At 73.5% G+C, this 109,673-nt stretch carries 107 protein-coding genes and 3 pseudogenes (2 of these 110 only partly in view); 43 read left to right on the forward strand and 67 right to left on the reverse strand.

What is annotated here, in order from left to right; all coding sequences use genetic code 11:
* From ACIP4P_RS15000 to ACIP4P_RS15015, 4 genes are all read left to right on the forward strand, one after another.
* On the forward strand, window positions 1–183 hold the 3' portion of the coding sequence (locus ACIP4P_RS15000) for a maleylpyruvate isomerase N-terminal domain-containing protein (protein ID WP_400918000.1). The gene continues 453 nt to the left of window position 1, outside the view; only the last 183 of its 636 coding nucleotides appear in the window; its start codon lies beyond the left edge, outside the window; it ends in the stop codon at window positions 181–183.
* A 192-nt stretch (window positions 184–375) separates the two neighbouring features.
* Window positions 376–2,532, forward strand: coding sequence for a restriction endonuclease (locus ACIP4P_RS15005; protein ID WP_400918003.1), 2,157 nt, complete (start codon window positions 376–378; stop codon window positions 2,530–2,532).
* Between the two features lie 179 nt (window positions 2,533–2,711).
* Complete coding sequence (locus ACIP4P_RS15010) at window positions 2,712–3,482, forward strand: ABC transporter ATP-binding protein (RefSeq protein WP_400918006.1); 771 nt, start codon at window positions 2,712–2,714, stop codon at window positions 3,480–3,482.
* A gap of 59 nt (window positions 3,483–3,541) precedes the next feature.
* Entirely contained in the window at window positions 3,542–6,121 is a 2,580-nt protein-coding gene (locus ACIP4P_RS15015; RefSeq protein ID WP_400918009.1) for an ABC transporter permease, read from the forward strand.
* 246 nt (window positions 6,122–6,367) lie between these two features.
* On the opposite strand, the gene efeU is transcribed toward ACIP4P_RS15015, so the two are convergent.
* The 4 genes from efeU to ACIP4P_RS15035 form a co-directional block, all read right to left on the reverse strand.
* Entirely contained in the window at window positions 6,368–7,213 is an 846-nt protein-coding gene (efeU, locus tag ACIP4P_RS15020) for an iron uptake transporter permease EfeU (protein WP_400918012.1), read from the reverse strand.
* Window positions 7,214–7,247: 34 nt separating this feature from the next.
* Window positions 7,248–8,552: an iron uptake transporter deferrochelatase/peroxidase subunit gene (gene efeB, locus ACIP4P_RS15025; protein WP_400918015.1), complete on the reverse strand. Its 1,305-nt coding sequence runs from the start codon at window positions 8,550–8,552 to the stop codon at window positions 7,248–7,250.
* Window positions 8,553–8,697: 145 nt separating this feature from the next.
* Window positions 8,698–9,846: an iron uptake system protein EfeO gene (gene efeO, locus ACIP4P_RS15030; RefSeq protein ID WP_400918018.1), complete on the reverse strand. Its 1,149-nt coding sequence runs from the start codon at window positions 9,844–9,846 to the stop codon at window positions 8,698–8,700.
* Between the two features lie 140 nt (window positions 9,847–9,986).
* Window positions 9,987–10,826 carry an ABC transporter ATP-binding protein gene (locus ACIP4P_RS15035; RefSeq protein WP_400918021.1) on the reverse strand — a complete coding sequence of 280 codons (840 nt, stop codon included), beginning with the start codon at window positions 10,824–10,826 and terminating at the stop codon, window positions 9,987–9,989.
* A 278-nt stretch (window positions 10,827–11,104) separates the two neighbouring features.
* Between ACIP4P_RS15035 and ACIP4P_RS15040 the strand changes: the two genes are divergently transcribed.
* Window positions 11,105–13,198, forward strand: a complete 2,094-nt coding sequence (locus tag ACIP4P_RS15040; protein ID WP_400918024.1) for an amino acid adenylation domain-containing protein — start codon at window positions 11,105–11,107, stop codon at window positions 13,196–13,198.
* Between the two features lie 3 nt (window positions 13,199–13,201).
* Here ACIP4P_RS15040 and ACIP4P_RS15045 read toward each other — a convergent pair whose 3' ends face one another.
* A complete protein-coding gene (locus ACIP4P_RS15045; RefSeq protein ID WP_400918027.1) occupies window positions 13,202–14,530 on the reverse strand; it encodes a hypothetical protein in 1,329 nt (442 codons plus the stop codon).
* 322 nt (window positions 14,531–14,852) lie between these two features.
* On the opposite strand from ACIP4P_RS15045, the gene ACIP4P_RS15050 reads away from it, so the two are divergent.
* A complete protein-coding gene (locus ACIP4P_RS15050) occupies window positions 14,853–16,445 on the forward strand; it encodes a M4 family metallopeptidase (RefSeq protein WP_400918030.1) in 1,593 nt (530 codons plus the stop codon).
* A 10-nt stretch (window positions 16,446–16,455) separates the two neighbouring features.
* Here ACIP4P_RS15050 and ACIP4P_RS15055 read toward each other — a convergent pair whose 3' ends face one another.
* The 3 genes from ACIP4P_RS15055 to ACIP4P_RS15065 form a co-directional block, all read right to left on the reverse strand.
* On the reverse strand, window positions 16,456–17,283 hold the full coding sequence (locus ACIP4P_RS15055; protein WP_400918033.1) for a hypothetical protein: 828 nt from the start codon (window positions 17,281–17,283) through the stop codon (window positions 16,456–16,458).
* A 247-nt stretch (window positions 17,284–17,530) separates the two neighbouring features.
* Window positions 17,531–18,499: a D-2-hydroxyacid dehydrogenase family protein gene (locus ACIP4P_RS15060; protein ID WP_400918036.1), complete on the reverse strand. Its 969-nt coding sequence runs from the start codon at window positions 18,497–18,499 to the stop codon at window positions 17,531–17,533.
* A gap of 274 nt (window positions 18,500–18,773) precedes the next feature.
* Complete coding sequence (locus tag ACIP4P_RS15065; protein ID WP_400918039.1) at window positions 18,774–19,361, reverse strand: ArsR family transcriptional regulator; 588 nt, start codon at window positions 19,359–19,361, stop codon at window positions 18,774–18,776.
* A gap of 503 nt (window positions 19,362–19,864) precedes the next feature.
* On the opposite strand from ACIP4P_RS15065, the gene ACIP4P_RS15070 reads away from it, so the two are divergent.
* The 5 genes and pseudogenes from ACIP4P_RS15070 to ACIP4P_RS15090 all read left to right on the forward strand — a co-directional run.
* Window positions 19,865–20,806: an aldo/keto reductase gene (locus ACIP4P_RS15070; protein WP_400918042.1), complete on the forward strand. Its 942-nt coding sequence runs from the start codon at window positions 19,865–19,867 to the stop codon at window positions 20,804–20,806.
* 125 nt (window positions 20,807–20,931) lie between these two features.
* Complete coding sequence (locus ACIP4P_RS15075) at window positions 20,932–21,582, forward strand: histidine phosphatase family protein (protein WP_400918045.1); 651 nt, start codon at window positions 20,932–20,934, stop codon at window positions 21,580–21,582.
* A 44-nt stretch (window positions 21,583–21,626) separates the two neighbouring features.
* A complete protein-coding gene (locus ACIP4P_RS15080) occupies window positions 21,627–22,220 on the forward strand; it encodes a TetR/AcrR family transcriptional regulator (RefSeq protein ID WP_400918048.1) in 594 nt (197 codons plus the stop codon).
* A 174-nt stretch (window positions 22,221–22,394) separates the two neighbouring features.
* Entirely contained in the window at window positions 22,395–23,450 is a 1,056-nt protein-coding gene (locus ACIP4P_RS15085; RefSeq protein ID WP_400918051.1) for an SDR family oxidoreductase, read from the forward strand.
* Window positions 23,451–24,361: 911 nt separating this feature from the next.
* Window positions 24,362–25,174, forward strand: a pseudogene (locus ACIP4P_RS15090) (transposase); the annotation flags it as partial.
* A gap of 72 nt (window positions 25,175–25,246) precedes the next feature.
* Here ACIP4P_RS15090 and ACIP4P_RS15095 read toward each other — a convergent pair.
* Both ACIP4P_RS15095 and ACIP4P_RS15100 read right to left on the reverse strand, forming a co-directional pair.
* Window positions 25,247–25,993, reverse strand: a complete 747-nt coding sequence (locus tag ACIP4P_RS15095) for a phosphotransferase family protein (protein WP_400918052.1) — start codon at window positions 25,991–25,993, stop codon at window positions 25,247–25,249.
* Window positions 25,994–26,252: 259 nt separating this feature from the next.
* Window positions 26,253–26,504 (reverse strand): annotated as a pseudogene (locus ACIP4P_RS15100) (hypothetical protein); the annotation flags it as partial.
* Between the two features lie 224 nt (window positions 26,505–26,728).
* On the opposite strand from ACIP4P_RS15100, the gene ACIP4P_RS15105 reads away from it, so the two are divergent.
* On the forward strand, window positions 26,729–27,175 hold the full coding sequence (locus ACIP4P_RS15105) for a hypothetical protein (RefSeq protein WP_400918055.1): 447 nt from the start codon (window positions 26,729–26,731) through the stop codon (window positions 27,173–27,175).
* A 264-nt stretch (window positions 27,176–27,439) separates the two neighbouring features.
* On the opposite strand, the gene ACIP4P_RS15110 is transcribed toward ACIP4P_RS15105, so the two are convergent.
* Together ACIP4P_RS15110 and ACIP4P_RS15115 are read right to left on the reverse strand one after the other, a co-directional pair.
* Window positions 27,440–27,850, reverse strand: coding sequence for a hypothetical protein (locus ACIP4P_RS15110; protein ID WP_400918058.1), 411 nt, complete (start codon window positions 27,848–27,850; stop codon window positions 27,440–27,442).
* A gap of 144 nt (window positions 27,851–27,994) precedes the next feature.
* Window positions 27,995–28,369 (reverse strand): winged helix-turn-helix transcriptional regulator, encoded by a 375-nt coding sequence (locus tag ACIP4P_RS15115; RefSeq protein ID WP_400918061.1) that lies wholly within the window; start codon window positions 28,367–28,369, stop codon window positions 27,995–27,997.
* Window positions 28,370–28,444: 75 nt separating this feature from the next.
* Here ACIP4P_RS15115 and ACIP4P_RS15120 point away from each other — a divergent pair, with 75 nt between their 5' ends.
* Entirely contained in the window at window positions 28,445–29,095 is a 651-nt protein-coding gene (locus tag ACIP4P_RS15120; protein ID WP_400918063.1) for an NADPH-dependent F420 reductase, read from the forward strand.
* 33 nt (window positions 29,096–29,128) lie between these two features.
* On the opposite strand, the gene ACIP4P_RS15125 is transcribed toward ACIP4P_RS15120, so the two are convergent.
* From ACIP4P_RS15125 to ACIP4P_RS15145, 5 genes are all read right to left on the reverse strand, one after another.
* Entirely contained in the window at window positions 29,129–29,587 is a 459-nt protein-coding gene (locus ACIP4P_RS15125) for a nuclear transport factor 2 family protein (protein WP_400918066.1), read from the reverse strand.
* A 16-nt stretch (window positions 29,588–29,603) separates the two neighbouring features.
* On the reverse strand, window positions 29,604–30,347 hold the full coding sequence (locus tag ACIP4P_RS15130) for a hypothetical protein (protein ID WP_400918069.1): 744 nt from the start codon (window positions 30,345–30,347) through the stop codon (window positions 29,604–29,606).
* Between the two features lie 42 nt (window positions 30,348–30,389).
* Window positions 30,390–31,043: a class I SAM-dependent methyltransferase gene (locus tag ACIP4P_RS15135; protein WP_400918072.1), complete on the reverse strand. Its 654-nt coding sequence runs from the start codon at window positions 31,041–31,043 to the stop codon at window positions 30,390–30,392.
* A complete protein-coding gene (locus ACIP4P_RS15140) occupies window positions 31,040–31,534 on the reverse strand; it encodes a hypothetical protein (protein WP_400918075.1) in 495 nt (164 codons plus the stop codon). Before ACIP4P_RS15140 ends, ACIP4P_RS15135 begins: the two co-directional genes overlap by 4 nt.
* Window positions 31,535–31,595: 61 nt before the next feature.
* The gene (locus tag ACIP4P_RS15145; protein WP_350513181.1) at window positions 31,596–31,826 is read right to left on the reverse strand and encodes a hypothetical protein; all 231 of its coding nucleotides are present in this window, start codon (window positions 31,824–31,826) and stop codon (window positions 31,596–31,598) included.
* Between the two features lie 128 nt (window positions 31,827–31,954).
* On the opposite strand from ACIP4P_RS15145, the gene ACIP4P_RS15150 reads away from it, so the two are divergent.
* On the forward strand, window positions 31,955–32,665 hold the full coding sequence (locus ACIP4P_RS15150; RefSeq protein WP_400918079.1) for a hypothetical protein: 711 nt from the start codon (window positions 31,955–31,957) through the stop codon (window positions 32,663–32,665).
* Window positions 32,666–32,727: 62 nt separating this feature from the next.
* Here ACIP4P_RS15150 and ACIP4P_RS15155 read toward each other — a convergent pair whose 3' ends face one another.
* From ACIP4P_RS15155 to ACIP4P_RS15165, 3 genes are all read right to left on the reverse strand, one after another.
* Window positions 32,728–34,920 carry an acyltransferase family protein gene (locus ACIP4P_RS15155; RefSeq protein ID WP_400918082.1) on the reverse strand — a complete coding sequence of 731 codons (2,193 nt, stop codon included), beginning with the start codon at window positions 34,918–34,920 and terminating at the stop codon, window positions 32,728–32,730.
* 173 nt (window positions 34,921–35,093) lie between these two features.
* Window positions 35,094–36,818, reverse strand: a complete 1,725-nt coding sequence (locus tag ACIP4P_RS15160; protein ID WP_400918085.1) for a glycosyltransferase family 2 protein — start codon at window positions 36,816–36,818, stop codon at window positions 35,094–35,096.
* Window positions 36,819–37,027: 209 nt separating this feature from the next.
* On the reverse strand, window positions 37,028–37,597 hold the full coding sequence (locus ACIP4P_RS15165; RefSeq protein WP_400918088.1) for a GNAT family N-acetyltransferase: 570 nt from the start codon (window positions 37,595–37,597) through the stop codon (window positions 37,028–37,030).
* Window positions 37,598–37,941: 344 nt separating this feature from the next.
* Between ACIP4P_RS15165 and ACIP4P_RS15170 the strand changes: the two genes are divergently transcribed.
* Window positions 37,942–38,847, forward strand: coding sequence for a lysozyme (locus ACIP4P_RS15170; RefSeq protein WP_400918091.1), 906 nt, complete (start codon window positions 37,942–37,944; stop codon window positions 38,845–38,847).
* A gap of 89 nt (window positions 38,848–38,936) precedes the next feature.
* Here ACIP4P_RS15170 and ACIP4P_RS15175 read toward each other — a convergent pair whose 3' ends face one another.
* The 17 genes from ACIP4P_RS15175 to ACIP4P_RS15255 form a co-directional block, all read right to left on the reverse strand.
* Window positions 38,937–39,965, reverse strand: coding sequence for a histidinol-phosphate transaminase (locus ACIP4P_RS15175; RefSeq protein ID WP_400918094.1), 1,029 nt, complete (start codon window positions 39,963–39,965; stop codon window positions 38,937–38,939).
* Between the two features lie 22 nt (window positions 39,966–39,987).
* Window positions 39,988–40,629, reverse strand: coding sequence for a LysE family translocator (locus ACIP4P_RS15180; protein ID WP_400918097.1), 642 nt, complete (start codon window positions 40,627–40,629; stop codon window positions 39,988–39,990).
* A 73-nt stretch (window positions 40,630–40,702) separates the two neighbouring features.
* Window positions 40,703–41,434 carry a 4'-phosphopantetheinyl transferase family protein gene (locus ACIP4P_RS15185; RefSeq protein WP_400918100.1) on the reverse strand — a complete coding sequence of 244 codons (732 nt, stop codon included), beginning with the start codon at window positions 41,432–41,434 and terminating at the stop codon, window positions 40,703–40,705.
* Window positions 41,435–41,457: 23 nt separating this feature from the next.
* A complete protein-coding gene (locus ACIP4P_RS15190) occupies window positions 41,458–42,237 on the reverse strand; it encodes a thioesterase II family protein (protein WP_400918102.1) in 780 nt (259 codons plus the stop codon).
* Window positions 42,234–43,415: an HAD-IIIC family phosphatase gene (locus ACIP4P_RS15195; protein ID WP_400918105.1), complete on the reverse strand. Its 1,182-nt coding sequence runs from the start codon at window positions 43,413–43,415 to the stop codon at window positions 42,234–42,236. Before ACIP4P_RS15195 ends, ACIP4P_RS15190 begins: the two co-directional genes overlap by 4 nt.
* Window positions 43,412–44,584 carry an acyl-CoA dehydrogenase family protein gene (locus ACIP4P_RS15200; protein WP_400918108.1) on the reverse strand — a complete coding sequence of 391 codons (1,173 nt, stop codon included), beginning with the start codon at window positions 44,582–44,584 and terminating at the stop codon, window positions 43,412–43,414. Before ACIP4P_RS15200 ends, ACIP4P_RS15195 begins: the two co-directional genes overlap by 4 nt.
* A gap of 63 nt (window positions 44,585–44,647) precedes the next feature.
* Window positions 44,648–44,917: a phosphopantetheine-binding protein gene (locus ACIP4P_RS15205; RefSeq protein ID WP_350513169.1), complete on the reverse strand. Its 270-nt coding sequence runs from the start codon at window positions 44,915–44,917 to the stop codon at window positions 44,648–44,650.
* Between the two features lie 66 nt (window positions 44,918–44,983).
* Window positions 44,984–45,883 carry a 3-hydroxyacyl-CoA dehydrogenase family protein gene (locus ACIP4P_RS15210; RefSeq protein ID WP_400918111.1) on the reverse strand — a complete coding sequence of 300 codons (900 nt, stop codon included), beginning with the start codon at window positions 45,881–45,883 and terminating at the stop codon, window positions 44,984–44,986.
* Window positions 45,876–51,521 (reverse strand): SDR family NAD(P)-dependent oxidoreductase, encoded by a 5,646-nt coding sequence (locus ACIP4P_RS15215; RefSeq protein ID WP_400918114.1) that lies wholly within the window; start codon window positions 51,519–51,521, stop codon window positions 45,876–45,878. The genes ACIP4P_RS15210 and ACIP4P_RS15215 overlap by 8 nt, the downstream gene beginning before the upstream one ends.
* Window positions 51,521–53,458, reverse strand: a complete 1,938-nt coding sequence (locus tag ACIP4P_RS15220; RefSeq protein WP_400918117.1) for an AMP-binding protein — start codon at window positions 53,456–53,458, stop codon at window positions 51,521–51,523. The genes ACIP4P_RS15215 and ACIP4P_RS15220 overlap by 1 nt, the downstream gene beginning before the upstream one ends.
* A gap of 35 nt (window positions 53,459–53,493) precedes the next feature.
* Window positions 53,494–54,207 carry a 4'-phosphopantetheinyl transferase superfamily protein gene (locus ACIP4P_RS15225; protein WP_400918120.1) on the reverse strand — a complete coding sequence of 238 codons (714 nt, stop codon included), beginning with the start codon at window positions 54,205–54,207 and terminating at the stop codon, window positions 53,494–53,496.
* Between the two features lie 5 nt (window positions 54,208–54,212).
* Window positions 54,213–55,007 (reverse strand): 4-hydroxy-tetrahydrodipicolinate reductase, encoded by a 795-nt coding sequence (locus ACIP4P_RS15230; RefSeq protein WP_400918123.1) that lies wholly within the window; start codon window positions 55,005–55,007, stop codon window positions 54,213–54,215.
* A complete protein-coding gene (locus ACIP4P_RS15235) occupies window positions 55,004–56,017 on the reverse strand; it encodes a hypothetical protein (protein WP_400918125.1) in 1,014 nt (337 codons plus the stop codon). Before ACIP4P_RS15235 ends, ACIP4P_RS15230 begins: the two co-directional genes overlap by 4 nt.
* Window positions 56,014–56,322, reverse strand: coding sequence for a hypothetical protein (locus ACIP4P_RS15240; RefSeq protein WP_400918128.1), 309 nt, complete (start codon window positions 56,320–56,322; stop codon window positions 56,014–56,016). Before ACIP4P_RS15240 ends, ACIP4P_RS15235 begins: the two co-directional genes overlap by 4 nt.
* Entirely contained in the window at window positions 56,319–57,851 is a 1,533-nt protein-coding gene (locus tag ACIP4P_RS15245) for a class I adenylate-forming enzyme family protein (protein ID WP_400918131.1), read from the reverse strand. Before ACIP4P_RS15245 ends, ACIP4P_RS15240 begins: the two co-directional genes overlap by 4 nt.
* The gene (locus tag ACIP4P_RS15250) at window positions 57,844–59,025 is read right to left on the reverse strand and encodes an acyl-CoA dehydrogenase family protein (protein WP_400918134.1); all 1,182 of its coding nucleotides are present in this window, start codon (window positions 59,023–59,025) and stop codon (window positions 57,844–57,846) included. Before ACIP4P_RS15250 ends, ACIP4P_RS15245 begins: the two co-directional genes overlap by 8 nt.
* 113 nt (window positions 59,026–59,138) lie before the next feature.
* Window positions 59,139–60,740, reverse strand: coding sequence for a nitroreductase family protein (locus tag ACIP4P_RS15255; protein ID WP_400918137.1), 1,602 nt, complete (start codon window positions 60,738–60,740; stop codon window positions 59,139–59,141).
* A 513-nt stretch (window positions 60,741–61,253) separates the two neighbouring features.
* Here ACIP4P_RS15255 and ACIP4P_RS15260 point away from each other — a divergent pair.
* Complete coding sequence (locus ACIP4P_RS15260; RefSeq protein ID WP_400918140.1) at window positions 61,254–62,114, forward strand: erythropoiesis-stimulating protein; 861 nt, start codon at window positions 61,254–61,256, stop codon at window positions 62,112–62,114.
* A gap of 58 nt (window positions 62,115–62,172) precedes the next feature.
* Here the strand turns inward: ACIP4P_RS15260 and ACIP4P_RS15265 are convergent, their stop codons facing one another.
* The 3 genes from ACIP4P_RS15265 to ACIP4P_RS15275 all read right to left on the reverse strand — a co-directional run bounded on the left by ACIP4P_RS15265 (window position 62,173) and on the right by ACIP4P_RS15275 (window position 63,932).
* Entirely contained in the window at window positions 62,173–62,784 is a 612-nt protein-coding gene (locus ACIP4P_RS15265) for a YbaK/EbsC family protein (protein ID WP_400918143.1), read from the reverse strand.
* Between the two features lie 73 nt (window positions 62,785–62,857).
* The gene (locus ACIP4P_RS15270; protein WP_400918146.1) at window positions 62,858–63,229 is read right to left on the reverse strand and encodes a hypothetical protein; all 372 of its coding nucleotides are present in this window, start codon (window positions 63,227–63,229) and stop codon (window positions 62,858–62,860) included.
* A 73-nt stretch (window positions 63,230–63,302) separates the two neighbouring features.
* On the reverse strand, window positions 63,303–63,932 hold the full coding sequence (locus tag ACIP4P_RS15275; RefSeq protein ID WP_400918149.1) for a maleylpyruvate isomerase N-terminal domain-containing protein: 630 nt from the start codon (window positions 63,930–63,932) through the stop codon (window positions 63,303–63,305).
* A 203-nt stretch (window positions 63,933–64,135) separates the two neighbouring features.
* On the opposite strand from ACIP4P_RS15275, the gene ACIP4P_RS15280 reads away from it, so the two are divergent.
* Window positions 64,136–64,759 (forward strand): LysE family transporter, encoded by a 624-nt coding sequence (locus tag ACIP4P_RS15280; RefSeq protein ID WP_400918152.1) that lies wholly within the window; start codon window positions 64,136–64,138, stop codon window positions 64,757–64,759.
* 29 nt (window positions 64,760–64,788) lie between these two features.
* Here ACIP4P_RS15280 and ACIP4P_RS15285 read toward each other — a convergent pair whose 3' ends face one another.
* Window positions 64,789–65,415 (reverse strand): TetR/AcrR family transcriptional regulator, encoded by a 627-nt coding sequence (locus tag ACIP4P_RS15285; RefSeq protein WP_400918155.1) that lies wholly within the window; start codon window positions 65,413–65,415, stop codon window positions 64,789–64,791.
* Window positions 65,416–65,587: 172 nt separating this feature from the next.
* Here ACIP4P_RS15285 and ACIP4P_RS15290 point away from each other — a divergent pair, with 172 nt between their 5' ends.
* The 3 genes from ACIP4P_RS15290 to ACIP4P_RS15300 all read left to right on the forward strand — a co-directional run bounded on the left by ACIP4P_RS15290 (window position 65,588) and on the right by ACIP4P_RS15300 (window position 68,177).
* Complete coding sequence (locus ACIP4P_RS15290) at window positions 65,588–66,346, forward strand: SDR family oxidoreductase (protein WP_350513153.1); 759 nt, start codon at window positions 65,588–65,590, stop codon at window positions 66,344–66,346.
* Window positions 66,347–66,423: 77 nt separating this feature from the next.
* Window positions 66,424–67,197: an SDR family NAD(P)-dependent oxidoreductase gene (locus ACIP4P_RS15295; RefSeq protein ID WP_400918865.1), complete on the forward strand. Its 774-nt coding sequence runs from the start codon at window positions 66,424–66,426 to the stop codon at window positions 67,195–67,197.
* Complete coding sequence (locus ACIP4P_RS15300) at window positions 67,194–68,177, forward strand: NADPH:quinone oxidoreductase family protein (RefSeq protein WP_400918159.1); 984 nt, start codon at window positions 67,194–67,196, stop codon at window positions 68,175–68,177. Before ACIP4P_RS15295 ends, ACIP4P_RS15300 begins: the two co-directional genes overlap by 4 nt.
* A gap of 47 nt (window positions 68,178–68,224) precedes the next feature.
* Here the strand turns inward: ACIP4P_RS15300 and ACIP4P_RS15305 are convergent, their stop codons facing one another.
* On the reverse strand, window positions 68,225–68,860 hold the full coding sequence (locus tag ACIP4P_RS15305) for a MerR family transcriptional regulator (RefSeq protein ID WP_400918161.1): 636 nt from the start codon (window positions 68,858–68,860) through the stop codon (window positions 68,225–68,227).
* Window positions 68,861–68,963: 103 nt separating this feature from the next.
* On the opposite strand from ACIP4P_RS15305, the gene ACIP4P_RS15310 reads away from it, so the two are divergent.
* The 7 genes from ACIP4P_RS15310 to ACIP4P_RS15340 all read left to right on the forward strand — a co-directional run bounded on the left by ACIP4P_RS15310 (window position 68,964) and on the right by ACIP4P_RS15340 (window position 72,171).
* Entirely contained in the window at window positions 68,964–69,371 is a 408-nt protein-coding gene (locus ACIP4P_RS15310) for a DUF3291 domain-containing protein (protein WP_400918163.1), read from the forward strand.
* 337 nt (window positions 69,372–69,708) lie between these two features.
* Entirely contained in the window at window positions 69,709–70,020 is a 312-nt protein-coding gene (locus ACIP4P_RS15315) for a hypothetical protein (RefSeq protein WP_400918166.1), read from the forward strand.
* A 193-nt stretch (window positions 70,021–70,213) separates the two neighbouring features.
* Window positions 70,214–70,528, forward strand: a complete 315-nt coding sequence (locus ACIP4P_RS15320; protein ID WP_400918169.1) for a hypothetical protein — start codon at window positions 70,214–70,216, stop codon at window positions 70,526–70,528.
* A gap of 168 nt (window positions 70,529–70,696) precedes the next feature.
* On the forward strand, window positions 70,697–71,032 hold the full coding sequence (locus ACIP4P_RS15325) for a hypothetical protein (RefSeq protein WP_400918172.1): 336 nt from the start codon (window positions 70,697–70,699) through the stop codon (window positions 71,030–71,032).
* Window positions 71,033–71,104: 72 nt separating this feature from the next.
* The gene (locus ACIP4P_RS15330; protein WP_400918174.1) at window positions 71,105–71,419 is read left to right on the forward strand and encodes a hypothetical protein; all 315 of its coding nucleotides are present in this window, start codon (window positions 71,105–71,107) and stop codon (window positions 71,417–71,419) included.
* Window positions 71,420–71,438: 19 nt separating this feature from the next.
* On the forward strand, window positions 71,439–71,750 hold the full coding sequence (locus ACIP4P_RS15335; RefSeq protein WP_400918177.1) for a hypothetical protein: 312 nt from the start codon (window positions 71,439–71,441) through the stop codon (window positions 71,748–71,750).
* A 94-nt stretch (window positions 71,751–71,844) separates the two neighbouring features.
* On the forward strand, window positions 71,845–72,171 hold the full coding sequence (locus tag ACIP4P_RS15340) for a hypothetical protein (RefSeq protein ID WP_400918179.1): 327 nt from the start codon (window positions 71,845–71,847) through the stop codon (window positions 72,169–72,171).
* A gap of 3 nt (window positions 72,172–72,174) precedes the next feature.
* Here the strand turns inward: ACIP4P_RS15340 and ACIP4P_RS15345 are convergent, their stop codons facing one another.
* A complete protein-coding gene (locus tag ACIP4P_RS15345) occupies window positions 72,175–72,993 on the reverse strand; it encodes an NAD(P)H-binding protein (protein ID WP_400918181.1) in 819 nt (272 codons plus the stop codon).
* 80 nt (window positions 72,994–73,073) lie between these two features.
* Here ACIP4P_RS15345 and ACIP4P_RS15350 point away from each other — a divergent pair, with 80 nt between their 5' ends.
* Entirely contained in the window at window positions 73,074–73,487 is a 414-nt protein-coding gene (locus ACIP4P_RS15350) for a winged helix-turn-helix transcriptional regulator (RefSeq protein ID WP_400918184.1), read from the forward strand.
* A 67-nt stretch (window positions 73,488–73,554) separates the two neighbouring features.
* On the opposite strand, the gene ACIP4P_RS15355 is transcribed toward ACIP4P_RS15350, so the two are convergent.
* The 3 genes from ACIP4P_RS15355 to ACIP4P_RS15365 all read right to left on the reverse strand — a co-directional run bounded on the left by ACIP4P_RS15355 (window position 73,555) and on the right by ACIP4P_RS15365 (window position 76,676).
* Window positions 73,555–74,535, reverse strand: a complete 981-nt coding sequence (locus ACIP4P_RS15355) for a serine/threonine dehydratase (RefSeq protein WP_400918187.1) — start codon at window positions 74,533–74,535, stop codon at window positions 73,555–73,557.
* A gap of 56 nt (window positions 74,536–74,591) precedes the next feature.
* The gene (locus ACIP4P_RS15360; protein WP_400918190.1) at window positions 74,592–75,836 is read right to left on the reverse strand and encodes an alpha/beta hydrolase family protein; all 1,245 of its coding nucleotides are present in this window, start codon (window positions 75,834–75,836) and stop codon (window positions 74,592–74,594) included.
* Between the two features lie 102 nt (window positions 75,837–75,938).
* Window positions 75,939–76,676 (reverse strand): SDR family oxidoreductase, encoded by a 738-nt coding sequence (locus ACIP4P_RS15365; protein WP_400918192.1) that lies wholly within the window; start codon window positions 76,674–76,676, stop codon window positions 75,939–75,941.
* Between the two features lie 142 nt (window positions 76,677–76,818).
* Here ACIP4P_RS15365 and ACIP4P_RS15370 point away from each other — a divergent pair, with 142 nt between their 5' ends.
* Window positions 76,819–77,391, forward strand: a complete 573-nt coding sequence (locus ACIP4P_RS15370; RefSeq protein WP_400918194.1) for a TetR/AcrR family transcriptional regulator — start codon at window positions 76,819–76,821, stop codon at window positions 77,389–77,391.
* 85 nt (window positions 77,392–77,476) lie between these two features.
* Here ACIP4P_RS15370 and ACIP4P_RS15375 read toward each other — a convergent pair whose 3' ends face one another.
* Complete coding sequence (locus ACIP4P_RS15375; RefSeq protein WP_400918196.1) at window positions 77,477–77,890, reverse strand: DUF2690 domain-containing protein; 414 nt, start codon at window positions 77,888–77,890, stop codon at window positions 77,477–77,479.
* Window positions 77,891–78,236: 346 nt separating this feature from the next.
* Here ACIP4P_RS15375 and ACIP4P_RS15380 point away from each other — a divergent pair.
* Window positions 78,237–78,467: pseudogene (locus tag ACIP4P_RS15380) on the forward strand (sigma factor); the annotation flags it as partial.
* Complete coding sequence (locus ACIP4P_RS15385; protein WP_400918868.1) at window positions 78,368–78,751, forward strand: nuclear transport factor 2 family protein; 384 nt, start codon at window positions 78,368–78,370, stop codon at window positions 78,749–78,751. The pseudogene ACIP4P_RS15380 and the gene ACIP4P_RS15385, both read left to right, overlap by 100 nt.
* Here ACIP4P_RS15385 and ACIP4P_RS15390 read toward each other — a convergent pair.
* The 3 genes from ACIP4P_RS15390 to ACIP4P_RS15400 all read right to left on the reverse strand — a co-directional run bounded on the left by ACIP4P_RS15390 (window position 78,735) and on the right by ACIP4P_RS15400 (window position 81,993).
* The gene (locus ACIP4P_RS15390) at window positions 78,735–79,964 is read right to left on the reverse strand and encodes an acyl-CoA dehydrogenase family protein (RefSeq protein ID WP_400918198.1); all 1,230 of its coding nucleotides are present in this window, start codon (window positions 79,962–79,964) and stop codon (window positions 78,735–78,737) included. The two genes, ACIP4P_RS15385 and ACIP4P_RS15390, sit on opposite strands and share 17 nt — an antisense overlap.
* A 3-nt stretch (window positions 79,965–79,967) precedes the next feature.
* Window positions 79,968–80,996, reverse strand: coding sequence for a phosphotransferase family protein (locus ACIP4P_RS15395; protein WP_400918200.1), 1,029 nt, complete (start codon window positions 80,994–80,996; stop codon window positions 79,968–79,970).
* 136 nt (window positions 80,997–81,132) lie between these two features.
* A complete protein-coding gene (locus ACIP4P_RS15400; RefSeq protein ID WP_400918202.1) occupies window positions 81,133–81,993 on the reverse strand; it encodes an enoyl-CoA hydratase/isomerase family protein in 861 nt (286 codons plus the stop codon).
* 154 nt (window positions 81,994–82,147) lie between these two features.
* On the opposite strand from ACIP4P_RS15400, the gene ACIP4P_RS15405 reads away from it, so the two are divergent.
* Window positions 82,148–82,765: a TetR family transcriptional regulator gene (locus ACIP4P_RS15405; protein ID WP_400918204.1), complete on the forward strand. Its 618-nt coding sequence runs from the start codon at window positions 82,148–82,150 to the stop codon at window positions 82,763–82,765.
* A gap of 156 nt (window positions 82,766–82,921) precedes the next feature.
* On the opposite strand, the gene ACIP4P_RS15410 is transcribed toward ACIP4P_RS15405, so the two are convergent.
* From ACIP4P_RS15410 to ACIP4P_RS15420, 3 genes are read right to left on the reverse strand one after another with little or no spacing between them, the layout of a single operon-like run.
* Window positions 82,922–83,356, reverse strand: a complete 435-nt coding sequence (locus tag ACIP4P_RS15410) for an NUDIX hydrolase (protein ID WP_400918206.1) — start codon at window positions 83,354–83,356, stop codon at window positions 82,922–82,924.
* On the reverse strand, window positions 83,353–84,606 hold the full coding sequence (locus ACIP4P_RS15415) for a DegT/DnrJ/EryC1/StrS family aminotransferase (protein WP_400918208.1): 1,254 nt from the start codon (window positions 84,604–84,606) through the stop codon (window positions 83,353–83,355). The genes ACIP4P_RS15410 and ACIP4P_RS15415 overlap by 4 nt, the downstream gene beginning before the upstream one ends.
* Window positions 84,603–85,595, reverse strand: coding sequence for a Gfo/Idh/MocA family protein (locus ACIP4P_RS15420; protein ID WP_400918210.1), 993 nt, complete (start codon window positions 85,593–85,595; stop codon window positions 84,603–84,605). The genes ACIP4P_RS15415 and ACIP4P_RS15420 overlap by 4 nt, the downstream gene beginning before the upstream one ends.
* Window positions 85,596–85,750: 155 nt before the next feature.
* Between ACIP4P_RS15420 and ACIP4P_RS15425 the strand changes: the two genes are divergently transcribed.
* Window positions 85,751–87,076, forward strand: a complete 1,326-nt coding sequence (locus ACIP4P_RS15425; protein WP_400918212.1) for a helix-turn-helix transcriptional regulator — start codon at window positions 85,751–85,753, stop codon at window positions 87,074–87,076.
* A 188-nt stretch (window positions 87,077–87,264) separates the two neighbouring features.
* Here ACIP4P_RS15425 and ACIP4P_RS15430 read toward each other — a convergent pair whose 3' ends face one another.
* From ACIP4P_RS15430 to ACIP4P_RS15440, 3 genes are read right to left on the reverse strand one after another with little or no spacing between them, the layout of a single operon-like run.
* Entirely contained in the window at window positions 87,265–87,537 is a 273-nt protein-coding gene (locus ACIP4P_RS15430) for a DUF397 domain-containing protein (RefSeq protein ID WP_400918214.1), read from the reverse strand.
* Between the two features lie 51 nt (window positions 87,538–87,588).
* Window positions 87,589–87,798 carry a DUF397 domain-containing protein gene (locus tag ACIP4P_RS15435; RefSeq protein ID WP_400918217.1) on the reverse strand — a complete coding sequence of 70 codons (210 nt, stop codon included), beginning with the start codon at window positions 87,796–87,798 and terminating at the stop codon, window positions 87,589–87,591.
* A 15-nt stretch (window positions 87,799–87,813) separates the two neighbouring features.
* Window positions 87,814–88,626, reverse strand: coding sequence for a helix-turn-helix domain-containing protein (locus ACIP4P_RS15440; RefSeq protein WP_400918220.1), 813 nt, complete (start codon window positions 88,624–88,626; stop codon window positions 87,814–87,816).
* A 106-nt stretch (window positions 88,627–88,732) separates the two neighbouring features.
* On the opposite strand from ACIP4P_RS15440, the gene ACIP4P_RS15445 reads away from it, so the two are divergent.
* The 4 genes from ACIP4P_RS15445 (at window position 88,733) to ACIP4P_RS15460 (ending at window position 91,683) form a co-directional block, all read left to right on the forward strand.
* Complete coding sequence (locus tag ACIP4P_RS15445) at window positions 88,733–89,080, forward strand: hypothetical protein (protein WP_350513120.1); 348 nt, start codon at window positions 88,733–88,735, stop codon at window positions 89,078–89,080.
* Window positions 89,077–89,457 carry a hypothetical protein gene (locus tag ACIP4P_RS15450; protein WP_400918223.1) on the forward strand — a complete coding sequence of 127 codons (381 nt, stop codon included), beginning with the start codon at window positions 89,077–89,079 and terminating at the stop codon, window positions 89,455–89,457. The genes ACIP4P_RS15445 and ACIP4P_RS15450 overlap by 4 nt, the downstream gene beginning before the upstream one ends.
* Window positions 89,458–89,739: 282 nt before the next feature.
* Window positions 89,740–90,330 (forward strand): hypothetical protein, encoded by a 591-nt coding sequence (locus tag ACIP4P_RS15455; protein WP_400918226.1) that lies wholly within the window; start codon window positions 89,740–89,742, stop codon window positions 90,328–90,330.
* 138 nt (window positions 90,331–90,468) lie between these two features.
* Complete coding sequence (locus ACIP4P_RS15460) at window positions 90,469–91,683, forward strand: hypothetical protein (RefSeq protein ID WP_400918228.1); 1,215 nt, start codon at window positions 90,469–90,471, stop codon at window positions 91,681–91,683.
* A gap of 54 nt (window positions 91,684–91,737) precedes the next feature.
* Here ACIP4P_RS15460 and ACIP4P_RS15465 read toward each other — a convergent pair whose 3' ends face one another.
* Window positions 91,738–93,060 (reverse strand): aldehyde dehydrogenase family protein, encoded by a 1,323-nt coding sequence (locus ACIP4P_RS15465; RefSeq protein WP_400918231.1) that lies wholly within the window; start codon window positions 93,058–93,060, stop codon window positions 91,738–91,740.
* A 117-nt stretch (window positions 93,061–93,177) separates the two neighbouring features.
* On the opposite strand from ACIP4P_RS15465, the gene ACIP4P_RS15470 reads away from it, so the two are divergent.
* The gene (locus ACIP4P_RS15470) at window positions 93,178–93,627 is read left to right on the forward strand and encodes a MarR family winged helix-turn-helix transcriptional regulator (RefSeq protein WP_400918233.1); all 450 of its coding nucleotides are present in this window, start codon (window positions 93,178–93,180) and stop codon (window positions 93,625–93,627) included.
* 52 nt (window positions 93,628–93,679) lie between these two features.
* Here the strand turns inward: ACIP4P_RS15470 and ACIP4P_RS15475 are convergent, their stop codons facing one another.
* Window positions 93,680–95,731, reverse strand: a complete 2,052-nt coding sequence (locus tag ACIP4P_RS15475) for a transglycosylase domain-containing protein (RefSeq protein ID WP_400918236.1) — start codon at window positions 95,729–95,731, stop codon at window positions 93,680–93,682.
* A 209-nt stretch (window positions 95,732–95,940) separates the two neighbouring features.
* Here ACIP4P_RS15475 and ACIP4P_RS15480 point away from each other — a divergent pair, with 209 nt between their 5' ends.
* Window positions 95,941–97,050 carry a hypothetical protein gene (locus ACIP4P_RS15480; protein ID WP_400918239.1) on the forward strand — a complete coding sequence of 370 codons (1,110 nt, stop codon included), beginning with the start codon at window positions 95,941–95,943 and terminating at the stop codon, window positions 97,048–97,050.
* Between the two features lie 223 nt (window positions 97,051–97,273).
* The gene (locus ACIP4P_RS15485; protein WP_400918242.1) at window positions 97,274–97,780 is read left to right on the forward strand and encodes a GNAT family N-acetyltransferase; all 507 of its coding nucleotides are present in this window, start codon (window positions 97,274–97,276) and stop codon (window positions 97,778–97,780) included.
* A 76-nt stretch (window positions 97,781–97,856) separates the two neighbouring features.
* Here the strand turns inward: ACIP4P_RS15485 and ACIP4P_RS15490 are convergent, their stop codons facing one another.
* The 4 genes from ACIP4P_RS15490 to ACIP4P_RS15505 form a co-directional block, all read right to left on the reverse strand.
* Window positions 97,857–98,756: a Gfo/Idh/MocA family protein gene (locus ACIP4P_RS15490; protein WP_400918871.1), complete on the reverse strand. Its 900-nt coding sequence runs from the start codon at window positions 98,754–98,756 to the stop codon at window positions 97,857–97,859.
* 99 nt (window positions 98,757–98,855) lie between these two features.
* Complete coding sequence (locus ACIP4P_RS15495) at window positions 98,856–99,521, reverse strand: DedA family protein (protein ID WP_350513110.1); 666 nt, start codon at window positions 99,519–99,521, stop codon at window positions 98,856–98,858.
* Between the two features lie 203 nt (window positions 99,522–99,724).
* Entirely contained in the window at window positions 99,725–100,543 is an 819-nt protein-coding gene (locus ACIP4P_RS15500; RefSeq protein WP_400918245.1) for a class I SAM-dependent methyltransferase, read from the reverse strand.
* Between the two features lie 174 nt (window positions 100,544–100,717).
* Window positions 100,718–101,173, reverse strand: coding sequence for a MerR family transcriptional regulator (locus tag ACIP4P_RS15505; protein WP_400918248.1), 456 nt, complete (start codon window positions 101,171–101,173; stop codon window positions 100,718–100,720).
* 138 nt (window positions 101,174–101,311) lie between these two features.
* Here ACIP4P_RS15505 and ACIP4P_RS15510 point away from each other — a divergent pair, with 138 nt between their 5' ends.
* Window positions 101,312–102,139: an oxidoreductase gene (locus ACIP4P_RS15510; protein ID WP_400918251.1), complete on the forward strand. Its 828-nt coding sequence runs from the start codon at window positions 101,312–101,314 to the stop codon at window positions 102,137–102,139.
* Window positions 102,140–102,183: 44 nt separating this feature from the next.
* Here the strand turns inward: ACIP4P_RS15510 and ACIP4P_RS15515 are convergent, their stop codons facing one another.
* Window positions 102,184–103,392, reverse strand: a complete 1,209-nt coding sequence (locus ACIP4P_RS15515; protein WP_400918254.1) for an MFS transporter — start codon at window positions 103,390–103,392, stop codon at window positions 102,184–102,186.
* 134 nt (window positions 103,393–103,526) lie between these two features.
* Here ACIP4P_RS15515 and ACIP4P_RS15520 point away from each other — a divergent pair, with 134 nt between their 5' ends.
* Window positions 103,527–103,871, forward strand: a complete 345-nt coding sequence (locus tag ACIP4P_RS15520) for a metalloregulator ArsR/SmtB family transcription factor (protein WP_350513105.1) — start codon at window positions 103,527–103,529, stop codon at window positions 103,869–103,871.
* Between the two features lie 66 nt (window positions 103,872–103,937).
* Here ACIP4P_RS15520 and ACIP4P_RS15525 read toward each other — a convergent pair whose 3' ends face one another.
* A complete protein-coding gene (locus tag ACIP4P_RS15525; RefSeq protein ID WP_400918874.1) occupies window positions 103,938–104,732 on the reverse strand; it encodes a spermidine synthase in 795 nt (264 codons plus the stop codon).
* A gap of 53 nt (window positions 104,733–104,785) precedes the next feature.
* Window positions 104,786–105,757 (reverse strand): alpha/beta hydrolase, encoded by a 972-nt coding sequence (locus ACIP4P_RS15530; RefSeq protein ID WP_400918257.1) that lies wholly within the window; start codon window positions 105,755–105,757, stop codon window positions 104,786–104,788.
* 290 nt (window positions 105,758–106,047) lie between these two features.
* Here ACIP4P_RS15530 and ACIP4P_RS15535 point away from each other — a divergent pair, with 290 nt between their 5' ends.
* Window positions 106,048–107,436: a selenium-binding protein SBP56-related protein gene (locus tag ACIP4P_RS15535; RefSeq protein ID WP_400918260.1), complete on the forward strand. Its 1,389-nt coding sequence runs from the start codon at window positions 106,048–106,050 to the stop codon at window positions 107,434–107,436.
* A gap of 16 nt (window positions 107,437–107,452) precedes the next feature.
* Here ACIP4P_RS15535 and ACIP4P_RS15540 read toward each other — a convergent pair whose 3' ends face one another.
* Together ACIP4P_RS15540 and ACIP4P_RS15545 are read right to left on the reverse strand one after the other, a co-directional pair.
* The gene (locus ACIP4P_RS15540) at window positions 107,453–108,721 is read right to left on the reverse strand and encodes a globin domain-containing protein (protein WP_400918263.1); all 1,269 of its coding nucleotides are present in this window, start codon (window positions 108,719–108,721) and stop codon (window positions 107,453–107,455) included.
* Between the two features lie 110 nt (window positions 108,722–108,831).
* A protein-coding gene (locus ACIP4P_RS15545; RefSeq protein ID WP_400918266.1) for a helix-turn-helix domain-containing protein crosses the window boundary here: on the reverse strand, window positions 108,832–109,673 show its 3' portion. It continues 64 nt past the right edge of the window; only the last 842 of its 906 coding nucleotides appear in the window; its start codon lies beyond the right edge, outside the window — the gene reads right to left on this strand; it ends in the stop codon at window positions 108,832–108,834.

A 109,673-nucleotide genomic window follows, 5' to 3' on the forward strand; every position in this document is an offset into this window, starting at 1 on the left:
CTCGGCCTCCGCTGGGACCCGCCCGCCGAGCTCTGCACCCGCACCCTGGCCCGGATCTTCCCCGACGTCCCCCGCACCGCCGCCGCCCCCTGGCCCACCCTCCTCTGGGCCACCGGCCGCACCGCCCTCCCCGGCCTGCCCCCGCGCACGGACTGGCGCTGGTACGCCGACGTCCGGGAGTAGCCGCCCCGCGGCCGGCCGAGGACGGGCCGCCGCGGTCCGTCCGCCGGGCCGTCAGCTCCCGTCGCTGCGCCGCAGGTCGCGGGCGCTTGGCCGGGCGGGGTGTCCACGTTCTATTGTGGCGGGCGCGGTCGGCGGTACGGCCGGGAGGCGGCGCGGGACGGCCGGGTCGGTGTGAGCGCGAAGGGGTGACTGGTGGCGGGGCGGCGGAACACTGGGGTGCTGGCGGTCTGGGCGGAGGCGCAGCGGCAGCAGCAGCGGCGGGAGGAGGCCCGGTGGCGCGCCGAGGCGGCGGAGCTGCGGCGGCACGAGCGGGCCCAGCGCGAGACGCAGCGGGCGGCGGCCCGGGACGAGCGGGAGGCGCAGCGCGCCTACCAGCAGTCGCGGGAGGCGGAGGCGGCCGCGCGGACGGCCGAACTGGACGCCCGGGTCGAGGAGTTGCGCGGGTTGCTGGCGGCCGGGCTGGCCGCGCCGGCGTTCGGGCCGCAGGCGTTGCTGGCGCCGCGCCCGGTGCCGCCGTTCGATCCGGGGCCGCTGGGCGAGCCGGTGCCGATGCCGGACCAGGCCGCCGCCGCGTACTTCGTCCCGCCGCCGGACGCCGCGCAGGCCCGCAACGCCGGGGTGCGGCGGCAGTACGAGCAGTACCTCGCGCAGGCCCGGGCCCGGTTCGAGCAGGACTGGTACGCCGCGCAGGCGCGGGAGGCCGACCGGCAGCAGCGGCTGGCCGGGTACCACCGGGAGTACCTGGAGTGGGCGGAGCGCTTCCGCCGCCAGGAGGAGGAACGCGGCACCGGGACCGAGGAGTTGCTGCGCCGGCTGCGGGCGGGTGAGCCGGAGGCGGTGCAGGAGTACTTCACGGCCGGCCTGTACGCCTCGGCGGCCTGGCCGGAGGGCTTCCCGCACCGGCTGGTGGCGGCCTGGGAGGCGTCCAGCCGTCAGCTGGTGGTGAACTGGGAGCTGCCCGGGCCGGACGTGGTGCCGGCCGCCGGCCGGGTGCGGTACGTCAAGGCGGACGACCGCGAGGCGGAGGTGGCCCGCCCGGCGACCGAGCGCAAGGCGCTGTACCGGGAGGTGCTGGCGCAGTCGGCGCTGCGGGTGGCGGTGGAGCTGTTCCGGGCGGACCGGGACGGGCTGCTGGACTCGGTGGTGCTGAACGGCTTCGTGCTCGGCATCGACCCGGCGACCGGCCGGGAGGCGGAGCGCTTCCTGTCCACGCTGACCGCGACCCGGGCCGAGTTCGCCGGGCTGGCGCTGGACCGGGTGGCGCCGGTGGAGTGCTTCCAGGGCCTGGGCGGCAAGCTGTCGGCGCGCCCGGAGCGGCTGGACGAGGTGAAGCCGGACCGGCTGCCGGAGACCGTCGGCGGGAGCCTGGCCGGGCACTTCGGCGAGGACGACCCGGACCTCTTCGAGATGGACCCGATCGAGTTCGAGGACCTGATCGCCGAGCTGTTCCGGCTGCGCGGTTTCCGGGTGATGACCACGGCCCGCAGCGGCGACGTCGGGGTGGACGTGGTCGCCGAGGACCTGGACCCGGTGACCGGCGGCAAGATCGTGATCCAGGCCAAGCGCTACAAGAAGACCGTCCCGCCGACCGCCGTGCGCGACCTGGAGTCCACCGTCCGCCACCACGGCGCGATCAAGGGCATCCTGGTCACCACCGCGGGCTTCGGCAAGGGCTCCTACAGCTACATCGAGGGCAAGCCGCTGACCCTGGTGAGCGGGCCGGAGCTGGTGGAGCTGCTGGCCGACCAGGGGCTGCGCGGCCGGCTCGGCGGCGGCACCCCGGGCGGGACGGCGGAGCCCGCCGCGCAGGAGCCGACGGCCGGGCCGACCGTCCCGCAGAGCAGCCTCACGGTCAGCTGGCAGAGCCGCACCGCCGCCGGGGACCCGGTGGAGCTGGACGTCACCGCGTTCCTGTGCGCCCGCGGCCGGGTGCTGAGCGACGAGCACTTCGTGTTCTTCAACAACCCGCAGGACCCGGACGGCGCCGTCCGCCTGCACCCCACCCACTCGGTGCCGGGCGAGCCGGCCCGGGCGGCCCGGCTGAGCCTGGACCTGCACCGGCTGCCGGCCGCCGTGGACGAGGTGGTGCTCGCGGTCTCCACCGAGGAGGAGGAGCCGCCGGCGCTGCCGCTGGGCTACGTGTACGGGCTGGCGGTCGCCGCCGAGTACGGGCCGGGCGCGGCCGGACCGCTCAAGTGGCCCGGCGCCAACGGCGGCATCCCGGACTCGGCGATGCTGCTGGGCAGCTTCCGACGGGCGGCGGAGGGCTGGCAGTTCGCGCCGTCCGGGCGGGCGGTGACCAACGGTCTGACCGGGCTGGCGACGGCCTTCGGGGTCGCGGTGGAGTGACACCGCCGGATGTCCAGGGACCTTGGTCCTCAGGGCACATGTCATACCTGGGAAGGAGAACTCCCCCGCCGCACCGCCGGGTCGGCGGGGGCCGACCGTCCCCTCGGCATACGCATCGGGCTCGAACCACTTGACAGGATGGATCGGTAGGAAAATCCGATTCGTTCCCAGGAGTCTTCGTGACCTTCCCCGCAACCGCCGTCCGTACCGGCCTGGCGGCCGCCCGCGCCACCGGCCTGAACAAGGTCTACGGGGAGGGGGAGACCCGGGTCGTCGCCCTCGACAACGTCAGCGTCACCTTCCCCCAGGGCGAGTTCACCGCCATCATGGGCCCCTCCGGCTCCGGCAAGTCCACCCTCATGCACTGCATGGCCGGCCTGGACACCGTCTCCTCCGGCTCCACCACCATCGGCGACACCGAACTCGTCGGCCTCAAGGACAAGCAGCTCACCCAGCTGCGCCGCGACCACATCGGCTTCATATTCCAGGCCTTCAACCTGCTCCCCACCCTGACCGCCCTGGAGAACATCACCCTCCCGATGGACATCGCCGGCCGCAAGGCCGACCAGGCCTGGCTCGACCGCGTCGTCGACACCGTCGGCCTCTCCGGCCGCCTCAGCCACCGCCCCTCCCAGCTCTCCGGCGGCCAGCAGCAGCGCGTCGCCTGCGCCCGCGCCCTCGCCGGCAAGCCCGACATCGTCTTCGCCGACGAGCCCACCGGCAACCTCGACTCCCGCTCCGGCGCCGAGATCCTCTCCTTCCTGCGCAACTCCGTGCGCGAACTCGGCCAGACCGTCGTCATGGTCACCCACGACCCGGTCGCCGCCTCCTACGCCGACCGCGTCGTCTTCCTCGCCGACGGCCGCATCGTCGACGAACTCCACACCCCCACCGCCGACACCGTCCTGGACCGCATGCGCCGCTTCGACGCCAAGGGCCGCACCAGCTGAGCCCGTTCAGCCACGCGAAGCCACCGATCCCCGAGTACCCCCAGGACTGACGCTCCCCCATGTTCCGCACCGCTTTGCGCAACGTACTGGCCCACAAGGGCCGACTGCTGATGACGATGCTGGCCGTCATGCTCGGCACCGCCTTCGTCGCCGGCACCCTCGTCTTCTCCGACACCATGGGCCAGGCCCTCCGGACCCAGAACTCCAAGAGCTACGCCGACATCGCCGTCACGGTCAGCGACAACGCGGCCGTGGGCAACGGCTACGGCGACGGTGCCGCCGCCGACACCCCGACCCTCACCGAGGAGACCCGGAAGAAGGTCGCCGCGCTTCCCGGCACCGCCGAGGCCCGCGGCGTGGTCAGCGGCTTCACCGGCATCGCCGACAAGAACGGCGCACTGATCGGCAACGGCTTCTCCACCACCGGCACCAACTACGTGCCGGGCGCCGACGGCACCGACCCGCGCTACCCGCTGGTCGAGGGCCGCGGCCCCAAGGACGCCACCGAGATCGCGCTGGACACCAGGACCGCCGAGAAGGGCGGCTACCACGTCGGCGACACCGTCCGGGCCGCGGTCAACGGCCCGGTGATGGAGCTCAAGCTCACCGGCACCCTGCACACCAACGACCCGCGGGTGATGGCCGGCGGCTCGCTCGCCGCCTTCGACACCGCCACCGCCCAGAAGCTCTACCTGAGCCCCGGCCGGTACGCCGAGCTGGACATCAAGGCCAAGCCGGGCACCGACGACGCCGCACTGCTCACCGCCGTCAAGCAGGTCCTCCCCCAGGGCGACAACATCGAGGCCAAGACCGGCCGCGAACTGGCCGCCGAGCAGGACCGGATGATCGGCAAGCTGACCAAGATGCTGAACCTGTTCTTCCTGGGGTTCGCCGGCATCTCGCTGTTCGTCGGCATCTTCATCATCGCCAACACCTTCGCCATGCTGGTCGCCCAGCGCACCAAGGAGCTGGCGCTGCTGCGCGCCGTCGGCGCCACCCGCCGGCAGATCACCCGCTCGGTGAAGATCGAGGCCGTCCTGGTCGGCCTCACCGCCTCGGTCGGCGGCCTGGTGGCCGGCATCGGCATCGCCGTCGGCCTCCGGGCGCTGCTCAACGGCCCGATGGATTCCAACCTGCCGGACGGCCCGCTGGTGGTCTCCCCCCTGACCGTCCTGGTCTCGCTCGCGGTCGGCGTACTGGTGACCCTGGTGGCCGCCTGGCTGCCCGCCCGCCGGGCCTCCCGGATCGCCCCGGTGGCGGCGATGAGCACCAACGAGCAGCCCGCCACCCAGAAGAGCCTGCGGGTGCGCAACGCCGTCGGCCTGCTGTTCACCCTGGCCGGGGCCGGCGCGCTGGCCGCCGGGGTGGGCGGCAAGGAGGTCAAGCTGGTCGGCCTCGGCGCGGCCGCGCTGCTGCTCGGCGTGTTCGTGCTGACCCCGCTGCTGTCCCGGCCGCTGATCGCGCTGCTCGCCCCGTTGCTGCGCGCCGTGTACGGCACCCCGGGCAAGCTCGCCCAGGAGAACGCCGTCCGCAACCCGCGCCGCACCGCGGCCACCGCCTCGGCACTGACCATCGGCGTCACCCTGATCACCTCGCTGACCGTGATCGGCGCCTCGGTGAACAAGGCCGTGGACGACTCCAGCGACAACGACGTCAAGGCCGACTACACGGTCGTCATGGCGAACGGCTCGAAGCTCTCCGACGAGGTCGCCACCCAGATCGCCAAGGCGCCCGGCGTCAGCGCGATGAGCGCCGAGCGCGGGCTCCGGGTCACCCTCGGCGAGGGCAAGGGCAAGGGCGAGGACGACGCCGACCTTGAGTGGCTGACCGCGGTGGACCCGGCGACCATCGACCAGCTGGCCACCATCAAGATCAAGGACGGCTCCGCGGACGCCCTCAAGCAGGGCAAGCTGCTGGTGAGTTCCGGCCGCAGCGAGCAGGCCGGCTACAAGGTCGGCAGCACCCTCGCCGTCACCTACCCGGACGGCACCAAGGGCTCGCTCACCGTCGGCGGCGTCCTGGAGGCCAACACCGCGCTGGCCGGCGTGATCGCCCCGGAGGGCGTGGTCGGCCCGCACACGCTGCCCGGATCCGGCCTGAACAAGGTCCTGGTCAAGGGCAAGGACGGCGCCACCGAGCAGCTCAGGCAGGCCCTGCGGGACGCCACCGGCGGCAACCCGCTGATCTCGGTCAAGGGCCAGAAGGACATCAAGGCGGAGAGCCGCCAGGACATCACCAACGTCCTCAACCTGCTGTACGGGCTGCTCGGCATGTCCGTGGTGATCGCGGTGCTCGGTGTGGTCAACACCATGGCGATGTCGGTCTTCGAGCGCCGCCGGGAGATCGGCATGCTGCGGGCGATCGGCCTGGACCGGCTCGGCATCCGCCGGATGGTCCGGCTGGAGTCGCTGCTGATCGCCCTGTTCGGCGGACTGGTCGGGGTCGGCCTCGGCATCCTGTCCGCCTGGGCGGTCATCCGCACCATGGCGGGCGACCTCAAGGGCCTCAGCACCGTGGTGCCGCCGCTGCAGATCGCCGGCTTCCTGCTCGCGGCCGCGGTGATCGGCCTGCTGGCCGCGCTCTGGCCGGCCCACCGGGCGGCGAAGCTGGACATCCTGGGCGCGATCAAGAGCGAGTAGCAGCCCGGCGCCCCGGACACGGAGCCCCGGACGGTCCTCGACCGTCCGGGGCTCCGGCGTGTCCGGGGCCCGGGTTCGGGTTGGGGTTTGGGTTCGGGTTGGGGTTTGGGGCTCGGGTTCGGGCTGGGGCTCGGGTCGGTTCGGGGCCCGCGCCACCGGAGCCCGTACGAACGACACCGCCCCGCCCGGCGGGTGCCGGGCGGGGCGGTGGGTGGTGCGGTGGGTGGTGCGGGGTGAACTGCCGGGTCAGGCGGCCGACTTCGCGGCGACGGGCGTGGCGGGCTTCGCCTTGCCCCCGCCGAACAGGCCGAAGAACACGGCCAGGGTCGGCACCAGGTAGGCCAGCCAGACCACCAGCTGCAGCACGGTCGGGTCCGGCTGGAAGTTGAACACGCCCTTCAGCAGGGTGCCGTACCAGCTGTCCTTGGGGACGGTGCTGGAGATGTCGAACGCCACGCTGTGCAGGCCGGGCAGCCAGCCGGCCTCCTGGAGGTCGTGCACGCCGTAGGCGAGCACCCCGGCCGCGACCACGACCAGCATCGCGCCGGTCCAGGTGAAGAACTTCGCCAGGTTGATCCGCAGCGCGCCGCGGTAGAACAGCCAGCCGAGCACCACCGAGGTGAGCAGGCCGAGCGCGGCGCCGACCAGCGGGTTCCAGCCGTCGTCGGTGGCCTGCACCGCCGACCAGATGAACAGCGCGGTCTCCAGGCCCTCGCGGCCGACCGCCAGGAACGAGGTGACCACCAGGGCGGTCGTGCCCATCGCGATCGCGGCGTCCAGCTTGCCGTGCAGCTCGGTCTTCAGGTGCCGGGCGGTGCGCCGCATCCAGAACACCATCCAGGTCACCAGCCCGACCGAGATGATCGACAGCGAGCCGCCGAGCGCCTCCTGCGCCTCGAAGGTCAGCTGCGAGGAGCCGAACTGCAGCACCGCGCCGAAGACCATGGAGAGCACCACGGCCGAGCCGACCCCGAGCCAGACCGGCGGCAGCTTGTCCCGCCGGTCGGTCTTGACCAGGTAGGCGATCAGGATGCAGACGACCAGGCTGGCTTCGAGGCCCTCGCGCAGGCCGATCAGGTAGTTGCCGAACACGGCTGACTCCTCGGAGAGAAATGGGGGACGGGACTCAGCCGAACAGGGCCTGACCCCACCACTCCCCCGGCTTGCGGACGCCCGCCGGGCAGGCGAAGTGGGCGGAGCCGACGTGCTGGATGTACTCGTTGAGCTTGTCGGAGGCCGCGAGCCGCTGCTGCAGCGGGACGAAGGCCTTCCGGGTGTCGCGCTGGTAGGCGAGGAAGAACAGTCCGGCGTCCAGCCGGCCGAGGCCGTCGGTGCCGTCGGTGAAGGAGAAGCCGCGGCGCAGGATCATCAGGCCGTTGTTGGCGTCCGGGTGCGCCAGCGCGACGTGCGCGGTCGCGGGCATCGCCGTGAGGTCGGGGGCGTCGTGCTCCTTGGCCCGGCCGTACGGGGCGCCCTCGCCCTTGGTGCGGCCGAAGGTGTCCTCCTGGTCCTTGAGCGAGGCGCGGTCCCAGGTCTCGATGTGCATCCGGATCCGCCGGGCGACCAGGTAGGAACCGCCGGTCATCCACTCCGGGCCGTCACCGGGGGCGGCCCAGACGTGCCCGGCCAGGTTGGTGGCGTCGGTGCCCGCGATGTTGTGGGTGCCGTCCTTGAACCCCATCAGGTTGCGCGGGGTCTGCTCGTCCGGGGTGGTCGAGGAGGTCTTGCCGAAGCCGAGCTGGGACCAGCGGATGTTGACCGTGCCCATCCCGATCCGGGCCAGGTTGCGGATCGCGTGCACCGCGACCTGCGGGTCGTCGGCGCAGGCCTGGACGCACAGGTCGCCGCCGCTGCGCAGCGGGTCCAGCTTGTCGCCCTTGAAGTTCGGCAGCTCGATCAGGGCTTCGGGGCGCTGGGCCCCGAGGCCGAAGCGGTCGACGCCGTCCTTCTCGAACAGGCTGGGCCCGAAGCCGATGGTGAGGGTGAGCCGGGAGGCGGGCAGGCCGAGCGCCTCGCCGGTGTCGTCCGGCGGCGCCTCCGCGGAGCCGGGGACGGCGCCGGTGCCGACCTCGCGGCCGCCGGTCATCGCGGCGGCCGCCTTGGTCCACTCCTTGAGCAGCTTGACCAGGGAGTCCCGGGTGGCCTTCTCGGACACGTCGAAGGCCGCGAAGTGCAGCCGGTCCTGGACCGGGGTGGCGATGCCCGACTGGTGCTCCCCGTAGAAGGGCACCTCGCCGCCGGCCGTGGCGTTCGCCGCCGGGACCGGGTCGTCGTCCTGCCGGGAGGCGACGGCGACCGAGCCGACGGCGGCGGCACCGAGCGCGACGCCCGCGCCGGCCCAGCCGATGACGGCGCGGCGGCTCACCGCGCCCCGGTCGGTGGTGGCGGCAGCGGCCGGGCTGCCGTTCTGCTGCTCGTTCTCGGCGTCCATCGGCGGGCGGGCCCTTCTCACTCTTGCGGAACTGCTGAACTGCGGGTGTTGCTCGTGCTGTTGGTGCACCGGTGCTGCTGGCGCCGGTGTGCCGGTGCCCGTGTCGGCGCCGGTGCCGGTGCGCCGAACTGCCGGAGGGGACCGGCTACTTGACGACCACCGCGGCGGCCAGCTTCGACAGCGGCTCGCCCAGCGAGTTCACCGCGTCCGAGAAGGTCTTGCGCTCGGCCTCGGTGACCTTGTCGTACGGGGTGAAGGTCCCGTCGGCCTGCCGGTACTTGGCGAGCAGCGCGTTGATCGCGGCGAACTCGGAGTCCAGGGTCTTGGCCAGCTCCGGGTCCTTCTCGGCGGCGACCGGCTTCAGCAGCTCGTAGGCCTTCTGGGCGCCCTCGACGTTGGCGTGGAAGTCCGCCAGGTCGGTGTGGCTGTAGCGGTCCTCCTCGCCGGTGATCTTGTTGGTGGCGACCTCGTCCAGCAGTTCCTTGGCGCCGTTGGCCATGCTGGTCGCGGTGATCTCCGCCTCGGGGATCTTCTTCTGCCAGTCCTTGAGGTCGGCGACCAGCTGGTCGGCGAGGGTCTTCTCCTCGTCGCCGATCTTCCCGTCGGCCCAGAGCGCCTTCTCCAGCCGGTGCCAGCCGGTCCAGGCCTGGCCCTGCTCCAGCTTGTCCTCGCGGGTGTCGGTCTTGGGGTCGACGTCCCCGAAGCTCTCGGCGACCGGCTCGGTGCGCTCCCAGCCGGTGCGCGAGGGCGCGTACAGCGACTTGGCCTTCTCCAGGTCGCCGCCCTTGATCGCGGCGGCGAAGGCCTCGACGGCCGGGATGGTGGCGTCGGCCTGCTCCTGGGCGTACTTCCGGTAGGCGTCGACGGCGGCGGCCAGTCGCGGGTCGGCCGGGGCGGCGCTGCCGCTCTCGCCGGTGACGGTGATCTTCTGCCGGATGCCGTCACCGACCATGCCGGGCTTGCAGGCGATCTCGTACGTGCCGGCCTTGATCTCGGCGTTGATGGTCGCCTTGGTGCCGGGGCCGATGTTCTCCCGCTCGGTGACGATCTTGTCGCCGGCGGCGTAGACGTACACCTCGGTGGTCTTGGAGCCCTTGTTGCTGATGTCCAGCACCACGTGGCCGGCCGGGAAGCTGGTCTTCGAGACCTCGCAGGCGGTGTCGGTGGCGTTGATCTTCACCGCGTCCGCGCCGCCCGCCTTGTCGTCCTTCTTCGACGCGCACCCCGCCAGGGCGGCGGTCGCCACGGCGAGGCTGAGCAGCGCGGCTGCGGTGGAACGGCGACGGGCGGACATGGGGGCTCCAACGGAAAAGGGCATGGGGGTGCCAAGGCCGGGTAAAGCACCGGCCGGGCCGGTGCCTCCTCTTTAGCTAAGGCATACCTTACGTAAGAAGTCTTTACCGTCGACACCCGGCCCCGCCCCTGCCCGAACCGTTACCTCCCGGGCCGCTGCCCCTCCGGCACCCGACGGGCGGCCGCCCGGGCCGTCCAGCGGCCGTCGTGGCGGCTGATCCGGATCGGGTGGCCGAAGGTCTCGCTGATCAGCTCGGTGGTCATCACCTCGTCCACCGGCCCGGCCGCCACGCACTCCCCCTCGCGCAGCAGCAGGGCGTGGGTGGTGCTCTCCGGCAGCTCCTCCAGGTGGTGGGTGACCAGCACGCTCGCCAGCTCCGGGTGCTGGTGGCGCAGCAGGTCCAGGCTGTCCAGCAGCAGCTCGCGGGCGGTGAGGTCGAGCCCGGTGGCGGGTTCGTCGAGCAGCAGCAGCCGGGGGCTGGGCATCAGCGCGCGGGCGATCAGCACCCGGCCGCGCTCGCCCTGGGAGAGCGTGGTCCACTCGGCGTCGGCCATCGCGGCCATGCCGAGCGTCTCGATCAGCTGCTCGGCCCGCTCCACCACCCCGGCGGCCGGCTTGCGGTGCCACTCCGGCTCGATGGTGTTGGTGGAACCGGTGAGCACCACCTCGCGCACGGTCAGCGGGGAGCGCAGCGGGTGGCGCGGGTTGACGTGGCCGAGGTGGGCGCGCAGCTCGCGGATGTCCACCCGGCCCAGCCGACGGCCGAGCACGTCCACCGTGCCGCGGGTGGGGTGGGAGACCGCGCCGAGCAGGGCGAGCAGGGTGGACTTGCCGGCGCCGTTCGGGCCGAGCAGCGCCCAGTGCTCGCCGGGCTCGATCTCCAGGGTGATGCCGCGCAGCAGGTGCCGGCCGTCGCGCACGACGTCCACGTCCTGGGTGCGCAGCAGCGGGCCGTCGAAGTTCGGGTCGGACGTGGTCACGGGCGGTCTCCGATCGTTGCACCGGGCAGGGTACGGACGGGGCGCCGCCGCGGACGGGCCGGCGCCGATCGTCCGTGTGCACGGTACAACCGTCGGCGGGGAGCGGAGTCCGGCCGTCCGAGGGGTGGACCGTCGACCGGGGCACCCCTCCCCTCCTGCGGCCCTGACGCCGTGGCCGATTCCGTACCGGCACCAATGACTGCCGCCAAAACCGTGTCGGACGAGGCGACTTGGGGAGGACCATGGAGTCTTTCCGAGGGGGACGAGGGGGAGGCGTGATGGTCGCGGACCAGGAACGGCCCAGCAGCCTGCACGGGCTGGTCGAGCGGCAGGCCCGGCGGGCCCCGCAGACGGTGGCGGTGCGGTGCGGCGGGTCCGAGCTGACGTACGGGGAACTGGACGCCCGGGCGGACCTGCTGGCCGCCCACCTGGCGGACCGCGGGCTGGCCCCGGGCGGCCGGGCGGCGGTCGCGCTGGGCCGGGGCACCGAGGTGTACGTGGCGCTGCTCGCGGTGCTCAAGGCGGGCGCCGCCTTCGTGCCGCTGGAGCCGACCGCGCCCGACGCGCTGCTGCGGCACGTCCTGGGCGACGCCGCACCCGAGTTGGTGCTGACCGAGGGGCGCCACCGGGTCCGGCTGTCCGACGCGGGCGGGGCACAGCTGGTCTGCCTGGACGAACTCTCGCTGCGAGAAGGGGAGTTCGAGCGCCCCGAGGTGACCCCCGGCGACCTCGCCTGCGTCTTCTACACCTCCGGCTCCACCGGCCTGCCCGTCGGCGCCCTGGTCGAGCACCGCAACCTGCTGGCCGCGTACGCCGGTTGGCGGGAGGTGTACGGGCTGGCGCCCGAGGACCGGATCCTGCAGACCGCCAGCCTGGAGTTCGACGTCTTCACCGCGGACTGGGTCCGGGCGCTGGGCACCGGCGCCACCCTGGTGGTCACCCCGTTCAACCTCACCCTGGACCGCACCGTCGACCTGGCCGCCCTGCCCGCCCTGGTGGTGCAGGAGCGGATCACGGTCATGGAGCTGAACGTCCGCACCGCCCGCCGCCTCACCGCCCTGCTGGCCGAGACCGGCACCGGCCTGCCGGGGGTGCGGCTGCTCACCGTCGGCGCCGAGAAGTGGTACCTGGACGAGCAGTTGGCGCTGCAGCGGCTGCTCGGCGAGTTCACCCGGGTGCTGAACGTCTACGGACTGGCCGAGGCCACCGTGGACAGCACCTGCTTCGAGGTGCGCGGCACGGCGGCCGCCGAGGGCGCCGAGCGGGTCTCCCTGGTCGGCCGGTCCTTCCCCGGCACCCGGGTGTACGTGCTCGGCCCGACCGGCACGCCGGTGGCCCCCGGGCAGGTCGGCGAGATCGCGATCGCCGGCTCCGGGCTCACCCGCGGCTACCTCAACCGGCCGGTGGACACCGCGCGACGCTTCGTCCGGGCGGACTTCGACCCGGACGGACGGGTGCTGCTCACCGGCGACCTCGGGCTGCTCCGGGCGGACGGCGCGCTGGAGTTCGTCGGCCGGGCCGCGACCGTGGTCGGCCCACTCGGCGCGGACCGGGCGACCACCGCGACCACCAGGGTCAAGGCGGCCGCCCGCGCCGAGGGCCTGCTGCGGGCGCACCCGGCGGTGCGGGAGGCCGTCGTGGTGGAGGTCGAGCGGGAGCCGGGGCAGCGGGTGCTGGTCGGCTACGCGGTGCCCGCGCAGGGCGCGCCGGAGGGGATGGACGGCTGGTCGCTCACCCAGTACCTGCTGGCCGAGCTGCAGGGGTACTCGGTGCCCGCCGCCGTCATCCCCGTCCCCGAGCTGCCGCGCACCCGGGCCGGGAAGCTGGACCGCGCCGCGCTGCCGCTGCCGGCCCCGCCGCGGCACACCGCGCCGCGCTCGGCCAAGGCGGGCGCCGGCCGGTCCAAGGGCGGCGGCAAGGCGGGCGGCGGCCGCCGGGAGGTGGACGGCTCGCGCGGCTGCGCCGCAGCCGCCCTCACGCCGTTCCTCGCCTTCGTCGCCTGGATCCTCACCGACCACTTGTACCCGGGCTCCACGAACCTCTCGGCGGTACCGATGGAGTACCACTTCTGGTTCGAACTGCTCTACCTGTGCGAGAACCTGGCCTTCGGCGGCGGACTGGCCTTCCTGTTCCTCGGCTTTCCGGCCCTGCTGCGACAGGGCCGCTCGCTGCGGCTGACCCTGCTCACCCACGTCTCGCTGTTCTGGCTGCTGGCCTCCTGGTGGCCGCAGGACAACCTCTATCGACTGACCTCCGCCACCGACTGGCCGCGCGAGACCGCGATGATCTACGTCTTCAACATCCCGCTGATGCTGGCCGCGGTGATCGTGGTCACGTTCCTGCTCAGCAAGCCCAGGACCACGGGGAAGTAGTCCTCAGCGCAGCGCCTCGAACATCCCGGTCAGCGCATGGTTGGCCGCCTCGACCAGCGCCTGCGCGGCGTCCAGCGCCTCGGCGTCCGGCCCGGCGAGGGCGAGTCCGACGGCGGGCTCCGGTGCGTGGCCCGTCGTCGGGATCAGCGGCAGCAGGACGACGCCGAGCCGGGCGCACCGGGGCCGCAGCCGGTCGAGGTGGTCGTGCAGCGCCTCGGGGGCGAGCCGGGCGCCGAGCGGCAGGGCGTCCACGGTGCGGACCAGGTGGCCGGGGCCGCGCACCCGGTCCAGCCGTTCGCGCAGCATGAAGGCGACGGACGGGCCGGTGAGCCGCAGATTGGTCTCGGTGGGGGCGAGCCGGCGCTGCCGGTCGGTGACGAAGTCGACGTCGTACCAGCCGCGGTAGCCCTCGGCGGCCAGCCGCTCCCCCACCGCGAGGGTGAAGCGGCGGGCCGTCTCCTCGGCGGCCCGGGGGACGACGCCGGGGCCGACGGTGACGCCCTGGTAGTGGGTGCCGGCCACCTCCATGACGCCGGCCCCGACCGGGTGGACGGTGCCGTCCGGGCCGATCACCGCGTCGTAGGTGAGGTCGCGCAGCCGGGCCGACGGGCCCGGGTCCACGAACTCCTCCAACAGCAACTCGCCGTCCGGCGGCAGGACTTCGGAACCGACCAGGCGACGCAGCAGGGCGCCCCCGCCGCCCGCGGCGAACAGGTCGGCGGGCTCGACCACGACCGTGCCGTAGCCGCCGACGCCGTGCGGGCTCTTCAACACGGTGGTCCGGCCGCGCGCCGCGCGGAGGGTCAGCCGCCGGGCGGCGCGACGGCGGCCGTCCACGCGCTCCTGCTGCGGCACCGTGATCCCGGGATGGTCGGGGGCGAGGGCGGCGAACAGGGCGTGGGCGGCCGCCTTGGACTCGTAGCGGTGGACGGCGGCCAGTTCGGGCCCCTCGCCCTGGGCGGCGGTGCGGCCCCAACTGACCACGGGGTGACCGCAGTCGGCGATCCGGGCGGCCAGCGCGGGCCGGGCGGCGAGCGCCTCGGCCAGCGTCCGGTCGACGGCGAGGCCGTCGTGCACCTCGACCGGGCCCCAGGCCAACTCCCGGGCCAGCCAGTCGATCCAGGCCCGGTCGACCTCGACGGGCAGTACCAGGACGGCCGGTTCCGGGCTGTAGCCGACGGCCAGGCAGGCGTAGTGGTGCGCCTGACGCAGCCGTCGGGCGCGCTGTGCGGCGTCCATGCCGGGCACGAAGAACTGCGCGTTGAAGTCCGCGACGTTGCCGATGTGCACGGCCGCCCGCCCGGCGGTCCAGGCCCCCACCCATCCGTCCATGACCGAGAGCTTAGGGTCTTCCGGCGCCGACGGCCGGGCCCCGGCGGGCCGTAGGCGTCCGGCGGAAGCCAAGTCTGCCGCCGACCGCCGACCGCTGACCGCCGGCGGTCGACCTCCAACGGCCGACCACCGCTCCCGCTAGTCGACCGTCACGACGGCGGTGTGGACGGCTTGTTAAGTTCCGATCATTTTTGATTTGACCAGGACACAACTTGGCAAAGTTATGACCTTCCCCCTAGCTGAATCTGACTGATCGCCGTCAATCTCGGTCGCAGTCCTTTTGCAGCCCCTTTCCCTGCACCCCACCCCCACGGGAGTCAGCGTGAGCCCCGCACCCTCCTTCCGCCGTGCCCGCACGGCCGGAGCCATCGCCCTCGTCGCCGCCCTCGCCGCCGTCGCCGTCCCGGCCACCACGGCCGCCGCCGCGCCCGCCGGCCGCGATGCCGCGATAGCCCAGGCCCGCGCCAACGTCACCCACAACCCCGGGGTGTTCGGCTTCGGCGCGGGCCAGGACCTCGTCCTCAAGGACGTCGTCCTCGACGCCGACGGCACCTCCCACGTCCGCTTCGACCGCACCTACCAGGGCCTGCCCGTGGTCGGCGGCGACCTGGTCGTCCACCAGGACGCCCGCGGCCGGCTCAAGGACTCCTCCCGCGCGGCCGCCCACGACGCCGCCGTGAAGTCCACCGTCCCCAAGGTGCCCGCCCAGGACGGCGCCGCGAACGCGCTCTCCGCCGCCCCCGGCGTCCGGGACGCCGTCAGCACCCCCGAGTTGGTGGTCTGGGCCGCCGACGGCACCCCGCGCCTGGCCTGGCGCACCGTCGTCGAGGGCAGCGGCGACCACGGCCAACCGGCCGGCAAGGTGGTCGTCACCGACGCCACCACCGGCGAGCAGATCGAGTCCCTCGACGCCGAGCACCAGGCCGCCGGCACCGGCAACTCCGAGTACACCGGCCAGGTCACCGTCGACACCACCCCGACCTCCGGCGGCTACACCCTCACCGACCCGGTCCGCGGCCACGTCACCAAGGACGCCGGCAACCTCTCCGCGAGCTCGATCAAGGCGACCTCCGGCACCCCGTTCACCAGCACCACCAACGTCTGGGGCGACGGGAAGAAGTTCTCCACCAACCGCGCCACCGCCGCCGTCGACGCCCACGCCAACACCGCCTGGACGTACGACTACTACAAGAACGTCCACGGCCGGAACGGCATCAAGAACGACGGCAAGGGCGCGACCGTCTTCGTCCACGTCGGCACCGACTGGGACAACGCCCAGTGGTCCGACAGCTGCTTCTGCATGATGACCGGCGACGGCAACGGCAGCAGCGACCCCGAGCAGGTCGACCTCGACACCATGGGCCACGAGATGACCCACGGCGTCACCAGCGCCACCGCCAACCTGCGCTACAGCGGCGAGTCCGGCGGCCTCAACGAGTCCACCAGCGACATCTTCGGGACGATGGTGGAGTGGTACGCCAACAACAAGATCGACACCGGTGACTACCTGTTCAGCGACCAGTCCACCCCGCCGTGGCTGCGCCGCTTCGACAAGCCCTCGCTGGACGGCCGCTCGGCGGACTGCTGGAGCAGCTCGGTCGGCAAGCTCGACGTCCACTTCTCCTCCGGCGTCGGCAACCACTGGTTCTACCTGGCCAGCGAAGGCAGCGGCAGCAAGACCATCAACGGGGTCGCCTACAACAGCCCGACCTGCAACAACTCCACCGTCGCGGGCATCGGCAACCAGAAGGTCGCCAAGATCTGGTACCGCGCGCTGACCGTCTACATGACCTCCACCACCACCTACAAGGGCGCCCGCGCCGCCTCCCTCAACGCCGCCCGCGACCTGTACGGCGCCGGCAGCACCGAGTACAAGGCGGTCGCCGCCGCCTGGAGCGCGGTCAGCGTCAACTGAGGCTGCACACCTAGCTGTTGAAGCCGACGTGGACGTGGTCGTGGTGGGTGTCGTCGGTGAAGAACTGGTTGCCGACGCCCGGGATCGCCACCGGACCGCCCACGTTGTACGAACCGGCCGCCGCCGCGTCCCGCATGAAGGACTCGATCAGCTGCCGGGGCGTGGCCGGGTCCACCACCGCCCGGCCGTCGATCCGCCAGACGTCGAAGGCCCGGCCCAGCGGATGGTCGCTGGGCCGGGTCGTCCCGAAGACGTCCAGCGGGTGGCCGCTGCGCACCACGCTCACCGTCAGAGTGTACGGGCCGGCCAGCCGCAGCATCGCCGCCGTCACGGTGTCGTGGACCAGGCCGCTGCGCAGGTCCGCCACCGCCTCGGGCGGCAGTTCGATCCTCGGCTCGGCCAGCACCCTGGCCACCGCCGGGGCGGGTGCGGCGGCCTCCGGTCCCGGCTCGCCCGGGTGCAGGGCGGTCACCGTCCAGCGCGGCTCGGCCCGGCCCAGCCGGACGTCCACGGTGGTGCCGCCCGCCGCCGTCGAACCGTCCGGCTGCCTGGTCCACTGGCGGCAGACCACCAGCACGCTCGCCGAGTCGGCGAGGATCCCGCCGTACTGGGCGTCGACCACCTCCAGGCTCGCCTCCGGTGCCACCGGGGCGAGCGGCCCGGCCTGGTCCGCCAACCCGGGCGGCAGGCCGAGCGCCGCCACCCTCGCCCGGGCCGCCTCCGCGCCCTGGCCGCCGGGCGGCCAGGCACCGAGGGCGGCGACCAGTTCGACGGCGCGGCGCTTGACGTCGGGCTGGATCTCGCCGGGGCCGGGCTGCCAGAGCGGCGGGTTGGGCAATGGGGTCGGACTCGGGGTCGGGGTCGGACTCGGGGCTTCCGTTGGCGCGGGGGCCGAAGTCACCGCTGTTGTACGGGACTTGGCCCCGCTCGAACACCCCGCCACTCCCAGCAGCACCGCCGCCGCACCGGCCCCCGCACCCGCCCGCAGCACCGTGCGTCGGCCCGGCGCCGGGCCACCGTCTCCGCTCGTCATGCCGTCAGTATGCGGTCGATGGACGGCCGATGGCCCTCGACCGGGTCCGGCGTCAGCCCAGACGGCGGATCGGCTCACCCTTCAGGAAGGCCGCGATGTCCTCCACCGCCTCGCCGAAGTACCGCCGGTAGTTGTCCTGCGAGACGTACCCCAGGTGCGGGGTCGCCAGCAGTCGGGGCGCGCGGCGCAGCGGGTGGTCGGCGGGCAGCGGCTCGGTGTCGAAGACGTCCAGGGCGGCGCCCGCGATCCGGCCGGCGGTGAGCGCGGCGAGCAGCGCGTCCTGGTCGACGATGGCCGCCCGGGAGGTGTTCACCAGGTAGGCCCCCGGCTTCATCAGGGCGAGTTCGGCGGCGCCGATCAGGCCCCGGGTGTCGGCGTTGGAGGCCAGGTGGATCGACACGAAGTCGCTCTCCCGGAGCAGTTCCTCCTTGTCCACCGCCCGGCGCACCCCCGCCTCGGCCGCCCGCCCGTCCGTGAGGCTCCGGCTCCAGGCCAGCACGTCCATGCCGAAGGCGAGCCCGACCCTGGCGACCAGGCCGCCGATCCGCCCGAGGCCGAGCAGCCCGAGCGTACGCCCGTGCAGGTCGGCGCCGACGGTGCTCTGCCAGGGGCCGCCCTCGCGCAGCGCGGTGCTCTCCTGGACGAGACCGCGGGCCAGGCCCAGCAGCAGGGCCCAGGTCAGCTCGACCGGCGGGGTGCCGGAGCTGGCGGTGCCGCAGACGGTGACGCCGTGCGCCGCGGCGGCCGCGAGGTCGATCACCGAGTTGCGCATGCCGGAGGCCACCAACAGCCGGAGCCTCGGCAGCCGGGCGAACAGCGTGGCGGGGAACGGCACCCGCTCGCGCAGGGTCACCACGATGTCGAACTCGGCCAGAGCGGCGGCGAGTTCGTCCTCGGAGCGGTGGTGCTCGCGGAAGACGGCGAGCTCGACCCGGTCGGCCACCGGGGACCAGTCGGCGTAGCTGGTGGCGACGCCCTGGAAGTCGTCCAGGACGGCGCAGCGAAGGATCGGAAGGGTCATGACGGCAGCTAATCAGACGCCTGGGGTTCCGGTGACCGGGGGCCCGGCGGACGCGGGCCGTAGCCGTGCCCGGTGCGAACGATCCACGACGACTCGTCGAGCTTCACCCGCAACACGGCCATCGGGTCCTGCAGTTCGACGGGGTGGAGCCGAACGCCCCGGCCGCGCAGCAGGATCTCCTGCGGCTCGTGCGGTACGTCAGCCGAACCTCCCGGCGATCCCCGAGCGCCGCGAGCTGGTCATGTGTCGGACACGATCCAGCGGGTGCCGGGGTTCAGCCGGGCGGGTTCAGCAGTGCCTCCGCCGTGGCCGTCCGGGCGTACAGCACCCAGCGGCCGGCCCGGTGGGCGCTGACCAGGCGGGCGTCCCGCAGGGCCGTCAGGTACTGGGAGACGGCGGAGGGCGACAGCCCGGTGCGCCGGGCGAGTTCGGTGGTCGAGGCCGGGGCGGCGAGTTCGGTCAGCAGCAGGGCGCGGGAGCGGCCGAGTACGGCGGCGAGCGACGCGCCGACGGGGGCCGACGGCGTCGTCCAGAGGTCGCCGATCCCCCGGGCCGGGTAGGCGAGTTGGGGCGGCGCCGACGGGGCGAGCAGGGTGTACAGGCCGGGGCCGGTGAAGGCGGACGGGATCAGCAGCAGGCCCGGCCCGGCCGTCCGGCGGTTCAGCGGGCGAGCCCGGTGGCCGAGCCGCAGGGCGCCGTCCGTCCACCGCAGTCCGGCGTGCAGTTCGTTGAGCACCCGTGCGGCGCCGTGCTCGGCGGCCTGCCGGGCCCGGTACAGCACGTCGGCGTCGAGCACCGCGCGGATCCTCGCCCAGTACGGCGCGAGGGCCAGTTCCCAGTACGCCTCGATCGCCTCGGCCAAGCCGCGCCAGCCCGGCCGCCGGGTCGGCGTACAGGGCCTGCAGCCGCGGACCGAGGGCGCCCTGGTCCGCGGCCAGCCGGTCGAGGTCGCGGCGGGCCCGCCCGGCGGGGGTGGCCCGGATCGCGGCGAGTTCCTCGGCGAGGGTCGGGGCCGACCCGGTCGGGGCGGGATTGAGGAAGTCCGGCACGTAGCCGGTCGGCGGCACGAGCTCGGCCAGCAGCCCGAGGGCCGGGCCGAGTGCGCCCAGCCGGGGCCGCACCTGTTCCACCCAGGGACCGTGAACGGCGTGCGGCAGGCCGGAACGCAGCAGGCGCAGGCTCGGCCCGACCTCCCACATCGGTGCGACAACGAACCGCATCCGCGCCAGATCGCCCGCCGTGAACAGCAGTTCCGCCACCGCCCGCCCCCGCCCCCGTGCCTGTGCCCCTGCCCGCGCCCCCGTCGGATTCGCACATCCGCGAATCAGTGGCGATCAGGTTAGTTCAGTGACGATCATGACGGGCATGACTTCCGACACGCCCTCCCCTGTCCCTGCTGCTAGCCCTGCCTCCGCGGTTTCCGCCGCCGCCTCCGGCACCTGGCAGCTCGGCGACCGCGCCGTCCACCGGATCGGCTTCGGCACGATGCGCCTGCCGCAGACCGGCCCGGCACTGGTGCCGGACGCCGTGCCGCGCGACCGCGAGCAGGCCCTGCGGGTGCTGCGCCGTGCGGTCGAACTCGGCGTCAACCACATCGACACCGCCGCCTTCTACTTCTCCCCGCTGCGCTCCGCCAACGAGCTGATCAACCGCGCGCTCGCCCCGTACGCCGACGACCTGCTGATCGCCACCAAGGTCGGGCCCGGCCGCGGCCCCGACGGCCAATGGACCGACCACGCCCGCACCCCCGCGGGACTGCGCGCCCAGGTCGAGGAGAACCTGCGCCAGCTCGGCCGGGACCACCTCGACCTGGTCAACCTGCGGATCCTCGGCACCGACTCGATCGCCGAACGCTTCGGTGCGCTCGCCGAGTTGCGGCAGGCCGGCCTGATCCGCCGACTCGGCCTGTCCAACGTCCACCCGCACCAGCTCGCCGAGGCCCAGGCCATCGCCCCGGTGGTCTGCGTGCAGAACCCGTACGGCATCGGCGCCTCACCCGCGCAGGACGAACTGCTGCGGCTCTGCGGTGAGCAGGGCATCGCCTTCGTCCCCTTCTACGCCATCGCCGGCGCCGGACGCGAGGGCGGCGCCGGGGCGGCGGAACCCGCCCAGGTGCGGGCGGTGGCCGAGGCCCGTGGGATCAGCACCGCCCAGGTCCGGCTGGCCTGGACGCTGCACCGGGGCCCGCACGTGCTGGCCATCCCGGGGACCGGCGACGTGGCGCACCTGGAGGACAACATCGCGGCGGGCGCCCTGCGACTGACGGCGGAGGAGCTGGCCCTGCTGGACCAGGCCCACAGCGGCTGACCCGCCGGTACGGAACCGCCGACGGCCCGACGGGCGTCGCTCGGGGACACCATCCTTCTTGATCTTCCCGGCTTCCCGACCACCTGGCCTCTCGACCTCCCTGAGCGACACCCCGGAGCCCGCCCGTGCCCGACCGCACCACGGCCACGCGTTACCTCTACCTTGCCCGTCACGCCGAGGCGGCCTCCCCGAACGGGCCGGACGGGCCGGGCGGGAGCGCGCTCACCGCCGCCGGGCGCCGCCAGGCCACCCTGCTCGGCCAACGGCTGGCGGGCCGTCCCATCACGGTCGTCCACCACGGTCCGCTCCCCCGGGCCACGGAGACCGCGCGCCTGGTCGGGGAGCAACTCGGCGGGGTGGCGGTAACGGTCTGCGAGGAGGCCGGCGACTACGTTCCGTACGTACCGTCGGCCGGTGAACTCCCGGCCGACAGCGCGGAGTTCCTGCTGCGTTTCCTCGCGGGCGCCTCGGCGGAGGAGCGGTCCCGGGGGCCGGAGCTGGCCCGGCGGGCCGTCGAGCGGTTCACCGGGCCGGCCCCGGGCGGTGAGGAACGGCACGAACTGGTCGTCACCCACGCCTTCCTGATCGGCTGGCTGGTCCGCCACGCGCTGGACGCCCCCGCCTGGCGCTGGCTCGGTGTCAACGCCGCCAACGCGGCCCTCACCGTCCTGCGCTTCGCCCCCGGCCGCCCCTCGTCCGTCCTGCTGCTGAACGACCAGAGCCACCTCCCCGAGGAGCTGCGCTGGACGGGCTTCCCGCCCGAGCTACGGGTCTGAGACCTGTCGCAGGGAATATGCAGACCGGTCTATAGTGTCTGCCCATGGGAGCCAAGGGCGACGAGACCCGGGCCCGGCTGATCGCCGGGGCCCGGGAGCTGATCGAGCAGCAGGGGTACTCCGGCACGGGCCTCAACCAGGTCCTGGCCGTCACCGGCGCACCGCGCGGCTCGCTCTACTTCCACTTCCCCGGCGGCAAGGACCAACTGGTCGCCGCCGCACTCCTCCAGTCCGGCCAGGAGGTCGCGGACCTGCTGACCGCGCTGGCCGCCGAGGGAGCCGACACCGCCACGCTCAGCGGGCAACTGATCGAGGTGTTCGCCGAGCGCCTGGCCCGGTCCGACTACACCAAGGGCTGCCCGATCGCGACCGTCGCCCTGGAGGTCGCGGGCACCAACGAGCCGCTGCGGGCCGTCTGCGCCGAGGTGTACGAGGGCTGGCAACGCATCCTGGCCGAGCAGCTGACGACCGGGGGCTTCAGTCCCGCCCAGGCCTCGGTGGCCGCCGGCCAGGCCCTGGCCCTGCTGGAGGGGGCGGTACTGCTGGCCTCGGTCCGACGCAGCCGCGAGCCGCTGGACGACGCCCGGCACGCCGTCCTCCACCTCCTCGGCGCGAAGGGCCCCGCCCTGCGCCGGTGATCCGGGGGCCAACTCCGCCGCGTCTTCCCCGCCCATCCCTCCGGGCTGCGCAACAAATATGCAGACCGGTCTACATCTACCCGAGGCACACCCCACCCATCCGCCTCCCTCGCTCCCCCGCTCACTCACTCAAGAAAATATGCAGACCGGTCTAGAGAGAACTGAAGAACCACGATGTCACCCACCGAATCCCCGCACACCCTCGTCCTGGGAGCCGGCGGCTTCCTCGGCCGCTGGCTGGTCCTCGAACTCCTCGGCCGGGGCGAGCCCGTGGCCGCCGCCGTCCGCGATCCCGCGAACGGGACCGCCCTCCGCGACTGGCTGCGCGAACACGGGGCCGACCCGACCCTCCTGACGACCGTCACTGCCGACCTCACCCGCCCCGGCCTCGGCCTCTCCCCCACCGACGACGCCCGCCTCACCGAGGTGCGCGACATCCACAACCTCGCCGCCCGCTACCGCTTCGGCCTCACCCGCGCACAGGCCGAGCCCGCCAACCTCCACGGCGCCCTGCACGCCCTGCACTGGTCCGCGACCCGGCCCCGGCTGCGCCGCCTGGTCCACCTCTCCGGCTACCGGGTCGGCCGCGACCCCAACCCCCGGTACCCGCTCGACCCCGGTACCACCGCCGCCCGCTACGCCCGCCTCGGCGCCTACGAGGCCTCCAAGCACCTCGGCGACGCCGCCGTCCGGGTCACGGCACCCCGGCTCGGCGTCCCGCTCACCACCGTCAACCCCAGCAGCGTCATCGGCCACTCGGTGACCGGCGAAGCCGGCCAGTACCTCGGCCTCGCCCAACTGGTGCGCCAACTCCACCGCGGCCGCCTCCCCCTACTGCCGGGCACCCGGCGCACCTTCCTGCCCGTGGTGACCGTCGACCACCTGGCCCGCTTCCTCGCCGCCGTCCCGGCCCACGACCGCGCCCCGGTCGCGGCCCACACCGTCCTCGACCCCGCCACCCCCTTCCTCCCCGACCTGATCACCCTCCTCGCCACCCACCTCGGCGTCCGCCCACCCCGCGCCCTCATCCCGGTCGGACTCGTCCGCCGCCTCCCCCGCACCCTCACCGGCGCCGACCCGGAAACCCTCACCTTCCTCTCCGAGGACCACTACGACACCTCCTCCGCCGACCACCTCTCCACCACCGCCGGCCTCACCCACCCACCCGTCATCCCCGCCCTCCACCACTGGTCCACCCGCCTCGTCCACGACGCCTTCGGCGACCACTGACCCGCGCAGGAAGTCGGCCCACCCGACTTCCTGTGCACCCACAGCCACGTTCAGGAAGTCGCCCCATCCGACCTCCTCTCCCGGCAGCGAACCCGCGCCCCGCCGGCAGGCGCCCCGAGCCCCTACAGATGACGGCCCACCGCACACAAAGCCGCAACACCCCGAGCTCGCACAGGAAGTCGGCCCGCCCGACTTCTCACGCAATCAACGCCATCTGCCGACCAGCCCGCCCAGATGGCGGCTCACGCCCCCCAGCAGGGCGCCCGCAACGCCTTCCAACAACCCGCGCCCACGCAGGAAGTCGGCCCACCCGACCTCCTGCCCACCCACAACCACGTTCAGGAAGTCACCCCATCCGACCTCCTCTCCCGGCAGCGAACCCGCGCCCCGCCGACAGGCGCCCCGAGCCCCTACAGATGACGGCCCACCGCACACAAAGCCGCAACACCCCCAACGCCCACGAACACCCCGAGCCCGCGCAGGAAGTCGGCCCGCCCGACTTCCCACGCAATCAACGCCATCTGCCGACCAGCCCGCCCAGTTGGCGGCTCACGCCGACCAGCAGGGCGCCCGCAACGCCTTCCAACAACCCGCGCCCACGCAGGAAGTCGGCCCGCCCGACTTCCTGCGCACTTGCAACCGCGCAACAACACCCAGCTCATCCAAGAAAGTTGACCGCCACGCCCGCTGTCCCGCGCAGGAAGTCGGCCCATCCGACTTCCCACACATCCGGCGAACCCATGCCGAGGCCGCCAACCACCACACGCACCTCGACTCCCCGACCACCGCCGCGCTCCTGCACAAATGGCAGCTGACAACGGCGCACCGAACCCCGTGGGAATCGGAAGACCGCTGATGGAGGCAGGACCACCAGCGTGCCGGGAGGCTCTTCGTCACATGGATGCCGACGACTGGTGCCACGCCAACGAGGCCGGGACCGCCTGGACGTCGGCAAGGGCGAGCACCACGGAACCGCGGCGCGCCCGGACCGGCAAGCAGGTCTTCGACAAGCGGCTGCCGAACAGCGAGCCCAGGACGCGGGCTGTGCTGGACGAACTCACCGCCAAGCACGGCACCGTCCTGGTCGTCGTCGATCAGCCCGTCTCCATCGGCGCCCTGCCCTCGGCGGACGCGCGGGACGCCAACTGCCGCGTCGTCCACCCTGCCCGGCCTGACGATGCGCCGCATCGCCGACCTCTACCCCGGCGAGGCCAAGACCGATGCCCGCGTCGCCAACCGTCCGCGCGGACTGCTCACCCAGATCCACCCGCACCTGGAGCGAGTGCCGAGGCCCAGGATCGATCACCCGGCGGTGCCGGCCCTGCTGGAGCGGTTCGACTCACCGGCCGCCCTGCGCAAGGCCGGACGCCGCCGACTGCAGAGCATCGCCCGGCTCTTGGCCCCGCGCATGGTCGAGCGCCTCGTCGAGGACATCCTCACCCCCGTGCCCGCCGCCCACCTGGCTTCCTACGCCGGTCTCGCCCCCGCGACCCGCCGTTCCGGCTCCTCCATGCGGGGCGAGCAACCGCCGGGGCAGCGAGCAGCTGGAACGGGCGCGCTTCCTGGCCGCGTTCGCCTCACTCGGCGAACCGGCCTCCCGCCCCTCCTACGACAAGAAGAGCGGCGAGAGCGAACGCCATACCCAGGCGCTCCTCTGCCTGGCCGGACTCCCGGCCGACGTCCCGCTCGCCATGCTTCGCGACGGCGCCCTCCACCGGTCCCGAGCAATGGTCAAGACCTGTGGACGAGTTGTCGTGCGAGCGCGGGCCATTGCCATGGGGCCGGGCCCCGCAGCCTCACATCCGGGATCTCAGCACGTCGACTTCACAGCCTTGCGCGAACGGGTCGAAGCCGTGTTCGACCAGCCAGCGAACCCCTAGCAGGCTCCGCAACGACCACCACGCGCGGATCACGTCGAGGTCGATGTCGGTGCCGTAGCCGGCGATGACGTCTTCGACGTGCTCCTCGTGTCCGAGCGTCAAGGTGGCGAGGTCGAACAGGGCGTCACCCCGGCCCGCCTCGGACCAGTCGATGATGCCGGTGACCTCGTCGCCGTCGACGAAGACGTGATCGATCTGCAGGTCGCCGTGCGTGAACGCCGGAGTCCACGGCCGGATCGCAGCCTCGGCGACGTGGCGGTTGCGGGTGACCAGGTCGGCGGGCAGGACGCCGTTCGTCACGAGCAACTCGCACTCGCCGTCGAGTTCCGCCGCCAACTCGTCGGGACTCCGGCGGCGCCGACCGGGCCAGGGCGGCAACGGCGCCTCGTGCAGCCTCCGGATGGCCGCCCCCGCCGCGGCCCATGCCGCCGGCGACGCGGTCGACGGCTCGCCGAGGTGCCCGAGCGCCGTCCCCGCAAGCGCGGCGATCGCGAGCACGGGCGGCTTGCGCCACAGGACCTCCGGCGTCGGGACCGGTGCCAGGGCCATCGCCTCGACCTCGACGTCGATGCGCGCTTGATCGGGGTCCACCTTCAAGAACACGTCGCCGACGCGCAGGGTCGCGCGCTCGGAATGGGCGACGACGACTTCGACCTCATCCATGGCGGCCAGTGTCCCAGGACGGCCGATGACATTCGCCGGGTTATCGCGTGTCAGCCACAGTCCGGCTGTCGGCTCCCGCAGCCGATCGAGCGGCCTGTTCCTCGCGCTCGACGAGGGCACCGTCTTCGAACTGGGCGCCTGCACGGACCAGTTCGACGAGGTGGGCTCCGGCGATCGCGCGCCGGCGTGTCCGGGCGGACTCGACGAGCTCGAACACCATCGCAAGCGCGGCGGCGGGACTGCCCGCGCCGCGGGTGACAACCGGACCGGCTGCGGTGACCACCCTGCGGGGCCGATGGTGCCCGTTGCGGACAACCAGCCGCCGACCGGACCCGTCGGTCTCAGCGGCCAAGTCGGCTATGTTCTGGTTGACTTCCGCTTCCAGCGCGGCAACAAGCATCCGGCGGGCGCCTTCGCGCACGATCTCGTCAATCAGGGAGCCTGACTCGGTGGAACCCTCACACCCCCAGGAGCTGAGCACACCCCCAGCCAGCAGAGACGACGGCCGCATCGCTGCGCAGGAAGTCGGCCCGCCCGACTTCCTGCGCAATCAAGGCCCTCCGCCGACCAGCCCGCGCCGTAGGCGGACACCACCGCACGCTCGTCGCCCCCGTTCGAGGGGGGTCGCGGCGCCTTCGACGACCGCCGGGTCAACGGTCTCCGAGGAATTGAGCCCGCATGTTGTCGGCGTCTCCAGATCGCGAGCCTGTCGGCGGTGGGTGTCAGACTCAACGCATGACGAGCTGCGACTACTTCTCCGCCGTCGACGACCAGGCAGCCGTCGCCGTGGTCGGGCAGCCCGGAGGGCCTGGCGCGGCAGGGCACGACGTGGTCTTCCTCAAGAACATCGACCCGGTGGTCGCGATCGCACAGCTCGAAGCGATCCTCACGGACTGCGCCTATGAGGAGGCGAGCCGGCGCCCGCGGTCGGGGCAGCTGCTGTCCTCTCCGGAGGACGACGCCTCGCTGGTGTTCAGCCTGTCGGACACCCTGGTCGAGGCCCTCGCCGCGGCCTCACCGACTGCCCTGGCCCGTGCTGCCGAGCCGTGGTCGATGACGGCCGAACTGCGGCAGTGCCAGATCGACGCCCGGACGGCACTCGGTGTCCTGGAGTCCTTGGCGGGCCTGGTCCGGCGTGCTGGCGCGGCCCGCCTTCGTGTGTATTGCTGGTGGTCCCTGTGACCAGCGATGAGTCGCGGCTGGTGCGGTTCTCCTTGGTGAGGAATTCACGTTGCCGAGGGTGAGGACCTCGGCGTAGTGGACGAGCCGGTCGATCATCGCGGCGGATCTTCTTCAAATCGGCTTCCAGACGGCCGGTTCGGTGATCCGTCTGGAGCCAGGTGGTCCAGTTGCCCGCAGTGTCGAACAGGACCGAACAGCCGACGTGGGCGGCCTTGACTCCGAGCCCGATGGCCAGGTCTCTGGCCCCACCTGTCTCGGGCCGGGTTAGATCTCGATGCGACGTTGCCACCAGGGCAGGTGCCGTGGGGCGAATGGATCGTTGACGGTGCGCTTTTGAACGCGGGCGTCGATCGGCGTCAACGCGGCCTGAAGTTCCCTTCGCGCGCGGGGACGGAGGTTGCGCGCGGCCAGGTCGAGTAGCGTGCGGATGTGTCCGGTGGCGACGTCGGAGTATCCGTAGTGCCACTCTTCCGCGTTGCGACCGCGTCCGGCTCGCTGAGCCCAGCGGTGGAAGGCCAGCGCGATGTCGCCTCTGGGCAGGCGTCGCTCGCGCTCGAACTGGGCGATCTGCCGGTTCGTGGAAGCGGACAGTCCTCCGATGACGGTACGTCTGGAGTGCCCGGTGTTCCGCAGCGGCAGCTGGGACCTGATCTCGCCCGGTGTCCGGCGAGGCATGTGAACTTCCTGAAGGTGCCGGTGTTGGCAGGAGCAGGAACCCTAGCCCCGATGACACGGGGCGTTCAAGAGCATGACGCTGCCGCCCCAATGCCGTTTCGTGGAGGGTGCGTTCGGCCGACTTCCGGGCCGCGGGGTGTGGGCTCACGCCGTCGGGGCGTCGAGCGGGTCGGAGGTCGCCGCTTCCTGGGCGGCCATGACCTCGTCGCCGTGTTCGAAGGCCCAGGCGCCGAAGGCTTCGATGGGCGCCAGCAAGGTCCGTCCCAGCGTGGTGAGTCGGTACTCGACGCGTGGGGGTGTCTCGGGGTGTTCCTGTCGGTCGACCAGGCCGTTGAACTGGAGCCGCCGCAGGGTCTCGGTGAGGACCTTGGAGCTGATGCCCCCGATCTGCTCGCGTAGTTCGACCGGGCGTCTGGGGCCGTCGCGCAGTGCCCAGAGCACCACGGCGTTCCAGGTGTTGGAGAGCAGGTCGAAGGCGAGGCGGGCTCGGCAGTCGGAGAGGAAGGCGTCGGTCGTCACGTACCGAATGGTGCCCGACCCGCCCCCTAACGTCGGTGTGAACGGTCAAGGGCGGGCACGGAGAGGGAACACGTGATGAGAATCGGCGTACTGGGCACGGGCAACATGGCCGAGGCGCTCGCCACCCACTGGGTGCGGGCCGGGCATCAGGTGGTCGTCGGGGGGCGGGACCCGCACAAGGCGGAGCGGCTCTCGGCGCGGATCGGAGGCGGCGCGAAGCCCGCCGGTCTGCGCGCGGCGGCCGACGCCGGCCAGGTGGTGCTGGCCGCGCTGCCCTTCGCGGCGGGTGTGGAGGTGGCGCGGGAGCTGCGCGCGGTCCTGGCGGGCAAGGTGCTGCTCGACTGCTCCAATCCGGTCGGGCCGGGCTTCCGGTTGCTGACCGAGGGAGGCCCCTCGGCCGCGCAGCGACTCGCCGCGGCCGCACCGGGAGCCCACGTGGTCAAGGCCTTCAACCTCTGCCACGAGGACGTGTGGCGGATGCGGCCGCCGGTGTTCGACGGGCGACCGCTGGCCGTTCCGGTCTGCGGGGACGACGGGACGGCCCTCGTGCGTGTGCACGAGTTGGTACGGGACGTGGGCTGCGAACCCGTCGCCGGAGGTGGTCTCGATCGTGCGGGCTTGCTCGAAGCGACCGCCGCATTGTTCATCGCCCTGTGGGTCGGCGAGGGAGCGGATGCCCAGGCGATCGCTCCTCCGCTGGCGTACGCCGCCGGACCTCGCCGTTAGGGGTGCCGTCCCGGCGGCGATCCTCGGGGACCGCTAACCCCGCAGGTGGTGGCGGGTGTTGCCGAGGAGGGTGATCCGTACCCGGCGTTCGGTGAAGTGCCAGCGGCCGTCCGTGCGGGCGAAGCGGTCGTGGTAGCGGCCGGCGGCGATGGTCTGCAGCGGGAGTTCGGGCAGGGCCTGGAGGACCGTGACGTACGAGCGGGCGGTGGCGGTGCCGGCCGGGTGGTCGAGTTCGACGGCGAGGTTGGTGGTGACGTGCTGGGTGCGGGGGGTTCCGTCCTCGTAGCGGATCACGGTGTCGTGGAACATCCGCTCGATCGCCTCGCGTCCGCGCAGCGGGGTGCCGCTGCCGATGAAGACGGCGTCGGCGAGCAGGTCGCCGAGGCCGGCGAAGTCGCCGTCGTCGACCAGTTCGGCGTAGCGCGCGATCAGGTTCTCGACGGCTCGGTGGTCGGGTGCGGTCAGGTCGGTCGGGTCGGACAGGTCGGTCATGTCGGTCACGGTGCCTTCAGTGCTCGGTCTCGGCGCGGAACCGGACGGCGATCGCCCCGGCCCGGTCGATGTCGGTGGTGTCGTAGACGGCGACGGTGCCCACCGTCGAGGCGTCGCCCCAGCGGCACAGCACGGCGGTGACCTGCCCGGTCCGGGTCCCGCACTGCATCTCGCCACCCAGCGGGCCGGCGTCGACGGTCCGGGCGTCCTCGATCCGGGCACCGGCGAAGAAGTTGTACAGGCCCCAGGACAGGGAGTGGGTCGCCATCTCGTGGGCGAGCTTCGGGTCCCACTGCGCGGTGGAGGCCGTGAGCAGCACGCTCGGCCGGTCGGCGTCCGGCGAGTCCCCGTAGAACCAGTAGCGTTCGGCGGCCGAGCCGGGCATCCGGGCCGCCAGGGCGTCGGCGGCGGCGCCGGTGATCAGGTGGTAGCCGGCGACCGTCTCCGGTGCGTCGACGGTGCGCCCGGTGGGGCCGGACGCACCGGCCGGGCCGTAGTCGGAGTCCGTGCCCACCTCGACGGCCAGCGCGGTCACCAGGGCGCAGGCGACCAGGACCGTGGCCAGGACGCTGAGGGTGGTGCGCCGCCGGTGCAGCGCGGAGACCCGGGGTGCCTCCTCCAGGGTGCGGGCGACCGGATTGCGCCAACTGCGGCTGAGCGACCAGCCGATGACGACCACGATCAGGGCGGGTATGCCCCATTCGGCCGCGTACTGGCCCAGTTGGTAGGCGTGCGAATGCACGTCGACGGCGAGGATCACGTCGCGCATCGTAGCGGTACGCACCGACACCCGTCGGCGGGATCATCTCCCGCGTTCGAAGACCAGTTCCGTCCAGCTCACGTCCGTCCGCCCGTGCAGGTCGCCGCGTTCGCCGCGGTGGAGCAGCCGGAGGCCGTGGGACCGGGCCAGGGTGACGGTGTGCTCGGGCGGGAGGTCGAACATCCGGCGGCCGGGCGGGACGGGGCCGTGGCGCAGGGTGACGGCGAGGCGGCCGCCGGGCGCGAGCAGGCCGGCCACCGCGGCCATCGCGGGCGGGCACTCCGCGGGGGCGAGGTGCATCCACACCGCGGTGATCAGGACGAGGTCGAAGCGCCCGTCCTCCGCACCCAGTCGTGGGAGTCCGGGCAGCGCGTCCGTGATCCACCGCAGCTCGACGTCCGGGTGCAACCGCCGGCCCACCGCCCGCAGTTCGGGGGTCGGCTCGACGGCGACCACCCGGTGGCCGAGGGCGGCCAGCGCGGCCGCGTCGCGCCCGGTGCCCGCGCCGATGTCCAACACCCGTGCGGGCGGCGCCGGGTAGAGGTGCAGCAGCGAGCGGTGGACCTGCGCGAAGTCCACGCTCTCGTACTGGACGGCGAGTTGCTCCGCCGCCTCGCCGTAGCCGGTGGTACCGGCGGGCCCGCCGGTACCACCGGTCACGCCGGTCAGGCCGGTGCCACCGGTCACGCCGGTCACTCCGACTCCCGGACGACCACCGCGTCCCCGGCCGCGGCGGCGCCCGCGAAGAAGTCCCGTAGTTCGCGCAGGTCGTTGACGACGCGGGCGGCCCAGGACTCGGACCAGGGCGGCTCGGAGTCGAGTTGGGCGACCGTCCGGGCGAGCACCGTGTCCTGCTGGCGGACGAGTTCGCCGAGCGCCGAGTCGCGCAGGAAGGTGAAGGCGGCGGCGACCTGCTCGGGGCGCAGCACCAGCATGTCGGACCCGGTGGCGCGGTGCGCGCCGCCGTAGACGGGCAACCGGGCGGCGGGGTCGGGATGCAGGCCGTTCTCGGTGAGCGCGAGTTCCATCAGGACGGCCGTCTGCCGCACCCCGAGGGCGAGTCCGTCGGCGGCCAGCCGGTCGTAGCGGACGTCGCGGCTCCGGGGCACCAGTTCGCCGATCTCCTCCGGCGAACAGGTGTCCACGGCCTGCCCCGGCAGGCGGCGCCAGAAATGATCCACGGTCACCCGGAAAGCGTAGCGAACGGCGGGCGCGCCGATCAGCGTGCCTGAGCCGCCCTGACGCGTTCTATGCCTCGCCGGGGTGCCAGGCGGGCCATTCCCAGGGGTGGTCGGCCCAGTGCACCTTGACCGGATCGTGCGGGTCGACCTCGGGAAAGACCTGGTGGACCCGGGGTTCGAACTCCTCGGGAGCGAGTGGTTCCCAGCCGTGGCCCTCGAAGTGGACGAGGCGGTACCGGCTGTCGGTGCGGAACTCGGCCACCTCGACCAGGTGTGCGGACGTGCTGTTGGTCTCCATGAGCCCAGCATGTGGCGCGGCGGCAATGTGCGCCCGTCCAGACCCCTCTTCCGGGTCATGTCCCGGCGTCGGCGCGCTCGTTGAGCACGGAAAGGTACGGCGGGGGGCGGCGCTGGGAGGACGAACGGATGACTGGGCAGCCCACCGGAGAGCAGTGGCAGTGGCCGCCGAACGCCTGGCAGCCGCCACCGGTCCCGATTCCCGCGCAGGCCGGTCCGCCGTCGGCCGGTCCGCCACCGGCGGGCCCGCCGGAGCCCCCCGGGCCGGCGGCGCCGCCCCGCTCGCGGAAGGCCTGGGCGGTCGCGGCGGGCGGGACGCTCGCGGTGCTGGCGGCGGTGCTGGTGATGTGCGGGCCGGGCTCGGGCGACGACGTCCGGGTGGTGGCGGTGCCGGGGGCCTCGCCCTCCGCCGGCCTGCCGGACGACGCCCCGACCGACCGCCTGTCGGTCCGCTCCCCGGGGAACAATCCGGGCGACACCCCGGCGCCCTCCCCCGGGCCGTCCCCCGCCCCCGGGAGCACCTCGGGGAGCACCTCGGGGGGCACCCCGGGAAACGCCCCGGGGGGCGGCGGGCCGGGCAGCGGCGACCAGGCCACCGGGGCGGTCGCCCCGGGCGGCCCGGAGCAGGCCGACGGCCGACGCGCGACGACCGGGGCCCACCCCAGGCCCGGCCGCAGCCCGCACCCGGGCGCCGGCGGCCGCCAGGCCCCCGACGCCACCCCGGGTGCCCCCGGCGTCCCCAGCCTCGGCCCGGGCACCATCTGTGACCAGGCCGAACGAGTCGGCCGCTGGCCGGCGAACTCGGAGCAGGCCCGCATCTGCCGCAGCGTCTACGGCTGAGCCGTCGAGGCCCCCGAGGCCCCGAGGCCCCGAGGCCCCGAGGTCGACGACGGCTACGACGGCTACGACGGCCCCAGCAGCCCCTTGTCCAGCCGCGGCGCCAGCACCCGGGCCAGGGTGTCCGTGATGTGCCCGGTGTCCCGGTAGAGCACCACGCCCTCCAGCACCGCCGGGCAGCTGGGCCCACTGCCCGGGCAGAGCACCGGCCCGAGGTCCAGGGTGTGCACGCCGTAGCGGGCCGCGAGGCCGCCGTCGAGCATCGGGTCGGGCTCGAAGGCGGTGTCGCGCGGGAAGAAGCAGGCGTCGGAGCGGCCGTCGGAGGCGGCCAGGCAGGTGGGGATGTCCTTGCCCGGCATCGGGGTGTCGCCGAGGTAGGCGAGCGGGGCGCCGAGCGCGGCCAGCCGGTCCAGGGTGCGGGTCCAGCCGACGGTGCGCTCCTCCTGGCTGCCGTAGCGGTTCAGCCCGGCCATGATCACCAGTCGGGGCTTGGGCCCGGAGGTGAGCCGGGTGAGGGTGTTCTCGCGCCAGCGGTCGCACTCGTCGTAGGTCCGGCCGAGGACGTCGTTGCGCACGGTCAGGGTGGCCAGCGGGCAGCCGGGCTTGACCAGTACCTCCAGGGCCCAGTGCCGCTGCTCGGCGAGCTTCAGTCCGGCGGAGATCCACTGTCCGGCGTGCGAGTCGCCGAGCAGCACGATCCGGTCCGGGCTGTTCTCGTCGCCGAAGAGGCAGCGCGGGCTGCTGTCGGCGTTGAGCGGGATCTCGCAGCCCTTGCCGGGCGGGAAGTCCTGCCGGGCGCGGGCGAGCGAGGGGGTGAGGCCGAGCACCCGGGTGCCGGGGGCGAGCAGGGCGGGCCCGTCGACGGCTCCGGCGGGGGCGGCGGCCGGGGTGTCGGCGGTGCCGCCGAGCGCCCGGACGGTGCCGCCGCCGAGGGTGAGGGCGGCGATCAGCGGGATGACCAGGGCGCTGGCGCCGACGGCCAGGCCGCGCCGGGGCGCCGGGCTGCTGCCGTAGCGCAGCGGCTGTTCGACCAGGCGCAGGGTGAGCCAGGCGGGCAGGGCGCTGGCGGCGGTGAGGGCGACCAGCACCGTCCAGGACAGCTGGCCGTACCGGGCCTGGGCGATGGTGAGCACCGGCCAGTGCCACAGGTACCAGGCGTACGAGAGGCGTCCGGCGGCGCGCAGCGGGCGGGTGGCGAGCAGTCCGCCGACCAGCCGGTCGGACGGGGCGGCGAGCAGCAGGGCGGCGGTGCCGAGGACGGGCAGCAGGGCGGCCGCGCCCGGGAAGGGGGTGGTGCGGTCGTACCCGAAGACCGACCAGAGCACCGCCGCCAGGCCCGCCCAGCCGAGCAGCCGCAGCGCCCAGGTGCCGGCGCTCCCGGGGGTCCGGGCGACCAGCTCACCCCCGGTGACCCCGGCGCTTCCGGCGGCCCGGGCCGCGAGGGCGCTGCCCGCCAGGGCGGCGCAGGCCCCGGCCGCGAACTCCCAGAGCCGGCTGCCGGTGGAGAAGTAGGCCAGCGGCGCCGAGGTGGCCGTCCAGCGCAGGCAGAGGGCCAGCGAGATCCCGCCGACGGCGAGGGTGGCGAGGGTGATCGCCAGGGTGCGGCGGCGGCCGTGCAGATAGCGGGCGAGGCCGAGCAGCAGGACGCCCCAGAGCAGGTAGAACTGGTTCTCCACGCCGAGGGACCAGAAGTGCTGGAGCGGGCTGGGGTCGCGTTCGGCGGCCAGGTAGTCGGTCTGCTGGCCGACGAAGCGCCAGTTGGCGAACTGACCGGCCGCCGCGATCAGGTCGCGGGCGAGGTCGGTGCCGCGCAGCGGGTCGAGCAGGGCGCCGCCGGCCGCGGCGGTGGCGACCAGCACGGTGGCGGCGGCGGGCAGGATGCGGCGGGCCCGGCGGGCGGCGAAGTCCCACAGGCCGAGCGGGCGGCCGGTGAGCAGACCGGTGATCAGGAAGCCGGAGATGACGAAGAAGATGTCGACGCCGACGTAGCCCCCGGTCGGTCCGGGGACGGCGGCGTGGAAGGCGAGGACGGAGAGCACGGCGATGCCGCGTAGTCCCTCGATGTCGGGGCGGAAGGCGGTGCGCCGGCGGGGCTCGCCCGGCGACTCGACCTCGGCGGACCTCGGGGCGGTTCCGGTGGTTCCGGCGGTTCCGGCGGCGACGGCCTGCCGGTCCACCCGGACGACTCCGGGCAACAGTTCGGCGGAAGGGGAGGCGGCGGCGGAGTTCGAGGACGACGGCGGTACGGCCGTTGGCACGGCAGGGCTCCTTGCTGGACAGGCAGCGGTGGTCGGGCCCGCCGGGCCGATGGGGCGGCCGGGCGGCGGGATCCGCGCCGGTGGGGCGACGCGCAAGGAAACGCAGCGGAGAAGCGAACGAGAGAAACGAACGGGAGAAGCGAGTGGGAGAAGCGAACGGGAGAACCGGACGATCAGAAGATCAGCGGATCGGCCCACCCGGAGGCGAGCACCCCGCACAGCAGCAGGACGGCGGTGACGGCGACGGCCTCCGGCTGCCCGAAGCCGAGTTCGGTGCGTCGCCGCACCGGCGCGGCGACCTCGCCGCCCGCCTTGGCGGCCCGGCCGAGCAGCGGCCACAGCGCCCGGATCAGCGGGACCATGGTGTACGCGGTCAGCCCGAGCAGCGCGGTGAGCGCCCAGAAGGGCCGCCAGCCGTACTCCAGTCCGGCGCGCACCAGGCCCGCCGCACCCGCGAGGACGACGAACCCGAGCCAGCCGACCCCGAGTCGGGCGACGGTGCGGGCCAGTGAGGTCCCACCCGACACGGCGCCGGTGGGCACCCAGTCGGCGGAGCGGCGCCGCAGCGCGTGGGCGATGGCGACCACGTGGCAGAGCCCGCCCAGGAGTTGGACCCGGGTGACCTCGAAGCGCCAGCGGGTGCGGGACATCGCGGGCAGCAGGACGAGCGCGACCCAGATCGGCGGCAGGAAGGGCAGCACCTGCCAGGGCTGGATCTGCTCGGGTGCGAAGAACAGCATGATCAGCGCGGGCAGCGGCACGGCGAACACGTTCACCGCGCTGGTCACGTAGCCGAGGATGCCGTTCCAGAAGCAGAGCCGGGCCGAGCGCGAGATCGGCCCCCGGCGGAAGTCCGGGTCGCGGACGAGTGCCAGGGAGCCCAGGCACCAGCGGTACTGCTGGCTGATGAAGGCGGGCAGGCCGGTGGGCGACATGCCCTTGGCGACCAGCGCGGGCACGTAGCGGGTGCTCCAGCCGGCCCGGGCGAGGGCGAGGCCGGTGTAGAGGTCCTCACTGTGGTCGATCTCGGCGAAGCCGCCGATCCGCTGCAGGGCGGCGCGTCGGTAGAGCGCGTTGGTGCCGCAGCAGACGGTGCCGTCCTGGGCGTCCCGGGAGGGCTGGATCCAGCGGTAGAAGATCTCCTGGGTGGCTCCCGCGGCGCGTTCGAGCCAGGACATGTCGGCGTCGGTGTCGAAGCACTGCGGGCTCTGCACGATGCCGACCCCGGGGTTGTCCAGGTAGGGCACCAGGTGGTGCAGGAAGTCGGGACGGGGGCAGAAGTCGGCGTCGAGCACGGCGATGATCTCGCCGTCGCCCTCGGCCAGGCCGTGGTTGAGGTTGCCGGCCTTCTTGAACCGGCCGCGGTCGGGGCGGGCGCGGTACCGGAAACCGTAGGACTCGGCGAGTTCGCGGACCTCGGGGCGGTCGGCGTCGTCGAGGACCAGCACGGTGAGCGCGCCGGGCCAGCGGACCGCCGCGGTGTGCCGGTAGGCGTTGTCGAGGACGGCGAGCGGCTCGCCGGCGGTGGGCAGCAGGAGGTCCACGCTCGGGTGGCGGGCCGGGTTCCAGGCGCGCAGCAGCAGGTCGTGCGAGTCGCGGGTGAAGCGGCGGGCGCGTTGGCCGTCGGCGAGCGAGAGCAGCCAGGTGGCGGCGTTGAGCAGGGTGAGCAGCAGGAACGGCCAGAGCAGCGGCTTGCTCAGCGCGAACAGGCCGAGGGTGGCGGTGGCTCCCGCGTAGGAGAGGGTGGCGCACAGCAGCACCCAGCGGCGCTGCGGGCCGAAGTACCAGTAGAGCTCCTCGTCGTCGGGCGGGCCGGGGAGTCGGAGGTCGGGGTCCGCGGGTGTCCGGCGCGGACCGGTGTCGGGTGCGGGCATGGCGGTGCCATGGAGTACGGGCATGCGGAAATGGCCCCCCTGGGCAGCGGACGGGACTTTGCCGTTCGCCCACAGCCTCTCACATTGGTCTGGACCAATCATGAACGAGGTATGACATCTCCGCATCGCCGCAGCTCAGCGACTTGACGTCGCATCAGTGGGCCGACAGACCGTCAAACGATCAACGAACGGACCCTGTTCGCACCGTGCCCGGGAGGCACAACGGCCCGCGCTCAGGCGGCGTTCAACTCCTTCACCAACCGCTCGAAGCGGAGGTCCGGCCGACGCGGGACGCCGAACCGCTCGTTCCCGTACGGGAAGGGGCTGAACTCGCCGGTCCGGTGGAAGCCGCGCCGCTCGTACCAGGCGATCAGCTCCGGGCGCTGCTCGATCACCGACATCTCCATCGCGCCGACGCCCCACTCCTCGCCCGCCAGCCGCTCCGCCCGGGCCAGCACCACCCGGCCGATCCCGCCGCCCTGGAGGCCGGGACGCACCGAGAACATGCCGAAGTACGCGCGGTCGCCACGGCGCTCCAACTGGCAGCAGGCGAGCAGCTCGCCGTCCCGCTCGGCCAGCAGCACCAGTCCCTCGGCGTGGCCGACGGCCTCCGCCACCGCCTCGGCGTCGGTGCGCCGCCCGCCCAGCAGGTCCGCCTCGCTGGTCCAGCCGGCCCTGCTCGCCTCGCCCCGGTAGGCGGACTCGACCAGCTCGACCAGGGCCGGTACGTCGGCGGCGGTGGCGATCCGGAAGTCGGGCTCGGCGGCGGGCTCGGCGGCGGACCCGGTGACGGTCTCGGACATGGCGATTTCCTCTTCTCGCGCAGGTGGGAGTGGTCCGGGCATCGTGCCACAGCGGCCGCGCCCCACCGCGGGGGCCGTGGCGGCCGCCGCCGTCCCGAACGTTCCGAACGTTCCGAACGGTGTAACCCCGGACACCTGGCGAAGCTGACGGGTACATGGCTAACCTGCTCCCGGCCGTACCAACGACCAGCCGTACTGGGCTCATTGGGCCCACCCGCACCGGCACGCACGGGACCACACAGCCCACACCGGACCGCACGGCCCACACCGGAACGCACAGCCCACACCGGACTGCACGGAACGCACGGAACGCACCGGACCGCATCGGAACCAGAGGAGTCTCCATGCCCCGCTCGTCCCGCTCCGCCCGCCCCACCGGTACCACAAGACCCGGCGCCCGCCGCCGCCTCCCCGTCCTGGCCGCATGCGCCGCCGCGGCCGCCCTGGTCACCGGCGTCGGCGCGCCCGCCTACGCGGCCGACCCCGCCCCGCTCTCCCCCGCAGCCGCCTCCGCCCCGGAGGACCGCCCGGGCTTCCACCCCGACCGGGACTTCGCCGGCTCCACCGTCGCCGCCCACGAGGGCCGCGACGGCGGGTCCCCGCTCGCCGCCCTCGACGCCGCCGTCCAGACCCCCGGCATGGACGTCGCCAGCTACCAGGGCAACGTCGACTGGTCCACCGCGGCCGCCAACGGCGCCCAGTTCGCCTACGTCAAGGCCACCGAGGGCACCAGCTACACCAACCCGTCCTTCGGCCAGCAGTACAACGGCTCCTACAACGCCGGACTGATCCGCGGCGCCTACCACTTCGCGCTGCCGGGCGACTCCTCCGGCTCCGCCCAGGCCAACTGGTTCGTCGACCACGGCGGCGGCTGGTCCGCCGACGGCGCGACCCTGCCGCCCGCCCTCGACATCGAGTACAACCCGTACGGCGCCAGCTGCTACGGCCTCAGCCGCAGCGCCATGGTCGGCTGGATCGGCGACTTCAGCGCCACGGTGCACAACCGCACGGGCCGCTATCCGACGATCTACACCACGACCAGCTGGTGGGCGAGCTGCACCGGCAACTACGGCGGCTTCGGCGCCACCAACCCGCTGTGGATCGCCCGCTACTCCTCCACCGTCGGGACCCTGCCGAACGGCTGGGGCTACCAGACCTTCTGGCAGTACGCCGACTCCGGCACCTTCCCGGGTGACCAGGACCTCTTCAACGGCTCCGCCGACCGGCTGAGCGCCCTCGCCCTGGGCTGACCCCCCGCTCCACGACCCGCGCCGGGCCCCACCGCCCGGCGCGGGTCGACCGGCCCCGGAGCGCCATCAGAGCCCCGGAGCCGGTGGCCCTACGCGCCGCGGGAGCGCCAGGCGCCGGCCACGGCCACCGCGGCGTCGTTGGCGAGCGGTTCGCCGATGCTGATCCGGACACCCTCGCCGGGGAAGACCTTCACGGTGATCCCGGCGGCGGAGCAGGCGGCGGCGAAGGCCGCGGTGTGCTCGCCCAGCCGGAACCAGACGAAGTTGGCGTGCGACTCCTCCAGCGGCCAGCCCTGGGCCCGCAGCAGGGCCTGCACCCGGGTGCGTTCGGCGACCACGGAGCGGACCCGGTCCTGCAGTTCGGGGCCGGCCGCGAGCGACTCCACGGCGGCGTCCTGGGCGATCTGGCTGACGCCGAACGGAAGGCCGACGGCCCGGGCCGCGGCGGCGACGGATTCGTGGGCCACGCCGTAGCCGACCCGGAGGCCCGCCAGGCCGTACGCCTTGGAGAAGGTGCGCAGCACGACCAGGTTGGGGCGGGTGCGGTAGAGGTCGACCCCGTCCGGCGTGTCGCCGGGGGCGAACTCGCGGTAGGCCTCGTCCAGGACGACCAGCACGTCGGCGGGCACCGCGTCCAGGAACTTCACCAGGTCGGCGGGCGGCACGGCGGTGCCGGTCGGGTTGTTGGGGTTGCAGACCAGGACGACCTTGGTGCGCGGGGTGACGGCGGCGGCCATCGCGGCCAGGTCGTGCAGCTCGCCGTCCGCCAGCGGGACCGGGACGGGGGTGGCCCCGGCGAGCGCGGCCGCCTCCGGGTAGGCCTCGAACGAGCGCCAGGCGAACAGGACTTCGTCACCCGGTCCGGCGACGGAGCGGACCAGTTGGAACAGCACCCCGACCGAGCCGGGTCCGGTCATCAGATGGGCCGGCGGGACGTGCAGGTGGTCGGCGAGGGCCGCCACCAGCCGGCCGGTGGTGAAGTCGGGGTAGCGGTTGAGGGTCTGCAGCGCGGCGGCGGCCCGTTCCAGGACACCGGGCAGCGGCGGGTAGGGGTTCTCGTTGGCCGCGAGCAGGTGGGCGGCGGTCGACGGCGGGGCGCTGTTGGGCGTGTCGGTCATGTCGGTGGGCTCCGAAGGCGGCTCAGCCGCCGGTTAGGCCGGTCGCCAGGGTGGCGGCGGCGAGGACGAAGAAGACTCCGGCGACGACGTACCGCTCCGCGCGGAGGAAGCCGCGGCTCTTCCGGGCGCGCTGGCGCATCAGTGAACTCAGCAGCGCCCAGCCGGCGTTGGTGGCCATCCCGACCACCACGAAGACCAGGCCGAAGACCAGGGTCTGCGACCAGACCGCTCCCCGGCCGCTGTGGATGAAGGAGGGCAGGAAGGCGAGGAAGAACAGGGTGCTCTTCGGGTTGAGGGCGTTGACGACGAGGCCGTCGGTGAAGATCCGCGGGGAGCGGGCGGGCGCCCCGCCGCTCTCCGCGGCGTCCGGGTCCGGGTCAGGCGTGCGCAGTCGTTTGACGCCGAGCCAGACGAGGTAGCCGGCGCCCGCGTACTTGACCACGTCGAAGGCGGTCTCGGAGGAGGCGACCAGGGCGGACAGGCCGACCACGGCGGCGAGCACCTGGACGAGGTCGCCGCAGGCCAGGCCCAGGGTGGACAGCAGTCCGGCCCGGCGTCCCTGGTCGAGGGTCCGGCCGGTCACGTAGAGCACGGACGGGCCGGGGATGAGCAGCAGCACGAGTGAGGCCGTGAAGAACCACCACAGGCTGGACAGGTCGGGCATGCGGTCCGACTCCTTTCCTCCGCGTCCTTGTCGGGCGGAACGGGTGGGCGACGTCCGGCGGCCCGGTCCTGCGTCAGTTCAGGGTCCACCGGAGCGGCGGTGCGCAGGACGCGGTGGCCGCGACCGTCGCACAATATCCGTTGTCCAGCGGAAGGTTGTTCAGTTTCCACCGACCCACGGTGATCGGCAGCGTGTCCGGCGCGCCGCTGCCGAGCCGGCGCGGCACGGGCACGTCGGCGGCCTTGGCGAACGCCTCCCGCCAGGTCCAGCGGGCGAAGAAGGCGTACCGTCCGGCGGCCGGGGGCAGGCCGGCGATCAGCCGGGCCTCGGCGGGGCCGAGGAAGCGGGCGGCCATCGCCCGGTGGTCCAGGTCGGTGCGGACCTCCTCCAGGTCGACGCCGACGGTACCGGTGCGGGTGACGGCGATCAGGGCCAGACCCCCCGAGTGGCTGAGGTTGAAGTCGAGTCCCGCGGGTTCCGGTGCGGGCGTCAGACAGGGGCGCCCGCGGGCGGTGCGGTGCAGCCGGAGGTCGGCGGGGGCCCGTCCGGTGTAGCGGGCGAGGACGGTGCGCAGCGCGCCGTGCGCGGCGGTGAAGCGGGCGCGTTCGACCGGCAGCCGGCAGCGGCCGGCCCGCGTCCGCTCCTCGGGGTCGAGGAGGTCCGCGTACCGGCGCGCGAGCGGCTCGGGCAGGTCGAGGCGGGTCCGCCAGACGTGCACCTCGCGGTCGGCGAGGGTCGGCTCGGCGGGGCCGACCGGCCACTGCTCGGACGGCTGCCCGGCGCCGTCCTGCTCGGGCGGGCTCACGGGGCAGTACTGCTCGGGCGGGTTCACCGGGCGACGGCTCCGGCGATCCGGTCGGTCGGCCGGCGCAGCAGCCGGGACAGTTCGCGCAGCACCTCCGTCTGGTCGCTGTGCAGGAAGAAGTGCCCGCCCTCGAACATCCGCAGGGTGAAGGCGCCGGTGCTCTGCCGGGCCCAGGCGGCGAGGCCCTCGGGGTCGACGTGCGGGTCGGCGCGCCCGCCGAAGGCGGTGATCGGGACGCTCAGCGGGTCCTCCGGGCGGTAGGCGTAGGAGTCGTTGAGCTGGAAGTCGGCCCGCAGCCCCGGCAGGACCAGCCGCATCACCCGGGCGTCCGCCAGCAGCGACTCCGGGGTGCCGCCCAGTTCCCGGATCCGGTCCAGGAACTGCTCCTGCGGCAGGTGGTGGATCAGCGGCCGGTTGTGGGTGAGCTGCGGGGCCCGGCGTCCGGAGACCACCAGGTGGTCGGGGGCGGGGGCGCCGAGGGCGCGGAGCCGGCGGGCGAAGGAGAAGGCGATCAGCGCGCCCATGCTGTGCCCGAACAGGGCGTAGGGGGGCCGGAGGTGGTCGGCCAGTGCCTCGGTGAGGTCGGGCAGCAGGTCCTCGACGTCGGTGTAGGCCGGCTGGAAGATCCGCGACTCGCGGCCCGGCAGCCGGACCGCGCACACCTCGACGTCCTCGGGCAGGGTGCGCGGCCAGTCGGCGAAGGCCGAGCTGCCGCCGCCGGCGTAGGCGAAGCAGACCAGCCGGAGCCGGGCCCCGGGTTTGGGCTCGGTCCGGACCACCCACGGGCTGCCGGCCGCCGTCACGGCTGCCGGTCCGCTGCCGTCGGGACGTCGTCGGCCAGCTCCGCCGCCGTGGGGGTGCGGACGGTCAGGTAGTCCGGGTCGCCGGGGACCTCAGCGAGGTCGGCCTCGAACAGCTTCAGCCCGTCCTCGCCGGGGAGTTGGCGGAAACCGGTGAACTTGTAGGTGATCAGCATCATCCGGTTGCGCCCGTTCGGCAGGTACTCGGCCAGCAGGCGGGTGTCGGCCTCCCGGGCCCGGCGGCGCAGGTGGTTGATGATCACCCCGCCGACGCCGCGGGACATCACCCGGCAGGACATCAGCAGCAGCTTGACGGTCCAGGCGTCCGGGTCCTTGGCGAGCAGCACCAGGCCGATGGTGCCGTACGGGCCGTGCCGGTCCTCCAGTCGGGCGACCAGCAGCTCGTGGCTGTCGGAGAGCCGGAAGGCGTCCAGCTCGTCGTACGAGTAGGTGTAGCCGGTGGTGTTCAACTGGTGGGTGCGGACGGTCAGTTCCTCGGCCCGGCGGAGGTCGTCCGCCCGCGCGGGGTGGATCGTGAGGGTCATCCCGAGGGTGGCCAGGAAGGCCTCCTGGGGGCCGGTGAAGTCCTTCTCGACCCGGGTGCGCTCCTGGTCGGCGAGGTACATCTCGCGGCGGCGGGCGGAGTCGTCGGTGATGAACCGGGGCGAGAACTCCGGCCGGTCGGCCAGGCCGACGGCCTCCGCCGCGTCCAGGACCAGCAGTTCGGGGAGCTCGAAGGCGACCTCGCCGCGTTCGAAGGCGTCGTCGTCGACGAAGGCGAACGCGTCCAGGCCGAGGTTGAGCGAGGTGGCGATGGAGCGGATCGACGAGGACTTCGCGTTCCAGTTGATCTGCGGGTAGAGGAAGTAGTCCAGCAGACCGTGCCGGCGCAGCGCCTCGGTGGCGGCGTCGTGGTCGTTGCGGCTGGCGATGGAGTGCAGGATGCCGCGGCGGTCGAGTTCGACGATGACCTCGCGCAGACCGGGGCGCAGCGGCGCCTCGCCGTCCTCCAGCAGGATGCCGTCCCACACGGTGTGGTCGAGGTCCCAGACGACGCATTTGACGGTCTTGGCGGGCTTGTCCGCGGTGCTGCCGTCCGACGCGGCGGGCGACGCGGCGGTCGCGGCGGCCGGCTCGGCGGTGGTGCCGTCCGGCTGGTCGGCGGTGCCCTGGGCGGTCATGCCGTCACCCTTTCGGTGGGGGTGGTGCGGTGGCGGGAGTGGTAGGCGGATTCGGCGATGGTGGCCTGCTGGACCTCGGTGCTGCCCTCGATGATCTCCATCACCTTGGCGTCGCGCAGGTAGCGCTGCACCGGGTAGTCCGGACCGCAGCCGTGCGCGCCGTGCACCTGGACGGCGTCCGAGGCGGAGCGGAACGCGGTGCGGGAGGCGTGGTACTTGGCGAGCCAGGTGGCGTGCAGGCTCTCGGTGGAGCGGTCCTGCCGCAGCCAGCCGGCCTGCTGGCAGAGCAGCCGGGCGGCGGCGGTGCCGGTGGCCATGTCGGCGATCATCCGCTGGACCAGCTGGTGGTCGCGGAGCCGGACGCCGAAGGTCTCCCGCCGGTCGGCGTGGTCGAGGGAGGCGTCCAGGCAGGCCTGGGCGAGGCCGACGCAGCCCCAGGCGACGCTGTACCGGCCCAGTTCGAGGGCGGTCGCGGCGACGGCGGCCAGTCCGAAGCCGGGCCGGCCGAGCAGCGCCTCGGGCGCCACCAGGCAGTCGACGAGGCTGAGTTCGGCGAGCATCGAGGCCTTGGTGCCCAGGACGCCGGTGATCGGCCGGACGGTCAGTCCGGGGGCGTCCCGGGGCACCAGGAAGGCGGCCTCCCGGCCGTCCAGGCGGGCGAACAACAGGTACACGTCGGCGCGTTGGCCGAAGGTGATCCAGCGCTTCTCGCCGGTGAGCGCGAAGCCGTCCGCGGTGCGCCGGGCCTCGGTCCGCAGGGCCTTGACGTCGCTGCCGGCGCCGGGCTCGGTGAGCGCGAAGGCGCCGATCGCCTCGCCGGTGGCGAACTTGGGCAGCCAGTGCGCGCGCTGCTGCTCACCGCCCCAACGGGCGACCGCGTACGAGGCCATGCCGTGCACGGTGACCAGGCTGCGCACGGACGAACAGCCGCGGCCGAGTTCCTCGTTGAGCAGGCCGAAGGTGATCGGGTCCAGTTCGGTGCCGCCGTACCCGGCCGGGACGGCGGCGCCCAGCAGGCCGCGGGCGGCGAACTCCTTGACGAACTCCTCGGGGAGGCGTTCGGCGCGGTCCCAGGCGTCCGCGTGCGGGGCGACGGCCTCCCGGGCGAAGGACTCGTACTCCTCCCGCGCGGCGGCCTGACGCTCGGTCAGTTGCACTCTGATGGCCATCGGTCCCTCTCTTGCCTCGTCTCTGCGGTCGGGAAGGTCACGGGCGGCGGGCGGCCCGGACGGTCAGGAGCGCTGGGCGGCGGCGCCCACCGCGCCGCGCTTGCGGGTGACGAGCGCGTCGATCGCGCGCACGGTGTTGAAGTTGGCCATCTCCAGGTCGTCGTCGTCGACGGTGATGTCGAACTCGCCCTCGACGAACAGCACCAGCTGCATGATGAAGAGCGAGTTGACGAATCCGGTGGCGAAGATGTCCTCGTCGTCGGTGAGCCGGTGCTCGCCGAAGAACTGGGCGAGGAAGGCGAGGATCTGCGGCTTGTGGTCGGCCGTCGTCATGGCGGGCGGTTCCTCCTGCTCGGTCGGTTGTGGCGGGACGTACGGACGTACGGGCGTGCGGCGGGGTCAGGCCAGGGTGGTGGCGTAGCTGTAGAAGCCCTGGCCGCTCTTGCGGCCGAGCAGGCCGGCGTCGACCATCCGGACCAGCAGCGGGCACGGCCGGTACTTGCTGTCGCTGAACGCGGTGTAGAGGCCTTCGACGGACTGCAGGATGGTGTCCAGGCCGATCAGGTCGGCGGTCTCCAGCGGGCCCATGGTGTGGCCGAAGCAGGTCTTGAAGATCCGGTCGACGTCCTCGGCGCCGGCCACGCCCTCGTGGACCAGGTAGACCGCCTCGTTCACGGTGAGCATCAGGACCCGGTTGGTGACGAACCCCGGCGAGTCCTCCACCAGGATCCCCTCCTTGCCCAGTTGGGCCAGCAGGGTGCGGGCGGTGTCCACCGTCGCGGCGGAGGTGTGGTGGCCGCGGATCATCTCCACGGTCGGCTTGAGCGGGACGGGGTTCATGAAGTGCATGCCGAGCACCCGGTCGGGGCGGGAGGTGGCCGCGCCGATCCGGGTGATCGGGATGACCGAGGTGTTGGCGGCGAAGACGGTGCGCTCGGGGCAGAGCGCGTCCAGGCGCTCGTAGACGCCCTTCTTCAGGCCCCAGTCCTCGGTGATGTTCTCGATCACGAAGTCGGCCTCGTCGAAGCCCTCGTAGTCGGTGGTGTAGCCGATCCGTCCGAGGACGGTCGCCCGGTCCTCCTTGGGGCGCTCGGCCTCCGGCCCCTTGGCGCCCGACGCCTTGGCGCCCAGCAGCCGCCCGAACCGCAGGCCCTGGCCGATGGTGCGCTCGGCGGCGGCGAGGATCTCCTTGGTCCGGTCGACGAGCAGGACCCGGTGGCCGGTCTGGGCGAGCGCCTGGGCCAGGCCGGTGCCCATGACACCGGCGCCGACCACGCCGACCGTGTGGATGTCAGACATCTGCTGTGCTCCGCTTCTGTGGGCCGTCGGCCGGGCCCGGCCCATCCGGGCCGGCGGTCGTCGGGTTGGGGTCGAGGCGTGGCCGGAGCGCGGCGGCCTGTTCCGCCACGGTCAGGGTTTCGAAGAGGGCGTTCAGCGCCAGGTCGAGGCCGAACTGGCGGCGGATCCGGGCCGCGAGCTGGAGGCCGAGCAGCGAGTGGCCGCCGAGCTCGAAGAACTCGTCGTGCACGCCGACGCGTTCCAGGCCGAGCAGTTCGGCCCAGAGCCCGGCCAGCGCGCTCTCGGTGTCGTCCCGGGGTTCGGCGTACTCGGTGAGCAGGCCGGGGCGCGGGTGGACGGCGACGGACTCCGCCGGACCGTCCGCCGGGGCGCCCACCCGGTGGGCCCGGATGTCGGCGAACACCGCGTCCAGGTCCTTGGCCACCACGGCGACCTGCGGGCCGAGGCCGGCGGCGAGCAGCCGCAGCAGCGCCTCGACGCCCTCGGCGGGCCGGATGCCCTGGTCGAGGTGGTCGCGCAGCGATCCGGCGTCGCCCGGCCGTCCGGCGGTGGCGGGGACGGTGGTGGCGGCGGGCGGGAAGCGGTAGCTCGCGGTCTCCCGGGAGGTGCCGTCGCGCAGCGCCTCCAGCCGGGTCTCCAGGTCGGCGACCCGCTTGAGGAGGAAGTCCTCGACCCGGACGGTCTCCAGGCCGGTCTCGTCCAGCAGCGTGAAGTCCGCGGTGAAGGTCTCCTTGCCGGGCCGGTCCGCCTCGTGGAAGCGGTGGTGGCTGTAGATCCGGCGGGGCAGCGGGGCGAGCAGGGTGAGGCGGCCGTAGCTGAGCGGGATCCGGAACTCCTCGGCCAGGTTCATCCCGTGGAAGCCGGCGCCGAGGTCGAGCAGGGACGGGTGGAGGGCGATCCGCTCCAGGTCGCCGGCGAACTCCGCGGGCAGTTCGAGTTCGGCCAGCGCCTCCTTCTCGCCGAGGTGCACCCGGCGCAGGCAGCGGGAGCGCGGGCCGAAGCCCATCGGGCCGGTGTGGTCGACGGCCCCGAGGTCGCGCATCCCGGCCCGGGCGATCAGTTCGGCGACGTCGTGGCGGCGGGGCGGGGCGGTGTCCTCGCCGACCGGGCCGACGGAGCCGGTCACGTGCACCTGCCAGCCGTCCTCCTCGGCCCGGACATCGCCAGCACCGACCGCGGAGTCGGCGGCGGCCTCCCGGCTGATCACGGCGAAGCGCGGCGGGCTGTGCCGCTTGTCCAGCACGACCCGCAGTTCGCGCCGCTGGTCCTCGCCGATGACCACCGGGGAGAGGAAGGTGACCCGGTCGAGGACGGCCCGGGGGTCGCCGCTCTGGTGCTCGTGGACGGCGCGGGCGAGTTCCAGGTGGCCGGTGCCGGGGACGACGGCGTTGCCGGCCATCCGGTGCTCGTCGATCAGCCAGGAGGTGGCGACGCTGAGCGCCACCGCGTAGACGGCGACGGCCTCGTCGTCGCGCAGGCAGGCGTCGATCAGCGGGTGGTCGACCGGGCCGGTGCGGCCCTCGGCGGGCCGGTCGCCGCCGGCGCCGATGGTGCGGAAGGCCATCCCGACCTCCTGCCAGCCGTCCCAGTTCACCGACACCGTGCGGGGGCCGCCAGTGGCCTCGTTGTGCTGGGCCAGGGCGTCCAGGAAGGCGTTGGCGGCGACGTAGTCGATCTGTCCGACGCCGCCGGTGAGGGCGAGGCTGGAGGAGCAGTGGACGGTGAAGTCGGGGGCGAGCCGGCGGGCCAGCGCGTCGACCACCAGACCGCCGCGGACCTTCGGGCCGAGCACCCGGTCGGCGGCCTCGGCGGTCTTGAGCTGGGCGAGCCCGGCGGCCGGGACGCCGGCCGCGTGCACGATCCCGTGCACGGCGCCGAACCGCTCCACGGCCTGGTCGGCGATCCGGTCCATGGCGGCCGGGTCGGCGACGTCGGCGGCCGCGGTCAGCACCTGCGCGCCGAGCTCTTCGAGCTCCAGTACGGCCCGGATCCGCTCCCCCACCGCCGGGTCCGCGCCGTCGTCGGCGAGCAGTGCCTGCCAGCGCTCCCGGGGCGGCAGCGCGGTCCGGCCGACCAGGACCAGCCGGGCCCGGGCGGCGGCCGCGAAGTGACGGGCCAGCGAGAGGCCGACGCCGCCGAAGCCGCCGGTGATCAGGTAGACGCCGTGCTCGCGCAGCGGGGTCCGGCCGTCCGCGACGGCCTCGACCCGGACCGGCCGGTGGCCGCGCTCCCAGCGGCGGCGCCCGCGCAGGGCGGTGAGCGGCCGGGTCGGCTGGTCGAGGAGTTCGGCGTACAGCAGTTCGGTGTCCTCGGGCGTCCAGTCGCGGCCCGGCGGCAGCGACAGGTCGACGGCCCGGCAGACGGTGTCGGGCTGCTCCAGCGGCAGGACCAGCGCGGGGCCCGTCAGGGTGGCCTTCTCCGGGGCGACGGGTTCGGTGCCGAGGACGGCGAAGGCGTCGCTGGAGACCGCCGTGAGGTCAAGCGGGGCGTCGGGCGCGGCGGCGGTGAGGGCCTGGTCGAGGCGGAGCAGGCTGTGGAAGCCGCGCTCCAGGGTCTCCTCGGCGGAGCGGCGCGGACCGACGCTCCACAGGTGGACGATCCGCTCCGGCGGGGCGCCGTCGGCGGTGAGCCGTTCGACCAGCCGCCGGTGGTCGGCCTCGCTGCCGGGGGCGATCCGGTAGTCGCCGTCGGGGAGTTCGCGCCAGCCGTCACCCGCCCGGACGGTGCCGACCCGGTGGCCGTCGGCGCGCAGCCGGGCGGCCAGCGCGTCGCCGACCCCCGCCTCGTCGGTGAACAGCAGCCAGCTGCGGGGCTCCGGGGCGCCGGTCAGCGGGCGGGGCGGCAGCGACTCCCAGACGGGGGTGTGGAACCAGTCCGCCAGGTCGGCCCGCCGGGCGAGCGAGCGGGCGGCCTTGCGGGCGGCCGTGCGGGGCGCCGGGTCGATCCAGTGCCGGGCCTCCTCGAAGGGGTACGGCGGCAGGACGGCCCTGGTCGCGTCGTTGCCGCCGCTGACGGCCGTCCAGTCCGGGTCCACGCCGGCCGCCCAGAGCGCCCCGGCGGTGTTCAGCAGGAACCGTTCCTCGCCCTGCCGGTCGAACCGGCCCGGCATGGAGGCCAGCGCCACGCCCGGCGCCGCGGCGGCGGGTCGCAGCTGCAGGGCCAGGCTGGTCAGGGACTGGCCGGGACCGGTCTCCAGCAGGACCCGGCCGGGCTGCTGCCACAGCCGGCCGACGCCGTCGGCGAACCGCACCGGCAGGCGCAGGTGGCGCACCCAGTACGCCGGGTCGGTGACCAGGCCGGCGTCGGCCCAGTCGCCGGTGACGTTGGAGACGTACGGGACGGTCGGCGGGTGGAGGGCGACCCCGGCGGCGAGTTCGGCGAACTCCTCGACGATCGGGTCCATCAGGTGCGAGTGGAAGCCGTGGGTGGTCTGCAGCTGCCGGGCGGCGACGCCGTCCGCGGCGAGCCGGGCCTCCAGCGCGCCGACGGCCTTGGCGGTGCCGGCCACCACGCACAGCGCGGGCCCGTTGACGGCGGCCAGCGAGAGGTCCTGGTCCAGCAGGCCGAGCACCTGCTCCTCGGAGAGCGGCACGGCCAGCATGGCGCCGGCCGGCAGGCCGTCGATCAGCCGGGCCCGGTGCGCGACCAGCGCGATGGCGTCGTCCAGCGAGAGGACCCCGGCCAGGTGCGCGGCGGTGTACTCGCCGATGCTGTAGCCGATCAGCGCGCTCGGCCGCACGCCCCAGGACTCCCAGAGCCGGGCCAGCGCGTACTCGATCGCGAAGGTGGCGGGCTGCGCGTACCGGGTGCGGTCGAGTTCGGTGCGCTCCGCGGCGGCGGGGCCGCGCAGCATCCGCCGCAGGTCGGGGCCGGCGGCGGCGGTGTCTGGGGCCCCGGCGGGGTGGATCAGCTCGCGCAGGTCCAGGCCGAGGTACGGGCGGAAGCCCTCCGCGCAGCGGTCCAGGGCGGCCCGGAACACCGGCTCGGTGGCGTGGAGTTCGCGTCCCATGCCGATCCGCTGCTCGCCGAGTCCGGGGAGCACGAACGCGACCTGCCGGGGGCTGCCGTCGTGGTGGCCGGTGCGGACGGCGTTCGGGGTGCGCTCGCGCAGTGCGCGGGCCGCCTCGGCGGTGGACTCGGCGATCAGGAACCGCCGGTGGCCGTGGTGGCGGCGGCCGGTCTGCAGGGTGCGGGCGGTGCCGGCCAGGTCGGGGGCGCCGGCGCCGTCGAGGCGGTCGGCGAGGCGGTCGGTGGCGGCTTCCAGGGCGGTGGCGGTCCTGGCCGTGACCGGCAGCAGGACGCGGGCGCGGCCGGGGTCGCGGCGGGCCGGGGCGGGGGCCTCCTCCAGGACGACGTGGGCGTTGGTGCCGCCCATGCCGAAGGAGCTGACGCCGGCCCGGCGCGGGACGGGCCCGGTGGGCCAGTCGGCCAGCCGGGTGTTGACGCGGAACGGGACGGCGTCGAAGTCGATGGCCGGGTTGGGGATCTCGAAGTGCAGGCTCGGCGGGATCTGCCGGTGCTGGAGCGCCAGCACGGTCTTGATCAGTCCGGCGACGCCGGCGGCGGCGTGGGTGTGGCCGATGTTGCCCTTGACCGCGCCGATGGCGCAGCTGCCGGGTGCCAGGCCCTGGAAGACCTGGGTGAGGGCCTCGATCTCGATCGGGTCGCCGAGCGGGGTGGCGCTGCCGTGGGCCTCGACGTAGTCGATGGTCGCGGGGTCGACGTCGGCGGCGTCGAGGGCGTCCCGGATGACCCGGACCTGGCCGGCCACGCCGGGCGCGGTGAAGCCGACCCGCTGGGCGCCGTCGTTGCCGACCGCCGAGCCCTTGATCACGGCCCGGATCGGGTCGCCGTCGGCGAGCGCGTCCTCCAGCCGCTTGAGGACGACCATCCCGGCGCCGTTGGCGGCGACGGTGCCCTGGGCGGTGGCGTCGAAGGGCCGGCAGTGGCCGTCGGCGGAGAAGATCCCGCCGGGCTGGAACAGGTAGCCCTGCTGCTGGTGGGCGCGGACCGTCGCTCCCCCGGCGAGCGCGGTGTCGCAGGCGCCGCTGAGCAGCGCCTGGCAGGCCAGGTGCACGGCGACCAGGGAGGTGGAGCAGGCGGACTGCACGGTGAGGGCGGGGCCGGACAGGTCGAGCTTGTAGGCGATCCGGGTGGCCAGGAAGTCCTTCTCGTTGGCGATGTTCCGGGCGAACACCTCGCCGGGGTCCTCGCCGTCGATCCGGCCGTCCACGTGGTCGACGTAGCTGTTGTAGTAGCTGCCCGCGTACACGCCGACCCGGCCGGGCACCGCGCGCGGGTCGTGGCCGGAGTCCTCCAGGGCCTCCCAGGCGCACCGCAGCAGCACCCGGTGCTGGGGGTCCATCAGGTCGGCTTCCTTCGGGCTGATGCCGAAGAAGTCGGCGTCGAACCGGTCGGCGTCCGCCAGGACGCCCTGGGCGGCGACGTAGTCGGGGTCGGCGCGCAGGGCCTCCGGGACGCCCTGGGCGGCGAGTTCGTCGGGGGTGAAGAAGCTGATCGACTCGGTGCCGCTGCGCAGGTTCTCCCAGTACTGCTCGGGGCCGTTCGCGCCGGGGAAGCGGCAGGCCAGGCCGATGACGGCGATCTCCAGGCCGGTCGGCTCGTCGGTGTACGCCATCAGCTGTTCTCCTTCCGGGAGCCGGCCTGCCGCCGGTCGAGCTGGCGCCGCATCCGGTCGCGGCCGCGGTCGAGCCGTTCCCGGCTGTCGGGGGCGGGAACGGGGTCGGTGTCGGTGTCGGCGGGCCGGGCGGGCTCCTCGGCGAGGTGCTCGGCCAGGGTCCCGACGGTGGGGCACATGGTCAGCACCAACAGCGGTACCTCGCGGCCGAGTTGCTCGCCGAGCCCGGCGGCGACCCGCTTGAGCAGCAGCGAGTTGCCGCCGAGGTCGAAGAAGTTGTCGTCGACGCCGAACTCCTCGGTGCCGAGCACCTCGGACCAGACGGCGGCGATCCGCCGTTCCAGCGGGTCGGCGGGGGCGGCCCGGTGACCGGGCCCGTCGGCGGCGGTGGCGGCAGCGGCCAGGCGTTCGGCGAGCCGCAGCCGCTGCACCTTGCCGGTGGGGCTGCGCGGGACGTCGTCGACGACGAACACCCGGCTGGGGACCTTGAAGTCGGCGAGCCGTTCCCGGGCGTACTCGCGCAGGTCCCGTTCGACGACCGTCGCACCGGGCTGCGGGACGACGGCCACCGCGACGTCCTCGCCCAGGGTGGGGTGCGGGACGCCGAAGGCGACGGCGAGCTTGACGGTGGGGTGGCCGGCCAGCACGTCGTCGATCTCGACCGGGGCGACCTTGGAGCCGCCGCGGTTGATGATCTCCTTGCTGCGGCCGACCACGTACAGGTAGCCGTCCTCGTCGAGGCGCCCCTCGTCGCCGGTGCGCAGCCAACCGTCCGTGAAGGCACGGGCGTTGGCCTCCGGGTTGGCCTCGTAGCCGGCCATCACGTTGGCGCCCCGGATGGCGATCTCGCCGGACTCGCCGACCGGCACCGGGCGGCCCGCCTTGTCGAGCACCAGGACCGGGCCGCCGACCGGCAGGCCGACCGAACGGGGTTTGCGCTCGCCGGGCGGCAGCGGGTTGCTGGTGACCAGCGAGCCCGCCTCGGTCATGCCGTACGCCTCGACGACGGGGGCCCCGAAGGCGTCCTCCAGGGCGGTGAGGGTCGGGCCGGGCAGCGGCGCGGAGGCGGAGCGGATGAACCGCAGCCGACTGGCGGCGAGGACCTCGCGGTGGTCGTCGGCGACGGACAGCAGGGCCTGGTGCATGGCGGGCACGGCGGTGTACCAGGTCGGCCGGAACTCCTCCAGCCAGCGGTAGAAGCCGGTGTCGCTGAAGCCGGGGGTGCAGACGATGGCGGCGCCGCGGACCAGGGTGGCCAGCAGGGTGCTGGTCAGGCCGTGGGCGTGGAACAGCGGCATCGGGTTGAGGCAGCGGTCGTGCTCGTCGAGGGCGAAGGCGGCGCCGGTGTTGCGGGCGGCGACGTTCAGGTTGGCGTGGGTGAGCGGGACGAGCTTGGGCCGGTCGGTGGTGCCGGAGGTGTGCAGGATCAGCGCGGTGTCGTCCGGGCCCGCCGGGCCCCCGTCCTCGGCGGCGACCGGCGTGCCCGGGTCGGCGCAGTGCAGGTCGAACCGGCCGGCGGGGGTGCCGGGCCGGGAGCTCAGCTCGATGATCCGGATGCCGAGCCGGCGGGCCACCGTCACGGCGGGCGAGTCGTCGCCCGCCTCGACCAGCAGGGCGTCGGCCCGCATGTCGGCGAGGTAGAAGGCGAACTCCGGCTCCCGGTAGGCGGGGTTGAGCGGGGCGCTCTGGGCGTACGCGGCCGTGCCGAGGAACGCCGCGGCGAGGTCGGGGCCGTTGGGCAGCACCAGGGCGACCCGGTGGGGGCGGCCGATCCCGAAGCTGTTCAGCGTCCGCCCGATCTCCTCGATCCGGAGTGCGAGCGCCCGGTAGGTGAGCGGGGTCCGGTCGGGGGCGAGGAGGGCGTCGGCGTCCGGCCGGGCATCGGCCTGGTCGGCGATCAGTCGGCCGATGCCGGTGATCGGTGCGTCCTCGGTCACGGTCATCTCCCATGTCGGCGTCGTTGGGCGGGGGTTCAGCGCGTCGGCAGCTCGGCCACCGCCCACGCGGTGGGCGGCCGGCCGGCGGCGGTCCGGGTGCCGAGGCGGACCCGGGCGGGGCGGGGGCCGTGGCCCGGCGGTCCGGCTCCGGCTCCGGCTCCGGCTCCGGCGGTCTCGACGATCTCGACGGTCAGGCGGTGCGGTGCGGCGCCGGCTTCGTCGTCGGTGGCGGGGTGCAGGCGGTAGCGCCGGGGCGGGATCCGGAAGCCCAGGCCGGAGGCCTTCGCCAGTGCCTCCTTGACGCACCAGAGGTGCAGCGGCCGGACCGGGCCGCAGGCCCGGCGCAGCGCGTCGAGCTCGGCCGCGGTGCCGAACCGGTGCAGGTTGCGCTCGGCGGTGGCCCACTCGGTCTCCGCGTCGACGCCCAGCCCGCTCGGCGCCGTGCCGTCGGCCGGTTCCCGCCGCAGGGCCACCACCACCTGCTCGGCGGTGTGCGCGAGGGAGAACTGGACGGCGGGCCGCAGATCGGCGCCGTCCCAGCTGATCCGGCGGACGGCGCCCGGCCCGGCCAGTCCGATCCGCCGGTGGGCGTCGGGCAGGTCGGGCACCAGGCCGAGCCGGACCAGCCCGGTCTTCAGGGTGTGCCGGGCGGCGTACCACTGGTCCTGCCGGGCGGCGGCGGTGTGCCCGCCGTGCTGCCGCGCGGCCCGCGCCGCACCGCGCCGGACGTCGTCCCAGAGCAGCCGCACGGCGGTCACCTCGGTCCGGGGACGGGGGCGTCCACCACGTCCGCCAGGCTGCGCACGCCCGGCCCGGCGGTGGCCGCGTACCGGATCGCGCGCAGCACGCCGGGCAGGAATGCGCGGCGGTCGGCCATCCGGTGCAGCACCTCGACGTGCTCGCCGGTGCCCGCCGCGACCACCCGGTGCTCGCTGAGGGCGTCGCCGAGGCGGAAGGAGGTGATGTCGGGGGCGGGCGCGCCGGGGCCGCGGGCGTCCTGCCAGGCGGCGGCGAGGTGGCGGGCGGTGCTGCTGGGGCGGTCGCGCTTGCCGGCGAAGTGCAGGTCGCCGACGCCCGCCTGCCAGCTGTCGTCGGACCGCGCGGCGAGGTCCTGGACGAACCGGGTGACGGCGAGCAGGGCGAGGCTGTAGTTGGCGGCGACCACCACCGGGCGGCTCCGGCCGACCTCGGCCAGCAGAGCCCGGTGCCGGTCGCCGAGGCCGCTGGTGCCGATGACCAGCGCGCAGGGCACCGTGCGGGCCTGGTCGAGCAGGTCGGCGGTGGCCTCCTCGGCGGTGAAGTCGACGATCACCGGGTGCGGCTCCGGGAGGTCGGCGAGCCGGTGCACCACCGGCACCGCCGGACCGGGCTCGGCCTGGCCGACCTCGGACGGACCGACCTCGGACGGACCGACCTCGGCCCGGCCGGGCGGCGGGGGCCGGAGGCTGAGCCGGGCGGACAGCGCGAGGTCGGGGGCGGCCAGCACGGCCTGCCGCACGACGCCCGCCATCCGGCCGGTCAGCCCGCAGACGGCGACGGGGACGGTCATGTGCCGATCGCCTCCACGACCAGGCCCATCCGGCGGGCGAGTTCGTTCTCGACCACGCGCCGGCCGCCGAAGCAGGCCTGGAGGACGGCGTCGGGCCAGTCGGCGGCGTCCGCCGGGGAGTGCTCCAGGCCCAGCTCGGTGGCCATGTCCTCGGCGGTCCGGGCCGTCCGCTGGAGCAGGTCGACGCAGCTCAGCAGGGTCGCGAGGGCGGCCTGCCCGCCGGGGGCCTCGGCCTTGAACCCCGCCCCGAACCGGGCGGCGGCCGAGGCCAGCGAGATCTCGATCTCCAGCTTGCTGAGTTCATGGGCCAGGTACTGGGAGGTGGACAGCGCCTCGACGCCCTCACCGGCTCCGGCCAGGGTCCGGCGCAGGTCGGCGACGACCCGGGCGGGCCAGGCCAGGGCGCCGCGGACGAACGCCCAGGCGTGGCCGTCCAGGGCGGCGGTCAGCGCTCCCCCGGGGGTCCAGTCGACCGGGCGGGAGAGCGCGGCGGCGGGGGCCCCGTCGAGTTCGGCCCAGCCCCAGCCGGCCGCCCGGCCGGCCCCGTGCAGCCGGACGCCGGGGGCGTCGTGCCGGACCAGCGCCAGCCTGGTCCCGCCGTCGGTACGGACCGGGACCACCGACACCCCGGCCTCCCGGACGGCGTAGCGGTAGCGGCCGTGCAGCACCGTCCGGTCGCCGTCCCGGTCGGCCCGGACGGCGGGGGCGGTGAGGCTGAGCAGGGCGTTGGGGGTGAACAGCCCCAGCGAGGCGGCGACCCGGCCCGCCCGGACCTCGTCGAGCAGCGGGGCGTCCGCGTCGAAGGCGTCCAGCAGCGGCAGCACGCCGTGGAGCTGCTCGGTCAGCGCGGCGGCGACGGCGAACGGCCGGGTCTCCCAGACCTGGTCCAGCGCCTGCCCGAGCGCCTGGTCCGACGCCTCACCCGGTGTCGCGTCGCCGGGTTCGAGGCCTCGGCGGGTCAGCAGCTCGTGCAGCACACTGACGGCCCGGTCGGGGGCGGCGGCGGTCATGCCCGGCCCCCCTCGGCGAGCCGGGCGCGGACGAACCGGACGATCGAGTCGACGGAGTACAGGTGCTCCGGGTCGGCCTCGGGGTCGATCACCGCGTCGTAGCGCTGCTCCAGCACCTCCATCAGGTTGATGTAGCCGATGGAGTTGACGCCGGCCCGGTCGAGTTCGCCGTCCGCGGCGCGCAGGTCGGCGACGGTGACCACCCGTCCGGTGGCGGTCTCCACGAGCAGCTCGATCTCCGTACGGAGTTCGGCGTCGCCGGGGATCCCGGTGTCGGTGCGGGCCGCCTCGTTGGCTGTGCTCATGCTTTCTTCTCCAGTTCCTGGGGAGTGCCGTCGGCGGCGCGGGTGTCCCGGACCAGGCGGCGCAGCTCGGTCATCCGGGCCTTGCCGACGGTCGACCGGGGAATGGCGGGGAGGAAGGTCACCCGGCCGGGCACCTTGAACGGCGCGAGGCGGGCGCGGCAGGCGTCGACGACCTCGGCGCGGCCGATCCGTCCGCTGCCGGCCAGGGCGGCGTGCAGGACGGTCTCGCCGTTGGCGTCGGTGTCGGCGAACACGGCGGCGTCGGTGACGCCGTCGAGGGCGAGCAGGGTGCGTTCGATCTCGGCCGGGTCGATCTTCCGGCCGGCCAGGTTGATCGGTCCGCCGAGCCGGCCGGTGACGAACAGCCGCCCGTCGGCCAGGTGTCCGAGGTCGCCGGTGCGGTAGTAGCCGTCGGGGTCGAGCCGTTCGGCGAGGGCGCCGGGGGCGTTCAGGTAGCCGGCCGCCATCGAGTCGGTGCGGACCCTCACCTCGCTCTCGCCGGTGGGCAGTTCGACGACCTTGACGGACACGCCGGGCAGTGCGGTGCCGAGTCCTTCGGAGCGGTCGGGTTCGCGTTCGTAGGTGCACGGGCCGGTCTCGGCGATGCCGTAGTAGTCGGCGATCCGCACGCCGTACCGGGACTCGAAGCCGCGCCGGACCTCGGGGTCGAGGACGGCGGCCGCGGAGACGGCCCGGGTGACGCCGGCGAACGCCCCGACGTCCGGCCGGGGTGCGGCGGCGAGCAGCCGGTAGGCCAGCGGGAAGGCCACCAGCCGGGTCGCGGCCGCCCGGGTGACGGCCCGGGAGATGCCGCCGGAGGTGGGCAGGCCCTGGTAGAGGTGGAGTTCGGCGCCGACCGTGAAAACCGGCAGCAGCGAGGTGTTGAACGCCAGGCCGTTGGTGAAGCCGGCCAGGCAGAGCACCCGGTCGTCGGGGCCGAGGCCGGTGCCGGCCGCCCAGGTGCGCGCGGCGGCGATCACCGCGTCGGCGGTGAACTCCAGGCACTTGGGGGCGCCGGTGGTGCCGGAGGTGAACCGGCAGGTGGCGGTGGACGCCCCGGGCTCGGGCGCCCCGGGAACGGGCACTCCGGACTCGGGCTCCCCCGACTCGGGTGCTGCGGCCGGGGCGGGCGGCACGGCCAGCGTCAGCGCGCTGTCCGGGACGGCCCGGGCCTCGCCGCCGAGCGGGAACGGCTCCGCGCCGTCGAACAGGAACGCCGGAACACCGCAGCTGGTCCGGATGCCCTCCAGTTCGGCGGCCCCGAAGGTCGCGTCGATCAGGAACGGGAGCCGGCCGGCCACCAGCAGCGCGTAGTAGCAGACCAGGTAGTCGATGCTGTTGGCGGCGTGCAGGCCGACGTTGACCAGGTCCGGGCCGAGCAGCGCGTCCAGGGTGCGGGCGCGTTCCCGGACCAGGGCGGCGAACCGGGCGTAGCTCAGCTCCTCGCCGCCGGCCACCACGGCCCGCCGCTCGCCGTGCTCGGCGCAGGCGGCCAGGAAGGCGGCGCCGAGCCGCTGTCCGTCAGCCACGGCGGGCCCCGTCCCCGCCGGCCGGCGCGAGGTCGAGTTCGGCCCGGCAGGCCATGCTGTGGTTGGCGATGGTCAGCATGGTGGTCTGGCTGCCGCCGGACATCCGGAAGCCGCGCAGCTGGGCGTGCGCCCGCAGCGAGGGGCTGTCCCACATGTAGCCGGCGCCGCCCTCCAGGTCGGTGGCGAGGACCGCCAGTTCGTTGGCCTTCTCCACGCAGAACCACTTGAGTTCGGCGATCTCGGGCACGGTGCTGCCACCGGCGGTGACCCGCAGGTAGGCGTCGGCGATGCCCGCCTCCATCAGCTCCTGGTGGGCGCGGGCCCGGGCCAGTGCGTGGGCGTTGACCGGCCAGGCGCCGAGCGGGCGGCCGCCGAGGGTGCGCCGCCGCACGTGGCCGGTGATGTGCTCCAGCAGCGCGTGGTGGGTGAAGTAGGCGTCGGCGGCGATCAGCAGGCGCATCCGGGACATCACCCGGTTCCAGCGCATCAGTTGACTGATGCCGCTGCGCGAGACCACCTGGTCGGCGGCGACCCGGACGCCGTCGAACTCCACCAGCGCGGAGTCGACGCTGCGGGTGCCGAACTTGTCGTACACCTCGGTGACCCGCACGCCCGGGGTGGACTTCTCCACCGCGACGATCGCGGGGGCGCCGTCCAGGACGGCGCTGACGAAGCACAGGTCGGCGGTGGCGCCGTTGATGACGAACTTCTTGCGGCCGTGCAGGACGATCCGGTCGCCCTCGGTGGTGGCCGTGGTCGGCTCCTCCGGGGACGGGTCGGTGTCGCACTGGCAGGCCACCAGCTCGCCGGCGAGCAGCCCGGGCAGGTAGCGGTCGCGCAGCGCCCGGTCCCGGGCAGACAGCAGCCACTCGCAGGCGATCTCGTTCTGGACGTGCATCGCGAGCGCGATGCCTCCGTCGCGGGCGCCGGCCAGCGCCTCGCCGAGGACCAGCGCGCCCAGCAGGCCCAGGCCCTGGCCGCCGAGTTCGCGCGGCAGCGACACGCCCAGGAAGCCGTTCGCCGCCAGGTCCTGCCAGGTCTCCCGGCGCAGGTGCCCGTCGGGCGCGGTGCGCCACTTGTCGAGCCACTGCGGGGTGAAGTGGTCCGCCGCCCGGGACCGCAACTCGCGGTGACCGTCCGTCAGCTGCGCGGACAGGATGCTATTGCTCAACATGGAAGCCACACACTGCTCTCTCTGATCGAGCCTCGGTTCCGAGGTCGGCTCGGCTGCCGCGGGTCCGTTCCGGGTCGAGTCGGCTGTTGCGGGTCAGGGTCGGCTGCTGCGGGTCAGATCGGCTGTTGCGGGTCCCGTCCGTGGCTGTAGGCGATCGGCGCCCGGTCCCACTTGACGGCGTTCTCGTCGGCGACGCCGACCGCGATGACGTAGATGACCTCCTCCTCGTCGGCCAGCAGCGCCAGTTCGGCGATCCGGCCGGCGTCGAACCCGCCCAGGCAGGTGATGCCGAGGCGTTGCTCGGCCGCCCCGAGGCACAGCCGCTGCCCGGCGCTCGCCGCGTGGAAGTGGAGTTCGGCCAGACCCTGCTGGCCGCGCTCGCCGAGCAGTTGGCGCACCGGCGCGTGCAGCGCGACCAGCGCGGCGCAGCCGGCCGCGACGCCCTGGTTCATGCAGGCCGCGACCACCGCCTCCTCCGACCCGCCGTCGCCGCCGACCGGCAGCAGCCGGTGGCCGGCCGGGTCGTACTCGTACGCGCCCGGGGACAGTCCGTCGACGTTGCGGACCAGCACCCGCAGGCCGGCCAGCGGGCCGTCCGCGCAGTCGACGGTGATGCCGCCGCGGACGGCGGTCAGCGCCCGGCCGAGTGCGTCGGCTCCGACCGGCTTGGTCAGGAAGCCCTTGGCGGACTGCCGGGCGAGCACGGCGGGGCCGAGGTCGGCGGGGGCGGTCTCGTCCCGGCCGGCCAGCGCCACCGGGGCGGCCGCGCCGGCGCGGGTGCCGGTGCCGGTGTCGGCGCCGGCCCGGGTGTCGGTGGCGGCCGGTCGGACCGAGGCGGTGGTGCCGAACCGCAGCCGCAGGTCCCGGGGTTGGTGGAAGGTGCTGACCGGGCTGACCAGCTCCCAGGCCTCGCGTTCGGGGCCGTCGGGCTGTTCCAGGCCGCGTCCGCCGTCGTGCCACCAGATCGGCACGGCGAAGGGGTTGGCCGGTCGGCCGCCGGTCCCGGTCGGCCGGCCCTCGGCGGGGGCGGCCAGGGTGACCAGGGCGTGGGGCTCCCGGCACAGGTTCTCCAGGCCGAACAGCCGGGAGAGCGCGCGGCGGTCGAAGCGCAGCCGGACCGTCGGGGCGAAGCCCGCGTCGGCGGCGGCCAGCGCGATGTTGGTGGCGGCGTGGGCGCTGTCCAGGTGGGTGTAGAGGTAGCCGCGTCGGCCATACTTGCGCATCGCGTGCCAGGGCCGGGCCACCACGGCCACCACGGCGCAGGGCGGCTCGGCGCCGTCGTCCGGGCCGGCCGTCGACGGGGCGGACCGCAACGGGCCTGCCGTCAGCGGGTCGGTCGGTGGCGCGGCGGTCAGGATGTCGGCCATCTCACGGCGGCCGACGGCGGCCAGTCTGCGCAGGCTGCAGCCGGCCGCCTCGTAGTGGTAGAGCACGTAGTCGGGGCCGTCCTGGAAGGCCACCAGGACCTCGAAGGGGTAGAGCGCCCCGGCGGACGGCGTGGTCCGGGCCCGCATCAGGGTCTTCCCCTTGGTGATCACCGCGCCCGAACGCTCGCCGTACCCCAGTCCGAGCGCCTCGGCGATCCGCGTCCACTGGACGCTCATCCCCGGGTCCGGTTGGTCGGTGGCCGGGGAGAGCGTCTCCAGACTCGAACGCAGGCGCGTCTCGTTCCAGAACCCGGCCAGCAGCGGATTGGTCAACTCTTCGACGCCCATAGGTCCTCTCGCGTTCTCGGGTCAGGGGTGCAGCACCTCGCGCAACGGGATCAATGCCGGATCGGACCAGCGCTCCGGGCCGCCCGGCCGGTCGGCGCCGACCTGCCGGATCGCGGCACGGCACAGTGGAGGAAAGCCCTGGACGAACCCTCACCGGGTGGTGAACGCCCCGGCCCGTCTGGGGATTTGAGACGGAGCCGATCATTCAGTGGCCACTCGCAAACCAATCAGCCGAGCGCCGAGGCTGTCCAGCGATGACCGATGGCTCAGTCCGGCCATGGCCTCGACCGGCCGTCGGCGCAAGATCCGGAACCGGGTCGGCGACCGGGGAGGGCCGTGGCGCGATCACGTCCGGTCGCCGAGATGCGGTCTTGATCGACGGACGGCATGTGCCGCAGCATGGTTGCCGTTCGTGCACGCGGCACGACTGACCGTGCGACCCCGTGCCCGCCCCCACGGGCTCACGCACCGGCCGGGGGCACTGTGGGGTGTCGAGAACACTGGGGGCCGCTCATGCAGGTGCAGTCCGACCGGCGCCAGCCGTCTCTACCCGAGGCCCAGATGGGCCGGATCCTCGCCTCGGCCCGCCGGGTCATCGGCGAACTCGCGGGCAAGGTCGAGGAGTTGGACCGCGAACTGGCCGCGATCCACACCGACGCGATCCCCGCCCACCTGGACCGCCTGGGCGGCCACGGGGTGGAGGTCTTCCGCGGCGCGGCCGATGTGGCGCGGCTGCTGGAGGACTCCGCCGCGGCCGTGACCGGCCAGGTGCTCAGCCTGTGCCCCGGCACACCGCCGCCGGCGGCGTTCCTGGTCGCCGACCGGCGCCGGGACGAGGAGGTGCTCGGCCGGGGCGTGTCCATCCGGACCATCCACAGCGAGTCCATGCTCCGGGTCCCGCGCGGCCGGGCCCACATGACGGCGCTGACCAAGGCCGGCGCCCAGATCCGCACCTCCGCCACCCTGCCGTACCGGCTGATCGTGCTGGACGCCGCGCTGGCCTTCGTCCCGCCGCCGAACTCCGGCGACGACCCCGAACCCGCCATGGTGGTGGTCCGCAACCCCGACCTGGTCAGCCTCTTCGTGCAGACCTTCGAGTACTGCTGGCAGGACGCCTCCCCGGTCGAGGTCGACCGGCCCCCGCGCCAGCGCCCGGGGCCCACCACCCGCCAGTACCAGGTCCTGCGGCTGATGCAGCTGGGGTACAAGGACGAGGCGATCGCCCGGGAGATCGGCGTCTCCTCCCGCACCATGCGGCGGATTGTCCGGGAACTCTTCGAACAGCTCGACGCCACCGGTCGGTTCAGCGCGGGCATCGCCGCCCAGGCGCGCGGCTGGCTGATCCCGCCGCGCTCCCGGAACGGCTACCCCTGACGGCCGGCCGCCCACCGGGCTTCGCCTCCCGGTCGGCGTCGTCGCCCGGGCTCCGTGGTCAGGCCTCGACCGCGGTGGGCTCCGCCGTCGCCGTGGACTCCACCACCGCGACGGCCAGGCCCGGGACGACCTCGGCGCCCGGCAGGGCGGCCAACGCCGCTCCCGGGAGGATCAGCTTCCCGCGGCGACGCCCGCTGCCGATCAGCACGTGCGGCGCGGCGGCCACCTGCTCGTCGATCAGCAGCGGCCACCCGGCCGGCAGCCCCACCGGGGTGATGCCGCCGTACTCCATGCCGGTCTCCTCGACCGCGGCGTCCATCGGCGCGAACGAGGCCTTGCGCGCCCCCAGGTGCTTGCGGACCGCCTGGTTGACGTCCAGCCGGGTCGTGGCCAGCACGACGCACGCGGCCAGCGTGGTCTCCCCGCCCCGCTTGGCGGCGACCACCACGCAGTTCGCGGAGTACTCCAGCGGCGCGTCGTAGGTCTCGCAGAACACCGCCGTGTCGGCCTTCTCCGGATCCGTCTCCACGTACAGCACCGACCCGGCCGCCTCCGGCGCGTCCCATCTCCCCAGGGCCTCGGCCACCGGGCCGACCAACTCGTCCCGGAGGTCGAGGGCCGGGCGGACGGTCGGAAACTTCCCGAAGGGGGGCGTCACGTGGTCGCTCATGACAGCACCCTAGCGAAGCCCCGCCGCCCGCACCCGCCGAACCCGCGCTGTCGCCTGCCCGGAGTGCCGGGCCTCAGCGCGGATCGATCAACTCCGGCGCGTACACCGTGCCCAGCGGCTCCGGCCCCACGTACTGCTGGCAGTTGCACTGCTTCGGCTCGTACCGCACCGGGCGCCGCTCGGCGTCCCACTCGGTGGGAGTCTCGACCACCTCGTGGCAGCGGCCCTGCTTGTCGTGCTTGGCCAGGTGGTGGGTGCAGCCGCAGACCGGCTCGGGCGGCCGGTGGGCCTCCTCCAGGGCGAGGCGCTGCTGGTGCTGGGCGTCGAGCAGTTCGAGCTTGCGCTCGTGCCGCTCCCGGATGTCCCGGCGCACCCGGTTGGCGATGTTCCCGCCGCCGTAGAGGACGGCGGGTATCAACCACCACAGGTTCCACAACGAGTTCATCGACGTCCCCCCAGCCGTACCGTTCCGCTGATCCGCATCATACGACTGACCAGCGTGAACGGCCCCGCCCGGGTCAGCGGATGATGGGCATCACGGGCTCCGAACCGCGGCCCGCCGCCGCCTCGATGAAGGCGATCGGGTCGGTGGCCTCGGCCAGCAGCGCCCGGGTGAAGTGCAGCGCCCCCTCGGCCGGCGCCGGCCCGCCGACCGCCGCGACCAGGTCGAGCAGGTGGACGGTCGCCTCCATCAGCGCCACCTCGGCGAGCGCCCCCACCGTCACCGGGCCGAGCAGCTGGTGCGCCACCACCGTGTCGGGCGCGAGGTCGGCGATCCCGGCCAGGGCCGCCGGGCCCTCGACGCCGAACCGGGCGATCAGGACGGCCGGTTCGGTCGCCCTGGCGGTCTCCTTGGCCAGCTCGGCGACCTGCCCGGCGGCGGTGTGCGCGAGCCCGCCCGGCCGGTTGAAGGCCCGCAGGACGTCGGCCCCGCGGGCCAGCCCGGCCGGACCGTCGATCACCATCGCGTGCAGCCCGGAGAGCTGCTCCGGCGCCGGCGCCACGTGCGCGTACAAGTCCCGCACCGTCCACTCGGAGAGCCGGGTGGGCCGGTCCCAGTCCGCCTCGCCGAGCGCCGCACCGCGGTCCGCCCAGGACAGCCAGGCCTCGGTCAACAGCTCACGAACAACGGTGTTCTGACTTTCCATCGGCTTCTCCTCGTCACGCCTCCACCGGAGCCCCCACGCTACCCGCCGCCACCGACAAAGCGGTTGCACCCCCGGCGGCCCGGACGCCACCATCGGCCCATGACCGAGACGCCCGCCCGCCCGCTGCCCCCGACCACCGCCGCCCGCCCGGCCGTGGTCCAGCAGCAGCCCGGCCGCCCCCGGAGGCCCGACCGCGCCCGCGGATGAGGGCCGCGCTGGTCGCCGGGCTGCTCGCCGGGTACGGCGTCGCCGTGCCGGTGGGGGCCGTCGGGGCCTACCTGGTGGCGCTCACCGCCCGCACCTCGCTGCGCACCGGGGCCTGCGCCGCGCTCGGCGTGGCCGCTGCGGACGGGCTGTACGCGCTGCTCGCGACCCTCGGCGGCAGCGGCCTCGCCCCGCTGCTGGAACCGCTCGCCGGGCCGCTGCGCACGGTCTCGGCCCTGGTGCTGCTCGCCCTGGCCGCCCGCACCGCCGTCACCGCCCTGCGCGGCCGCCGCTCCACCGCCGCCCTCGCCGCCCCGACACCGCCCGGGCCCGCCCGGGCCTTCCTCACCCTGCTCGGGATCACCCTGCTCAACCCGCTCACGGTGCTCTTCTTCGCCGCCCTGGTGCTGGGCGGCGGCCGGGCCGGCGGCGCCTCGGGCCCGCTGGACCGGGCGGCCTTCGCGCTCGCCGCGTTCGCCGCGTCCGCGAGCTGGCACCTGCTGCTCGCCTCCGGCGGCGCACTGCTCGGCCGGGCCCTGACCGGCCCCCGCGGCCGGCTGCTGACCGCGCTCGGCTCGGCCGCCCTGGTCGGCCGGCTCGCCCTGCGGCTGCTGCTCGGATGAAGCCGGCAGCGGCCCGCCGGGCGCCGTCCTCAGACCCGGGAGCCGAGCATCCGCAGTACCAACTCGCCGTAGCGGCGGCCGAGTTCGCCGGGCGTCTCGGAGGAGCGCTCGGTGTACCAGCGGGAGACGTCGATGCCGAGCGAGGTGACCGCACGGGCCGCCGTGCGCACCTCGGAGACCTCGAACTCCCCGGCCGCCACCCCCGCCTCGATCAGGGCGCTGACCTCCCGCTCGATGTCCAGGCGCAGCGCCGCGACCTGGGTGTACGCGTCCTCGGGCAGCGCGTGCAGCTCGTAGTTGACCACCCGCCCGACGGTCCGGGCCCGGGCGTGCCAGGCGGTGAACTGCTCGACCAGCCGCCGCATCCGCTCCGCCGGGCCGCCGTCCCCGGCCGCCGCCTCCCGCACCAGGGCGAGGGTGGCGGCGTGTCCGGCGCGGCTGATCTCGGCGAGCAGGGCGGCCTTGGACTCGTAGTGGATGTACAGCGCGGCGGGGCTCATCCCGGCCGCGGTGGCGATGTCCCGGGTGGTGGTGGCGTGGAAGCCGCGCTCCGCGAACGACTCGACGGCCGCCTGGAGCAGCCGGTACGCCGCCTCGGGGCGGGTGTCGGCGCCCGGCAGGGTGGGCCAGAGGTCGGCGATGGGCGTGCTGGTCATGGCGCCATCCTCGCAGAGTCGTCGTACAGGCATTCCCGTCGACCGCCGGGGTGCGGTCCGGCGGACTGTTGACAGGCTCCCGCACCGACACCATGCTGAGCAAGCGCTTAGTCAGGACAGCCGGACGGGCGCCGCAGAACTCAAGATCCTCGCGGGAAAGGCAGGACCCTCCGTGGCGCACTCCTTCAAGGGCCGGGTGGCCGTCGTGACCGGATCGAGCCGCGGCATCGGCCTCGGCATCGCGCGCGAACTGGTCGAACGCGGCGCCAAGGTCTGCCTCACCGCCCGCAACGCCGAGCCGCTCGCCGAGGCCGTCCGCGACCTGGGCGGCCCGGAGAACGCGATCGCGGTGGCGGGCAAGGCCGACGACCCGGCCCACCAGGAGGAGGCGGTGGCCCGCACCCTGGAGGCCTTCGGACGCCTCGACCACCTGGTCAACAACACCGGCATCAATCCGGTCTACGGGCCGGTGCTGGAGACCGACGAGGCCGCCGCCGCCAAGATCTTCGCGGTCAACGTGCTCGGCCCGCTGGCCTGGACCCGCCGGGCGCACGCCGCCTGGATGGGCGAGCACGGCGGCTCGGTCGTCAACGTCGCCTCGATCGCCGGCATCCGCGCCTCGCTCGGCATCGGCATGTACGGCATCAGCAAGGCCGCGCTGATCCGGCTCACCACCGAGCTCGGCGCCGAACTCGGCCCGCAGGGCATCCGGGTCAACGCCGTCGCCCCCGCCGTGGTGAAGACCAGGTTCGCCGAGGCGCTGTACGAGGGCCGGGAGGAGCAGGTCGCCAAGGCCTACCCGCTGGGCCGGCTCGGCGTCCCCGAGGACGTCGCGGGCGCGGTCGCCTTCCTGCTCTCCCCGGAGTCCGCCTGGATCACCGGCCAGACGCTGGTGGTGGACGGCGGGGTCACCCTCGGCGGTGGCCTGTGAACGGCCCGGACGCGACGGGCGACCCGAACGGCCGGGGCGTGACGGGCGACCCGAACGGCCGGGGCCCGGTCGCCGACCTGAACGGCCGGGGCGTGGTGGTGACCGGCGCCGGGCGGGGCATCGGCGCCGCGCTGGCCCGGGCCTTCGCCGCGGCCGGGGCCCGGGTGGTGGTCAACGACCTGGACGCCGGAGCCGCCCACGCCGTCGCCGAGGACTGCGGCGGGACCGCCCTGCCCGGGGACGCCGCCTCCGCCGACGGCCTGGCCGCCCTGGTCGACCGCTCCCGCGCGGAGCTCGGCGAGATCGACGTCTGGTGCGCCAACGCGGGCGTCGCCCCGGTCGGCGGCGCCGACGCACCGGCCGCGGCCTGGACCAGCGCCTGGGAGGTCAACGTGCTGGCGCACGCCCGGGCCGCCGAGCTGCTGCTGCCCCGCTGGCTGGAGCGCGGCGAGGGGCGCTTCCTGGCCACCGTCTCCGCCGCCGGGCTGCTCACCATGCTGGGTTCGGCCCCGTACGCCGTCACCAAGCACGGCGCATTGGCCTTCGCCGAGTGGCTCTCCGCCACCTACCGCCACCGCGGGATCCGGGTGCACGCGCTCTGCCCGCAGGGAGTGCGCACCGACATGCTGGCCGGGACCGGCGCGGTCGGCGAGGCGCTGCTGGCGCCCACCGCGCTGGAGCCCGCGGAGGTCGCCGAGGCGGCGCTGGCCGGGGTGCGCGAGGAGCGCTTCCTGATCCTGCCGCACCCGGAGGTCGCCGAGTACTACCGGGTCCGGGCCACCGACCCGGACCGCTGGATCGCCGGGATGAACCGGCTCCAGCAGGGACTGGAGAGGAGCGAGTTGCTGTGAGGGCCTGGCAGGTGGGTGAGCTCGGCGAGCCGAGCGCGGTGATGCGGCTGGCCGAGGACGTCGCGCGGCCGGAACCGGGGCCGGACCAACTGCTGGTCCGGGTCCGGGCGGCGGCGGTGAACTTCGCGGACGCGCTGATGGCGCGCGGGCAGTACCAGGTCCGCCCGTCGCTGCCGTTCACCCCGGGCCTGGAGCTGTGCGGCGAGATCGTGGACGGCCCGCGGCGCGGCGAGCGGGTGATCGGCAACCCGGTGCTGCCGCACGGCTCCTTCGCCGAGTACGCGCTGCTGGACGCCGGGGCCGCGTTCCCGGCCCCCGAGGCGCTGGACGACGCCGAGGCGGCGACCCTGCACATCGGCTACCAGACCGCCTGGTTCGCCCTGCACCGCCGGGCCCGGCTGCAGCCCGGGGAGACCCTGCTGGTGCACGCGGCAGCCGGCGGCGTCGGCAGCGCGGCCGTCCAGCTCGGCCGGGCCGCCGGGGCCCGGGTGGTCGCCGTGGTCGGCGGGGCCGCGAAGGCCGAGACGGCCCGGGCGCTCGGCGCCGACCTGGTGGTGGACCGCAGGGCCGACGGGGCGGCCGGGGACTTCGTCGCCGCCGTCAAGGAGTTCACCGGTGGACGCGGCGCGGACGTGGTCTTCGACCCGGTCGGCGGCGCGGCCTACACCGGCTCCACCAAGTGCGTGGCCTTCGAGGGCCGGATCGTGGTGGTGGGCTTCGCCGCCGGGCAGATCCCGGCACCGCCGCTCAACCACGCCCTGGTGAAGAACTACTCGATCCTCGGCCTGCACTGGGGCCTGTACAACACCCATGACCCGCAGGCCGTGCGCGCCGCCCACGACGAGCTGACCAAGCTCGCCGCACAGGGCGCCGTCCGGCCGCTGGTCAGCGCCCGGGTCCCGCTGGACCGGGCCGCGACGGCCGTCCAGGCGGTCGCCGACGGGCACAGCACCGGGCGGATCGTCGTCCTGGGCGACTGACCCGCCCTTCCGGGGAACGCGACCTGGTGCCGCCCGCCGGCCGGGCTTCAGCCCTCCCGGCGGGCGGACTCGTTCTCCTGGGCGAGCCGGCGCAGCGCGAGCAGCGCCGGCTCCATCAGGACGGTGCGCAGCAGGGCCCGCTCGGCCTGCTCCAACGGGTCGGCCTCCGGGTCGAGTTGGTCGAGGTCGAGGACGGCGGTGCGCTCGGCCAGTTCGGCGTAGCCGCGCAGGGCGGCGCGGTCGAGTCCGGCGCCGAGCGAGCGCAGGGTCTCCAGGGTCTCCCCGAGCACGGCGCGGGCCGGGGCGTACTCGGAGACCTCCCAGCCGAGTTCGCCGATCAGCGCGTCCACCTCGGCGGCGCCGGGCTCCGGCGCCGCCGCCTCCGCCGTCCCCACCGCCGTCCCCTCGTCCACCGGCCGGGCCCCGAGCACCAGACCGAGCACCTGGTGCCGTTCCCCCGCGTGCTCCGCCACTGCGCCGAGCACCTCCCGGGTGGCGTTGACGCTCAGTCCCCGGACCCCGATCAGGGCGCGCACCAGCCGCAGCCGGCGCAGGTGGCTCTCGTCGTACTCGGCCTGGGTGGCGGCGGTGGCCCGGCCGGGCGGCAGCAGGCCCTCGCGCAGGTAGTACTTGATGGTCGCGGTCGGGACCGCGCTGCGGCGGCTCAGTTCGGAGATGCGCACGGACCGCTTCCCCCTTTCGTCTGGCCTTCGGATACCAGCACTGTCTAACATAGATAGTGCCACTACCCAATGTGGCGTCCTCCACCGACGAGGAGAGTCAGCCATGCCCACGCTGCCCTGGATCACCCCGAATCCCCCCACCCCCGGCACCCGGGCGGTCGTCATGGCCTCCCGCTTCGAGGTGCGCTCGCTCGCCGACGTCCCGCGCTTCTTCCTCCGGTCGCTCGCCGTCTGGCGCCAACTCCGCAGCACGCCGGGCGCGTTGGGCGCCTCACTGATCGCCCGCCCGCTGCGCCGGACGTTCTGGACGCTGTCCGCCTGGGAGAGCCGCGAGGCCCTGAACGCCTTCGCGGCCGCCGAGCCCCACCGCTCCACCATGACCGGACTGCGCACCACCATGCGGGAGTCCACCTTCACCTTCTGGGACACCCCGGTCGAGCGGCTCCCGATCCCTTGGCCGGACGCCCACGCCCGGATCGACGCCCAGTGCGCGGGGGCCGACGCACCCTGACGCCACACGGCCGACAGAAGCGTCGCGACGGCACCCGGGAGACCCTCCCGGGTGCCGTCGGCCTTTCCGGCCACCCGCCGCACACCCGGCATCTTCGCCACGATCTCCATTCGTTCACAATGCGCGATCTCCCCGGCGTCATTCTTGGCCCCAGGCATCGGATATTTCGATGATCTTCGGAGGCGCACTCAGCTATACACACATATCCATCCGGGGAGCGCACGCGGAGATTGTTCGTGCGCCGTCCAGCACTACCGGACGCCGCACATTCCCCTGGGTAGTTCGTGCTCGCTTGATATAACCTGGTGCTCCAGCCCGATTACAAGGAGTGATCGAAATGCAGCGTCGCATCCTCACCCGCGCGGCCACCTTCGCCGGTGCCGCCCTGCTCGCGCTGACCGCCCCCGCCCTGGCGCACGCCGCCACCGGCCTCTTCACCTTCCAGACGCCGGGCGGCGTCACGGAGCAGCTCGTCAACCCGAACGACGAGACCTGCTACACCATCGACGCCTCCGGCCCGGCCGACAACCAGACCAACCGGGACGCCCAGCTCTACGCCGGCGCCGGCTGCCGGGGCGGCTTCACCACGCTCAACGCCGGGGAGGCCGGCGGTCACGTGGACGCCAAGAGCGTCAAGTTCATCCGCTGACGCATCGGGCCGGGGCGGTAGGCCTGCCGCCCCGGCCCACTGACCGCCCCGTGCCGCCCAACTGCGGTACGGCGGCGGGATCTTCGCCTCGGGCCGCATCCCCCGATGCGGCCCGAGGGCTACCGCAGTCCTCGCCCCCGGCCCTCCCTAGGAGCGGCCCGAGCCGCCGTCCGCACCGCAAGGAGTGATCGAAATGAAGCGTCGTACCCTCGCCCGCGCGGGCACCCTCGTCGGCGCCGCGTTGCTCGCGCTGACCGCCCCCGTCCTGGCCTTCGCCGCCACCGGCACCTTCGCCTTCGAGACCCCGGACGGCACCCAGGAACAGATCATCAACCCGGGTGACAACGCCTGCCTCGACGTCGACGCCTACGGCCCGGTGGAGAACCGGACCAACCGCGACGCGGTGCTCTTCGACGACGCCGACTGTCACGGCGCCAACCGCACCACGCTCTACGCGGGTCAGCACGCCAGGTTCGTGGACGCCCAGAGCGTCAAGTTCATCCGCTGAAACCTGGGCCGACCCTGCTCCATCGAATTCGCGGACCATAGGGATTTCCGCGCCCCATTTCACCCTCGGTCGAATTCCCGCGAAACGACCGAAGGATTCCTCCCGGGTTCCGCCGTGCCTTTCCCGGTGTTACCCGATTCATTCTTCGTTCCGCAAGGAGTGATCGTCATGAAATGTCGCGCCCTCCCCCGCGTCGGCACCCTTTCCGGTGCCGTGCTGCTCGCGCTCACCGCCCCGGCCCTGGCGTTCGCCGCCACCGGGGGCCCCGCCACCTGGGCCACCGGCACCTTCGGGTTCACCACCCCGGGCGGCGTCCAGGAGCAGATCTTCAACCCGCAGGACGACACCTGCTACAACGCCGATGTCGCCGGCCCGGTCCAGAACGGGACCAACCGCGACGCCCGGCTCTACCCGGGCACCGGCTGCCGGGGCACCTACACCACGATCATCAAGGGTCAGAACGGCTCGTACGTGGACGCCAAGAGCGTCATGTTCATCCGCTGACGCCTGGGGGGTGGGCGGCCGGCCCGCCGCCCACGCCCGACCCGTCGTGCCGTTCCGCAAGGAGTATTCGTCGTGAAGCACCGCATGCTCACGCGCGCGGGCACCCTCGCCGGGGCCGCCCTGCTCGCCCTCACCGCCCCCACCCCGGCACACGCCGCCACCGGCCTGTTCGAGTTCACCACCCCGGACGGCGTCCACGAGCAGTACGTCAATCCGCAGGACGACACCTGCTACACCATCGACGCCGTCGGCCCGGTCCGGAACGGGACCGACCGCACCGCCTTCCTCTACACCGGAACCCACTGCCAGGGCGACGAGACCCGTCTCGACCCGGGTGGGAACGCCGAGTCGGTGAACGCCCGGAGCGTCGTCTTCCCTCGGCCCTGACCTGCCAGGAGTGATCGTCATGAAGCGTCGCAGCCTCACCCGCGCGGCCGTCCTCGCCGGGGCCGCCCTGCTCGCCCTCACCGCCCCGGCCCAGTCCTACGCCTCCACCGGCGTCTTCCGGTACACCACGCCGGACGGCGTCGAGACCGAGCTCTACAACCCGACCGACGACATCTGCTACAACATCAACGCCTACGGCCCCTACCGGAACGGGACCAACCGCCGGGCCACCTTCTACCCCGCCACGAACTGCCGGGGCAACGCGACCACGGTCAGGGCGGGCGCCGGCTCCTCGCTGCTCAACGCCCAGAGCGTCAAGCTCGTCCGCTGACTCCTCCGGCCGCGTTCCCCCGACGCGGCCGGAGGGCTCCCACCGGTCGAGGCCCGGGGCCCGACCGCCGTTCGTCCGGCAAGGAGTGATCGTCTTGAAGCGCCGCACCCTCACCCGCACGGCAGCCCTCGCCGGGGCCGCCCTGCTCGCCCTCACCGCCCCCGCCCTCGCGTACGCCGCCACCGGCACCTTCCAGTACGTCCTGCCGGACGGGGCCTCGGCCTCCCTGGTCAACCCGGACGACGAGCGCTGCTACAACATCGACACCTACGGCCCGATCGACAACGCGACCAACCGCTACGCCGTGCTCTATCCCTCCACCGCGTGCCGGGGGAACACCAACACCCTCACCCCCGGTCAGTACGCCCCGCACCTCGACGCGCGGAGCGTCCGGTTCACCGCCAAGGCACCCCAGCGCTAGCGACTACCGCCCCGCGATGACCTCCAGGGCCGGGCGCGGCGGGCGGCCGAGCAGGGCCGCCAGGTCGCCCGGCCCGCCCGGGCCGGCCAGGAAGCCGTGCGCGATCGCCGAGTAGGTGCCCACCACCATCGGGACCTGGAAGTCGAAGGCGTCCGAGGCCGCCACCGCGGTCCGGGCCTCGCCGAGCCGTCCCGGACGGTAGGCGGCGCCGAGCGCCTCGGCCACCTCCGCGCCGCCCACCGCCCGCTCCCCCACCAGCTCGTACGTCCGGCCCGCGTGCTCCGCCGGCGCCAGGGCGACCTTCACCGCCGCCTCGGCCAGGTCCGCCCGGGCCACCGCGGCCAGCCGCCCGTCGCCGAGCGGCGCGGTGACCACCCCGTCCGGGCCCGGCGCGGCGATCGCGCCCAGCAGTTCCGCGTAGAGGCCGTTGCGCAGCACCGTCCAGCGCAGCGACGCGGAGGCGCGCAGCCGGCGCTCGGTCCAGCGGTGCGCCAGCGCGTACGGCAGGTGGTCCCCGTCGCCGGACAGGCTGGTGTAGACCACGTGCTCGACGCCGGCCCGTTCCGCCGCCTCGATCGCCGCGCCGTGCCGGGCGGTCACCACGTCGTCCTCGGCGGCGCCCGCGGAGATCAGCAGCAGGGTCCGCACCCCGGCGAACGCCTCCGCCAGCGTCTCCGGCCGGTCGAAGTCCACCAGCCGGACGGGCAGTTCGGTGCGCACCCGGTCGGGTGTCCGGCTCCCGGCCAGGACGTCGGCGCGCCCGGCGAGAGCTTCGAGGACGAGGGAGCCGAGGCCTCCGTTGACACCGGTGACGAGCAGCATGACGTTCTCCTGGGATGATCGGTCGTCGACTTCGCGACCATCCTCGGCAATCCGGCCGTCCGGCATAAGGAGGCACTTCCATGTCCGTAGGGCACACCGCGGTAACCACCCCCCGCCCGGTGGTCTGGTGCGAGGACGACGTGGACTGCGGGATCCGCGACCTGCTGAACCGGCTCGGCGACAAGTGGTCCGTCCTGGCCGTGGTCGAACTCGCCCAGGGCGTACGGCGGTTCAGGGAGCTGCAGCGCGCCCTGCCGGGGATCTCGCAGCGGATGCTGACCCTCACCGTGCGCCGGCTGGAGCGCGACGGCCTGGTGTCCCGGACGGTCCACCCGACCGTCCCGCCGCAGGTGGAGTACGAGCTGACCCCGCTCGGCCACAGCCTGACCCACCTGGTGCGGGCGATGGTGGACTGGTCCTACTCCCACCACGACGCGATCGTCGCCTCCCGGCAGGAGTGGGACGCGGCCAATCCGGGCTCGGACGTCCGCTGAGCCCTGCGGGAACGGGCGCCCGTCCGTCCGCGCGGGTACGCCGTCGCGACTCGCGGCCGGGGATGCGCTAGCGGCCGGCCGGCGCCGCCAGGTCCGTCGGGTCGGTGTTGGCGCCGCAGAGCACCACGCAGACCTGCTCGCCGGGCTCGGGCCGGTAGCCGTAGCCTCCGCCCTCGCCCGCCCCTTCGCCCGCCCCCGCTTCGAGCGCCGCCAGCGCGGTGGCGGCGGCGTGCTCGACGGCCAGCCGGCGGTCGTCCCAGAGCCCCCGGCGGGCCCGCACGATCGCCGCGTCCGGGACCAGCACGGAGCGGACGTCGCCGTCCCGCGCGGCCGCGAGGGCCAGCGGGGTGGCCCGGCGGGCGCCCAGGGCGTCGGCCGCGACCGAGTCCACCGGCACGTCCACCGGGTGGCCCGCCTCGACCGCCGCGTGGAAGGCCCGGCTGTGCTCGGGCTCCACCGCGACGGTGCGGATGCCGTGGTGCCGGGCGGCGGTGGCGACCCCGGCGAGGAGTCCGCCGCCGCCGACCGCGACCACCACCGTGTCCAGGCCCGGGAGTTGCCGGTGGATCTCCGTCAGCAGGGTGCCCGCCCCGGCGGCGATCAGCGGGTGGTCGTAGGCGTGGGCGGCCAGCGCGCCGCTGGTGGCGGCGAACTCCTCGCAGGCGGCCAGGGCTTCGGCGTACTCCGAACCGGCCTGCCGCACCTCGGCGCCGTAGCCGCGCAGCTTGGCCACCTTGACGGCGGGCGCGGTGGTGGGCACGAACACGGTGGCCCGCACGCGCTGTTGCCGGGCCGCCCAGGCGCAGGCCAGGCCCGCGTTGCCACCGGAGGCGATGGTCACGCCGGTGTCGGGCAGGGTGCCGGCCTCCCGGTGCGCCTGGAGGAAGTTCTGCGCGCCCCGGGCCTTGAAGCTGCCGGTGTGCTGCAGGAGTTCCAGTGCCAGCCAGAGCCCCGTGCCGGGGTCGGCCTCGGCCAGGGCCACGGGCCGGACGTGTCCGGCGATCCGGTCGGCGGCGGCCTTGACGTCACCGTAGGAGAGCTGGGGCACGGGGTCGCTCCTGACTCGGGGGTCTCCGGGCCCGCACGGGCCCTCGTTCACGGACCCTAACGTTCGTAGGTCATCTCCGGGAAGCGCGCCGAGGGCCCGTCCAGCAGGTGGTCGTCGTGACCGCGCAGCCAGCGGTCGAAGAAGGACGCGACGTAGCAGCGGGTGGCGAGCTCGGCGCGGTCCGGGTGGACGTCGCCGAGGTCCCCGGCCAGCGCGTCGGCGCCGATCGCGCCCTGCCGGGCGAGTTGCGGGAGCAGCGACGAGGCGTCGGTGTGGGAGCCGTGCCGGGAGCCCTCCAGGGTGAGGTCCGCGCACCAGCCGGTGCTGTGCCGCCGGAGGGCCTCCCAACCGGGCTGCCGGTGGTGGCTGCCGGAGTCCGGGTTCCGGCTGCCCATCAGCAGGAAGGGGCGGTCCAGGCCGTTCCGGGCGAGGCCGGGCAGGAGGACGCCGGTCCGCCCGTCCGGGCCGGGGAGGTGCAGTCGGCCGTCCAGGTTGATCCCGGCCGCGATCCGCGGGTCGTCGTGCATGGCCTGCAGGGCGGTGGAGCCGCCTGCCGAGTGGCCGACCATGCCGACCCGGTCGAGGTCCGGCGAGCCGCCCAGGCCGGTCGGCAGGCCGGGTCGGCGGCGCAGGCCGGAGAGCTCGTCCAGCACGAAGCGGGTGTCGTCCACCCGGGTGCGCAGCGACCGGCGCAGCACCGCGCCGGTGTCCGGGCCGGGCCGCCGCAGCAGCGCGGGGAACACCGAGGTGGCCAGGCGGCCGTCCGGGAAGGCGACTTCGGAGGCCTCGTGGGTGTGGTCGACGGTGACGACCACGTAGCCGCGCGAGGCGAGGTCCTCGACCAGCGCCGTCCCCCAACTGCGCGGGTCGCCCAGCCCGGGCGAGTACAGCACCACCGGGCGGGGGTCGCCGGGCCGGGCCGGGGCGTCCCGGCGGGCGTGGGTGCGGATCGCCGCCCAGTCCGTACTGCCGGGCCGCACACCGTAGTTGAGCCTCGCCGCGCCGTCGTCGCCGCCGAAGTGCGCCCCGGCGGCGGGCGTCATGTAGCGGGCCCGCTCCTCGCCGGTGGCAGGGCGCCCGGTCGGGTACCAGAGGCTGACCATCAGCTCGCGCCGGTGCCCGGGCCGCCACGGGTCCTCCCGCCCGGTGTCGGTCAGGTGCAGCGCGGTGGTCCCGATCGGGTACGGCCCGCTCGGCCGCGGCAGCCGGGCCGTTGCCTGCCGCCGTCCGCCGTCCCCGGTCGGCGCCGCCACGTCCACCAGCAGCCCGCCCATCGCCGTCTCCCCGCACCGATCGGTCACGACGAAGACGCTACGGGCGGCGCGGGCCCGGGCCGTCATACCGGGGGGCCAACTCCCCCTGAATACCGGGGTATGACGCCCCTGGGGAGTGCCTCAATTCGGTCAGGCCTGGGCGGTGGGCCGGACGACGATCTCGCTGACGTCGATGCCGTCGGGCTGTTCGACGGCGTAGCCGATGGCGGCGGCGATCGCCGAGGGCGGCATCGCGATCTCGTCCCGCTGCCGGATCATCGCCGCCGCGACCTCGGGGCCGGCGCCCTTGCCGACGCCCTCGGTGTGGGTGAAGCCGGGCGAGACCAGGGTGACGCGCAGGTCCGGCCCGGATTCCTGGCGCAGGCCCTCGGTGAGCACCTTGACCGCCGCCTTGGTGGCCGCGTAGACGCCCTGCGGGGACTTGACCACGTAGGCCGCGGTGGAGGCGACGTTGACGAAGTGCCCGGAGCGCTGCCGCCGGAAGACCGGCAGTGCCGCCCCGATGCCGTTCAGCAGGCCGGTGACGTGGGTGGCGACCATGGCGTCCCAGTCGTCCTGGCGCAGGTCGTCGAACGGCGAGACCGCCATGGTGCCGGCGTTGGAGACCAGGACGTCGAGCCGGCCGAAGCGGTCGACGGCCGTACCGGTCAGGCGCTGGAGGTCCTCGCGTCGGGTGACGTCGACGACGACCCCGACGGCCGAGCCGCCCTGCGCCGTGATCCGGTCCACCACCGCGTTCAGCCGGTCCTCCCGGCGGGCGCCGAGCACCAGGTGGGCCCCGCGTTCGGCGAGGTGGATCGCCGTGGCCTCGCCGATGCCGCTGCTGGCGCCGGTGATCGCGATCACCTTGTCCTTGATGCCTGTCATGTTCCTACCTTCACGAGGGGCATGAGGGGCGGACCGGTGGCCTAGAGTGGAACCGGAGGCACCCCCACTTGACCCCAGGCTAAGTGGAGGCGCCCCCGGTTAGCAAGCAGGCACCAGAGCCGGAAAGGGAGGGCCGACGCCGATGCCCGAGGAACCGCACCGCCCGCTGCGGGCCGACGCGCGCCGCAACCGGGAGAAGATCCTCACCGTCGCGGCGCACGTGTTCGCGACGGAGGGGCTCACCGCCCACCTGGAACGCATCGCCAAGGAGGCCGGGGTGGGCAGCGCCACGCTGTACCGCAACTTCCCCACCCGCGAGGCCCTGGTCGAGGCCGTCTACCGCAACGAGCTGGCCCAGCTGTGCGACGCGGCACCCGCCCTGCTGGCGGCCCGGCCGCCACTGGACGCCCTGCGCGCCTGGGCCCACCTCTTCCTGGACTACGTGACCACCAAGTACGGCATGATCGACGCCCTGCGCGCCATCGCCGCGACGGGCGACAACCCGTACGGGCACAGCCGGGAGCTGATCCGGGCCGCCCTCACCACCCTCATGGACGCCTGCGCGGCCGCCGGCACGATCCGCACCGACCTCGGCCCCGCCGACCTCGGCGTCGCCCTCGAAGGCATCGCCCTCACCTCGGCCCACCCCGACCAGCGGGCCCAGGCGGAACGCCTGCTCGGCCTCGTCCTGGACGGCCTGACGGCCCGCCGCTGACGGTCCGCCGCTGACGGCACCGCCGCCCGCACACGGCGCGGCCCCCGTCGGGCGGATCGCTCGACGGGGGCCGCGCTGGGGTCTGCTAGTACCAGCCGGTCTGGAAGTGACCGTTGGTGCCGCTGGAGCCGGCCTGCGACTGGATGTCCTTGTCGTTGACCATCGCGGACCAGATGCTGCCGCCCACGTACGTGACGGTGGAGTAGTCCCAGGAGTCACCCTGGTGGTTGCGGACCGACACGGATTCGCCGTAGACGGCGTTCTTGTCCCGCGCCCACGCGGCCCGGCAGGACGGGCTGTAGCGCAGCTCCAGGTTGCCGTCGGTGGAGACGGTGACGGCGTCGTTGGCGCAGGTGGTGGTGGCCGGGTCCAGCCCGGTGCAGCTGCTCGCGTAGCAGCTGGTGGCGGCGGAGGCCGGGGCGGCGGCGAGCACCGCTCCGGACATCGCCAGGGCCAGGGTGGCGCCGACGGTGGCGGCCTTGCGGGTGAGGGAACGCACGGGGTCCTCCGGACGGGTACGGGAGTGAAGGATGAACGCGATCACTCTCGGGCCCCGCCGCATCGTCCCTCCACCGTCCCGCCGTCCCGGGGACGTCCCAGCCCGTCCCCGGGAAGTCGCCGGTGGATCGGCCGGTGAGTCGGCCGGGCGGGCCGCGGGCTCAGTCGGGTCCTCTCGTGCGGCGCCGGGCGTGGTCGCACCGGCCGGACACAAGATGCCGACGGGCCCCGCCCCGTGACGGCACGTCGGTGTGACGTGCGGCACCGGCTGCGGGTGTCACGGAACGGTGGACGCTGGCATCTCGTGGGCGGGACTTCCGAGAACCGACGACGGGCAGGAGCCGACCATGAGCGGACACCCCGCGGACCCCGCCACCGAGGCGTTCGTCGCCCACCGCAACCTGCTGTTCACCGTCGCCTACGAGCTGCTCGGCTCGGCCGCCGACGCCGAGGACGTCCTCCAGGAGACCTGGCTGCGGTGGACGGGCGTGGACCTCTCCGCCGTCCGCGACCACCGCGCCTACCTGGTCCGGATCACCACCCGCCAGGCGCTCGCCCGGCTGCGCGCGCTGGGCCGGCCGCCGTCAAGGCGGCCGCCCTGGCGCTGGGCGACGCCAATCCGGTCGCGCACCACGTCACCGATGTCGTCATCGGGGTGCCCGAGGACGGGCAAGTCCCCGTCCGCTCCAAGGGCTTGGGCATCAGAGCGGACGGGACCTGCGGATCGGTCAGCTACCACGACATCGTGGTGCGCACCGGCGACGGCTGGCGGATCCGGCACCGGAAGGTATCGGCCCGGCGGCTTCCGCTGAACGGCGTGTCGCACGGCGGGGCCGGGTCGGGGCTCAGCGGTACCGCTTGAGCTCCCGGCGGGCCAGCGAGCGCTTGTGCACCTCGTCCGGGCCGTCGGCCAGGCGCAAGGTGCGGTTGCCCGCCCAGAGTTGGGCGAGCGGGGTGTCCTGGCTGACCCCGGCCGCGCCGTGCGCCTGGACGGCCTTGTCGAGGATCCACTCGACGGTGCGCGGCGTGGCGATCTTGATGGCCTGGATCTCGGTGTGCGCGCCACGGTTGCCGACGGTGTCCATCAGCCAGGCGGTCTTGAGCACCAGCAGCCGCAACTGCTCGATGCGGACCCGGGATTCGGCGATCCAGTCCTGCACCACACCCTGCTCGGCCAGCGGACGGCCGAAGGCCACCCGCTCGCTCGCCCGGCGGCACATCAGCTCCAACGCGCGCTCGGCCAGGCCGATGGCGCGCATGCAGTGGTGGATCCGGCCGGGGCCCAGCCGGGCCTGGGCGATGGCGAAGCCGGTGCCCTCCTCGCCGATCAGATTCCCGGCCGGGACCCGGACGTCCTCGAACAGCACCTCGGCGTGGCCGCCGTGGTCGGCGTCGTCGTAGCCGAAGACCGTCATGCCGCGCTTGACGGTGACGCCGGGCGTGTCGCGCGGGACGATCACCATGCTCTGCTGGCGGTGCGGCTCGGCGGCGGGGTCGGTCTTGCCCATCACGATGAACAGCTTGCAGTCCGGGTTCATCGCGCCGGTGATGTACCACTTGCGGCCGTTGACGACGTACTCGTCGCCGACGCGCTCGATCCGGGTGGCGATGTTGGTGGCGTCCGAGGAGGCGACCTCCGGCTCGGTCATCGCGAAGGCGGAGCGGATCTCGGCGTCCAGCAGGGGGCGCAGCCAGCGCTCCTTCTGCTCGGCGCTGCCGAACTGGGCGAGCAGCTCCATGTTGCCGGTGTCGGGGGCGGCGCAGTTGAGGGCCGGCGGGGCCAACTGGATGCTGCGGCCGGTGATCTCGGCGAGCGGGGCGTACTGGAGGTTGGTCAGGCCGGCGCCGTGCTCGCCCGGAATGCTGTGCTTGTCCACGAAGAACAGGTTCCACAGGCCCTGCTTGCGGGCCTCGGCCTGGAGGTCGGCGACCACGGGCGGGACGGTCCAGGGGGTGCGGGCGGGATCGGCGAGCTGCTGCGCGAGAGTGGTCTCGGCGGGGTAGACGTGCTCGGCCATGAACGCCGTCAGCTGCTCACGGAGTTCATCGGTCCGGGCGTCGTACGCGAAGTCCATCGGTCAGTTCTCCTTGAGGGTGCTCAGGCCGTGCCGGGCGAGGATCGGGGCCATCTCACCCGCGCGCTCGAATCCGGCGCCCAGGGTGCGGCCCTGCTGGAAGCGGTAGAAGATGCCCTCCGCGACGGCGGCGAGCTTGAAGGAGGCGAAGGCGACGTACCAGTCGAGGTCGGCGGCTTGGCGCCCGGTCAACTCGGCGTAGTGGGCGACCAGTTCGTCGGCCTTGGGGAAGCCGGGGGCGGTCATGGCGGAGGGGATGATGCCGCCGCCGACGCCGGCGAGTTCGGTGTACATCACGAGCAGGCCGATGTCGGTGAGCGGGTCGCCGAGGGTGGACATCTCCCAGTCGAGGACGGCGGTGATGGTGTCACCCTCATCCACCAGCACGTTGTCCAGCCGGTAGTCACCGTGCACCAGCGCGGGGGCGGGCGAGACCGGCAGCCGGTCGACGAGGAGGGCGTGCAGCCGGTCGAGATCGGGCAGGTCGCGGCTGCGGGAGGCTGCGAGTTGCTTGGACCAGCGGCTCAACTGGCGCCCGAGGTAGCCGTCGGGCCGTCCGAAGTCTTCGAGGCCGACGGCAGCCGGGTCGATCCGGTGCAGGGCGGCGAGGGTCTCGACCAGGCGGCGTCCCAGGGCCCGGACCCGCTCCTCCCCGAGGGCGGCCAGGGCGGCGCGGTCACGGTGAGCGACACCGGAGACGTACTCCATGAGGTACCAGGGCGCCCCGAGGACGTCGGTCCCGTGGTCGATCAGCAGCATCCGCGGGACCGGGACGTCGGTGCCGTGCAGGGCGGACATCACCCGGTGCTCCCGCCCCATGTCGTGCGCGGTGGCCAGGACGTGCCCGAGCGGCGGACGCCGCAGGACCCAGGTGCCGACACCGTCCGTGAGCAGGTAGGTGAGGTTGGAGCGACCCCCCTCGATGAGGTCGGCCCGCAACGGCCCCCGGACGGTGTCGGGCAGCTCCCGTTCCAGGTGGGCGCGGAGGCGGGCCAGATCCAGGCCAGGCGGGTCAGCGGGGGTGTCGACCATCGAGCGGCTCCTCGGAACAGCAGTGGATCATTGACTAAGCGCTTGCTTAGCATTCATCTGGAGGAGGGGCCCTGTCAATGCCGCGAGCCCCCGGACCAACCGGTCCGGGGGCTCGCGGGTGTGAGAGCTCGGGCACTCAGATGCTGTTGGCGATGCGCTCGTGGTCCCGTTCGCCCTCGCGGGTCTGGATACCGGCGGCGAGCAGCTTGTGGGCGAGCTCGGTGACCTCATCGCCGAACGCCGCGAACAGGCCCTCGTTCTCGACGGCGTACGCCGCACGCGGAATCGGCTGCGCGACCGCGTCGACCGCGGCCTTCGTTATGGAGATCACCTCCGGCCGGAGGCCGGCGATCCGTCGGGCGAGGGTGTCGACGAAGGAATCGAGTTCCGCGGCGGGCAGGGCACGGTTGATCAGGCCGTACCGTTCCGCGAGCTCCGCACCCACGAGTTCGGCGCCGAGGATGAGCTCCAGCGCGCGGGCCCTTCCCGCCAGGCGCGTCATGTTCACCGTGCCGCCGCCTCCGGGGAGGATCCCCATCAAAGACTCCGGCTGCCCCTGCCCCGACTTGCCGATCGCCGCGAATCGCATGTCCAGGTACATGAAGAACTCGTTGCCCGCGCCGCGCGCGAAGCCCGCCAGCTTGCCGATGGTGACCTGCGGCAGCGAGCGGACCTCCTCGCTCATCGCCTGGAGGATGTTCAGGCCTTCCGGGACCGTCGAGCCCGGCGCGGCCGCGATCGCAGCGCGAGTGGCCGCAGGCAGCGCGTCAGGGTCGGTGAGGTACGCCATGTCACCGTGCGCAATGAAGAACTCCGGGTCAGCGCTCTCGAAGACGATGACGCGGACGTCGGCGTCGTCCCGCACACGTGCGACGAATGCCCGGAGTGACGGCAGGAGGACCGCGTCCATCAGATTGAGCGGCGGGTGATCGATCGTCACCGTCGCGACCCCGTCCGAGACGTCGATCGTCAGGCCGGGAAGGTCTTCGTAGCTCATGAGGTGGCTCCGTATCGCGGTAGGCGACGGTCCGTGACCGGGCCGTCGGCTGGGGACAAGGTCGCGAATCTCAGCATCGCGGCTGACACTGAGTATCAGGTTAGAAACCTGTATCCAAAGAAGCAAACGAGTGTGTCGGAGTACACTCGTCCCCATGAGTGCAGCGCCAGTCGGTACCCGTGAGATCAGCCGCCACGCGGTACGAGCAGAGCTGGCCCGCGTCGCGTTCAACCGGTTCTGCCTCACTGGCTTCGACCAGGTCACCTTCGCCGACCTCTCGGAAGCCGCCGGAGTGTCGCGGAGCACCTTCCTGCGCTACTTCGGCACCAAGGAAGACGTGGTCCTGTTCGTCTTCGACCCTGTCGGTGGCGTCATCACCGACGCGCTCGATGCCGAGCCGGCCGACCAGGACGACTGGAGCAGGCTGCGCAACGCCCTGGAGGCAGCCGTGAGGTTCCTCGTGGGCGACGTTCAGGAACTCGTGACGATCCTCGGCCTCATCGAGCAGACCCCGGCCCTGTGCGCACGCCTCCGCGAGAAGCAGACTGAATGGCGACCGGAGATCGTCGCCCGCCTGCAGAAGACGACCTCCTCGACCGACGGATCATCGGTCATCGCCAACGTTCGCGTAGCGGCGGCGCTCGAAGTCCTGTGGATCGTCCTCGGGCAATGGAGTGCGAGCGACGGCCAAGAGGACCTCGGCGAACTGCTGGATGCTGCGTTCGCCGCCTTCTCGACCCCGGCATGCCGGCGGACGGACGCCCCGCTGTAAGGAGCTCGCCGTGGAGCTGTCGCTGGAGTCGGACCAGGCCAGGCAGGAGCTCGGCAGCCCATCGGCAGTCACTCCCTTGAGCCGCAACAGGTCATCTCGACCGTAGTGTGGCGGGGCCCTCGGATTCCACGAGGGCCCCGCCACACCCGCGCCGCCTCAGTGGGCGATCAGCTTGCGGACCGCGTCGCTGACCTCGGGCAACTCACCGGGGAGCGCCCACTGGTGCGCGTCGTGTTCGGTGAGGACGACCGGCTCGGTCTTCTCCACGGTGACGGCGAAGTTGAACTGGCGGGTGGTGCCGCCGCGGCTGTTCCGGTAGTCGAAGTGGCCGATGTAGCCGGTGACCTGGCCGATGGCCAGGCCGGTTTCCTCGGTGGTCTCCCTGTACAGGGCGTCCAGGATGGTCTCCCCGGCTTCGACCGTCCCGGAGGGGATCTCCCACAGCCCGCCCATGTAGTCGTCGGGATTGCGACGCACGAGCAGGACCCGGCCGTCATGGTTGATCACGGCGGCGGAGACGAGGCCGGTGATGCCGACGGCTTCGGCGTCGGCCGCCAGGCCGGCCACGAACTCGGGGGAGGTGACGGTCACAGCAGCTCCTCGTGATGGTCGCTGATCTTGATGGCCGCGCGAACGTACTGCTCGGCCACCTTCAGATCCTGCTCACGATGCCAGACCGGAAGCTTGATCGTGTGCGCGTGAGCCTGCTCCGCGACCGGGAAGTCCCCGATTGCGTAACGGCGGTGGGAGTGCGGGTGCCCCGGGAACAGCGGTCCGGGGTGCTGGTACAGCGGCAGCTGGTTCATCGGGCAGGTGGAGCCGGGCCGGTCGAACTCGGTGGCGCCCTCGGCGACCAGCGCCTGGTGGAACCGCTCGATCGGCAGGCCGCCGAGCTCCTCCGGCTTGTAGGTGAGCGTCAACCCGTACCAGGACGGGATCACCCCGTCGGGCATGGCGGTCACCTCCAGGCCGGGTATCCGGGCGAACTGCTCGGTGAGGTGGCGGGCGATCTCGGCCCGGCCGGCGAGGTAGCCGTCGAGGCGGGCGAGCTGGTCGTGGGCGACGGCTGCGGCAAGGGGGTGGATGCGGAGCTTGAGGCCGGCCCCGGTGACCGCGTACCGCGCGAGCGGATGGCCTTCCGGGATCTCGGTCCTGGCCCGCTTGTTGTAGTGCGCGAACGTGATGACCCGGTGGTAGGTGTCGTCGTCGTCCGTGAGGACGAACCCGCCCTCGCCGCCGGACAGCGGCTTGGGGCCGTTGAGGGAGAACGCCGAGGCGAGTCCGAACGTGCCGACCTTCTGCCCGCTGATGCTCGCGCCGTGGGCGTGCGAGCCGTCCTCCAGCACGAGAAGGTCGTGGGCGTTCGCCACGGCGACGATGTCCGCAATGTCGGCGGGCCTGCCCCACAGGTGGGTGACCATGATGGCCCGGGTGCGAGGGGTGATCAGCTCCTCGATCCGGTTCGGGGCGATGTTGCCGTCCGGCCCGGTCTCGCACAGCACGGGCACCGCGCGGAGGTGGAACAGCGGGGAGGCGGTGGCGTGGAAGGTCCAGGCCGGGACGACGACCTCGTCACCGGCCTTGATCCTCGCGGCCCAGTAGGTGGCGTGCAGAGCGGCGGTGCCGGAGCTGGTGGTGATTGCGTGCCGGACGCCGAAGTAGTCCTGCAGGCCGTCCTCCAGTTCGGCGACGATGCCGGACCGCCCGGGGATGGAGATCGACTCCTCCAGCTGGGCGGCGACCTTGGCGCGGGTGGTGTCGTCGATCGGCGGCCAGCTGAAGTGCGGGCCCGGGGCGGTCACTTCGGGCTTGCCCCCGAGCAGGGCGAGGGGGCTGGTCACAGCATCTCCTTCGGGTCGATGTAGCGCCCCGCTGCCTTGGACTGGTAGCAGGACGCGATGAAGGCGGCGTGCGCGAGGTGCTGGTCCGGGCCAGAAGTGTTGGGTCGCTCGCCGTCCAGGACCCGGCAGAAGTAGTCGATCTGCGCGGTCGCCGCCGAGGCGGGCGCGTGCGGGCGGGTCAGCTCCTCCACCACGGTGCCGTGCAGGTCGAGCCGCTGGACCTGGCACTTGGTCAGCAGCACCGAGCCGCGGGTGCCGACCACGTGCAGGCGCTCGGTCTTCGGGGCCATCCACCTGGACAGCAGTACCGAGCCGTACAGGTCGCTGTCGTAGCCGAGCTGGATGACGGCGGTGTCCTCGGCGTCGTATCCGGCGCCGGGGACGGCGGTGGTGGAGAACTCGGCGATGACTCGGCTGGGCAGGCCGAAGTACCACAGCAGCAGGTCGATGAGGTGGTAGCCCATGTCGATGATGCAGCCGCCGCCGGCCTGCCGGATGTCCCCGCGCCAGCCGGCGCCGGGGTCGTCGGTGTGGAAGGTGTACTGGCCGTCGATCAGGAACGGGGTGCCGATCTGGTCCAGCATCCCGGCGACGCTCGCGTGGATCGGGTTGAAGCGCCGCTGGAGGGTGACCATCAGCTCGACCTGCCCGGCCCGGCAGACCTGGGCGAGATCCCTGGCTTCCCACACGCTGGTGGCGAACGGCTTCTCCTTGAGGACGTGGACGCCCCGTGCGGCGCACTCCTGGACGATCTCCCGACCGGCGTGGTGCGGGACGGTGACGACCACGAAGTCCGGGGCTACGGCGTCCAGCAGCTCACCGGTGCGGGTGAATCCCGGGACCTGGAAGTGCTCCTGCCGCTGCCGCAGGGTGTCGGGGTTGCTGTCGCAGATCGCGACGAGCTCGGCCCTGCTGGAGGCGAGCAGGCCGGGCAGATGGTCCTCGATCGCCTGGTGGCCGAGGCCGATGACCGCAGCGCGTCGTTTCATGCGCGGACTCCTTCCGCTTCCTGAAGGAACTTGTCGGTGCACGACGAGTAGAGCCCAACTCGCGGTCACCAACCAGGCGTTGTCTGTAGTCCCGGGGTTGTCCCGCCATCGCTCGCAGTAGGCTCACGGTCACCGTCGATGATGGGATTGGCCCCGTGGACGACCAGATCCGGCATCCCCTCGCGTACGCCCGCGCGCTTCGCGGCTGGTCCCAGAGCGACCTCGCGGCCCGCATCCACCACGCCGCCAGGAACAGGCCCGAGGGCCTTCGCTCCGGCACCGACAAGGCCGCCGTCAGCAAGTGGGAGAACTGGCGCAAGACGCCCGGCATCGAGTCCCAGCTCTTGATCGCCGAAGCCTTCGACGTGCCGATCGCCGACCTAGAAGCCTTCGAGTGGCCCCACTGGCTGCCCGGCCAGGAACAGCCGGTGCCGCTCGGATCGGCGTTCACCGTCCTCGCCCTTCGAGATGCACAGAGAGCCGCAATGGACCATCGCCGCCGCACCTTCATGACCTTCAGCGCGCTGGCGCTGGCCGGGCTCTCCACCCAGTGGGCCGCCCTCGAACCCGACCGGCTCACCACCGCGCTGAACGGCAAGCACGTTGACGCGGAACTGGTCGACTGGCTTGAGGGCACCAGCGCCAAGCTGACCGCGCTGCCCACCGAACAGCGTCAGCACACCGCGAAGCTGATGGACGCCCAGCTGGACACGGTGACCGACCTGCTGGAACAAGGCCGCTACACCGAACCCGTCGGCCGACGGCTTCACCTGCTGGCCGCCTCCCTGGCCAGCACCTGCGGCTGGTACCGCTTCGACCAGGGCCACCATCACGCGGCGGGCAAGCTCTGGAACGCGGCCCTCACCAACGCGCACGCCGCCCGCGACCGTGACCTCGGCGCCGGCATCCTCTCCGACTTCGCCTACCAGTCGATCTGGCTCACCCAGCCCGGCGCCGCCGTCGAACCGCTCAGCCAGGCCCTCATCCACACCCGGCACCCCACCGCCCGGTCCCTGCTCCACCTCCGCCGGGCCCGCGCGCACGCCGCCCTTGGTGCCGCCTCCGACTGCCACCGGGACCTGGCCGCCGCCGAAGCCGCCCTGCTGACCGACAGTCCCGACCCGGCCCCCGGCTGGTGCCGGTGGATGAGCACGGCCGACCTGGCCGTCGACTCCGGCCAGTGCATGCTCGACCTTGGCTGCGCCGACGATGCCCACACCCGTATCGGCGAGGGCATGAGCCTGCTGCCGCGCTCCCGCGACAAGACCCGCGGCATCTTCCTGACCTACGAGGCCCGCAGCCTCCTTCAGGCCCGCGAGATCGAACACGCCCTCGCCGTTACGAACCAGTCACTCGACCTCGCGACCCGGATCGGCGCCGAACGGTGCGTCACCCTGGTACGCGAGCTCGCCCCGGCATTCAAGCCCTACCGACAGGTCGATGGCGTCGCCGACCTGATGGACCGCCTCAAAACGAGCTGACGGCACAGGTCCAAGCCGACGCCTTCGAACTCGACACGCTACTTGCCTGATGAAGGCAGGCGAGGTTGCAGAATCGAGTCCGGCCGGGCCACCACCGTTTGGGGCAGCGGGCGACGCGGCGAGCCACAGCGACACGTCCTGCCTAGGAAACGGCAAGTGCAATGACTCCGCCCGAGTACATGCCGAGGTCAGACTTCGCCGAACTCGCCGGCGACGGTCGCGGCGACGAAGGATCGCCAGGCGGCGATGGGAAAGAGGAGCACCGGCCCCTCAGGGTCCTTCGAGTCACGGACAGGCCTCACACCGGGAAGGCCTGGGGCTACCTCAACGCAGGTGCCGCCGTTGTCGCTATAGCTCGACTTCACCCAGCGCGCCACCTCGACGCAACTCCCGCCGTTGCCGCTATAGCTAGACCTGATCCATGTAGCGCCGGTCAGATCCAGATGCTCCGTACGACTCATGATCGAAGTCCCCTTCCAGGCTTCGCGAATCATGGCGAGGGCGCGGCATCGTCAGTGTCCGCCGAACTCGCCGGCGACGGTCGCGGCGATGAAGGACTGCCAGGCGTCGGCTGGGAAGACCAGCGCCGGGCCCGTCGCATCCTTCGAGTCACGGACCGGAACGACGCCGGGGAAGTCGGGCGAGACCTCCACGCAGGTCCCACCATTGCCGGAGTATGACGACTTGAACCAGGAAGCGCGGGACAGATCTGGGCGGATCATAGGTCAGAGTTCCTTTCAAGCCTTGCGGATCAGGTCTAGGGACGCGGCTCCGGGCAGCGCTTCCACCTGCAACCGATCGTAGGCCTTTTCCCACGCCTTGACCGTCCTGTCCTCCCGTACTACGTAACCGTGATCCGCCGATTCCGTATAACCGACCACAGAACGGTCAGCGAACGTCAGCAAAGTGACGACGGACCAGAACGGAGCATGCTCCGCCAAGCCGAACGGGGCGACCTGGAAGATCACATACGGCCTTGCCGTCATCTCAGCCAGGAAGTCAAGCTGAGCTCGCATCGTCTCGGCACCGCCCACCAGACGATGTAGAACACTCTCATCAATCACCACATGGATCACCGGTGGCTCAGCGCGCTTGTGCAGCCGCTGTCTCGTGACGAGGAACTTCACTCGCTCCTCCGCCTGGTCAGGCGTGCTGCTTCCTCGCTGCACTGCCGCCGCCTCGATCGCGGAGGCGTAAGCCTTCGTCTGGAAGAGCCCAGGAATGACGTTCGGCTCGAAGATCCTGATCTTCGCCGCACGCGCCTCCTGAGCAGCATGCTCGGGGAAGCCCTCCAAGAAGCCCTTCTTCCGCATCCCGACCCACATCAACTCCAGCGTCTGCCCCGTCCCGAGCGCCTTGTCGGCCGCCCTGGCGAAGTCCCTGCTGGTGGATTTGCGGCCGGTTTCCACCGCCGAGATGTAGCTGTCCGAGTACCCCATGAGGACGCCCAACTCCCCCTGGGTCCAGCCCAGGGCCTCGCGCGAGCTGCGGAGCAGCGCGCCGAAGGAGTGGCGCGGGGATGCCGTCGGGTCAAGTTCCTTGCGGTTCATGACTCACGCTCAATTCCACTTGCGGTGCAGACAAGTTGAACGATTCCCCAGCATAGCCCACAGTGGACACACCCGGTAGTCGTCCAGCTACAGAGAGGGATGTACGTTGAGCCGCCCCACCGCTCCCGAGACCTTGCAGCGCCTCCAGGTGGTCATCTACCTGGCGAAGCGCGACTCCGCCTTCCCTGAGCGCGAGTTGGCCCTCTGCGAGGCCTACGCCACCGCCTTCAACTGGGACATCTCCCTGATCGTCGTCGACGACGAGGCCGACGTCCGCGGGCCGGAGTACCGCCCCATGCTGCAGGCCGCCCTTCGCCAGATCACCGACCGGCAGGCCGGCGCGATCCTCGTCCCCACCAAGGCGACCATCTCCCCCATCGACGGCGAGTTCAACGAGTTCGCCGAGCGCGTGGAGAAGGCGTCCGGCTTCATCCAGGTGGCGACCCGGCGATGACGAACGACTCCTGCTCCCCGTACGCCATCGTCCCGGCCGATCCCCCTCCCGGCTTCACCTACCAGGCCTGGGTCGTCCGCGACCGCGACTCCGGCCACCTGGTCAAGGCCCTGCCGCCGGCCGACGAACCGCTCCGCTTCTACTCCTTCGCCCACGCCGAGGCCTGGATCCGCAAGAACGAGCCCCAGCCCGCGTTCGAGGTCCGCCTGATCGCCGCCCACAGCCCGCACTTCCTCCAGCTCGACTCCTGGGGCATCTGGAACCTCAACCACCACGAGTACCTCCGCGTCCCCGGCTCCTCGTACCGCATCCGGCGCTTCTACACCCACGCCGCCGCCGAGGCCTTCCGCCAGGACCTCACCCACCCCGCCGGCTGATCGCCGAACCGCTCAAGGCCCCGCGTGACATCACCCCCGGAGAACTCGCGACTCCGGGGGCATCTCCATGCAGCACCGGAGCCCGAGCCGGCCGTTCCACGGCCCAGGACGAGGCGCGGGCGGGGAGCCACACCCATGAGCAGTCGACTACCCTGCCATCGACAACGAATTCGAGCAGGTGGACGAGTGGATTCCCCACACCAGAGGGCCGATTCCTGGGACGACCGACTGGGTTGGTCCCACGGTCTGATCTCCGACCGTCGCGAAGAGCGGGAAGCAGCCATGGCCCACCTGACCAGGATGCAGGACCTGGTCCGGGCCGCGCTCGACGCGTACAACCACCTTCTCCGCCTGGGCCACCGCTCAGCCGGGCCACAGCTCGACGCCGCGACGGCGGAGGCGAACGACCTCTGGCGCGCCCGCCAGGCGCACTCCTTCCCCGACAGCCTGTGGGGGCGCCCAGCGGCCGCAGATCTGACGGACTGGCCGGGACTGCCCTACGCCCTGCTCTTCCTCGAATGGGAGGCGCGGTACCCGGAGGAGTGGACCCGGTGTGCCAAGTCCTGGGGGACGAAGCAACGACTGATCAGGGACCTGGCCGCCGCCCGCCTCGACGTGCGGACGCGGGCGAAGCTCGTCGAGCTCATCGGGATCGTCGTCGCACGGCCCTACCGCTGCAAGGACCGCGAGTTCGTCCGCCTCGCCCGGTCCGTCGACGGGGAGGACCTCCGGCGCGGGATCGCGGCCGCCGCGGCATCCGACAGTCCGTGGGCTCGGATCCATGCGGGCTACCTGGAGTGGATGCTCGACCATCCCGACACCCCGAACTCCCGCCGCGTCTGGCGCACTTGGCTCGCCTCGGATCGGGCCTAGCGGAACCGATCCGCGACGGCGCGCAACCTTTCGACGGTCTCAAGTCATCGATCAGTTGAATGATCGAACTGTAGGCCGAACGAAGGGGACCCGGTGCGGACTGCTCGCAGTGCAGCCGTCCTGTTGGCCGTGGGGGTCATGGCATCCCTCACCCTCACCACGGGGGACTCCTTCTCGGAGAGCAGACCGCACGCCGCCGCCCCCGACCCCACGGCCCCCGAAGCGGACCCGACACCCGCCCCGACACCAAGTCCCACCCCGACCCCCACCCCCACCTGGGACGGCCAGGTCAAGCTGATCGGCGACGGCTCGACCTCCTACACCGGCCCCCAGCCCAAGCAACCCACCCCCGAGAAGCTCAAACCCGGGGAGAAACCGCCCCAGTTCGTGGTCTTCTCCTGGGACGGCGGTCTGGAGGGCGACGACCACCTGTTCTCCCGCTTCCGCAAGTTGGGCGCGGAGAACAACGCCCAGATGACCTACTTCCTCTCCGGCCTCTACACCCTCCCCAAGGCCAAGCGCTCCCTCTACCACCCGCCCCAGCACGACCCGGGCGCCGCCTCGATCGACTACGCGACCGACCCCCACATCAGGGACACCCTGGAACAGCTGCGGCTGGCCTGGCTGGACGGCAACGAGATCGGCACCCACTTCAACGGCCACTTCTGCGGCAAGAAGGGCGGCGGCGACTGGAGCACGGACGAGTGGAAGAGCGAGCTCGACCAGGCCGTCTCCTTCGTCACCCACTGGAAGACCAACACCGGCTACAAGGACCTCCCGGCCCTCCCCTTCGACTACACCAAGGAGTTGGTCGGCGGCCGGGCCCCCTGCCTGGAGGGGCAGAAGAACCTGCTCCCGGCCGAGAAGGCGGCGGGCTTCCGCTACGACGCCAGTTCCCCGGGGGAGTTCCAGGTCTGGCCGGTCAAGACCAAGGAGGGCATCTGGAACTTCCCGCTCCAGATGGTGCCGTTCCCCGCCAGGTCGAGCCAGGGCCTGTCGATGGACTTCAACTTCCTGGCCGGCCAGTCCGGGAACAGCACCAAGGGCGACCCGAAGAAGTTCGACATGTGGGAGAAGGAGGCCCGGGAGAGCTACCTGGCCGGCTTCGAGCGGGTCTACAACGGCAGCCGGGCCCCGCTGTTCATCGGCAACCACTTCGAGGACTGGAACGGCGGCATCTACATGGACGCCGTCGAGGACGTGGTGAAGGACGTCTGCCACCGGGACGGCGTCCGCTGTGTGACGTTCCGTCAGGTCGCCGACTGGCTGGACGCCCAGGACCCGAAGGTCCTGGACAAGCTGCGCGCCCTCGACCCGGGCCAGCCCGCCGACTGGTCCCGCCTGGTGAAATGACCGCCGGCCCCCTGCCGTCCCCGGAAGCACGGGGGCAGGGGGCCGGCAACGCCCTCAGCCCAGCGGCTTGTGGACGACGGCCTTGGCGTGGCTGAACGTCTCGATCGAGTACTCGCCGTGGTAGCGGCCCATGCCGCTCTCGCCGACGCCGCCGAACGGCAGCTCGGGCATGGCCAGGTAGGAGACCGGCAGGCCGAAGGAGAGCGCGCCCGAGGAGGTCTCCTCGGTCAGCCGCCGCTTGGTCTCGTCCGACTCGGTGAAGGCGTACAGCGCGAGCGGCTTGTCCCGCTCGTTGATGAAGGCGATCGCGGCGTCCAGGTCGGGCACGGCGATGATCGGCAGGATCGGGCCGAAGATCTCCGCGCGCATCACCGGGGCGTCCGGGGAGACGTCGGCCAGGACGGTCGGGGCGAGGTAGCGCTGCGACCGGTCCTGTTCGCCGCCGGTGACGGTCCGGCCGTCGGCGAGCAGGGCGCTGAGGCGGTCGAAGTGACGCTCGTTGACGATCCGCCCGTACAGCGCACTGGCGGCCGGGTCCGGCCCGTACAACTCCGTGACCGCTGCGGCGAGTTCGGCCTCCAGTGCGGCGGCCGTGTCGCCGATGGCGAGCACGTAGTCCGGGGCGACGCAGGTCTGGCCGGCGTTCTGGAACTTGCCCCGGGCGATCCGCTGGGCGGTGGCGGCCAGGTCGGCGCCGGGTTCGACCACGACCGGGCTCTTGCCGCCGAGCTCCAGGGTGACCGGCGTGAGGTGCTGGGCGGCGGCGGTCATGACGATCCGCCCGACCGTGCCGTTGCCGGTGTAGAAGATGTGGTCGAAGCGCTGCTCCAGCAGCGCGGTGGTCTCGGGGACGGCGCCCTCGACGACCGCCACCGCCTCCTGGTCGAGGTACTCGGGCAGCAGGCGGGCGATCGCGGCGGAGGTCGCGGGGGCGAGCTCGCTGGGCTTGACCACGACCGCGTTGCCGGCGGCCAGCGCGCCGACCACCGGGGCCAGGGCGAGCTGGAGCGGGTAGTTCCACGGCGCGATGACCAGCACCACGCCGAGCGGGTCGCGCACCACGCTCGCCTCGGCGGGCCGGAACGCCTCCGGCACGGCGGCCGGCTTCGGGCTCAGCCACTGCTCCAGGTGCGTCACGGCGTGGTCGAGTTCGTTGATCGTGAAGCCGATCTCGCTGCGGTACGCCTCGGCCGGGCTCTTGCCGAGGTCCGCGTGCAGGGCCTGCTGGAGCGCCTCGGTCTGCTCGGTGAGCAGGGCGCGCAGGGCGGCCAGCTGGGCCCGGCGCCAGGCGAGCGGCTTGGTGCGGCCGGTGGCGAAGGTGGCGCGCAGGCGGGCGACGGTGTCCGCGACGGTCATCGTGGTGTCGGTCGGAGTCATGAGGTGGTGCAGTCCCTTCCGGATGACTTGAAGAGGTAGATGGTTCATATCCTCAAGCAATATGGACGCTAAACCTCAATGATTGAAGATGTCAAGCATCCCGCCTATGCTGGTGTCATGCCCGATACGTCCGAGTCGCCCGCCTCCCCCACCCCCGCCGATCTCATGGACCAGCTCGCCCGGGTGGCCGCGGCGTACTACCGTCGCTTCGCCGCGGCGGCCACCGTGCACGGGCTCACCCTGATGCAGGGCAAGATGCTCAGCCTGCTCCGCGGCCCCCGCCCCATGCGCACCCTCGCCGACCTGCTCGGCTGCGACGCCTCCAACGTCACCGGCATCGTGGACCGCCTGGAGGCCCGCGACCTGGTCCGCCGCGAGACCGACCCCGCCGACCGCCGGATCAAGAACGTGGTCCTCACCGAGGAGGGGGAACGGACCGTACGGCTGATCCGGAGCGAGCTGCTGTCCGACCCCACCACGCTGGAGCAGCTGGACGAGGACGACCGCCGCACCTTCGGGGCCCTGCTGGACCGGGTGTTCCCGGCCCCGACCGTCCCGACCGCGTAGGGCGCCACCCCGCCGCCTCCACGAACCCCTACCCGGCCGCCTCCACGAACCGCTACCCCGCCGCCTTCATGAACGCCGTCCAGATCCGACCCGGCAGGTCGGAGTCCGGGGTGTCCGGCGACGCCCCGCCGAGGCCCTCCAGCGACAGCAGCTTCATGTCCTTCAGGTCCGCCCGGAACACCGTGACCGCCGTCGCCAGCCGCCCGTTGTAGCCGACCGTCCACCCGGCCGTACGGTCCGGCGTGGTGCCGAACTTGCCCGCCGCGTCCGGGCCCGCCTCCGCCAGCGCCTTGGCGCTCCCGCCGCGCACCGCCCCCTTGAGCGCCGCGTCCACGTCCCGCGCCACCCCCGCCGGCAGCGCCTGGGTGGCGGTGGGCAGCCGCAGCGCGAGCGGCTCGCCGTTGCGGGTGACCTGGAGCACCGAGTACGGGTCGGTGTGGCTGCCGCCGGCCGCGAAGGCGGCGTACGCGTCGGCGGCCCGGATCGCGCTCGGCCTGGAGTTGCCGACCCCGAAGGCGGGCACCAGCTCGCCCAAGCTGTCGGGCAGCAGGCCCAGGGCCGCCGCGGTCTGCTGGACCTTGTCCAGGCCGACGTCCATGCCGAGCTGCATCATCGGCCCGTTGACGGACTGCTCCACCGCGCTGCGCAGCGAGACCCGGCCCCAGTTCCGCTTGCCGTCGTTGGCGGTCTTCACGATCTTCCCGTCCCGCCCCCAGTACGGGCCCTCCGGGGTCAGCACGTTCACCCCGTTGTCGCCGTCGTAGAGGGTCTCGGGCGTCACCGGGGTCCGGTCGCCGCCGCGCTTGTGCTGCACGCCCTGGCTGAGGCCGGCCGCGTACACCAGCGGGGTGAAGGCCGAACCGATGGGTACGGACGAGGTGTTGGCGTTGTCGAAGCCCTGCTTCAGGTAGTCGGGGCCGCCGTAGAGCGCGACGATCCGCCCGTCCGGGGCCACCGAGGCCGCGCCGACCTTGAGCAGCTTGTCGGCCTCCCGGCTGTTGGGGTCGATCCCCTGGGTGGCGTCCCGCACCGCCGCCGTGAGGGCGGCGACCTTCGTCTTCTCGAAGGTGGTGTGGATCTGGTGGCCGCCGAGGTCGAACTGGGCCGGGGTGATGTCGCTGTGGCCCTCCACGTAGCTGCGGGCCATGTCCACCAGGTAGCCGATCTGGCCGCTCAGCCCGGCCGCCTTCGGCTGCGGCCGCGGCTCGGGGAACACCGTGTAGGTGGCGCGCTCGGCGGCGGAGAGCTTTCCGGTGTCGACCATCCGGTCCAGGATCCAGGCCCACCGGTCCTCGGCGCGCTGGTGGTTGTCCGCGCTCAGCGCCGGGTCGTACTGCCCGGCGCCCTTCAACAGGGCGGCCAGCAGGGCCCCTTCACTCGGATTGAGCTGCGAGACGTCCTTGCCGTAGTACGCGGCCGCGGCCCGCTCGATGCCGTAACTGCCGCGCCCGAACCAGCTGGTGTTCAGGTAGCCGGCCAGGATGTCCTGTTTGCTCATCCGTTGGTCCAGCTTGATCGCGATGACCATCTCGCTGAGCTTGCGGGACATGTCCTGGCGCTGGTTGAGGTAGATGTTCTTGACGTACTGCTGGGTGATGGTCGAGCCGCCCTGGGTGTCGCCGCCGGTGGCCATCGCGACGACCGCGCGCCCGATGCCGGAGACGGAGATCCCCGGGTCCGAGTAGAACGTCGCGTTCTCGGCCGACAGCACCGCCCACTGCACCGGCTCGGGCACCCGGTCCAGCGGCACCTCCTGCCGGTTGGTCTCGCCGACCCGGGCCATCTCGGTGCCGTCCGCCCAGTAGTAGACGTTGTTCTGCTGGGTGGCGAAGGCGTTGAGGTCCGCCGGGACCTTGGTGACCGTGAAGAACCAGGCCACCAGGCCGGTCAGCGCCACCGTCGGCAGCCCCAGGACCACCAGCAGCTGCCGCCAGGACGGCAGCCAGCGGCGGACCCCGCGCCGACCGCGCCGCGGGTAGTCGATCCAGCGGAGCGGACGCCACCGGCGGCGCCCGGGCCCCCGCTCCTCGCCCTCGACCCTGGCCTCGGCCTCGGCCTCGGCCTGGGCCTGGGCCTGCCCATCCTGCCGCCGTGCAGCACGCATCCGGTATCCGATCTCCTGGGACGGCCCCCTCACTGGGATAGATGCGGTTCGGGCTGTTCCACAGCCGCCCGAAACCGGTGTGATCATGGTCATAGCAAACGCGGGAACCCCACCGGGACCCCACCAGGACCCCACGGGGACCTCATGGGACGCACCCGTCACGCCCTCCCCGCTCCGCGGCCGCCCCCGCGGACCGCCAGAATGACGCCATGAGGATGATCCACACCCTGCTCGGCGTGCTGCTGCTCCTGCTCGTCGTGGGCAGCATCCTGCGCACCCTGGTCGTCCCGCGCGGGCTCTACTCCGCCCTGGTGTACCGGCTCTGGGCCGTACTGCGCACCGTGCTGCGGCTGTGGGCCGCCCCGTTCGGCACCTACCGGGCGCAGGACCGCGCGCTGACCTGGCTGGCGCCGCTGGTGCTGCTGGGCATGCTGGCGGTGTGGCTCAGCGGGATGCTGCTCGCCTACTCACTGATCCTGCACGGCACCTCGGACCTCAGCTGGACGGTGTCCGTCCGGGAGGCCGGGTCCAGCCTGTTCACCCTCGGCTTCGCCAGCGGGGAGCGGCTGCAGCTGTCCGCGATCGACTTCCTGGCCGCCGCCAGCGGCCCGCTGGTGATCGCCCTGCAGATCGCCTACCTGCCCACCCTGTACGCCGCCTACCAGCGGCGCGAGACCGAGGTGACGCTGCTGCAGTCCCGGGCCGGCGAGCCCGCCTGGGGCCCGGAGCTGCTCGCCCGGCAGTCCCTGGTCGACACCGAGACCGCGCTCCCCCAGCTCTACCGCGACTGGGAGCGGCTGGCCGCCGACATCGGCGAGAGCCACTCCAACTACCCGGTGCTGCTGTCCTTCCGCTCCCCGCAGGCCAACCGCAGCTGGGTGGTCGGGCTGATCGCGGTGATGGACGCGGCCGCCCTGCACCTCGCCCTCTGCCCGCGCTCGGCCCCGCCCGAGGCCCGGCTGGTGATCCGGGCCGGCTTCACCGCGATGCGCGACATCGCCCGCTCGCTGCGCATCGACTTCGACGCCGACCCGGACCCGACCACCCCGATCCGGCTCACCTACGCCGAGTACCTGGGCGCGGTCGCGATGATCACCGCTGCGGGCTTCCCGCGCGAGCGCCCGGTCGAGGACGGCTGGCGGCACTTCAACGGCTGGCGGATCAACTACGAGGCCCTGGCCTACGAACTCGCCCGCCGCAGCGACTCCGTCCCCGCCCTCTGGACCGGCCCCCGCGACTTCCGCGCCCCGGTCATCCCCCCGGCCCGCCCCACCGACCGCCGCCCGGAAGCCCTCCGCCCGGGCCCGCCGGACGCCTGACCGGCCGGTCCGGTATGGTGGTGGATCGTACGTGCCGAAACAGGATGTTCCGTGGAGAAAGAGGGAGGTGGGGTTGATGACCGCGCTCATGGCCGCCGTGCGCAGCGTCCGGGTCTCCCTCACGTCCCGGGCCGCGGCCTGACGTCGTCCTGTCCCGTCCCGCTGGGAGCGTGAGCTCGCGGGGCACCGTACGCACACCTTCAGGAACGGAATCCCGTCCACCATGCGCAACTGGATCACGCGCGCCGAGACCGGCGCCGACATCCCCACCGTCCGCGACATCAACCTCGCCGCCTTCGACACCGCCGGGGAGGCCGACCTCGTCGACGCCCTGCGGGCCGACCCCGCCTGGATCGAGGGCCTGTCGCTCGTCTCGGCCGACGAGCACGGCACCGTCGTCGGCCACGCCCTGCTGACCCGCTGCCACGTCGGCGACGTCCCGGCCCTGTGCCTGGCCCCCTGCGCCGTGCTCCCCGAGTACCAGCGCACCGGCGCCGGCTCCGCCGCGATCCGCGCCGCCCTCGCAGCGGCGACGGACCTCGGCGAGCGGTACGTGGTCGTCCTCGGGCACCCGGACTACTACCCCCGGTTCGGCTTCGGCCGGGCCTCCGCACACGGCATCGGCCTGAGCATCGAGGTCCCGGACGAGGCCCTGATGGCCCTCTCCCTGGCCCCGGGGCACCCGCTGCCCGCCGGTACCGTCCGCTACGCGGCACCGTTCGGCATCTGAGGGAACACCTGACCGAAGGAGGGGCCGGGCGGGGCAACGAGTGCCCCGCCCGGCCCCTCCTTCGAACCTCGACCACTCAGACCTCGACCGCGGTGCCCTCGGCGAGGGAGCGCTCGGCGGCCGCCAGGATCTCCACCACCCGCAGGCCGAAGTCCGCGTCGCACGGGTGCGGCCGGCCCGAGGCGGCGGAGGCCAGCAGGGCGTCCAGCGCCCGGTGGAGGGCGACGGTCGGGCCCTCGCCGCGCTCGGGCAGCTGTGCCACCCCGTGTTCGCCGCGCAGTTCCATCGCGATGCCGCCGCCCGCCCGGGGGGCGGTCAGGCTGAGCGCGAGCGTGCTGGAGGCGCCGCCGGCGTGGCGCAGCACCAGGTGGACGGTGTCCAGCGGTCCGGCGACGGCGGTGACCCGGGTCGCGTCGCCCAGCACCGGCAGCAGCACGGACAGCGCGTGCGGGCCGACGTCCCAGAGTGCGCCCTTGTCCTGGCGCCAGGCCGAGGCCGCGTACGGGCTGGTGCTGCCCGGGGCGAACACCGAGCCGAGCCAGTCGGAGCGGCCGGTGAACCAGCCGCCCAGTTCGGCGTGGTGTTCCAGCCACGGGATCTGCTCGCCGCCGAAGCGGACCGTGAAGAACACCACCGAGGCGCGGCGGTGGGCGCGCACCGCCTCGGCCACCGTGCGGGCGTCCGGCACGGTGAACGCGACCGGCTTGTCCAGCAGCAGGTGGCAGCCGGCCTCGGCGGCCCGGACCGCGAGCCCGGCCTGGACGGACGGCGGCAGGGCGATGGAGACCGCGTCCACCTCGGCGAGCAGCCGGTCGAGGTCGGCGAAACCGGGCACGCCGTGGGCCGCGCCCAGTGCCTCGGCGGCCTCCGGGCGGCGGCCCCAGACGCCGGTGAACTCCACCCCGGGGTGCTCGGCCAGCACGGGTGCGTGCACCCGCTCCGCCCAGGTGCCGGTGCCCAGCAGTCCGATCCGCACGATGTCTCCGTTCCTCTGCACTGCCGACCTCTGTACCGCCGACCTCTGCAATGCCGACCTCTGCACTGCCCGGTCACGCTCCATGACCGGGCAGGGAGGTCACTCCGCGGTGGCGGCGTTCGCTGCCGCGGCGGCCTTGGCCGCCTCCTCCGCCTCGATCTTCGCGTGGGTCTTCGCCGCGCGGCGCTTCATCACCCAGGCCGAGATCGCCCCGATCAGCACGGCCGCCGCCAGGCCCGCCCAGGAGAACCGGGCCAGCCACGGTTCGATGGCCTTGCCGACCTTGTAGACCAGCAGCGTCGTACCGCCGGCCCAGACGATGCCGCCCAGCACGTTGGCGATCAGGAACTTCCAGTACGGCATCTTCAGCGCGCCCGCGAGCGGACCGGCGAAGATCCGCAGCAGGGCGATGAAGCGGCCGAAGAAGACCGCCCACATGCCCCACTTCTGGAACGAGCGCTCGGCGGTCGCCAGGTGCGCGGGCCCGAAGTGCTTGGGGAACTTGCGTCCCAGCTTCTCGAAGAGCGGCTTCCCACCCTTGCGGCCGATCGAGTAGCCGATCGAGTCGCCGATGATCGCGCCCGCGATCGCACAGGCCGCGATCCCCCACGGGCTCACCACGCCCTTGACGGCCATCAGGGACGCCGTGACCAGGGCGATCTCGCCGGGCAGCGGGATGCCCAGCGATTCGATGCCGATGATCAGGCCGATCAGGGCGTACACCGCGGTCGGTGGAACGCTCTCGATCCAGGCGTCGATGTGCAAGGCCAGTACCTCCGTGGCAGGTCGGAACCGGGCCCGGCTCCCCGTGGAGCCGGACGTGCGGTCCGGCGGTCATCCGATGGCGGCACCCGGGCCGCTCCCCCGGGGCGCAGCCTAACGTGCCGGGTGGGCCCGTCCCCCGGCCGATCACCCGTGGTTACGACGTACGCCCCCGCGCCAATAGTTCCAGGCCGACCGGCGTTTCTTCAAGAATTGGTAAAACGCAGGGCGGCCACCGAAGGCCTCTGCTTCATCCGGCGGACGACCGGCAGCAGCACCCGCAGCAGACCGCGGCCGCCCTCGGGGTAGACCTCCCGGATCCCGGTGACCGCCGGGTGCGCGCCGGCCAGCTTGCCGAGCTCGTCCGCGTCCATCCCGAACGGCATCGGCGGCGCCTGGTAGTGGCGGTCCCGCAGCTTGCCCTCGACGGCCCGCCGGCTCATCCAGCGCGGCACCGCGTCCAGCACCATGGCCCCGCCCGGGAAGCGTGCGGCGCAGGCCGCGATCAGCTCCCGGACCTCGGTCGGCCGCAGGTACATCAGCAGCCCGGCGGTGCTGATCAGCACCCCGCGCTCCGGGTCCGGGTCCACCGCGTCCGTCCAGCGGAGGTCGGTGGCCGGGCAGGCCAGGATCCGGCGCCGCCCGTCCGGCGGGAGCAGCCGCTCGCGCAGCCCGGCCGTCTCCGGCAGGTCCACCGACAGCCACTCGGCCCGTCCGTTGTCCACCCGCCAGGACTGGGTCTCCAGTCCGTCCCCCAGCCCGACCACCGTGGCGCGCGGGAACCTGGTCAGGAAGTCCGCCACCTCCCGGTCGAAGCAGGCCGCCCGCAGCCCCTGCAGCTGGCCCGCCGTCGCGGCCGTCCCGAACCGCTCCGCGAACGGGAAGTCGATCCGCTCCACCAGCTCGACCGCCACCGGGTCGTGCAGCACCGTGTCCGGCCGCCGTGCCTCCAGCGCCCGGTGCCACAGCGTCCACAACGCCGTCTCCGGCACCTGCCCCAGCTCCGGCCGTTCCCCGCCGCTCATCGCTCACTCCTTCGGACGTGCACCGCGCTCCGGCATGAACCCGCCGATTCTGACACCCGCCGCGCGCCCCCTCTCCCGCCGACGCGCCGGGCCCCGGGCGCCGCGGCGGTCCCCGGGCGCCCCGGCGGGCGGGACGGTGCTCAGGACGAGGCAGCACTCAGGACGAGGCAGCGCTCAGGACGAGGCGGCATCGCAGACGCGGATCACCTCCACCGAGTCCCGGCCGCCGTCCGGGTGGGACGGGTTCCAGAGCCGGTCGGCCTCGCCGCGGGCGACGTGCTCCTCGTAGACCCGCACCTTCTCCCGCATCACCTCCAGGGTCACCTGGAGGTCCCGGATCTGCGCCGCCACGTCGTCCTGGTGCCGGCGCAGCAGCTCCAACCGCTCCCGTTCATTGCCGGTGCCCGCCCGGACCAGGTCGATGTAGCCGCGGATCATCGCCAGCGACATGCCGGAGGAGCGCAGCCGCATACAGATCGCCAGCCACTCCAGGTCCTCCTCGTGGTAGACCCGGCGGCCGTTGGACAGCCGGCGCACCGGGTTGGCGAACAGCCCCTCCCGCTCGTAGAAGCGCAGGGCGTGCACGCTCAGTCCGCTGCGCTGGGCCACCTCACCGATGCTCAGGTCCATGACCACCCCTCCCTCGTCCGACCGTCGGTCCCGACCGGTCCCGACAGTTGATCTAGACAGGACTCTAGGACCTACCGTCGAGCCGTCGGCCGATCCGACCGGGTCGGCCCCTCCCAACTGGCGGAAGCAGGACAGCACATGGGCGTTTGGTTCGTCACCGGGGCGTCGCGCGGGCTCGGCGCGGAGATCACCCGTGAGGCGCTGGAGCGCGGCCACCGGGTGATCGCCACCGCGCGGGACGTGACGGCGGTGCGCGCCGCGCATCCGCGGCGGTCGGCCGAACTGCTGGCGGTGACCGCGGACGTGACCGATCCGGCGCAGTTGGCGGCCGCCGTGGCGGCCGGGCTGGAGCGGTTCGGCCGGATCGACGTGGTGGTCAACAACGCCGGTTACGGCGTGGTCGGCGCGATCGAGGAGGTCTCGGACGAGGCCGCCCGGGCGCAGTTCGACGTCAATGTGTTCGGCGTGCTCAACACCCTGCGGGCCACCCTGCCGACGCTGCGCGCCCAGCGGTCCGGCCACGTACTGAACATCGGCTCGGTGGCCGGGTTCGCGACCGCGCCGGCCACCGGGCTGTACGGGGCCTCGAAGTTCGCCGTCGAGGGCATCTCCGAGGCCCTGCACGGCGAACTGGCCCCGCTCGGCGTCCGGGTCACCGTCGTCGAACCGGGCGGCTTCCGCACCGACTTCCTGAGCGGCTCCAGCCTGCGCACCGAGCCGGCCGTCATCGCCGACTACGCGGCGGGCGCGGGCCCGGTGCGCGAGGCGCTGGCGGGCGTCGACGGCCGTCAGCCCGGGGACCCGGCGAAGGCCGCCCGGGCGGTCGTCGACGTCACCGAGGTCGACGAGCCGCCGCTGCGGCTGCAGTTGGGTGCGGACGCGGTCGAACGGGTGGAGGCGAAGCTGGAGTTCGTCCGGCAGGAGCTCGACCGGTGGCGCGGGGTGGCGCTCTCCACCGCCCTCTGAGGCCCGAGTTCGGACCGCCGCCGTTCACCCGGACGTCTCGGCGCTCACCCCGACGTCTCGGCGGCTACGGGCTCCCGCTCCGACCCAGACCCCGGTGCCGGCACCGGCTCGGGGGTGACCCGGCGGATGCTCAGGACGGTGAGCAGCGCGACGGCCGCACCGACCACCGGTACGGCGGCCGGGCCGACGCCCGACAGTGCGAGGCCGCCGAGTCCGCCGCCGACCGCCACCCCGAGGAACTGGGCCGAGAAGTGCAGTCCCAGGGCCTGGGCGCGCTGGGCGGGCGCCAGGCCGGCCAGCCGGGTCTGCTGGCTGATGCCGCCGGACCACCAGGCCGCACCGAAGGCGAACATCAGCGGGAACGCGACCGCCGTGGCGAGCAGCGGCGTGCGGGTGGCGGTGAGCACGGCCAGCACGGTGAGCAGCCCGGCGATCAGGGTGAGCGCGCCGCACAGGACCCGGGCGAGGCCGTGGCGGGCGATCAGCGCGCTGACGGCGCGGCCCGCGAGCAGGCCGCCGGCGCCGAACACGATCATCAGCGCGGCCACCCCGGTGCTGCCTAGCCCGGCCGCCCGGTGGGCCACCGGGTCGAGGTAGGTGTAGACGCAGTAGGCGGCCAGGAAGAGCCCGAAGGTGGTCGCCAGGCCCCAGCGGATCGGGGTGCGGCGCAGCAGGTTGAGCCGCCCGGCGGCGGGGTTGCCGCCCGCGGGGACGGCGGGCAGGCCGGTCCGGACCGCGACGGCGGTGGCCACCGCGAGGAGTGTCACGAACCAGAACGAGGCGCGCCAGCCGAGGGCCGAGCCGATGACGGTGCCGATCGGGGCGCCCAGGGTGAGTGCCACCGCATTGCCGCCGGCGGTCACCGAGATCGCCCTGGGCAGTTCGTCGGGCGCGCAGAGCGCGGCCGCGGTGGCGGCGGCGGGGGCCGCGAAGAGGGCGGCCCCCAGGGCGGCGAGCACCCGGGCCGCGACCAGGACGGCGTAGTCGGGGGCGAGCGCGGCGAGGGCGTTCGCGGCGGCGAAGAACAGGGCGGCGCCGGTCAGCAGCCGCCTGGGCTCGACCTGGTGGAACAGGCCGATCAGCGGCGGTCCGGCCAGGGCGTAGACCAGCGCGAACACCGTGACCAGCTGGCCGCACAGGGAGACCGAGGTGTGCATGTCGTGCGCCACGCTCGGGAGCACCCCGGCGATCACATAGCCCTCGGTGCCCACGGTGAACGTGCCGAGGGCCAGGAGGTAGATCCGTGGGTTCATGGTCCGACGGTACAACATCCGTTGAACCATTGGAAAGGGCTCTCCTCCGCACGGAAATGACGGAGCATCACGGTGCCGCGGCGACGGATCCATGCGCCCGGAGCCTCCGTCACCACGGAAAGTAGAATCAGGGCATGCGCGATGCGTTCCACGCCGAACTGGCGACCGTCACCCTGGCCGCGGCCATGCACGGTCTCAGCGACCCGCTGCGACTGCGGATCGTCGACCTGCTGGCCCGCCAGGGCGAGACCGAGTGCTCGGTGATCTACAACGCCCTCGGGATCAGCAAGTCGAACGCCTCCCACCACTTCCGGGTGCTGCGCGAGTGCGGCCTCATCCTGCGCACCCACCAGGGGCAGCAGCAGAGCGCCCGGCTGCGCGCCGAGGAGTTCGACGAGCGGTTCCCGGGGCTGCTCCGCGCGGTGCTGGACAACGTGGACGGCGTGGACAAGGCGAACGGCGCGAACGGCGCCGCCTGAGGCCGCGCCGTCCGTGATTCCCGCCGTCCGTGACTCCCACCGTCCCGCGGTGGCCTTCCGCCCCGCTCAGCCGACGCTGAAGGCCCCGTCCGGCGGGGGCGGCGAGTCGGTGGCCTCCGCGTCGGTGACCGGCGCGGTGCGGCCCACCAGGGCGGCCAGCTCCTCGCCCTCGGTGAGCCGGGCCGGGAAGATGTCGCCCGCCAGCAGCCTGGTCAGCTCCGCCACCGGCAGCGGCGCCGTCGAACCGGCCAGCAGCACGTTGCCGTACCGGCGCCCGCGCAGCACCGGTGCCTCCGCCACCAGGCAGACGTACGGGAACACCGCCCGCACCGTCGCCGCCTGCGCCTTGGCGAAGGCCAACGGCGGGCCGTCCGCCAGGTTGGCGGCGTAGCAGCCGCCGGGGCGCAGGGCGCGCGCGGCCAGCCGCAGGAACTCCACCGAGGTCAGGTGCGCCGGGGTGCGGGAGCCGTGGAAGACGTCCGCGATCACCAGGTCCTGCGAGCCGGCCGGGACGTCGGCCAGTGCCGCCCGGGCGTCGCCGACCGTCGCGGTGATGTCCGCGCCGGGGCCCTGCCAGGGCAGCTGCCCGGCGACCAGGTCGAGCAGCGGCCCGTCCACCTCCACCACCCGCTGGCGGGAGCCGGGCCGGGTGGCCGCCAGGTAGCGCGGCATGGTGAGCGCGCCGCCGCCCAGGTGCAGGGCGTCCAGCGGCCGTCCGGCGGGGGCCAGGGCGTCGGCCAGGTGGCCGAGCCGGCGGGTGTACTCGAACTCCAGGTGGGTCGGGTCGGCCAGGTCGACGTACGACTGCGGGGTGCCGTCCAGGGTGAGCAGCCAGCCGCCCTCGCGGTCGAGGTCCGGCATCAGCTTGGCGAAGCCGAGGTCGGTGGCCCGGCCGACCGGCACCGGCTCGTCCGTCACGCCGTCTCCCCGACCGGCCGCACGTCCAGGTAGCCGGCCAGCCAGCGGTCCAGCTCGGCGAACACCTCGGTGCGGGCGGCCTCCTGGGACAGCACCAGGTCGTGCATGCCGCCCTCGATCCGCACGATCGTCACGTGCCGGCCCAGCCGCGGGCCCTGCGCGGCGATGTCGTCGGCGCGCAGCACGGCGTCCGCGTGGTGCAGGGCGTGCTGCCAGGTGGTGGTGGAGATCGACCGGGTGGAGGCCATCAGCAGCACCGGCACGTCGATGCCGAGCCCGTGCCGCAGCTGCCGGTGCCCCTGGTGGATCGCGGACAGCCAGCCCGCGTACAGCGGGAAGCCCTCGGCGGGCTTGAGCCGCAGGTCGAAGTCCCACTCGCCCTTGTGGTCCCGGTGCAGGCTGTGGGTGTAGTGCGGGTTGAGCGAGGAGGGCAGGACCCGGGTCGGCTTCATCCGCCCGAGCGCGGTGACCACCGGGCCGCCGGCCGTCCGCACGGCCGCCCCGGCCGGCATCGACAGGAACGGGCTGTTCAGGAACAGGCCGTCCACCAACCCGCGCCCGGCCCGGCGACCGGCCCACAGGGCGCCCACCAGCCCGCCGGTGGAGTGCCCGTTCAGCAGCAGCTGCCGGTGCCCGTCCACCTCCCGGATGATCCGCACCGCCTCGTCGAGCTCCTCGTCGTACTCGACGAGGTCCCGGACGAAGTTCGGCGACTGGTGCGGCCGCAGCGACCGGCCGTACTTGCGCAGGTCGAGGGCGTAGAAGGAGAAGCCCAGCGCGGTGTAGTGGTCCGCCAGATTGGTCTGGAAGAAGTAGTCGTTGTACCCGTGGATGTACAGCACCGCCCGCTCGGCCCCCGGCACCAGCCGACGCACCAGGGTCGCGCAGACCGCCCCCTCGTCGTCCGGCTGCAGCACCAGCTCCGCCGCCTCGTAGGGGGCACCCAGGATGTCTTCCCGAAACTCCATCTGCCGCCGCACCCGTCCCTCTGTTCCGCCCGCCGTCGCGGCAGGTCACCGCCCGTTTCCAGGCTCGACGATACCGGCCGGTAGCCACCGGGCGCGCGGCGGAGTGCCGCAGGTGGGGGGTCGGGGACGACCGGGGGGCCGGCAGGGGCGGCTCGGGGCCCGGCCGGGGGGCGGTCGGGGGCCCGGCCGGGGGTCGTTCCGCGCCTCCCGACCGCTTCCCGTGCGCCTGCTGTGCGCCGGTGGTCATGTGGAACGCTTCCCGGACGGATCAGGCGAGTTGGGGAGAATAGATGGATTCGTCGCTCTACCGTTCGGCTGCCGAGGCGATCGCGGCCCCGCCGGAGAAGCTGGCGTACGTGGCCGGGTTCGACCGCTCGGCGCGGCGGCCGGATGCCTTGCTCACCGTGGACACCGACCCGGAGTCGGCGAGCTACGGGAAGGTGCTCAACTTCGCCGAACTGCCGACCCTCGGCGACGAGTTGCACCACTTCGGGTGGAACGCCTGCTCCAGCGCGCTGGCGCACGCCTGCCACGACAACCCGGAGCGGCGGTTCCTGCTGCTGCCGGGGCTGCGGTCCTCGCGGCTGCACGTGATGGACACCCACCCGGATCCGGTGCGCCCCCGGCTGGTCAGGACGGTGGAGGCCGAGGAGCTGGCGGCGAAGGCCGGGTACTCCCGGCCGCACACCCTGCACTGCGGCCCGGACGGGGTGTTCCTGTCCTGCCTGGGCTCCGGCGAGGGCGGGGACGGGCCCGGCGGGGTGGCGCTGTTGGACCACACCACCTTCGAGGTGCTGCGCCCCTGGGAGACCGAGCGCGGGCCTCAGCACTTCGCGTACGACGTCTGGTGGCACCTCGGCACGGGCGTCGGGGTGACCAGCGAGTGGGGCACCCCGTGGATGGTCGAGAACGGGGTGCTGCCCGAGCAGCTGCTCGGCCGCAAGTACGGGCACGCGCTGCACTTCTGGGAGCTCGGCACCGGGCGGCACCTCCAGCGGGTCGACCTCGGCGACCAGTACCAGATGGTGCTGGAGCTGCGCCCGGCGCACGACCCCGAGGCGGAGTGGGGGTTCGCCGGGGTGGTGGTGAACGTCGAGGACCTCTCCTCCTCGGTCTGGCTCTGGTACCGGGAGGGCCCGGCGTTCACCGCGCGCAAGGTGATCGAGATCCCCGCCCAGCCCGCCTCGGTCGCCGAACTGCCGCCCGCACTGCAGCCGTTCGGCGCGGTGCCGCCGCTGGTCACCGACATCAACCTGTCGGTGGACGACCGCTGGCTGTACGTCTCGGCCTGGGGCACCGGCGAGCTGTTCCAGTACGACGTCTCGGACCCCTTCCACCCCCGGCTGGCCTCCTCCGTACGGCTGGGCGGGGTCGTCGCCCGGACGCCGCACCCGGCCGAGCCGGGACGGCCGCTGAACGGCGCGCCGCAGATGGTGGAGATCAGCCGGGACGGCCGGCGGCTCTACCTGACCAACTCCCTCTACGGCGCCTGGGACGACCAGTTCTACCCGGACGGCATCGACCCCTGGCTGGTCAAGCTGGACGCCGACCCGGTCGCCGGCGGGCTGCGCGTCGACGAGCGGTTCTTCCCGCACGGCGCCGACTTCCGGGGCCTGCGGGTCCACCAGACCCACCTGGCGGGCGGGGACGCCTCCTCGGACTCCTACTGCTACCGGTAGCGGTAGCAGGAGCGGTCTAGGAACGGAGCGACTGGTCGAACCGCACCCGGGTCAACGGCAGCCCCACCGCGAGCAGTTCGGCGCGCACCGAGGCGATCATCCCGGCCGGGCCGCTGACGCAGGCCAGGTGCTCGCGCCAGTCGCCGGCGGCCGCGACGGTGTCGGCGAGCCGCCCGGCCGTCACCGGTGTGAGCGACAACCACGGTTTGTGCAGCACCAGTTCGGAGAGCGCCTGCCAGTCGTAGAGGTCGGAGCGGTCGCGCGCGCCGACGAACAGGTGGACCTTGCGGCCCGGCGGGCGGTGCAGGGCCTGCTGCTCGACGATCGCCTTCATCGGGGCGAGCCCTGTGCCGCCCGCGACCAGCAGCAGGTCGCGGGTGTCGCCGTCGGGCAGCAGGCCGCCGCGCGGCGGGCCCAGCCGCAACCGGTCGCCGACGGCGGTGTGCCCGACCAGCGCCGCGCTGACGCCGCCGGGGCCGGTGCGGCGCACATGGAACTCCAACTCGTTGTCGCCGCGCGGGGCGCAGCCCATCGAGTACTGCCGCCAGGTGTGCGGCAGCGCCGGGTGTTCGACCGTGCCGTACTGGCCGGCCCGGTAGGGGTACGGTTCGCCGGTGCGCACCCGCAGCACAGCGAGGTCGGGGCGGCGGCGCTCGTGGCCGGTCACCACGGCGTGCCAGTACGGGGGTTCGGTGAGCGCGGAGTCGGCGCCGGCCACCATCGCGCCGACGGCGAAGCGCAGCATCCGCACCCAGGCGGCTTCGAGGTCCTCGGTCCAGCGTCCGCCGGCCCGCGTCCGCAGGGCCGCGCACAGGGCCTCCTCGAAGGCCTCGTAGTGGACCGGCCGGACCCCCAGTTTCCGGTGGTCGCGGCCGAGTTGGCGCAGGGTGCGGTCCAGTTCGGCGGGCTGGTGCAGGTGGTCGACCAGGTGGTGGAAGATGCGTTCCAGGTGGGCCTGCTGGAACTCCATCGAGGCGGGGAAGAGCGGACGCAGGTAGGGGCGGCGGCGGAACATGACCGCGTAGAGCTGGTCGATCAGCTCGGACAGCGGGGCGACGAGTTCCAGGTCGCGCCGGATCAGGCGCTGGTCCGCGGCGCCGTCGTAGCCCTCGCAGCCGCCGAGTCCGTGGTCGACGGCTCCGGGCCCGGTCCCGGGACCGCTCCCCGACGGCGAGGCGGGGGCGAGGAGTTGGCGCCGCAGTCTCATCGCGTGGTGGCGGGCGATCAGACGGTCGTACTCGGCGGTGGCGGTGGCGGCCGCGGTGGCCTGGCTGCTGTTGTCCATGACCTGCCCAGTCAACTGCCGGGCCGTGGGCCACCGGAAGGGCCGATGGCCCCGGGCCCGCCCGGGACCATCGGCCCCCTTCCCGCCGACGGACCTCGTGGCCCTGCACGTCAACGGACCTCGTGGCCCTGCCCGGTGTTGCGGTCGGCCGCCTGACCGGCCGCGGACCGGCGTTCGGTGGCGTCCCAACTGGCCAGCAGCCGCAGGGACTCCGCGGACGGGCTGCCCGGTTCGGCGTGGTAGGTGACCAGCACCTGGTCGCAGTCCCCGGCCGGGTACAGGGTCTCGTACCGGAGGCTGAGCGGGCCGACCACCGGGTGGTGCAGCCGCTTGGTGCCCTGCCCCTTCTCCTTGATCCGGTAGCTGGCCCAGAGACTGCGGAAGTCCTCGCACTTGAGCGAGAGTTCGCCCACCAGTGAGGCGAGCCGCGGGTCGTCCGGGTAGCGGCCGGCCTCCAGCCGCAGCAGCCCGACCACGTCGCTGGCCTTGCCCTCCCAGTCCTCGAAGAGCCGGCGGGCGGCCGGGTCGAGGAAGACGTGCCAGGCCATGTTGCGCTGCTCGGGCGGCATCGCCGCGAAGTCGCCGAGCAGCGCGGTGCCGATCCGGTTCCAGGCGATGATGTCCAGGCGCCGCCCGAGCACGTACGCGGGCACGCCCTCCATCGCGTCCAGCAGCTGTTGCAGCGCGGGCCGCACCCGCTGCGGGCGGGCGAAGGCGGTGCGCCCGGGGCGACGCCGGGCGGGGGTGGTGAGCCGGCCGAGGTGGTCGCGCTCGGCCGGGCCGAGCCGCAGCACCCGGGCGACGGCGTCCAGGACCGCTGCGGAGACGTTCTCGCCGTGGCCCTGTTCCAGCCGGGTGTAGTAGGCGGTGCTGACCCCGGCCAGCTGGGCCAGCTCCTCGCGGCGCAGCCCGGGCACCCGTCGGCGGGTGGTGCCGCCGGGCAGGCCCACGT

Source organism: Kitasatospora sp. NPDC089509 (assembly GCF_044749365.1).
In the GTDB taxonomy this organism is placed as follows: domain Bacteria; phylum Actinomycetota; class Actinomycetes; order Streptomycetales; family Streptomycetaceae; genus Kitasatospora.

Bases quoted from the DNA above. Each gene is read 5' to 3' on its own strand.
- ACIP4P_RS15015 (WP_400918009.1), top strand. From the start codon at position 3,542: ATGTTCCGCACCGCTTTGCGCAACGTACTGGCCCACAAGGGCCGACTG.
- efeB (WP_400918015.1), bottom strand. From the start codon at position 8,552: ATGGACGCCGAGAACGAGCAGCAGAACGGCAGCCCGGCCGCTGCCGCC.
- efeO (WP_400918018.1), bottom strand. From the start codon at position 9,846: ATGTCCGCCCGTCGCCGTTCCACCGCAGCCGCGCTGCTCAGCCTCGCC.
- ACIP4P_RS15040 (WP_400918024.1), top strand. From the start codon at position 11,105: ATGGTCGCGGACCAGGAACGGCCCAGCAGCCTGCACGGGCTGGTCGAG.
- ACIP4P_RS15045 (WP_400918027.1), bottom strand. From the start codon at position 14,530: ATGGACGGATGGGTGGGGGCCTGGACCGCCGGGCGGGCGGCCGTGCAC.
- ACIP4P_RS15060 (WP_400918036.1), bottom strand. From the start codon at position 18,499: ATGACCCTTCCGATCCTTCGCTGCGCCGTCCTGGACGACTTCCAGGGC.
- ACIP4P_RS15070 (WP_400918042.1), top strand. From the start codon at position 19,865: ATGACTTCCGACACGCCCTCCCCTGTCCCTGCTGCTAGCCCTGCCTCC.
- ACIP4P_RS15080 (WP_400918048.1), top strand. From the start codon at position 21,627: ATGGGAGCCAAGGGCGACGAGACCCGGGCCCGGCTGATCGCCGGGGCC.
- ACIP4P_RS15085 (WP_400918051.1), top strand. From the start codon at position 22,395: ATGTCACCCACCGAATCCCCGCACACCCTCGTCCTGGGAGCCGGCGGC.
- ACIP4P_RS15095 (WP_400918052.1), bottom strand. From the start codon at position 25,993: ATGGATGAGGTCGAAGTCGTCGTCGCCCATTCCGAGCGCGCGACCCTG.
- ACIP4P_RS15105 (WP_400918055.1), top strand. From the start codon at position 26,729: ATGACGAGCTGCGACTACTTCTCCGCCGTCGACGACCAGGCAGCCGTC.
- ACIP4P_RS15110 (WP_400918058.1), bottom strand. From the start codon at position 27,850: ATGCCTCGCCGGACACCGGGCGAGATCAGGTCCCAGCTGCCGCTGCGG.
- ACIP4P_RS15120 (WP_400918063.1), top strand. From the start codon at position 28,445: ATGAGAATCGGCGTACTGGGCACGGGCAACATGGCCGAGGCGCTCGCC.
- ACIP4P_RS15125 (WP_400918066.1), bottom strand. From the start codon at position 29,587: ATGACCGACCTGTCCGACCCGACCGACCTGACCGCACCCGACCACCGA.
- ACIP4P_RS15145 (WP_350513181.1), bottom strand. From the start codon at position 31,826: ATGGAGACCAACAGCACGTCCGCACACCTGGTCGAGGTGGCCGAGTTC.
- ACIP4P_RS15150 (WP_400918079.1), top strand. From the start codon at position 31,955: ATGACTGGGCAGCCCACCGGAGAGCAGTGGCAGTGGCCGCCGAACGCC.
- ACIP4P_RS15160 (WP_400918085.1), bottom strand. From the start codon at position 36,818: ATGCCCGTACTCCATGGCACCGCCATGCCCGCACCCGACACCGGTCCG.
- ACIP4P_RS15165 (WP_400918088.1), bottom strand. From the start codon at position 37,597: ATGTCCGAGACCGTCACCGGGTCCGCCGCCGAGCCCGCCGCCGAGCCC.
- ACIP4P_RS15170 (WP_400918091.1), top strand. From the start codon at position 37,942: ATGCCCCGCTCGTCCCGCTCCGCCCGCCCCACCGGTACCACAAGACCC.
- ACIP4P_RS15175 (WP_400918094.1), bottom strand. From the start codon at position 39,965: ATGACCGACACGCCCAACAGCGCCCCGCCGTCGACCGCCGCCCACCTG.
- ACIP4P_RS15180 (WP_400918097.1), bottom strand. From the start codon at position 40,629: ATGCCCGACCTGTCCAGCCTGTGGTGGTTCTTCACGGCCTCACTCGTG.
- ACIP4P_RS15195 (WP_400918105.1), bottom strand. From the start codon at position 43,415: ATGACCGCCCAGGGCACCGCCGACCAGCCGGACGGCACCACCGCCGAG.
- ACIP4P_RS15200 (WP_400918108.1), bottom strand. From the start codon at position 44,584: ATGGCCATCAGAGTGCAACTGACCGAGCGTCAGGCCGCCGCGCGGGAG.
- ACIP4P_RS15205 (WP_350513169.1), bottom strand. From the start codon at position 44,917: ATGACGACGGCCGACCACAAGCCGCAGATCCTCGCCTTCCTCGCCCAG.
- ACIP4P_RS15210 (WP_400918111.1), bottom strand. From the start codon at position 45,883: ATGTCTGACATCCACACGGTCGGCGTGGTCGGCGCCGGTGTCATGGGC.
- ACIP4P_RS15215 (WP_400918114.1), bottom strand. From the start codon at position 51,521: ATGGCGTACACCGACGAGCCGACCGGCCTGGAGATCGCCGTCATCGGC.
- ACIP4P_RS15230 (WP_400918123.1), bottom strand. From the start codon at position 55,007: ATGACCGTCCCCGTCGCCGTCTGCGGGCTGACCGGCCGGATGGCGGGC.
- ACIP4P_RS15235 (WP_400918125.1), bottom strand. From the start codon at position 56,017: ATGACCGCCGCCGCCCCCGACCGGGCCGTCAGTGTGCTGCACGAGCTG.
- ACIP4P_RS15240 (WP_400918128.1), bottom strand. From the start codon at position 56,322: ATGAGCACAGCCAACGAGGCGGCCCGCACCGACACCGGGATCCCCGGC.
- ACIP4P_RS15250 (WP_400918134.1), bottom strand. From the start codon at position 59,025: ATGTTGAGCAATAGCATCCTGTCCGCGCAGCTGACGGACGGTCACCGC.
- ACIP4P_RS15255 (WP_400918137.1), bottom strand. From the start codon at position 60,740: ATGGGCGTCGAAGAGTTGACCAATCCGCTGCTGGCCGGGTTCTGGAAC.
- ACIP4P_RS15260 (WP_400918140.1), top strand. From the start codon at position 61,254: ATGCAGGTGCAGTCCGACCGGCGCCAGCCGTCTCTACCCGAGGCCCAG.
- ACIP4P_RS15265 (WP_400918143.1), bottom strand. From the start codon at position 62,784: ATGAGCGACCACGTGACGCCCCCCTTCGGGAAGTTTCCGACCGTCCGC.
- ACIP4P_RS15270 (WP_400918146.1), bottom strand. From the start codon at position 63,229: ATGAACTCGTTGTGGAACCTGTGGTGGTTGATACCCGCCGTCCTCTAC.
- ACIP4P_RS15275 (WP_400918149.1), bottom strand. From the start codon at position 63,932: ATGGAAAGTCAGAACACCGTTGTTCGTGAGCTGTTGACCGAGGCCTGG.
- ACIP4P_RS15280 (WP_400918152.1), top strand. From the start codon at position 64,136: ATGAGGGCCGCGCTGGTCGCCGGGCTGCTCGCCGGGTACGGCGTCGCC.
- ACIP4P_RS15285 (WP_400918155.1), bottom strand. From the start codon at position 65,415: ATGACCAGCACGCCCATCGCCGACCTCTGGCCCACCCTGCCGGGCGCC.
- ACIP4P_RS15310 (WP_400918163.1), top strand. From the start codon at position 68,964: ATGCCCACGCTGCCCTGGATCACCCCGAATCCCCCCACCCCCGGCACC.
- ACIP4P_RS15315 (WP_400918166.1), top strand. From the start codon at position 69,709: ATGCAGCGTCGCATCCTCACCCGCGCGGCCACCTTCGCCGGTGCCGCC.
- ACIP4P_RS15320 (WP_400918169.1), top strand. From the start codon at position 70,214: ATGAAGCGTCGTACCCTCGCCCGCGCGGGCACCCTCGTCGGCGCCGCG.
- ACIP4P_RS15325 (WP_400918172.1), top strand. From the start codon at position 70,697: ATGAAATGTCGCGCCCTCCCCCGCGTCGGCACCCTTTCCGGTGCCGTG.
- ACIP4P_RS15335 (WP_400918177.1), top strand. From the start codon at position 71,439: ATGAAGCGTCGCAGCCTCACCCGCGCGGCCGTCCTCGCCGGGGCCGCC.
- ACIP4P_RS15345 (WP_400918181.1), bottom strand. From the start codon at position 72,993: ATGCTGCTCGTCACCGGTGTCAACGGAGGCCTCGGCTCCCTCGTCCTC.
- ACIP4P_RS15350 (WP_400918184.1), top strand. From the start codon at position 73,074: ATGTCCGTAGGGCACACCGCGGTAACCACCCCCCGCCCGGTGGTCTGG.
- ACIP4P_RS15365 (WP_400918192.1), bottom strand. From the start codon at position 76,676: ATGACAGGCATCAAGGACAAGGTGATCGCGATCACCGGCGCCAGCAGC.
- ACIP4P_RS15370 (WP_400918194.1), top strand. From the start codon at position 76,819: ATGCCCGAGGAACCGCACCGCCCGCTGCGGGCCGACGCGCGCCGCAAC.
- ACIP4P_RS15390 (WP_400918198.1), bottom strand. From the start codon at position 79,964: ATGGACTTCGCGTACGACGCCCGGACCGATGAACTCCGTGAGCAGCTG.
- ACIP4P_RS15395 (WP_400918200.1), bottom strand. From the start codon at position 80,996: ATGGTCGACACCCCCGCTGACCCGCCTGGCCTGGATCTGGCCCGCCTC.
- ACIP4P_RS15400 (WP_400918202.1), bottom strand. From the start codon at position 81,993: ATGAGCTACGAAGACCTTCCCGGCCTGACGATCGACGTCTCGGACGGG.
- ACIP4P_RS15405 (WP_400918204.1), top strand. From the start codon at position 82,148: ATGAGTGCAGCGCCAGTCGGTACCCGTGAGATCAGCCGCCACGCGGTA.
- ACIP4P_RS15420 (WP_400918210.1), bottom strand. From the start codon at position 85,595: ATGAAACGACGCGCTGCGGTCATCGGCCTCGGCCACCAGGCGATCGAG.
- ACIP4P_RS15430 (WP_400918214.1), bottom strand. From the start codon at position 87,537: ATGAGTCGTACGGAGCATCTGGATCTGACCGGCGCTACATGGATCAGG.
- ACIP4P_RS15435 (WP_400918217.1), bottom strand. From the start codon at position 87,798: ATGATCCGCCCAGATCTGTCCCGCGCTTCCTGGTTCAAGTCGTCATAC.
- ACIP4P_RS15440 (WP_400918220.1), bottom strand. From the start codon at position 88,626: ATGAACCGCAAGGAACTTGACCCGACGGCATCCCCGCGCCACTCCTTC.
- ACIP4P_RS15450 (WP_400918223.1), top strand. From the start codon at position 89,077: ATGACGAACGACTCCTGCTCCCCGTACGCCATCGTCCCGGCCGATCCC.
- ACIP4P_RS15455 (WP_400918226.1), top strand. From the start codon at position 89,740: ATGGCCCACCTGACCAGGATGCAGGACCTGGTCCGGGCCGCGCTCGAC.
- ACIP4P_RS15460 (WP_400918228.1), top strand. From the start codon at position 90,469: ATGGCATCCCTCACCCTCACCACGGGGGACTCCTTCTCGGAGAGCAGA.
- ACIP4P_RS15465 (WP_400918231.1), bottom strand. From the start codon at position 93,060: ATGACTCCGACCGACACCACGATGACCGTCGCGGACACCGTCGCCCGC.
- ACIP4P_RS15470 (WP_400918233.1), top strand. From the start codon at position 93,178: ATGCCCGATACGTCCGAGTCGCCCGCCTCCCCCACCCCCGCCGATCTC.
- ACIP4P_RS15475 (WP_400918236.1), bottom strand. From the start codon at position 95,731: ATGCGTGCTGCACGGCGGCAGGATGGGCAGGCCCAGGCCCAGGCCGAG.
- ACIP4P_RS15480 (WP_400918239.1), top strand. From the start codon at position 95,941: ATGAGGATGATCCACACCCTGCTCGGCGTGCTGCTGCTCCTGCTCGTC.
- ACIP4P_RS15485 (WP_400918242.1), top strand. From the start codon at position 97,274: ATGCGCAACTGGATCACGCGCGCCGAGACCGGCGCCGACATCCCCACC.
- ACIP4P_RS15500 (WP_400918245.1), bottom strand. From the start codon at position 100,543: ATGAGCGGCGGGGAACGGCCGGAGCTGGGGCAGGTGCCGGAGACGGCG.
- ACIP4P_RS15505 (WP_400918248.1), bottom strand. From the start codon at position 101,173: ATGGACCTGAGCATCGGTGAGGTGGCCCAGCGCAGCGGACTGAGCGTG.
- ACIP4P_RS15510 (WP_400918251.1), top strand. From the start codon at position 101,312: ATGGGCGTTTGGTTCGTCACCGGGGCGTCGCGCGGGCTCGGCGCGGAG.
- ACIP4P_RS15515 (WP_400918254.1), bottom strand. From the start codon at position 103,392: ATGAACCCACGGATCTACCTCCTGGCCCTCGGCACGTTCACCGTGGGC.
- ACIP4P_RS15520 (WP_350513105.1), top strand. From the start codon at position 103,527: ATGCGCGATGCGTTCCACGCCGAACTGGCGACCGTCACCCTGGCCGCG.
- ACIP4P_RS15525 (WP_400918874.1), bottom strand. From the start codon at position 104,732: ATGCCGGACCTCGACCGCGAGGGCGGCTGGCTGCTCACCCTGGACGGC.
- ACIP4P_RS15530 (WP_400918257.1), bottom strand. From the start codon at position 105,757: ATGGAGTTTCGGGAAGACATCCTGGGTGCCCCCTACGAGGCGGCGGAG.
- ACIP4P_RS15535 (WP_400918260.1), top strand. From the start codon at position 106,048: ATGGATTCGTCGCTCTACCGTTCGGCTGCCGAGGCGATCGCGGCCCCG.
- ACIP4P_RS15540 (WP_400918263.1), bottom strand. From the start codon at position 108,721: ATGGACAACAGCAGCCAGGCCACCGCGGCCGCCACCGCCACCGCCGAG.